The sequence below is a fragment of the Lapidilactobacillus salsurivasis genome (assembly GCF_054785215.1).
The window spans coordinates 1-115,343 of sequence record NZ_BAAABI010000005.1 but is presented as its reverse complement, the minus strand read 5'-3'; the positions used below and the strand labels follow the sequence as shown (position 1 = coordinate 115,343).

The 115,343-nt window shown below is 50.4% G+C and carries 115 protein-coding genes, 1 tRNA gene and 2 other annotated features (1 of these 118 running past the window's edge); of the genes, 103 read left to right on the top strand and 13 right to left on the bottom strand.

All coding sequences use genetic code 11. From position 1 onward, the window contains the following. Positions 1-2,567, bottom strand: the 5' portion of a protein-coding gene (locus ACYVSB_RS07710) for a Cna B-type domain-containing protein (RefSeq protein WP_461219006.1). 199 nt of this gene lie to the left of the window's left edge; only the first 2,567 of its 2,766 coding nucleotides appear in the window; the start codon lies at positions 2,565-2,567; the stop codon falls past the left edge of the window. A gap of 217 nt (positions 2,568-2,784) precedes the next feature. Then, positions 2,785-3,600, bottom strand: a complete 816-nt coding sequence (locus tag ACYVSB_RS07705; RefSeq protein WP_461219005.1) for a Cof-type HAD-IIB family hydrolase — start codon at positions 3,598-3,600, stop codon at positions 2,785-2,787. A gap of 411 nt (positions 3,601-4,011) precedes the next feature. Between ACYVSB_RS07705 and ACYVSB_RS07700 the strand changes: the two genes are divergently transcribed. The 11 genes from ACYVSB_RS07700 to nagE all read left to right on the top strand — a co-directional run bounded on the left by ACYVSB_RS07700 (position 4,012) and on the right by nagE (position 16,255). Further along, positions 4,012-4,869 (top strand): helix-turn-helix domain-containing protein, encoded by an 858-nt coding sequence (locus ACYVSB_RS07700; protein WP_461219004.1) that lies wholly within the window; start codon positions 4,012-4,014, stop codon positions 4,867-4,869. Between the two features lie 167 nt (positions 4,870-5,036). Then, a complete protein-coding gene (locus ACYVSB_RS07695; RefSeq protein ID WP_461219003.1) occupies positions 5,037-5,660 on the top strand; it encodes a sugar O-acetyltransferase in 624 nt (207 codons plus the stop codon). Between the two features lie 44 nt (positions 5,661-5,704). Further along, positions 5,705-6,892, top strand: coding sequence for an MFS transporter (locus ACYVSB_RS07690; protein ID WP_461219002.1), 1,188 nt, complete (start codon positions 5,705-5,707; stop codon positions 6,890-6,892). Between the two features lie 79 nt (positions 6,893-6,971). Beyond that, positions 6,972-7,586 carry a sugar O-acetyltransferase gene (locus ACYVSB_RS07685; RefSeq protein WP_461219001.1) on the top strand — a complete coding sequence of 205 codons (615 nt, stop codon included), beginning with the start codon at positions 6,972-6,974 and terminating at the stop codon, positions 7,584-7,586. Between the two features lie 468 nt (positions 7,587-8,054). Continuing rightward, the gene (thrS, locus tag ACYVSB_RS07680) at positions 8,055-10,034 is read left to right on the top strand and encodes a threonine--tRNA ligase (protein WP_461219000.1); all 1,980 of its coding nucleotides are present in this window, start codon (positions 8,055-8,057) and stop codon (positions 10,032-10,034) included. A gap of 640 nt (positions 10,035-10,674) precedes the next feature. Continuing rightward, positions 10,675-11,196: a translation initiation factor IF-3 gene (gene infC / locus ACYVSB_RS07675; RefSeq protein WP_318531098.1), complete on the top strand. Its 522-nt coding sequence runs from the start codon at positions 10,675-10,677 to the stop codon at positions 11,194-11,196. A gap of 33 nt (positions 11,197-11,229) precedes the next feature. After that, entirely contained in the window at positions 11,230-11,430 is a 201-nt protein-coding gene (gene rpmI / locus ACYVSB_RS07670; RefSeq protein WP_125598048.1) for a 50S ribosomal protein L35, read from the top strand. 50 nt (positions 11,431-11,480) lie between these two features. Further along, complete coding sequence (gene rplT, locus ACYVSB_RS07665; protein WP_125598051.1) at positions 11,481-11,840, top strand: 50S ribosomal protein L20; 360 nt, start codon at positions 11,481-11,483, stop codon at positions 11,838-11,840. 317 nt (positions 11,841-12,157) lie between these two features. After that, positions 12,158-12,787: a GNAT family N-acetyltransferase gene (locus ACYVSB_RS07660; protein WP_461218999.1), complete on the top strand. Its 630-nt coding sequence runs from the start codon at positions 12,158-12,160 to the stop codon at positions 12,785-12,787. Between the two features lie 571 nt (positions 12,788-13,358). Continuing rightward, positions 13,359-14,270, top strand: coding sequence for a PRD domain-containing protein (locus ACYVSB_RS07655; protein WP_461218998.1), 912 nt, complete (start codon positions 13,359-13,361; stop codon positions 14,268-14,270). 5 nt (positions 14,271-14,275) lie between these two features. Then, positions 14,276-16,255: an N-acetylglucosamine-specific PTS transporter subunit IIBC gene (gene nagE / locus ACYVSB_RS07650; RefSeq protein ID WP_461218997.1), complete on the top strand. Its 1,980-nt coding sequence runs from the start codon at positions 14,276-14,278 to the stop codon at positions 16,253-16,255. A gap of 282 nt (positions 16,256-16,537) precedes the next feature. On the opposite strand, the gene ACYVSB_RS07645 is transcribed toward nagE, so the two are convergent. Then, entirely contained in the window at positions 16,538-17,035 is a 498-nt protein-coding gene (locus ACYVSB_RS07645) for a hypothetical protein (RefSeq protein WP_461218996.1), read from the bottom strand. A 539-nt stretch (positions 17,036-17,574) separates the two neighbouring features. Here ACYVSB_RS07645 and ACYVSB_RS07640 point away from each other — a divergent pair. Beyond that, complete coding sequence (locus ACYVSB_RS07640; RefSeq protein WP_461218995.1) at positions 17,575-18,984, top strand: DHA2 family efflux MFS transporter permease subunit; 1,410 nt, start codon at positions 17,575-17,577, stop codon at positions 18,982-18,984. Positions 18,985-19,154: 170 nt separating this feature from the next. Here ACYVSB_RS07640 and ACYVSB_RS07635 read toward each other — a convergent pair whose 3' ends face one another. Both ACYVSB_RS07635 and ACYVSB_RS07630 read right to left on the bottom strand, forming a co-directional pair. After that, entirely contained in the window at positions 19,155-19,940 is a 786-nt protein-coding gene (locus ACYVSB_RS07635) for an endonuclease/exonuclease/phosphatase family protein (RefSeq protein ID WP_461218994.1), read from the bottom strand. A gap of 276 nt (positions 19,941-20,216) precedes the next feature. Beyond that, a complete protein-coding gene (locus ACYVSB_RS07630) occupies positions 20,217-20,363 on the bottom strand; it encodes a hypothetical protein (RefSeq protein WP_461218993.1) in 147 nt (48 codons plus the stop codon). Between the two features lie 327 nt (positions 20,364-20,690). On the opposite strand from ACYVSB_RS07630, the gene ACYVSB_RS07625 reads away from it, so the two are divergent. Continuing rightward, positions 20,691-20,966, top strand: a complete 276-nt coding sequence (locus ACYVSB_RS07625) for a hypothetical protein (RefSeq protein WP_461218992.1) — start codon at positions 20,691-20,693, stop codon at positions 20,964-20,966. Positions 20,967-21,046: 80 nt separating this feature from the next. Further along, positions 21,047-21,790 carry an alpha/beta hydrolase gene (locus ACYVSB_RS07620; RefSeq protein ID WP_461218991.1) on the top strand — a complete coding sequence of 248 codons (744 nt, stop codon included), beginning with the start codon at positions 21,047-21,049 and terminating at the stop codon, positions 21,788-21,790. 211 nt (positions 21,791-22,001) lie between these two features. Here the strand turns inward: ACYVSB_RS07620 and ACYVSB_RS07615 are convergent, their stop codons facing one another. Further along, positions 22,002-22,958 (bottom strand): NADP-dependent oxidoreductase, encoded by a 957-nt coding sequence (locus ACYVSB_RS07615; RefSeq protein WP_461218990.1) that lies wholly within the window; start codon positions 22,956-22,958, stop codon positions 22,002-22,004. A 147-nt stretch (positions 22,959-23,105) separates the two neighbouring features. On the opposite strand from ACYVSB_RS07615, the gene ACYVSB_RS07610 reads away from it, so the two are divergent. From ACYVSB_RS07610 to gndA, 10 genes are all read left to right on the top strand, one after another. Continuing rightward, positions 23,106-23,633, top strand: coding sequence for a YqeG family HAD IIIA-type phosphatase (locus tag ACYVSB_RS07610; protein ID WP_461218989.1), 528 nt, complete (start codon positions 23,106-23,108; stop codon positions 23,631-23,633). After that, positions 23,626-24,735: a ribosome biogenesis GTPase YqeH gene (gene yqeH, locus ACYVSB_RS07605; RefSeq protein ID WP_461218988.1), complete on the top strand. Its 1,110-nt coding sequence runs from the start codon at positions 23,626-23,628 to the stop codon at positions 24,733-24,735. The genes ACYVSB_RS07610 and yqeH overlap by 8 nt, the downstream gene beginning before the upstream one ends. 10 nt (positions 24,736-24,745) lie before the next feature. Then, positions 24,746-25,057 (top strand): ribosome assembly RNA-binding protein YhbY, encoded by a 312-nt coding sequence (gene yhbY / locus ACYVSB_RS07600; RefSeq protein WP_461218987.1) that lies wholly within the window; start codon positions 24,746-24,748, stop codon positions 25,055-25,057. After that, on the top strand, positions 25,054-25,698 hold the full coding sequence (locus ACYVSB_RS07595) for a nicotinate-nucleotide adenylyltransferase (RefSeq protein WP_461218986.1): 645 nt from the start codon (positions 25,054-25,056) through the stop codon (positions 25,696-25,698). Before yhbY ends, ACYVSB_RS07595 begins: the two co-directional genes overlap by 4 nt. Positions 25,699-25,741: 43 nt before the next feature. Continuing rightward, the gene (gene yqeK / locus ACYVSB_RS07590; RefSeq protein ID WP_461219065.1) at positions 25,742-26,311 is read left to right on the top strand and encodes a bis(5'-nucleosyl)-tetraphosphatase (symmetrical) YqeK; all 570 of its coding nucleotides are present in this window, start codon (positions 25,742-25,744) and stop codon (positions 26,309-26,311) included. After that, positions 26,311-26,670, top strand: coding sequence for a ribosome silencing factor (gene rsfS, locus ACYVSB_RS07585; protein ID WP_461218985.1), 360 nt, complete (start codon positions 26,311-26,313; stop codon positions 26,668-26,670). Before yqeK ends, rsfS begins: the two co-directional genes overlap by 1 nt. Next, complete coding sequence (locus ACYVSB_RS07580; protein ID WP_461219064.1) at positions 26,667-27,422, top strand: class I SAM-dependent DNA methyltransferase; 756 nt, start codon at positions 26,667-26,669, stop codon at positions 27,420-27,422. Before rsfS ends, ACYVSB_RS07580 begins: the two co-directional genes overlap by 4 nt. A gap of 3 nt (positions 27,423-27,425) precedes the next feature. After that, positions 27,426-28,595 carry a nucleotidyltransferase gene (locus tag ACYVSB_RS07575; RefSeq protein ID WP_461218984.1) on the top strand — a complete coding sequence of 390 codons (1,170 nt, stop codon included), beginning with the start codon at positions 27,426-27,428 and terminating at the stop codon, positions 28,593-28,595. Positions 28,596-28,605: 10 nt separating this feature from the next. Continuing rightward, a complete protein-coding gene (locus tag ACYVSB_RS07570) occupies positions 28,606-29,226 on the top strand; it encodes a YceD family protein (protein WP_461218983.1) in 621 nt (206 codons plus the stop codon). Positions 29,227-29,479: 253 nt separating this feature from the next. Continuing rightward, the gene (gene gndA / locus ACYVSB_RS07565; RefSeq protein WP_461218982.1) at positions 29,480-30,904 is read left to right on the top strand and encodes an NADP-dependent phosphogluconate dehydrogenase; all 1,425 of its coding nucleotides are present in this window, start codon (positions 29,480-29,482) and stop codon (positions 30,902-30,904) included. Positions 30,905-31,170: 266 nt separating this feature from the next. Here the strand turns inward: gndA and ACYVSB_RS07560 are convergent, their stop codons facing one another. Next, positions 31,171-32,397 carry a DNA/RNA non-specific endonuclease gene (locus ACYVSB_RS07560; RefSeq protein ID WP_449826294.1) on the bottom strand — a complete coding sequence of 409 codons (1,227 nt, stop codon included), beginning with the start codon at positions 32,395-32,397 and terminating at the stop codon, positions 31,171-31,173. Between the two features lie 502 nt (positions 32,398-32,899). Between ACYVSB_RS07560 and ACYVSB_RS07555 the strand changes: the two genes are divergently transcribed. The 18 genes from ACYVSB_RS07555 to ACYVSB_RS07470 all read left to right on the top strand — a co-directional run bounded on the left by ACYVSB_RS07555 (position 32,900) and on the right by ACYVSB_RS07470 (position 51,182). Further along, positions 32,900-33,604, top strand: a complete 705-nt coding sequence (locus tag ACYVSB_RS07555; protein ID WP_379861811.1) for a response regulator transcription factor — start codon at positions 32,900-32,902, stop codon at positions 33,602-33,604. A gap of 9 nt (positions 33,605-33,613) precedes the next feature. After that, positions 33,614-35,167, top strand: a complete 1,554-nt coding sequence (locus ACYVSB_RS07550) for a HAMP domain-containing sensor histidine kinase (RefSeq protein WP_461218981.1) — start codon at positions 33,614-33,616, stop codon at positions 35,165-35,167. A 368-nt stretch (positions 35,168-35,535) separates the two neighbouring features. Beyond that, a complete protein-coding gene (locus tag ACYVSB_RS07545; protein WP_461218980.1) occupies positions 35,536-35,814 on the top strand; it encodes an acylphosphatase in 279 nt (92 codons plus the stop codon). Between the two features lie 298 nt (positions 35,815-36,112). Further along, entirely contained in the window at positions 36,113-37,093 is a 981-nt protein-coding gene (gene yidC, locus ACYVSB_RS07540; RefSeq protein WP_125601043.1) for a membrane protein insertase YidC, read from the top strand. Positions 37,094-37,244: 151 nt separating this feature from the next. Beyond that, entirely contained in the window at positions 37,245-37,451 is a 207-nt protein-coding gene (locus tag ACYVSB_RS07535; RefSeq protein ID WP_125601046.1) for a hypothetical protein, read from the top strand. Between the two features lie 710 nt (positions 37,452-38,161). Next, positions 38,162-39,001 (top strand): TrmH family RNA methyltransferase, encoded by an 840-nt coding sequence (locus ACYVSB_RS07530; RefSeq protein ID WP_461218979.1) that lies wholly within the window; start codon positions 38,162-38,164, stop codon positions 38,999-39,001. Between the two features lie 96 nt (positions 39,002-39,097). Further along, positions 39,098-39,610 carry an HD domain-containing protein gene (locus tag ACYVSB_RS07525; protein WP_461218978.1) on the top strand — a complete coding sequence of 171 codons (513 nt, stop codon included), beginning with the start codon at positions 39,098-39,100 and terminating at the stop codon, positions 39,608-39,610. Positions 39,611-39,638: 28 nt separating this feature from the next. Beyond that, positions 39,639-39,989, top strand: a complete 351-nt coding sequence (locus ACYVSB_RS07520; RefSeq protein ID WP_125601055.1) for a winged helix-turn-helix transcriptional regulator — start codon at positions 39,639-39,641, stop codon at positions 39,987-39,989. Between the two features lie 447 nt (positions 39,990-40,436). Beyond that, positions 40,437-40,671: a binding site (T-box leader), on the top strand. Between the two features lie 104 nt (positions 40,672-40,775). Then, a complete protein-coding gene (gene pheS, locus ACYVSB_RS07515) occupies positions 40,776-41,825 on the top strand; it encodes a phenylalanine--tRNA ligase subunit alpha (protein WP_461218977.1) in 1,050 nt (349 codons plus the stop codon). Positions 41,826-41,827: 2 nt separating this feature from the next. Next, positions 41,828-44,242, top strand: a complete 2,415-nt coding sequence (gene pheT / locus ACYVSB_RS07510) for a phenylalanine--tRNA ligase subunit beta (protein WP_461218976.1) — start codon at positions 41,828-41,830, stop codon at positions 44,240-44,242. A 210-nt stretch (positions 44,243-44,452) separates the two neighbouring features. Beyond that, positions 44,453-45,550, top strand: coding sequence for an endolytic transglycosylase MltG (gene mltG / locus ACYVSB_RS07505; RefSeq protein ID WP_461219063.1), 1,098 nt, complete (start codon positions 44,453-44,455; stop codon positions 45,548-45,550). Positions 45,551-45,628: 78 nt separating this feature from the next. Continuing rightward, on the top strand, positions 45,629-46,264 hold the full coding sequence (udk, locus tag ACYVSB_RS07500; RefSeq protein WP_461218975.1) for a uridine kinase: 636 nt from the start codon (positions 45,629-45,631) through the stop codon (positions 46,262-46,264). A gap of 565 nt (positions 46,265-46,829) precedes the next feature. Continuing rightward, positions 46,830-47,054, top strand: a complete 225-nt coding sequence (locus tag ACYVSB_RS07495) for a hypothetical protein (protein ID WP_461218974.1) — start codon at positions 46,830-46,832, stop codon at positions 47,052-47,054. Between the two features lie 194 nt (positions 47,055-47,248). Continuing rightward, entirely contained in the window at positions 47,249-47,728 is a 480-nt protein-coding gene (greA, locus tag ACYVSB_RS07490) for a transcription elongation factor GreA (RefSeq protein ID WP_461218973.1), read from the top strand. A gap of 187 nt (positions 47,729-47,915) precedes the next feature. Continuing rightward, positions 47,916-48,662: a cell wall-active antibiotics response protein LiaF gene (liaF, locus tag ACYVSB_RS07485; protein WP_461218972.1), complete on the top strand. Its 747-nt coding sequence runs from the start codon at positions 47,916-47,918 to the stop codon at positions 48,660-48,662. Further along, positions 48,659-49,732 carry a sensor histidine kinase gene (locus ACYVSB_RS07480; RefSeq protein ID WP_461218971.1) on the top strand — a complete coding sequence of 358 codons (1,074 nt, stop codon included), beginning with the start codon at positions 48,659-48,661 and terminating at the stop codon, positions 49,730-49,732. Before liaF ends, ACYVSB_RS07480 begins: the two co-directional genes overlap by 4 nt. Beyond that, a complete protein-coding gene (locus tag ACYVSB_RS07475) occupies positions 49,725-50,357 on the top strand; it encodes a response regulator transcription factor (RefSeq protein ID WP_461218970.1) in 633 nt (210 codons plus the stop codon). The genes ACYVSB_RS07480 and ACYVSB_RS07475 overlap by 8 nt, the downstream gene beginning before the upstream one ends. A 534-nt stretch (positions 50,358-50,891) precedes the next feature. Next, a complete protein-coding gene (locus tag ACYVSB_RS07470; protein WP_125601082.1) occupies positions 50,892-51,182 on the top strand; it encodes a HesB/YadR/YfhF family protein in 291 nt (96 codons plus the stop codon). A gap of 105 nt (positions 51,183-51,287) precedes the next feature. Here the strand turns inward: ACYVSB_RS07470 and ACYVSB_RS07465 are convergent, their stop codons facing one another. Then, on the bottom strand, positions 51,288-53,966 hold the full coding sequence (locus tag ACYVSB_RS07465) for a YfhO family protein (RefSeq protein ID WP_461218969.1): 2,679 nt from the start codon (positions 53,964-53,966) through the stop codon (positions 51,288-51,290). A gap of 115 nt (positions 53,967-54,081) precedes the next feature. Between ACYVSB_RS07465 and ACYVSB_RS07460 the strand changes: the two genes are divergently transcribed. From ACYVSB_RS07460 to ACYVSB_RS07430, 7 genes are all read left to right on the top strand, one after another. Further along, complete coding sequence (locus ACYVSB_RS07460; RefSeq protein ID WP_461218968.1) at positions 54,082-56,187, top strand: peptidoglycan D,D-transpeptidase FtsI family protein; 2,106 nt, start codon at positions 54,082-54,084, stop codon at positions 56,185-56,187. A 116-nt stretch (positions 56,188-56,303) separates the two neighbouring features. Further along, positions 56,304-56,453, top strand: coding sequence for a 50S ribosomal protein L33 (gene rpmG / locus ACYVSB_RS07455; protein WP_125601090.1), 150 nt, complete (start codon positions 56,304-56,306; stop codon positions 56,451-56,453). Positions 56,454-56,739: 286 nt separating this feature from the next. Further along, positions 56,740-57,282 (top strand): 5-formyltetrahydrofolate cyclo-ligase, encoded by a 543-nt coding sequence (locus ACYVSB_RS07450; RefSeq protein WP_461218967.1) that lies wholly within the window; start codon positions 56,740-56,742, stop codon positions 57,280-57,282. Beyond that, positions 57,282-57,956 (top strand): rhomboid family intramembrane serine protease, encoded by a 675-nt coding sequence (locus ACYVSB_RS07445; RefSeq protein ID WP_461218966.1) that lies wholly within the window; start codon positions 57,282-57,284, stop codon positions 57,954-57,956. The genes ACYVSB_RS07450 and ACYVSB_RS07445 overlap by 1 nt, the downstream gene beginning before the upstream one ends. A 2-nt stretch (positions 57,957-57,958) precedes the next feature. Next, positions 57,959-58,192: a YqgQ family protein gene (locus ACYVSB_RS07440; protein ID WP_461218965.1), complete on the top strand. Its 234-nt coding sequence runs from the start codon at positions 57,959-57,961 to the stop codon at positions 58,190-58,192. A gap of 27 nt (positions 58,193-58,219) precedes the next feature. After that, on the top strand, positions 58,220-59,191 hold the full coding sequence (locus ACYVSB_RS07435) for an ROK family glucokinase (protein ID WP_461218964.1): 972 nt from the start codon (positions 58,220-58,222) through the stop codon (positions 59,189-59,191). 9 nt (positions 59,192-59,200) lie between these two features. Beyond that, positions 59,201-59,629: a rhodanese-like domain-containing protein gene (locus ACYVSB_RS07430; RefSeq protein WP_461218963.1), complete on the top strand. Its 429-nt coding sequence runs from the start codon at positions 59,201-59,203 to the stop codon at positions 59,627-59,629. Positions 59,630-59,856: 227 nt separating this feature from the next. Here the strand turns inward: ACYVSB_RS07430 and ACYVSB_RS07425 are convergent, their stop codons facing one another. Beyond that, positions 59,857-60,036, bottom strand: coding sequence for a DUF3042 family protein (locus ACYVSB_RS07425; protein WP_125601108.1), 180 nt, complete (start codon positions 60,034-60,036; stop codon positions 59,857-59,859). Between the two features lie 164 nt (positions 60,037-60,200). Here ACYVSB_RS07425 and miaA point away from each other — a divergent pair, with 164 nt between their 5' ends. Further along, complete coding sequence (gene miaA / locus ACYVSB_RS07420; RefSeq protein ID WP_461218962.1) at positions 60,201-61,178, top strand: tRNA (adenosine(37)-N6)-dimethylallyltransferase MiaA; 978 nt, start codon at positions 60,201-60,203, stop codon at positions 61,176-61,178. Positions 61,179-61,330: 152 nt separating this feature from the next. After that, on the top strand, positions 61,331-62,674 hold the full coding sequence (glnA, locus tag ACYVSB_RS07415) for a type I glutamate--ammonia ligase (RefSeq protein ID WP_461218961.1): 1,344 nt from the start codon (positions 61,331-61,333) through the stop codon (positions 62,672-62,674). Positions 62,675-63,796: 1,122 nt separating this feature from the next. Here the strand turns inward: glnA and ACYVSB_RS07410 are convergent. Further along, on the bottom strand, positions 63,797-66,214 hold the full coding sequence (locus ACYVSB_RS07410) for a Xaa-Pro dipeptidyl-peptidase (protein WP_461218960.1): 2,418 nt from the start codon (positions 66,212-66,214) through the stop codon (positions 63,797-63,799). A gap of 124 nt (positions 66,215-66,338) precedes the next feature. Between ACYVSB_RS07410 and ACYVSB_RS07405 the strand changes: the two genes are divergently transcribed. The 18 genes from ACYVSB_RS07405 (at position 66,339) to ACYVSB_RS07320 (ending at position 79,071) form a co-directional block, all read left to right on the top strand. After that, a tRNA-Arg gene (locus tag ACYVSB_RS07405) sits at positions 66,339-66,412 on the top strand. A 404-nt stretch (positions 66,413-66,816) separates the two neighbouring features. After that, on the top strand, positions 66,817-67,347 hold the full coding sequence (locus tag ACYVSB_RS07400) for a hypothetical protein (protein ID WP_461218959.1): 531 nt from the start codon (positions 66,817-66,819) through the stop codon (positions 67,345-67,347). Positions 67,348-67,355: 8 nt separating this feature from the next. Then, positions 67,356-67,426, top strand: a sequence feature (ribosomal protein L21 leader region). Between the two features lie 12 nt (positions 67,427-67,438). After that, positions 67,439-67,750, top strand: coding sequence for a 50S ribosomal protein L21 (rplU, locus tag ACYVSB_RS07395; protein ID WP_125601122.1), 312 nt, complete (start codon positions 67,439-67,441; stop codon positions 67,748-67,750). A gap of 23 nt (positions 67,751-67,773) precedes the next feature. Then, the gene (gene rpmA / locus ACYVSB_RS07390; protein ID WP_125601125.1) at positions 67,774-68,064 is read left to right on the top strand and encodes a 50S ribosomal protein L27; all 291 of its coding nucleotides are present in this window, start codon (positions 67,774-67,776) and stop codon (positions 68,062-68,064) included. A 96-nt stretch (positions 68,065-68,160) separates the two neighbouring features. Beyond that, positions 68,161-69,231 (top strand): M24 family metallopeptidase, encoded by a 1,071-nt coding sequence (locus tag ACYVSB_RS07385; RefSeq protein WP_461218958.1) that lies wholly within the window; start codon positions 68,161-68,163, stop codon positions 69,229-69,231. A gap of 155 nt (positions 69,232-69,386) precedes the next feature. After that, a complete protein-coding gene (locus ACYVSB_RS07380) occupies positions 69,387-69,524 on the top strand; it encodes a hypothetical protein (protein ID WP_164511202.1) in 138 nt (45 codons plus the stop codon). A 263-nt stretch (positions 69,525-69,787) separates the two neighbouring features. Next, the gene (locus ACYVSB_RS07375; RefSeq protein ID WP_461218957.1) at positions 69,788-69,922 is read left to right on the top strand and encodes a hypothetical protein; all 135 of its coding nucleotides are present in this window, start codon (positions 69,788-69,790) and stop codon (positions 69,920-69,922) included. 328 nt (positions 69,923-70,250) lie between these two features. Further along, entirely contained in the window at positions 70,251-70,814 is a 564-nt protein-coding gene (efp, locus tag ACYVSB_RS07370) for an elongation factor P (RefSeq protein WP_461218956.1), read from the top strand. 14 nt (positions 70,815-70,828) lie between these two features. Then, entirely contained in the window at positions 70,829-71,335 is a 507-nt protein-coding gene (locus tag ACYVSB_RS07365) for an Asp23/Gls24 family envelope stress response protein (protein ID WP_461218955.1), read from the top strand. 3 nt (positions 71,336-71,338) lie between these two features. Next, on the top strand, positions 71,339-71,809 hold the full coding sequence (gene nusB, locus ACYVSB_RS07360) for a transcription antitermination factor NusB (RefSeq protein WP_461218954.1): 471 nt from the start codon (positions 71,339-71,341) through the stop codon (positions 71,807-71,809). A gap of 128 nt (positions 71,810-71,937) precedes the next feature. Continuing rightward, positions 71,938-72,789, top strand: coding sequence for a bifunctional 5,10-methylenetetrahydrofolate dehydrogenase/5,10-methenyltetrahydrofolate cyclohydrolase (locus ACYVSB_RS07355; RefSeq protein ID WP_461218953.1), 852 nt, complete (start codon positions 71,938-71,940; stop codon positions 72,787-72,789). Then, positions 72,782-74,128: an exodeoxyribonuclease VII large subunit gene (xseA, locus tag ACYVSB_RS07350; RefSeq protein WP_461218952.1), complete on the top strand. Its 1,347-nt coding sequence runs from the start codon at positions 72,782-72,784 to the stop codon at positions 74,126-74,128. Before ACYVSB_RS07355 ends, xseA begins: the two co-directional genes overlap by 8 nt. Continuing rightward, complete coding sequence (locus ACYVSB_RS07345) at positions 74,121-74,357, top strand: exodeoxyribonuclease VII small subunit (protein ID WP_461218951.1); 237 nt, start codon at positions 74,121-74,123, stop codon at positions 74,355-74,357. Before xseA ends, ACYVSB_RS07345 begins: the two co-directional genes overlap by 8 nt. Before the next feature lie 110 nt (positions 74,358-74,467). Further along, positions 74,468-75,361: a polyprenyl synthetase family protein gene (locus tag ACYVSB_RS07340; RefSeq protein WP_461218950.1), complete on the top strand. Its 894-nt coding sequence runs from the start codon at positions 74,468-74,470 to the stop codon at positions 75,359-75,361. Beyond that, on the top strand, positions 75,358-76,188 hold the full coding sequence (locus ACYVSB_RS07335) for a TlyA family RNA methyltransferase (protein ID WP_461218949.1): 831 nt from the start codon (positions 75,358-75,360) through the stop codon (positions 76,186-76,188). Before ACYVSB_RS07340 ends, ACYVSB_RS07335 begins: the two co-directional genes overlap by 4 nt. Positions 76,189-76,196: 8 nt before the next feature. Beyond that, positions 76,197-76,658: an arginine repressor gene (locus ACYVSB_RS07330; RefSeq protein WP_461218948.1), complete on the top strand. Its 462-nt coding sequence runs from the start codon at positions 76,197-76,199 to the stop codon at positions 76,656-76,658. 26 nt (positions 76,659-76,684) lie between these two features. After that, entirely contained in the window at positions 76,685-78,385 is a 1,701-nt protein-coding gene (gene recN, locus ACYVSB_RS07325; RefSeq protein ID WP_461218947.1) for a DNA repair protein RecN, read from the top strand. Positions 78,386-78,903: 518 nt separating this feature from the next. Then, positions 78,904-79,071 carry a hypothetical protein gene (locus tag ACYVSB_RS07320; RefSeq protein WP_461218946.1) on the top strand — a complete coding sequence of 56 codons (168 nt, stop codon included), beginning with the start codon at positions 78,904-78,906 and terminating at the stop codon, positions 79,069-79,071. A gap of 292 nt (positions 79,072-79,363) precedes the next feature. On the opposite strand, the gene ACYVSB_RS07315 is transcribed toward ACYVSB_RS07320, so the two are convergent. Beyond that, entirely contained in the window at positions 79,364-79,705 is a 342-nt protein-coding gene (locus ACYVSB_RS07315) for a hypothetical protein (RefSeq protein WP_461218945.1), read from the bottom strand. A 241-nt stretch (positions 79,706-79,946) separates the two neighbouring features. Here ACYVSB_RS07315 and gmk point away from each other — a divergent pair, with 241 nt between their 5' ends. The 10 genes from gmk to ACYVSB_RS07265 all read left to right on the top strand — a co-directional run bounded on the left by gmk (position 79,947) and on the right by ACYVSB_RS07265 (position 91,514). Further along, on the top strand, positions 79,947-80,561 hold the full coding sequence (gene gmk, locus ACYVSB_RS07310; RefSeq protein WP_461218944.1) for a guanylate kinase: 615 nt from the start codon (positions 79,947-79,949) through the stop codon (positions 80,559-80,561). 1 nt (position 80,562) lies between these two features. After that, positions 80,563-80,862, top strand: a complete 300-nt coding sequence (gene rpoZ / locus ACYVSB_RS07305; RefSeq protein ID WP_461218943.1) for a DNA-directed RNA polymerase subunit omega — start codon at positions 80,563-80,565, stop codon at positions 80,860-80,862. Positions 80,863-81,015: 153 nt separating this feature from the next. Next, positions 81,016-82,233, top strand: coding sequence for a bifunctional phosphopantothenoylcysteine decarboxylase/phosphopantothenate--cysteine ligase CoaBC (gene coaBC / locus ACYVSB_RS07300; RefSeq protein ID WP_461218942.1), 1,218 nt, complete (start codon positions 81,016-81,018; stop codon positions 82,231-82,233). A gap of 158 nt (positions 82,234-82,391) precedes the next feature. After that, positions 82,392-84,797, top strand: a complete 2,406-nt coding sequence (priA, locus tag ACYVSB_RS07295; protein WP_461218941.1) for a primosomal protein N' — start codon at positions 82,392-82,394, stop codon at positions 84,795-84,797. A 21-nt stretch (positions 84,798-84,818) separates the two neighbouring features. Continuing rightward, positions 84,819-85,769, top strand: a complete 951-nt coding sequence (gene fmt, locus ACYVSB_RS07290; protein ID WP_461218940.1) for a methionyl-tRNA formyltransferase — start codon at positions 84,819-84,821, stop codon at positions 85,767-85,769. After that, a complete protein-coding gene (rsmB, locus tag ACYVSB_RS07285; RefSeq protein ID WP_461218939.1) occupies positions 85,766-87,109 on the top strand; it encodes a 16S rRNA (cytosine(967)-C(5))-methyltransferase RsmB in 1,344 nt (447 codons plus the stop codon). The genes fmt and rsmB overlap by 4 nt, the downstream gene beginning before the upstream one ends. Before the next feature lie 23 nt (positions 87,110-87,132). After that, the gene (locus tag ACYVSB_RS07280; protein WP_461218938.1) at positions 87,133-87,885 is read left to right on the top strand and encodes a Stp1/IreP family PP2C-type Ser/Thr phosphatase; all 753 of its coding nucleotides are present in this window, start codon (positions 87,133-87,135) and stop codon (positions 87,883-87,885) included. After that, positions 87,885-89,918 (top strand): Stk1 family PASTA domain-containing Ser/Thr kinase, encoded by a 2,034-nt coding sequence (gene pknB, locus ACYVSB_RS07275; RefSeq protein ID WP_461218937.1) that lies wholly within the window; start codon positions 87,885-87,887, stop codon positions 89,916-89,918. Before ACYVSB_RS07280 ends, pknB begins: the two co-directional genes overlap by 1 nt. Positions 89,919-89,967: 49 nt before the next feature. Next, positions 89,968-90,843 carry a ribosome small subunit-dependent GTPase A gene (rsgA, locus tag ACYVSB_RS07270; RefSeq protein ID WP_461218936.1) on the top strand — a complete coding sequence of 292 codons (876 nt, stop codon included), beginning with the start codon at positions 89,968-89,970 and terminating at the stop codon, positions 90,841-90,843. Positions 90,844-90,866: 23 nt separating this feature from the next. After that, positions 90,867-91,514: a thiamine diphosphokinase gene (locus ACYVSB_RS07265; protein ID WP_461218935.1), complete on the top strand. Its 648-nt coding sequence runs from the start codon at positions 90,867-90,869 to the stop codon at positions 91,512-91,514. A gap of 42 nt (positions 91,515-91,556) precedes the next feature. Here the strand turns inward: ACYVSB_RS07265 and ACYVSB_RS07260 are convergent, their stop codons facing one another. Then, complete coding sequence (locus tag ACYVSB_RS07260) at positions 91,557-91,793, bottom strand: hypothetical protein (protein WP_461218934.1); 237 nt, start codon at positions 91,791-91,793, stop codon at positions 91,557-91,559. Between the two features lie 176 nt (positions 91,794-91,969). On the opposite strand from ACYVSB_RS07260, the gene ACYVSB_RS07255 reads away from it, so the two are divergent. The 16 genes from ACYVSB_RS07255 to ACYVSB_RS07180 all read left to right on the top strand — a co-directional run bounded on the left by ACYVSB_RS07255 (position 91,970) and on the right by ACYVSB_RS07180 (position 109,327). Then, a complete protein-coding gene (locus tag ACYVSB_RS07255) occupies positions 91,970-92,209 on the top strand; it encodes a hypothetical protein (RefSeq protein WP_461218933.1) in 240 nt (79 codons plus the stop codon). 59 nt (positions 92,210-92,268) lie between these two features. Beyond that, the gene (locus tag ACYVSB_RS07250) at positions 92,269-92,523 is read left to right on the top strand and encodes a hypothetical protein (RefSeq protein WP_461218932.1); all 255 of its coding nucleotides are present in this window, start codon (positions 92,269-92,271) and stop codon (positions 92,521-92,523) included. 38 nt (positions 92,524-92,561) lie between these two features. Beyond that, positions 92,562-92,747, top strand: coding sequence for a 50S ribosomal protein L28 (rpmB, locus tag ACYVSB_RS07245; RefSeq protein WP_057823002.1), 186 nt, complete (start codon positions 92,562-92,564; stop codon positions 92,745-92,747). A 414-nt stretch (positions 92,748-93,161) separates the two neighbouring features. After that, on the top strand, positions 93,162-93,512 hold the full coding sequence (locus ACYVSB_RS07240) for a hypothetical protein (RefSeq protein WP_461218931.1): 351 nt from the start codon (positions 93,162-93,164) through the stop codon (positions 93,510-93,512). Positions 93,513-93,542: 30 nt separating this feature from the next. Then, positions 93,543-93,911, top strand: a complete 369-nt coding sequence (locus ACYVSB_RS07235; RefSeq protein ID WP_125601537.1) for an Asp23/Gls24 family envelope stress response protein — start codon at positions 93,543-93,545, stop codon at positions 93,909-93,911. 31 nt (positions 93,912-93,942) lie between these two features. Continuing rightward, positions 93,943-95,607 (top strand): DAK2 domain-containing protein, encoded by a 1,665-nt coding sequence (locus tag ACYVSB_RS07230; RefSeq protein ID WP_461218930.1) that lies wholly within the window; start codon positions 93,943-93,945, stop codon positions 95,605-95,607. 107 nt (positions 95,608-95,714) lie between these two features. Next, on the top strand, positions 95,715-97,745 hold the full coding sequence (recG, locus tag ACYVSB_RS07225) for an ATP-dependent DNA helicase RecG (protein WP_461218929.1): 2,031 nt from the start codon (positions 95,715-95,717) through the stop codon (positions 97,743-97,745). Positions 97,746-97,760: 15 nt separating this feature from the next. Next, the gene (gene plsX / locus ACYVSB_RS07220) at positions 97,761-98,762 is read left to right on the top strand and encodes a phosphate acyltransferase PlsX (RefSeq protein ID WP_461218928.1); all 1,002 of its coding nucleotides are present in this window, start codon (positions 97,761-97,763) and stop codon (positions 98,760-98,762) included. Between the two features lie 226 nt (positions 98,763-98,988). After that, positions 98,989-99,231: an acyl carrier protein gene (gene acpP / locus ACYVSB_RS07215; protein WP_461218927.1), complete on the top strand. Its 243-nt coding sequence runs from the start codon at positions 98,989-98,991 to the stop codon at positions 99,229-99,231. A 117-nt stretch (positions 99,232-99,348) separates the two neighbouring features. Next, positions 99,349-101,118 carry an oligopeptide ABC transporter substrate-binding protein gene (locus ACYVSB_RS07210; protein ID WP_461218926.1) on the top strand — a complete coding sequence of 590 codons (1,770 nt, stop codon included), beginning with the start codon at positions 99,349-99,351 and terminating at the stop codon, positions 101,116-101,118. 123 nt (positions 101,119-101,241) lie between these two features. Next, positions 101,242-101,940, top strand: coding sequence for a ribonuclease III (rnc, locus tag ACYVSB_RS07205; RefSeq protein ID WP_461218925.1), 699 nt, complete (start codon positions 101,242-101,244; stop codon positions 101,938-101,940). A gap of 22 nt (positions 101,941-101,962) precedes the next feature. Continuing rightward, on the top strand, positions 101,963-105,511 hold the full coding sequence (gene smc / locus ACYVSB_RS07200) for a chromosome segregation protein SMC (protein ID WP_461218924.1): 3,549 nt from the start codon (positions 101,963-101,965) through the stop codon (positions 105,509-105,511). Between the two features lie 57 nt (positions 105,512-105,568). After that, the gene (gene ftsY / locus ACYVSB_RS07195; RefSeq protein WP_461218923.1) at positions 105,569-107,146 is read left to right on the top strand and encodes a signal recognition particle-docking protein FtsY; all 1,578 of its coding nucleotides are present in this window, start codon (positions 105,569-105,571) and stop codon (positions 107,144-107,146) included. A 27-nt stretch (positions 107,147-107,173) separates the two neighbouring features. Continuing rightward, positions 107,174-107,527 carry a putative DNA-binding protein gene (locus ACYVSB_RS07190; protein ID WP_125601514.1) on the top strand — a complete coding sequence of 118 codons (354 nt, stop codon included), beginning with the start codon at positions 107,174-107,176 and terminating at the stop codon, positions 107,525-107,527. 13 nt (positions 107,528-107,540) lie between these two features. Next, positions 107,541-108,980, top strand: coding sequence for a signal recognition particle protein (gene ffh / locus ACYVSB_RS07185; RefSeq protein ID WP_461218922.1), 1,440 nt, complete (start codon positions 107,541-107,543; stop codon positions 108,978-108,980). Positions 108,981-109,036: 56 nt separating this feature from the next. Next, positions 109,037-109,327: a hypothetical protein gene (locus ACYVSB_RS07180; protein ID WP_461218921.1), complete on the top strand. Its 291-nt coding sequence runs from the start codon at positions 109,037-109,039 to the stop codon at positions 109,325-109,327. A gap of 190 nt (positions 109,328-109,517) precedes the next feature. Here the strand turns inward: ACYVSB_RS07180 and ACYVSB_RS07175 are convergent, their stop codons facing one another. Further along, the gene (locus tag ACYVSB_RS07175; protein WP_461218920.1) at positions 109,518-109,664 is read right to left on the bottom strand and encodes a hypothetical protein; all 147 of its coding nucleotides are present in this window, start codon (positions 109,662-109,664) and stop codon (positions 109,518-109,520) included. 152 nt (positions 109,665-109,816) lie between these two features. On the opposite strand from ACYVSB_RS07175, the gene ACYVSB_RS07170 reads away from it, so the two are divergent. From ACYVSB_RS07170 to ACYVSB_RS07135, 8 genes are all read left to right on the top strand, one after another. Beyond that, positions 109,817-110,299 carry a hypothetical protein gene (locus ACYVSB_RS07170; RefSeq protein ID WP_461218919.1) on the top strand — a complete coding sequence of 161 codons (483 nt, stop codon included), beginning with the start codon at positions 109,817-109,819 and terminating at the stop codon, positions 110,297-110,299. Positions 110,300-110,359: 60 nt separating this feature from the next. Beyond that, entirely contained in the window at positions 110,360-110,635 is a 276-nt protein-coding gene (rpsP, locus tag ACYVSB_RS07165; protein ID WP_125601506.1) for a 30S ribosomal protein S16, read from the top strand. 4 nt (positions 110,636-110,639) lie between these two features. Further along, positions 110,640-110,888 carry a KH domain-containing protein gene (locus tag ACYVSB_RS07160; protein ID WP_125601504.1) on the top strand — a complete coding sequence of 83 codons (249 nt, stop codon included), beginning with the start codon at positions 110,640-110,642 and terminating at the stop codon, positions 110,886-110,888. Between the two features lie 182 nt (positions 110,889-111,070). Then, the gene (gene rimM, locus ACYVSB_RS07155) at positions 111,071-111,592 is read left to right on the top strand and encodes a ribosome maturation factor RimM (RefSeq protein ID WP_125601501.1); all 522 of its coding nucleotides are present in this window, start codon (positions 111,071-111,073) and stop codon (positions 111,590-111,592) included. Between the two features lie 2 nt (positions 111,593-111,594). After that, positions 111,595-112,344 carry a tRNA (guanosine(37)-N1)-methyltransferase TrmD gene (gene trmD / locus ACYVSB_RS07150; RefSeq protein WP_125601498.1) on the top strand — a complete coding sequence of 250 codons (750 nt, stop codon included), beginning with the start codon at positions 111,595-111,597 and terminating at the stop codon, positions 112,342-112,344. A gap of 96 nt (positions 112,345-112,440) precedes the next feature. Beyond that, positions 112,441-112,788: a 50S ribosomal protein L19 gene (rplS, locus tag ACYVSB_RS07145; protein WP_461218918.1), complete on the top strand. Its 348-nt coding sequence runs from the start codon at positions 112,441-112,443 to the stop codon at positions 112,786-112,788. Positions 112,789-113,104: 316 nt separating this feature from the next. Beyond that, positions 113,105-113,740: an NAD(P)H-binding protein gene (locus ACYVSB_RS07140; RefSeq protein WP_461218917.1), complete on the top strand. Its 636-nt coding sequence runs from the start codon at positions 113,105-113,107 to the stop codon at positions 113,738-113,740. Positions 113,741-113,905: 165 nt separating this feature from the next. Beyond that, positions 113,906-114,445, top strand: a complete 540-nt coding sequence (locus ACYVSB_RS07135) for a hypothetical protein (RefSeq protein ID WP_461218916.1) — start codon at positions 113,906-113,908, stop codon at positions 114,443-114,445. Positions 114,446-115,343 lie beyond the last annotated feature (898 nt).

Sequence of the window (115,343 nt, the reverse complement as noted above, 5' to 3'; positions counted from 1 at the left end):
GCGTTCAAGGTGTCAATCAAATTGATTTCTTGCAATTGGCCATCCTCCGTTAGTGGCAGTTGGTCATAGCTCGCGCTGTAACCCTTTGGCACAACTTCTTTGACTGTATAATTGATTTCCTTTCCTTGCTCATTATATTTCGGCAACGCTAGCCACAAGCCGACCCAATTTTGATTGGCGCTAAGTGTTTTAGGAGCGCCAAGAGCCTGGTCGTTCGCATAAAGTTGGACCTTGATGCTGGTGGGGCGTTGACCGGTTTGATTTTGCTGGTCATTCCAAAATTTACGAAGGCGCAAGTTGATGAACGCAGTACCTTGCTCGCCAAGTTCAGGATCGGCAGTGTTGATCAGGTTATGGCCGTCTTGGGTAACCGTATAACCATCGGGGGTTGCCTCAGTGACGCGATAGTTGATTTCTTGCCCGTTCTCGGAGAATTTTGGTAAATCGTTAAAGAAATATTCCCAGTTGGTCTGTGCGTCGACAACTTTGCTGGCGACAAATTGCCAAACTGGTTCACCGTCCGCACCTGTTTCCCAAGCCCGTTCCAAGGTCACGGTGATATTGTTTGGCCGGTTGCCGTAAATGTTATCTTGATCATGCCAAACCTTCGCCCCAAACACGTTGGTCGTGTCCGGGTCGTTCAAATCTAAGTGGTTGGTCAAGTTGAAACCGTTGATCTCAGTGCTGTAATCAGCAAGGTCATCTTCAGTCACAAAATAATGGATCTTGATGCCTTGGTCATATTTAGGCAGGTCATTGAATTGTTTTTGCCAATGATTGGTTGCTGTCAATTCGAAGTCGGCGACCTTCTCAATGCCGTTGTTGCCATGACGCCAGAGATGGGCAGTAATCGCGTTGGGCCGCTGAGATGAATTGGCGGCATCGTCCCAAATTTTCTTGATTTCAATGGCAGTTACTGCTGGAGTGTGCTGATTGATCAGGTCATCATCACAAACGGTCGTCGTGTAGCCAGGAATTTTCTCTTCGGAGACGGAATAGATCCAGGGGCGACCCTGTTGATCGTGGGTTGGCAGATCGGCGAATTCATAATGCCAAGCGCCACTTGCGGTCACGATTTTCTGGGTGACCAGTTCCTTGACACCGTTCTGATGTTGACGCCAGAGGAAAACGGTCAGATAGGTTGGGCGCAAACCATCTTGATCATTTTGATCCTCCCAGACCTTGTTTCCACTGACATTGATTTGATCAGGATCATTATCCTGCACCTCATTGACAACGGTGACCGTTGCCGGCGTGTTCGTCGAAGCATCCCCTTGAAAATCCCAGCGGTGCGTCTCGCCGGATTTGACATTGACGAGATCAGCAATCAGACTGCCATCAATATTCTGATGAGCAGTGATCTCGGCTTGTGGCGCGAGCATGGTCCCTTGGAATGGGGCTTGCACACCAATCTTTGTGCCATTGGCGTCTACGAAATTCCAGAGAATTTTGGCATCACTGAAGTCTTCGGTTTCATGATTGAGCCGGTCGGCGCCGTCAATGACTAATTTAATCTGGGACCGAATGTCCAAAGTCGCCTGATTCCCCACATGAACATTGATCACTAGGGGGCCGCCAGTGCGTGATAACCCCTTGACCGTTAATGGACGATCCAGCTCCAGTTCACTGGCGTTCAAGTTATAAAAGTGGTATGCCTGACTGCCACTGTTGCTGGGATCGACTGCGACAAAATGGCGATCGGGATCCAATTCGTAACCAGCCGGCGCCTGTGTTTCAATGAAATAGTAAAGCCCAGCTTGGGCAACGCTGACTCGAATCTGGCCATTCTCATCGGTGGTCAGCCCGGTGACCTGTGGCTTGGTGGCACCGTTACGATAAAGACTGAAAACCGCCTTGGCCAGTGGTCGCCCGGCTTGATCCTTCTTGGTCAATACAATCTGCTCATCATTAACGCTAGGGGTGATGGTGATGACGCGATTATTCTCGTTGCTGTTGTCATAATGAACATCCGTGGAATTTTGCGCCTGTCCCCAAGTGTTAGATCGAATCAGATCATCTGCCAATTCTGTTTTTATATTCAGATATTGCTGTTGATCTTTATCTTGGTAAACCTCATCTTCTTGTAAATGGTCTAGTTTGTTCTGATTGACCGAAATCGCATTCTGATCGCTGGCGCTGGCCAATTCAATCTCAGTATCCTCGCCAAAAACAGCTTTGTTGCGCGCCATATCCGAACTGACGAATGCCGAAGAACTGATTTTGTGCACATCCTGGAAGTAGTAAATATCCTTAACCAAGCTACCATCGATCACATTGGTGCCGAAGTTGGTTTCGCTGAACAGCTCGTCCGTGGCGATATTGCCGTTGGTGTGCGCGCCAGTGATCGCCTCGTTGGAAAAAATATGAAAGAACTGCGCTGCCTTTAAGGGGGCTGTCTTAGCCTCGGGCACATCGGCGTAGAAACTGCCGCCATTGGGAACATCATCATTGACGGCCGCCTGTGCCGCCAACCCACTGCCCAGACCGCCACTTCCACATAGCGTGGCCGTGGTTAAAATAGTCAAGGCGATGATTCGCCCAGTTCGTTGCCAAATTTTCTTGAACATAAACACACCCTCACTCCATCAATAATTTATTCGGTTGATTTGCCCCTTAACCGAACTGCTATAACAATTAAATTATAGCTCACAATTGAAAAAATAAAAGTCGTTTGTGAAAGTTATTGGAATTAAAAACGCTGTCAGCAGCGCTGACAGCGTTAGTTGTCTCCCTTGATTGGGTCGGTTAGGTACCAAGAAGGGGCCGTAACGAACTTGAATGGCACTAATCGATGAGACCGAATTTTTGAAAGGCGTGGGCGATGCCATCCTGGTCGTTGCTGGTCGTGACAAAATCAGCTTGCGCTTTGACACTTTCCGCGCCATTGGCCATCGCCACCGCTGTTCCGGCCGCGGCAAACATGGCCAAGTCGTTTTGTTCGTCACCGATCGCCACGATCGCGCCGGTAGGGAGCTTCAGTAACCGCGCTAATTCAGTGATCGCGTGCCCTTTATTGACAATCGGATTCATCAATTCTAGGAAATTTCGACCAGCGCGAACAACGTAAAGTTCTGGGGCAAAGCGCTGGCGAACCGCTGCCTCGATTTGATCCAACTGTTCTGGCTCACCAACAAACAGGCCTTTGGCAATCGAAAAGTCAGTCGGCAAGTCATCAGGTTGCCGAATCAAGAGTCCGGCGTGATTTTCCCAGGCCTGCACAACGGTGACCCAACTCACATCGTGGTTGGCCGTGTAAATAATGCCGTCTTCATCAAGCACGTTGAAAGGCACTTGGTGATCTTGAGCGAAGGCGGTGAGTGCGCGATAATGTTGGTTGGCGACTAAATGGCGCGCTAAAACTCGACCAGCGACCGTTTCAATCGCGGCGCCGTTGAAGGTGACCACATATTCATCATCGCCGCTCAAGCCAAGCTCGTCGAGGAAATGACGCGTGCCGGCCAGTGGTCGTCCGGTACACAGGACAATTTTGACTCCCTTGGCTTGTGCTTGACGCACGGCCGCGATCGTGTTGGGGAGGATCTGACCAGCACTGTTCAACAGCGTGTCATCGATATCGATTGCTACTAATTTGATGTTCATTTGAAAACTCCTCTCTATTCCTTTACTTAAGTTGAAATTCCGTTGGTCAATCGGGCCATTAATTCCTGGCGCCCCGCTCACGGTTGAGGTGAGGCTGTTTTTGAAGAGGGTGGCGCTTGCGCTGATGGTTCTGGCGGCGACCCGCACCTACGCCTAGCCAATCTCTAGGTCGGCTGGTGACAGGAGGTTTGAATGTCTTCAGCATACCATTTTTAGTTAGGGGGAAGGTCCTATTTTAGGCAGGAAGAGGGGACAATTCTGGGTAGATTGTGTTGCCGTGGCCTCCTCTGAAGATTGCTTTGCTGTGGAGCCAAGCCGGTGATGTGCTATGATATAAGTAGTCTTTAGGGCGAGTCATTCGCAGAAAGAAATAGGTGCGCCAGGCGGTCCTGACGCACTTTGAGGGAAAACATGATCCAGCATGAAACTGTGCAACTTTGGCCACGACTGCCATTTAAATTCTATGAACATGATCCCTTGACCAGCATTGGCGTTTCGCCCCACTGGCATCAAGGAATCGAATTGAATTATTTAGTGGCTGGTCCGACTCTGAAATTTGAAACCGATGGTACAACACGACATCACCAACCCGGTGCGATCTGGGCTGTTGACCGCCGTGTTGTCCATAGTGCGAGCGGCGCGCCTTCACCTCATTGGGATGAATTTGGGTTGATCATTGACGACCAGTTCTTATTGACGCAATTACCGGAAAGCGCCGATTGGTCCTTGCGTTTATTTGGCGCCCCCAGCCAAGCGACGCATCCAGAAGCTTATGCCCAACTGGCTTTGCACTTAAATCAGATCCGTGACCTGTTGCATCAAGAGTTTACGGATGTGGCGCGGCTATTGATTCTTAGTCATTTTTATCATGTGCTGGCGCTTTTGGCGGATAATTTCACCGAACTGGCGCCGAGTTCACCGCCGATCCAGCCCAACGCGCCCTTGGTCGATCAAGTGATCAACTATTTGGATCGAAATTATGGTGAAACAATCAGTAGCGCGGAAGTGGCCCACCGGTTTCACGTTTCGCAAACGACGTTGAATCAACAATTCAACGCCAATGTTCAGATGTCACTGAATCGATATTTGCGGCTGGTGCGGCTTTTGAACGCCCGCAAGTTATTGCTAGAAACCGATGATAAAATCGACTACATCGCCCAACGCTGTGGATTTGGCAATCGAAAAAATCTAAATCGTAATTTCCAAACGTGGAAGGGGACCACACCAAGCGCTTATCGGCAGGCCTATGCCCGGTATCATCGGCAGTGAGCTTAGCGGTGTCCTGCTAGCCAAGCGCGGATCTGCGCAGAATATGATTGGTGGTCCAATCAAGCTCAGCCGTTAGAATTGTGGCTGGTTTCTTTCGGAATTGTCCCCTCTGCGCCATGAAAACATGGTAAACTACCTCCTGTATCCACTTACAGGAGGTTTTTCTTATGACATCAGAACGAACGGAAATGTTGGCGGGACGGTTGTATTATTCCCCCGATCCTGAATTGGTCGCTTTGCGCAAACAGGCCAAGCAACAAGTCTATCAATATAATCAAACGGCGCCGGATCAAGGCGAACGTCGGTCTGAAATTTTGGCGGAATTGATCGATTGTCCCAGTCAGGATGCGTATTTCGAAGTACCCATGCGAATGGATTATGGTCACAATGTTCATGTGGGTCGCAATTTCTATGCTAATTATGACGCGATTCTTCTTGATGTGGCGCCGATTACGATTGGCGACAACGTGATGTTAGCGCCACGGGTCTCACTGTACACCGCCGGGCATCCGGTGGTCGCTAGCGTCCGAAATACGGATCTCGAGTACGGCCATCCCATTACAATTGGTGACAATGTTTGGTTAGGCGGCAACGTGGTCGTTTGTCCAGGGGTGACGATCGGTAGTAATGTCGTAGTGGGCGCTGGCGCGGTGGTGACCAAGGACTTGCCAGATAACGTGGTTGCCGCTGGTGTGCCTGCCCGGGTCATTCGTCCGATCACCGCCGCCGATGAGGCCTATTGGCAAGGCGAGCAGGCACAATGGCGCGAACATTTAACTTCTAAAGGCTAGTTAAAGGACCTGGTTGTATGGCAAGTGGCAGAAATGAGGTCAGCATGACAAAACAAGCAACGAACATCCAAGCGGGCGGCCGTCTGGTCACGATTTTAAGTATCTCGGCTGTGGGTGGGCTGGCCTTGGCCGTCACCAGCGTGATTCCGAAATGGGCGCAGGCGTTTCCCCAGATGCCTTTAGCCGCGATCGAATTATTAGTGACCTTGGCCAATCTAGGCGCGTTGATCACGTTATTATTCAATCCGTGGTTAACGCGTCGCTGGGGGAGTAAGCGGGTCATTTTCGCGGGGTTGCTCTTGGGCGCTGGCGCCGGGTGCTTACCTGTTTGGCTGCGGTCGTATGGCGCAATTGCCGTGAGTCGCTTCTTCTTGGGCCTAGGTCTAGGACTATATGCGCCTCATGGCATCAGCCTGATCGTTCATCATTATCAGGGCGCCCAGCAAACGCGTCTCTTAGGGTATCAAACCGGCATCGGTGCCCTGGGGAGTACCATGATCATGTTGCTGGTGGGCGCGCTTGCGTCGCGAAATTGGCGTTGGGTCTTCTGGATCCACGGACTGTTGTTACTTGTGGCCCTCGCGGTGGGCCGTTTCTTGCCGACCGATCGGCCTCAATCGGTGGCATCAGAGGTTCGAGTGCCTTTACCACGTTCCGCTGGGTGGCTGATTTTACTGACTTTTTGGACGTATTTAGTTATTTGGGGCGTTCAATTGAAATTGCCCAGTTTCTTCAGTGAAAAAGGATTCGGTGGCGCCCAAGTGACCAGCTTGACGCTGGCGTTGATGAATCTGGGCGGTTTCGCCGCTGGTATGCTTTTCGGGCGGAGTTATCGCCTTTGGGGGCGACACGTGTTGACCGCTGGCTACATGACCGCGGCCGTGGCGGTTTTCGGGCTGTTGCTCGCGCCTAATCAGGGGTTGGCGATCATGGCGGCGGTCGGCTTCAATTTCGCTTATTCCTTTACCGGACCGTACTTGGTGGTGCGTAGCCAACAAGGATTAGCGCCAAATCAAGTGGAAGAAATGAGCAGCTATTTGACCATCGTGACCATTGTCAGCGCCTTTCTCGCGCCGATCTGGTGGAACCTTTTGGGTGAGATCGGCTGGGGCCCCTTGACGCAAAACGTGCTGGTTTGGGTGATCGCTCTGTTATTATTGTTGGCGCTGATTGTCGCGCTGGTGCAGTCGCATCTGCGCCGGATCAAGCGCGGGAATCAGCCGCGAACATGAGCGACTTTCCGCACAGTTAATCAATGACGAGCTTTGAGCGATGAATGATTTTATCAAAAATAAAGGATGACTTTTACTAATGAATGTCTTCAATAAAATGCACCAAGGCGATCTTTATCATCCGGATGATCAACAGGTCGCGGCGATCCAACAACGTTGTTTGGAGAAGTTGTATGATTACAATCAGACACGACCTAGCGCTGGACCAGAACGGCAACGCTTATTGCAGGAGATGTTCGCTGAGATCGGCTTGGGTTGTTATGTGGAACCACCATTGCATGCCAATTTCGGTGGGCATCATGTTCATTTCGGTCGCGGCGTTTACGCCAATTTCAACTTGACCTTGGTCGATGATACCCATATTTATGTTGGCGACTGGACGATGATCGGTCCCAATGTCACGTTGGCCACAGCTGGCCATCCAATTCTTCCTGAGTTGCGTCAACAAGGTTATCAGTATAATTTGCCGATCCACATCGGGCGCAACTGTTGGCTTGGTGCCGGTGTGATCGTGTTGCCGGGCGTGACCATCGGCGATAACGTGGTGATCGGCGCTGGGAGCGTGGTCACTAAAGACCTCCCAGATAATGTTGTTGCTTTTGGAAATCCGTGCCGGGTTGTGCGCCCAGTCAACGAACATGATCGCGAATTTTACATCCGGGAACGGAGGATTGATCCTAAGTTGTTGGGGTAGTGCTTCGGGAACTGCTCGGGGCGGTTTGAAACGTGCTCAGAAGCTACCCGGGCTGGCTCGCACTCTGATATTTGAAACGTGCTGCGCGCAACTGACTTCTGTGCTTAGCTACGCTCTTGTTCCGGAAGCAAAGTTCAGCTTCCAAAACAAGAGCTAGGCTAATGCTCGAAGTCAACCCGTTGCGCTCCGCACTCTAATTTCTACTTGCTCTTTTCTTTTTTTTGTGGTTTAATAACGCTTGAAGATACCACAATGACGATTGAACTTGTGCAGAGAGAGTAGCCTTGGCTGTGAGCTTCTCCGGTTCGGTGATTGCGACCGCTTCGATTATTTTGGGTGATTCCGTTATTGATCATCATGAGTGGATCTATGTCCAAAATTCGGGTGGAACCGCGTTAATCCAATAACGTCCCTAGTAATCAATCGATTACTGGGGTTTTTTTGTGGCAAAAACAAGGAGGAACTATCATGGCAGAAATCACGTTAACTTTCCCAGATCAAAGTCAGCGTCAATATGAAGCTGGCAGCACCACGCTTGATGTTGCGAAAAGCATTGCAAGTAGTTTGGCTAAAAAGGCCGTTGCTGGTGAGGTCAACGGGACGATCGTTGATTTGGAGCAACCGCTGAAGCAAGCCGGTCAATTTCGGATTTTGACCAGCGACGATCCTGAAGGCTTGCAAGTTTTGCGGCACACTGCGGCGTTTGTTTTAGGCGCGGCTTTGAAACAGTTGCACGGCGATGTTCATTTCGGTGAGCACCAAAGCAATGAAGATGGTTTCTATTTAGATACGGATCGGGCCGCGGGACAGGTTGCCATCAACGAATTACCAGCAATCAAAAAGGCGATGCAAAAAGTGATCTCCGCTAATCAACCGATCGAACGGAAATTAGTGGATAAAGCTGAACTGTTGGCAGAATTCAAGGATGATCCTTATCAGACATCATTATTGAATGCGATTGACGCGGTGCAAATCAACGTTTATCGGTTGGGCGACTACCTGAGTTTTGGCGATCATGCTTTGCTGAAGAGCTTGGCACCACTGAAGCATTTTGAATTGTTGTCTGTTGCCGGTGCTTATTGGCAAGGTAAGTCCAGCAATCCCATGTTACAACGGATCTACGGGACGGCTTTCTTCAAGGCGGCTGATCTTGACGGCGATTTGAAGCGACGGGCAGAAATCAAGGAACGGGATCACCGGACGATCGGCCGTGATCTGGATATTTTCTTCGTTGACCCTGAAGTTGGCGCTGGCTTACCTTACTGGATGCCTAATGGCGCGACGATTCGCCGCGTGATCGAACGCTACATCATTGATAAAGAAGTTGCCAATGGCTATGAACATGTTTATACGCCCGTTTTGGCCAACTTGAATCTGTATAAAACTTCTGGTCACTGGGATCATTATCGCGAAGACATGTTCCCACCAATGGATATGGGTGATGGCGAATTTTTGGAATTGCGGCCAATGAACTGCCCATCCCACATCCAGATTTACAACCACCACAACCGTTCTTATCGGGAATTACCGATTCGGATCGCCGAATTAGGGATGATGCACCGTTATGAGAAATCCGGGGCGTTATCCGGTTTACAACGGGTGCGGGAAATGACTTTGAATGATGGTCACACTTTCTTGGCGCAAGATCAGATCAAAGATGAGTTCAAGAGCGTTTTGAAAATGATGATGGAAGTTTACGATGATTTCAACATCACCGATTACACCTTCCGTTTAAGCTATCGGGATCCGGCCAATACCGAGAAATATTTCGATGATGATGCGATGTGGAACAGCGCTCAGGCGATGTTGAAGGGCGCTTGCGACGAATTAGGCTTGGATTATTATGAAGCCGAAGGTGAAGCAGCCTTCTATGGTCCTAAGCTGGACGTTCAAACCAAGACAGCACTTGGTGGTGAAGAGACCATGTCCACGATCCAATTAGACTTCATGTTACCTGAGAAATTTGATTTGAAGTATACTGGCGCGGATGGGCAAGAGCACCGTCCTGTCATGATGCACCGGGGCATCGTTGGTACCATGGAACGCTTCATCGCGTACTTGATGGAAATTTACAAGGGCGCGTTCCCAACCTGGTTAGCGCCGACACAAGTTGAGGTTATCCCCGTAAACTTGGATCTGCACACTGATTACGCCAAGGATATCCAAAAACAATTGGCGGCCGCCGGTGTCCGGGTCAAACTCGACTTGCGTAACGAGAAGATGGGCTACAAGATTCGTGAAGCGCAAACCCAGAAGATTCCTTATACCCTCGTTGTAGGGGATGAGGAACTCAAGGCCCAATCCGTTTCCGTCCGGCGTTATGGTGAAAAAGACGCCGCTGACGAACCAATCAAGATTTTCCGCGATAGCATTTTGGATGATATTCATAATTATAGTCGAACAGGTTCTGGCAAAGTCAACGCTGAGATCGAAAACAAGCTGGACTAAGCAACCTGACGGCAGGAGAGAATGGAGTCACCTTTTGGCTCAAAGAGAATGACCATGACAAAACCGCCGCATGTGGCGGTTTTGTTGTCCTTCTGTCTTGCTTATGCTAGGCGTTGGACAGAATTGATCCTAGTTGCAATCGAGGCGCGGTGTTGAAACGTGCTCCACACAACTGACTTCTGCGCTTAACTACGCCAGGCTTCCGGAGGCAAAGCCCAGCCTCCAAAATCCTGGCTAGGTTAATGCTCAAAGTCAACCCGTTGTGTTCCGCACTCTGGGGTTGAAACGTGTTCGCCGACCTGGAGCCCCACTACATCTGCCAACCACCAACACCAGTGCGCAGTGTAAGTCGCGGTCAAACTACAGTTGGCGTTCTAATCCCGCTTCAATTCTATGAACGTTCAGCGAAACTCACAGTCAAACGAATCCAAAAAAACTTCTTGACTTCCATTATCATTCTAGTTATACTGGAACAGTTGAATTAAGCAGAAGTTCCCGCTTCTCACCCATGTTTCAGACCTCTGGGTATCAAAACGTTATGTTTGCCGAAGAATTATATTTCGCTGCGGGTGCTTTTGCGCTCGCAGCTTTTTGCATGGGTTGACGTATTAACGTCGACAACTTATGGAGGTGACTTCCCATAGCAAAAGATTTAATTATTAATGAAAGTATTCGGGCACGTGAAGTTCGCTTGATCGATGCTGAAGGTAATCAAGCCGGAGTCAAGTCCAAGATCGAGGCTCTACAGATGGCGGAACGCGCTAATCTGGATCTGGTCTTAGTTTCGCCAAACGCGAAACCGCCAGTTGCCAAGATCATGGATTATGGTAAGTATCGTTTCGAGTTACAGAAGAAAGATCGTGAAGCTCGCAAGAAGCAAAAGGTCGTCAATATCAAAGAGGTTCGCTTGAGCCCTGGTATCGGCGAGAATGACTTCAATACGAAGTTGAACAACGCCCGGAAATTTCTAGGCAAAGGTGATAAAGTTAAAGTTTCAATCCGCTTTAGGGGTCGGGCAATCACCCATAAGGAAGTGGGACGGAAGGTTCTTGAGGATCTGGCTGAACAAACAGCTGACATCGCGACCGTTGAGTCTCACCCACGAATGGATGGTCGGAGCATGTTTCTAATGCTTGCGCCTAAGGCTGAGAAAAAAGCTTGATCGACATTTACATTACTTTAGGAGGATCTTATCATGCCAAAGCAAAAAACACACCGCGCTTCAGCAAAGCGCTTCAAGAAAACTGCTAGTGGTCAATTAAAGCGGGGCCATGCTTATACAAGCCACCGTTTCCACGGCAAGACGAAGAAACAACGTCGTCAATTAGCTAAAGCAGGTTTGGTATCACGCAGCGATATGCGCCGTATCCGGCAAATGCTTTCTCAAGTTCGATAGGACTTAGCCATTAATTATATTCGATAGATAGTCTCAAGGAGGAAATTATTATGCCACGTGTAAAAGGCGGTACAGTTACGCGCAAACGTCGTAAGAAAGTTTTAAAATTAGCTAAAGGTTATCGCGGTGCTAAGCATTTACTGTTCAAATCAGCTAATGCCCAAGTTATGAATTCATATCGTTACGCATTCCGCGATCGTCGTCAGGTCAAACGCGAATTCCGGAAGTTATGGATCGCGCGGATCAATGCGGCTGCTCGTTTGAACGATTTGAACTACAGCCAATTGATGCACGGTTTACGTGTTGCTGGCGTTGATATCAACCGTAAGATGTTAGCAGACATTGCCTATACTGATGCTGCAGCCTTTACTGCAATTGCTGATCAAGCTAAAGCTGCTTTGGCTAAATAAGGTTTCAGATAAATTCAACTCACTCATTTTGAGTGAGTTTTTTTGTCTGTACGATAAAGGAGCGCCGGGCGACGGATTTTTGTTCCTGCAAAAGGGCACTACCTGCAACCAAAGTCCAATAGACAAGGTTGGGTCGTTCTCGGTATACTAAATGAAATTATTTGGTGGCGGCGCCAAACTTGGTGTCGGGAGTGACCGATTGACTGATGCAATATCTCAAGTTGGGCTGTTCGTCATCGATTTTGGTGGTAGTGGACTGACATCGCGAAGCGGGGAAGTTAGTTGAGTGGCAACCAGAGAAGTGAGGTAACGCTGAAATGGAAACATATCAGGCTAACAAACTACCTTTTGATTGTCGCGATCAAATCGCGGCTATTTTTGCTGATGGCTTTACCCAGTGGCTGGGTTATTTCTCTCGGGATCAACAAGTTATCGCCGGAGCCTTCGCCCACGCGTTTCAACTTGATTATTTCTTCGTCGCGGTGGTTGATGGGCAAGTGGTGGGCATTGTTGCCTGTACCGACTGTCAGTACCTGAGCTTACAATTTAATAAAAGTGCGTTGATTAAGCGATTCGGCTGGCTGAAAGGGTCGATTGCGGCGCACGTTTTTCCCCAAGAATTCGCTAGACCCTTCAAGAATCCGCCACCAGATACTGGTTCAATCGAATTTGTGGGTGTGGCGACTAGGGCTCGGAACAGTGGCGTGGCTTCGCGTTTGCTGACGGCCGTGATCGAACGAACGCCTTACACAAATTATCGCATCGAAGAGGTGGCTGATACGAATGTGGCGGCGCTGGCTCTTTATCGCAAGCTTGGTTTCGTTGAAATGAGCAGGCGTCCAATAGCAGCCAAGCAGGCGCAGAAAATTGGCATCAACGCCTTCGTTTCCTTTCAACTTCCTAAAAGCAAATCTTCTGAGCTAGGCGGCATGACCAACCGCGACTAATTATGGCGGCTAGTCACTAATTCAAGGGGAGCTTGATCCTAAATGTCCGACAGACTGGGCAAACTAGCGCGCCGTTGAAAATTTATGATTTCTACAGCCAGGTAGTTGAGCTGGCTGTTCGCCGAGTCGCTAAATTTTTTTCTGACCGGACTAGCTGTGAAGCCATTCGGAACGCGGCTATTGGTCTAGTCCTATTTACTTGGATTCGCCATAAAAATTTGATTGGTTTCGATGGTACAACCGTGATTCGTCGCTCGTTACTTTTGTTGTTGTCGGTTCTCGGCGTGGACTTACCGCGGTATTGGTCTGGTCGATAGGTGTTGCACAAGCTTTGTGGTTCTGTGAATTTCCCGCCATGGCGGTGATTTAATTGCGCGAAAGCACTTGCATTTTCGAATTTAATATGCTAAATTATCAATGTTAACAATATTGTTTCATGTGACTAGATGATACTAGGCATGGAAGAGCGCTCGAGGAGTGATCCTCGTGGACTTTTTCATGCCTTTTTGCTTTAATGAAAATAATAGACATCTTAGGGCACATGGAGCAGGCATCTGCAGATGAGGTAGAAATGAAAATCAAGAAAGTCCTCAATCAAAACGCGGTCTTGGTCACTGACGACGGTCAGGAAAAAGTCGCGATCGGTAAGGGAATCGGTTTTGGCAAGAAAAGAAATGATCTGGTCTTTAAACGTCAGATCGAGCGCATGTTTGTGATGGCGCCAGAAGGGCAATTGAAGCTGCAAGATCTTTTGAGTCAAATCGATGAGAAATATCTGTTCGCGGCCGAGCATATCATTGACCACGCTGAAACCGTGCTAATGGAACAACTCAATGAGCATGTTTTGATCGCGTTGACCGATCACTTGTCGTTCTCGGCGGAAAATATTCGAAATGGAATCGTGATCCGCAATAAATTGTTGCGTGAGATCGAAGTGTTGTATGGTGAGGAGTTCAGCATCGCGCAGTGGGCGGTGGAATATCTGAATAAGGAATTGCATATTCCTTACACCTATGACGAAGCAGGCTATATCGCGATCCATTTGCATAGTGGGCGTGGTGATCGCGTGCGGAAGAAGCGCGAAAGTATTCGCGAAGTCATGATCGTTTCTGATGTGATCCAATTGATCGAGCGAGAATTGAATCTGGATATTCATTCAGAGGCGATGGCTTTGAATTATTCACGGTTGGCTAATCATTTACGTTTATTGATGAAACGCTATTATTATCAAGAATATGCGGTTTTGGATCAAGAAATCGTTCAAATGGTCAAACGCAAGTATCCGGAAAGCTATGGTATCGCCAAGAAAATCCGGGTCTTGCTGACTAAGAAATATCAGATGTCGATGACGTCTGAGGAACTTGGGTATATTGCAATCCACATTGAACGCCTGCGCTTGACGCGGACACGGCCGGATCAGGGTGATCCGGAAACAGGCGACAGTCCCGCGTCGGAATCAGGGCATGATCAACAGGAGGAGTAAATTTTATGAAAGCTTATATGCAAAGAATGGGTCGCTCGTTGATGCTACCCGTCGCGACTTTGCCAGTAGCGGCATTATTTATGGGGATCGGTTATTGGATCGACCCACAAGGCTGGGGCGGTAACAACGTTATTTCCGCCTTCCTACTCAAAACAGGGAGTACGATCCTTGATAACTTGGGTATTTTGTTCGCAGTGGGCTTGGCTTACGGGATGTCGAAAGATAAGGATGGCGCCGCGGCGCTTTCTGGGTTGGTCGCTTTCCTGACACCATACACCTTGTTACAACCAGGTGCAGTTGCGATGTTCTTCCGGATGGATGTCAAGAATGTTAATATCGCCTTCAGCGCGATCAACTTCAAGAACGTCTTTATCGGGATCTTGGCAGGTTTGGTTGCCGCAGCGTTGTACAATCGTTTTAGCGGCACGAAACTACCGATGGCCTTGGCCTTCTTCAGTGGGAAACGGCTAGTGCCGATCGTGACCGCTGGGACGATGGCGTTGGTTTCACTGTTGTTACTGTTCATTTGGCCACCAGTTTATACCGGCTTAGTTAACTTTGGTGAATTCATTTCTGGATTAGGCGCTGTTGGTGCTGGCCTTTATGGCTTCTTCAACCGTTTGCTGATTCCAACGGGGTTGCATCATGCTTTGAATAACGTGTTCTGGTTCAACTTGGCTGGGATCGATGATATCGGTAAATTCTGGGCTAGCCAAGGGACTAAAGGCATTACCGGGATGTACCAAGCTGGCTTCTTCCCAGTGATGATGTTTGGTTTGCCTGCTGGTGCTTTGGCGATTTACCAGTGTGCGCGCCCTGAGAAGAAAAAAGTCACAGCTTCCTTGATGTTGGCAGCGGCGTTCGCTTCCTTCTTTACAGGTGTGACTGAACCATTGGAATTCTCCTTCATGTTCGTTGCTTGGCCGTTATATGTGGTTCATGCTGTTTTAACAGGTATCTCAATGTTCCTCGCGGCAACTTTCCATTGGACTGCCGGTTTCAACTTTAGTGCTGGGATGGTCGACTTTATCTTAAGTCTCCGGGTGCCGATCGCCAACAAGCCATACATGCTGTTGGTGCTGGGCCTGATCATGGGCGTTGTTTATTACTTTACTTTCCGTTTCGTGATCACCAAGTTCAATTTGATGACACCTGGTCGTGAAGCCGACGATGTTGCCGGTGAAGAAGCCGAAGACCTTGATACTAACGTTGCCGGTGAAGACAAGTATAGTCGTTTGGCGCGGCGGATCTATACCGCATTAGGTGGCGCTGAAAATGTGACTTCGATCGATAACTGTACCACGCGGCTCCGTTTGATGGTGAAAGATACCGACAAGGTCGATGTCGCGAAGATCAAAGCGACCAATGTTCCTGGGGTCAAAATCATTGATAAGACCAATATCCAAGTCATCGTCGGGACAGACGTGCAATTCGTCGCGGATGAAATGAAGCGTTTGGCCAACGGTGGTGTCGCCGTTGCCGCTGATTCAGTTGCGGTTGTCGCGCCAGCGAAGAAAGAAATCGCCAAGAAGATCAACGTTTACGCCGTCGCTAATGGCGATGCCGTTGCAATCACAGAAGTTCCTGATGATGTCTTTGCACAAAAGATGATGGGTGATGGTTTCGCCATCAAACCAACTTCTGGTGAGATCTTCGCACCAGTCGCGGGGACGATCACCAGTGTCTTCCCAACGAAACACGCGGTGGGCATCAAGACTGACGCAGGTCTCGAAGTGTTATTGCACATGGGGATCGATACCGTTAGTTTGAAGGGCGAACCATTTACCGTTTACGTTGAAGCGGGTCAAGAAGTTGCTCGTGGTCAACTGATTGCTTTAGTTGATTTGGAAGCGCTGAAGGCCGCTGGTAAGCATGCGGAAATGATCGTTGCCTTCACCAATGCGGACGCGGTCAAAGACTTAGAATTGACTACTGGTAAAGCGGTCAAGGCTAACGAGATCCTCGGTTCTGTTGAAGCAAAATAAACCAGCGTTAACATCTGGATACTAGCCCCAGCGTTGCTGGCCTAGCAGCCAAGTTGAACGCAAGTCAAGCAGTTCGTTTACGTCTCCTTTAGGAGTGTGAGCGAACTGCTTTTTTTTTCGGGTATAGAATTTTATTCTTGACAAAGTGGGGGTGTGAAACCCGTTTTTAGTGGTTCTGCGGCATGAAAAAAACGATCGCCAAGGGCAATCGTTAGTTCGACCGGTAAATCCGTAAATGAGGGTGAGGCTGCCATCACGTCGCTGACCGGATAGGATGTTTGCTTAAAGTGGCAGAACTGGGATCGCCAACCTGGCGCCAGTCTGCGGTGTCGCTCCAAAATTAAAACGTGGTGCGATTTGGTCGGCGTGGCGATAACCAAATTTTGCCGGCACATAGGTGGCCAGCGCTTGATTGACCGTCGCCATGGCTTGAGCAAACTCACTTGCTTGGGCATATGGCGTGCTTTGAAAATAGACCAATGAACAAGCCGGAAGAATATCGATCTGGTAATGCGCCGGCAGCGGTTGGTCGAAATTCTCCGGGACCTCAATACCTGCCGCGACAATGGCGCGACCGGGTTGGTTGAGCCGCTGCGGCAAGGTGACTATAGCAGCCGTGTCTAATTTCTCTGGGATTTGATTAAGAAAGTCTTCCCAGTCACAACCCATTTCCGCGCAATACGAGAAATAGTCATGGGCGGCGTTGGCGGGTAAATAAAGCAGTTTGCGGATGGGCCGTGGTTGGACAGTCATCGTCCATAATGGCGCTGGTTCACTCACGAGATTTCCTCCTTGGGTTGAAAGCTAATTAACTGACGCCGCAACGAAGACGGCTTACTTTGGGGGTCAAGTATGATCAAACAGAAGTCCGACCTGACTTTATGCGGCGGACGCTGTTAGATACTACCAGCGCTTTCTGGCGTCGCATTTGAAACACAAATATCAATTTTAGTATAACATTTCTCCTCACGAAAACCATGATCATTCCGAGTTTCAGCTTCGGAGGCCAGTGGACAGTGATTCGGCAACCAAGCGCTTTGCAGAAAATTTATGATCCATTAATGTCTAGGGAACCTAGGCGGTCTGAAATGATCTCTTGAAATCCAGCAATCTAGCAACCCAAAAGAAAATCTGGAAGTTTAACAAGAAATCCCGCCCACTGTTTTCATTACCAATGCCCACAAGTCTATTTTCAGACCCGTTTTCAATTTTTTTGGCTATTTTTTCAGAAAAAACTTACGAAGGTTTGAAAATTCTGGTAGAGTAATCACTTGTGCCGTTTAGGCCGTGATTTTAGAGAATTGGGAGTGTACATATTGATGGAAACAAGTACGAAAAGGAAACCGACCTTGATTATGATCGGGCTGCTATTAGGTGGCTTTGTAGGGATGTTCAGCGAAACTGCCTTGAACATCGCTTTACCACAGTTGGAGCAGGATTTAAATGTCAATACGGGAACGATTCAGTGGCTAGTCACCGGCTATTTATTGATGGTGGGGATTGTCTTGCCCTTATCCAGTTTATTGACCAAACATTTTACCACTAGACAATTAATCATTTTCGCTTTGAGCGATTTCATTGTAGGCGCAGTGATTTCGGCGGTAGCGGCGGGTTTTACCGGATTGCTAATTGGCCGGATGATTCAGGGAATCGCGACTGGTTTGATGTTGCCGCTGATTTTCACGGTGCTGTTAGCCATCTATCCGCCAGAAAAGCGGGGCGGGGCGATGGGCTTAGTCGGTCTGGTCATCATGTTTGCGCCCGCCGTGGGTCCAACGCTGGCTGGTCTGATTCTGGGCGCTTTATCGTGGCGCTGGATCTTTTGGCTGTTCGTGCCTTTATTGGTGGTTGCCTTAGTCATTTCAGTGATTTTCATGGAAAATGTTGTGCCCCTAACGAAACCGAAAGTCGATTTCTTGTCCATTGTCGGTTCCACCGTGGGCTTTGGCGGCTTGGTGATCGGCGCCAGTTTGGCCGGTGATCGTGGTTGGTTGAATCCGCTGGTCTTGGTAAGCTTGGTCGTGGGTCTAATCAGTTTGTTTTGGTACGGGCGCCGGCAGCTACAATTGGCCGCGCCGGTCCTGAACTTGCGCGCCTTCGGAGTACGGCAGTTTAGTGTGGGCACGGCCTTGGTCATGATCGATTTCGGGATCATTATGTCTTCAATGTATTTGTTACCGATGCTTTGGCAAAAAGGTTTGGGCGTCCCGGTGGCGTTGACGGGCGCGCTAATGCTGCCTGGCGGTTTGGTCAACGCCTTGGTTTCCGCGACTTCGGGCCGGTTGTTTGATCGGTATGGGGCGAAATATTTAACGCGGGTCGGCTTTTTATTGAGTGCCATTGGGGCATCATTGCTCTTGTTGACCACCCCGCAAACCAGCTATGGTTACGTGGTAGTGGCGCACATCATCCTAATGGTCGGGGCGCCCTTGGCCATGTCGCCAGCGCAAACTTATGGGTTGAACGCGTTAACCGGTGCTTTGGCCGCCGATGGCAGTACGATTTTGAACACCTTGCAACAGATTCTTGGTGCCTTAGCCACGGCCATCGCCACAAGTTTGTTGGCTTGGGGCCAGACGCGGACGAGCGCGACCGGCGCCACTGCTTTTGTTCAAGGGACCCACGCCGGGTTCGCCTTCACGTTGATTTTCGCGCTGATCGGCTTGATTCTAGCGTTTCAAGTTCGCGCTGATCAACCTGATCCAGCCGCTGTCAAAATTGATGATTAACAACTATCAATTACGTTAGTCAAGCAACAAGCCCTCAACTGTAAAAGTTGAGGGCTTGTTCTGCATTGAAGCCAAAATAAATTTGAAGTCAAATTAAATTTGAAGCTGAATTAAATTTGAAACTTTATTAAAGTAGTTGGGCCTGGGTATCAAAGGGGCCCACACTGAGCTCAGGCCAAAGTCACGTCGGCCGTCACTGGGAAGTGATCCGACATGAAGCGCTCATTGAACCGGTCGGTCAACACGGCAACCCGCGTCGCTTGCACCGCTGTTGATGCGAAAATATAGTCAATGCTGACCCAAGTCGCAGCATCGAAATGGGTCGTAAAGTCTTCGCTGGAACATGTTTTCAGGGGCCCAACTCGATGAGGCGCAGTCCGCCGCACATCTTGGAGCTGAGCCGTCAAGATCTGGTAGAAAGGTTCATCGGCCTCGGCATTACAGTCGCCGGTGAGGAAAATATTACGGTCGGACTGCTGATCGATGAAATCAGCGATCACCTGAGCCCCTTTTTCGCGGGCGGTGGGACTGACATGGTCCAAATGCGTGTTGATAAACAGCAGTTCTTGTTGGGTTTGCCGGTCACGCAATCGAACCCAAGTGGCGATTCGGAAGCAGGCCGCCTCCCAACTGGCCGTGCGTGACATGACCGCTGGGGTGGCCGACAACCAGAATGTGTCCTGTTGCAATTCCTCAAAGCGTTCTTTCTTGAATAAAACGGGATTATATTCGCCGCTGGGACTATCATCCCGCACCGCGCCAACCAATTGATAATCTGCGCCGAGCGCCTGGATCAGGTCGTCACGTTGATCGGCCATCACTTCCTGCAGGCCGAAAACATCCCAATCCTGTTCCTTGATCAAGGCCAGAATGTTCGGCCGGCGGTACGGCCAGTTGTCTAACTCAGCGTCAGTTTGACTGCTGTTTTTAATGTTATAGGTTGCAACTTTGATCATTTGTCCCACTCCTTATTTTGCTTACTATGGCGTATTGTATCACGGAACTTGGTGCTGTGACGCACTGTTTTTACAGGAATTGTTTTGGTAAAAAAGCAGTCCCTGGATTGGATTTTTCGCTTGGCTGCAGGTGTGGCTGGGTTTGGATGGGGTCGCAACCGCCTCAGGACGTTTGTCGTGGCTGGAAACGTGCTCAACGACCCAGCTCCCTGCGCTTAGCTACGCAACTATTCCGGAGGCAAAGATCAGCCTCCAAAATAGTTGCTAGGCTAATGCTCAGGAGCTACCCGGGTCGGCTCGCACTCTGTTTCGAACGTGGTGGGCATCGTTTGAAGCCAATCCGCAAAGTGCGCGGCTTGTCTTCAAATCGAGCCTTATTCTAAGTGATAAATCGCTAAGAATAATCTCACCGCTGAGCCACACGTCCTGAGGCGGTTGCTAGGCAGAATTGCGCCTATCTGCAAGCGAAGTTGTGTATCTGACGAAGTGCTTTTGCAAGATTGAGGTCGAAACAATCGCCCTTTTTGAGGTGGTACGGCAACACCACCTGAATTAGGATTAGGAGGTTGGGACACTTTGCGTAGTCAGAACATCTTTATCCGCTCCAGAAACAACTAGTGGTTGGAAATCGCCCGATTCAGCCGATTCATCAAGAACTTGGTTCAGTTTATCTGACAGACTACACTGGTGTCACCAATTTAAAGCTGGTGACCGCTAGCCACGGTCGTCAACTGCGTGGTTCCTCATCAATTGACCATAAGCTTGCCAGCCGGCGTGAGTGCTCAAACGGCTGCTATAACGTTGAGCGGCTGGAGCGGAGAAATTCGGGGTGAGATCGCGGTGTCGTTATTCTTAGCGGCTTTGTCGCTTAGAATAAGGCTCAGCTTTGAGATTCGCGGGTTTTGCGAAGCTCAAAGTGACGCCCACAGCGAGCTCACCCCGAATTTCGCAGCGCAAGCTGCGGGCCTCATACTTTTGTCTGCGAAGTGCCGCGGCCAACCTACTTCCAATCAATCCAACCCATAGATATTCCCGGCAAGTTCTTAGCTGTTGCTACAGTTTTCAAAGACCAGTATGGTATAATTGCTGATGATTGGAGTGATTCGATGTCCATTGCAACTTATCGTATGTATTCTAAAGCCTTAAATAAACAAACACAGTTCAATCTCTACCTACCATCAAAACGTCTGGAGCGCCAGCCGGTCCTTTTTTTGCTGCACGGCTTGTCCGATGACTATGCCGCCTGGCTGACCTTAAGTTCACTGGCGCGCTACGCTGGCCAGTATCCGTTTGCGATCGTGATGCCTGATGCTGGGCGAAGTTATTATACGAATTTGCCCAACGGTGAGCGTTATTGGGACTATTTGACCGAGGAATTGCCGCTATACTTGAAGACTTGGCTGGACTTTCCTTTGACGCGGAGCACAACTTTTGTGGCCGGCTTGTCCATGGGCGGCTATGGTGCCTTCAAAATGGGGCTTACCTATCCGGAACGTTTCGGGGCGGCGGCTAGTTTGTCTGGGCGCTTGGATATTGGCGCGACTTGGGCGGACCGCGCACCATATTTCGAGGCGACGTTTGGCTCGCAGGATCAATTTCAGGCTAGTCAAAATAATCTGTTGAATTTAATGGCCAACCAGCAGGTGACCCGGCTGCCATTGTTACAATATATTGGCGCGGAAGACCACTTGCTGGAGAGCAATCGGACTTTCCGCGCGTTCAGTCGCCAATATTTGGAAAAGTTGGACTATCGGGAACAAACAGGCAATCATAATTGGGCCTTTTGGGATACGTATTTGCCGTCGACCTTAACATGGCTGAACGAGCGTTATCAACAATTGAATAGTTAGTCAATGATTCAAACAGAGCGCGTAACGCAACGGGTTGACTTTGAGCATTAACCTAACCAGGATTTTGGAAGCTGGTCTTGCTTCCGGAAGCCTGGTGTAGCTAAGCGGAAGAAGCTGGGTCGCGTAGCGCGTTTCAAAAACAGACTGACCGTGACTTAGGTCAGTCTGTTTTCACAAATCAGCGGGTTGTTTGAAATTCTCAGCTGGTGGTTTAGGTCAACGGCGTCGATTTCGTCGCCCAATCCCAACCGAGTACGTATTTGCCTTGATGGCGTTGGGCGGTCAATTGGTGAGCTTGGCGGAGACCCGCCAACGTTGCGGGCAGTGTTTGCGCGACTTGTAAGAAGAGCGGATGGCGCTGGCAATAATCGGTCCAAAAATGTAAAGCCTCACCAGCAGACAAATCGCGGCGGTAACCAACATCGATCAACTTAACGCTAGGGTCACTGACCTGCGCTGGCGCACCATTGAAGCGCAACAATTGACCATGAGGCGCGACTAGTTCCGTGGCCAGGCCGTGATCTTGACCACCCATGGCGGTATTGAAAACGACAGTTGCTTGGTGGCGCCAAGTTGGTGCGGTGGGCAATTGGTCGTACGCCACGAATTCGGCTACCCCTAATTGCCGCGCCGTTTGCTGGTGGTGATGATTGGCCACTCCGATGACAGGATTACCAGCTTGCTTGGCGATTTGCGCCAGCAAACCACCTACAGCGCCGGCGATGCCAATGATCGCCACGGTTGCTTTTGGTGGAATCGAAGCGAAATGGAACCAGGCATTGTAGGCGGCAATTCCCGGCGTAGGCAAACAAGCCGCAACGTCTGGCGCCAGACCGTGGGGTAATTTAACTGTTTTACTAGCACCGGCGATGACATATTCACTGTTGGCTCGGTTAGGTCGCTGGGCAATCACCCAGTCGCCCAGACTTAGCGCCGTCACTTCTGGGCCCAGCGCGGTGATCTGACCAACTAAATCGCTGCCGAGATAGATGGGCTGCGTTAAAGCCGCTGGGTCGAATTGTCCTTGACGCAAAGCGACATCATAGGGATTGACCGGAAAATAGGCCACCTTGATCTGGACCTGGTGCTTTTTCGGCAGGGGAATCGGAAGCTGGTAGGCCTGAAGGACGCTAGCATCGCCGTATTCACTGAAACCATAAGTAATCATCAACAACACTCCTTTACCCTAGCATAAGAGAAACGCAACCAAATTACGAATATAAAGTTTGCTCATTTTGAAAAGCAACGACTGACAACTTAATTGTGTTTTAGCAGGGGACGCTTTATAATTAATAGAAGAAAAACGAGGTGGAACATGGCTTTTTTTAAACCAGATTGGTTACTGACTAGCATTTATGCATTGCGACCGATCGACTTGAAACGTAATGGCATCAATACGATCTTAACCGACTTAGATAATACCCTGATTGCTTGGCATGAACCGGAATCTTCGGGTCAATTGCGGGCCTGGCTGGCGGAAATGGCGCAAAGCCAGATTCAGGTCATTGTGGTTTCCAATAACAATGCCAAACGGGTTGCGCGGGCGGTGGCAGATTTGGGTATTCCTTTTATCCACAGCGCTCGTAAACCACTCCCATCTGGCATCAAGCGTGCGCTGCGGCAATTTGATTTGAGTCCACAGCAAACGATCATGGTAGGCGATCAATTGTTGACGGATGTTCAGGCGGGACATTTGGCAGGTGTGCGGACGGTCATGGTCAAGCCCTTGGTGGAAACAGACAGCTGGGTCACGCTGTTTAGCCGATTCATGGAAGGTTTCATTATGAAACACTATGCGCGTAAAGATGCGCAATTTAAATGGCGGGAGCGATTGGATGACTGAAGCATTATATTGTATTGGCTGTGGCGCACAGCTGCAGAGTGCGGATCCACAGGGGGCGGGGTATATTCCGGCGGCCGCCTTGGCGAAACAACAAGCCAGTGGCAATGAAACCTATTATTGCCAGCGCTGTTTCCGCTTACGGCACTATAACGAAATTGCCGATGTCGCCATTGATGACGACGAATTCACACGTTTGCTGAATAGTTTGGGGCAGAAGAAAGCCCTAATCGTCAATGTGGTCGATCTGTTTGATTTCGACGGCAGCGTGATTCCTGGATTGCACCGTTTTGTCGGGAAAAACCCGGTGATCCTGGTGGGCAACAAGGCGGATCTTTTGCCCCACAGTGTTCGCCGCGCCCGGGTGACCGATTGGCTCAAACGTCAAGCAGCCATTCAAGGGTTGCATCCAATCGCCACGCTGCTGACCAGCGCTAAGAAGAATTTCCAGCTTGATGAGTTGCTGGCGACGATCGAGAAATATCGGCAACACGGTGACGTTTATGTGGTCGGGACCACCAATGTGGGCAAGTCGACCTTGATCAACGCAATCATTAAAAGCACCGTTGGCAATCAAGATGTGATCACGACCTCGCAATTCCCTGGCACGACTTTGGACCAGATCCAGATCCCTTTGGCTGATGGCCATGACTTGATCGACACACCAGGGATCATTAACGGCACGCAGATTGCCCATTTGTTGGCGAAGGATGAACTGCATTACATTAGCCCACAGAATGAACTTAAACCGAAAATTTTCCAACTGACACCCCCACAAACGTTATTTTTGGGCGGCTTGGCACGCTTAGATTTCGTTTCCGGCCAGCGCGCTAGTTTGGCGGTTTATGTTGAGAACAATTTATTGGTTCATCGGACTAAGACAGCCACCGCGGCGGCGTTTTATGATAAGCATGCTGGGGAATTATTGACGCCGCCTGCGGATATCAGCAAGATGCCCGCCTTTAAACGGCACACATTAGCTACGAAAGAGGCGCAGGATCTGGTGATCGCCGGGTTAGGCTGGATCAAATTACCACCAGCAAGCCACTTTGACTTGTACTTGCCTGCTGGTGTTGGTTTTAGCCTGCGGAATCCAATCGTTTAGGAGAGATGATATGTTAACGAGTAAACAGAAACGCTATATCAAAAGCCAAGCTAACCGGTTGAAGCCCCTGGTCCATGTGGGCAAAAACGGGGTCAACGAGGCCTTTTTGACCGATCTGCGCCGCGCATTTGCCACCCGCGAGCTGATCAAGGTCAATTTGTTGCAGAATGCGCCGGTAACGACTGAAGCAGTCGTTACCGCGGTCAGTGAGATCTCAGATGTCACGGTGGTCCAAGTTTTGGGTCGGGTTTTGACGATTTATCGACCTTCTCACAAGGAGAAATATCAACAGTTATCTACGGAAGTGAACGCGATTAAATGACGCATTTAACGGAACAAACTGTGACGGTCACGCCGGCAACAAAAGTTAAATTAGCGCCCACCGCTCAGGCACGTCATTGTGTGGGGATCGTTGGCGGTACCTTCAATCCGGTTCACAACGGACATCTTGTCATGGCTGATCAAGTGATGCAGCAATTGAAATTGGAGCGCGTCCTCTTCATTCCCGACGCGAATCCGCCTCACGTTGATCACAAAACTGCGATCAGCGCCAAGGATCGAGCGGCGATGGTGGCGCTGGCGATCCAGCATCATCCTGGGTTCGAGCTGGACACACTGGAGATCGCCCGCGGTGGCAAAAGTTATACCTATGACACCCTGGTAGAATTGAAACGCCGCCATCCCGAGAATGATTATTTCTTGATTTTAGGAGCGGATATGATCGCTTATTTGCCCAAATGGTATCGGATCGCGGACTTGGCCAAGTTGGTCACGTTCGTGGGTGTGCGCCGACCGGGTTTCCCTGTCAAGAGTAAGTATCCCGTGATTTGGGTGGACGCGCCGCAGTTGGCGACTAGTTCGACGCAATTGCGGCAACTGGTCGCTCAAGGCCGCTCGATCCAGTATTTGGTCCCAGACGCGGTCGCCACTTATATCAAAGAAAAGGGGCTTTATCATGCCTGATCAATTTTCCTATTCATCAGCTCGTTTCGCCGAATTGGTCCCGATGACCCATCAACAATTGGTTGAAAAATTACACGCCCAACTAAGCGACTATCGCTTCAACCATTGTCTGCGTGTGGAACAAACCGCGATGGCGCTGGCGGCGGAAAACGGCGCTGATCTAACGCAGGCGGGGATCGCGGGTTTGCTTCATGATTACGCCAAGGAGAAAACGGACGCTGAATTTAAGGCGATGATCGCCAAGCGCCAATTAGATCCTGAATTATTGGCGTATGGCAATAATATTTGGCACGGTGAAGTTGGTCAGTACTTCATCGCCGAAGAATTAGGCGTGACAGATCCCGAGATTTTAAGCGCGATCGCCCATCATACTTCCGGCGCCGCCCAGATGTCGACCTTGGACAAAATCATTTTCGTCGCGGATTATGTGGAACCGGGCCGAGATTATCCCGGCGCGGCGGCGGCCCGAGCCTCAGTTGCGGCGGGCTTGGATGCGGCCGTGGCTTATGAACTGGCTCATACCTTGATCCACTTGATCGACAAACAACAGCGAGTTTATCCGGCGATGTTCGCCGCGTACAACCAATATGGTATTAAACAGGAGGAACATTAGTGATCAGTAGCGAAGAAATTTTAAAAACAGCGGTAATTGCCGCCGACGATAAACGCGCCGAAGATATTGTGGCGTTAGATATGCGCAAGGTCAGTCTCTTGGCCGATTATTTTGTGATCATGCATGCGGGTTCAACCCGGCAGGTCGAGGCGATCACCGATGAGATCGTCAATAAAGTCACCAAATCCGCGCCGGTGGATTGCCATGTGGAAGGTAAAAAAGATTCTCAATGGGTCTTGATCGATTTCAAGGATGTGGTGATCCATATCTTTACGGAAGAATCACGGGAGTTTTACAACTTGGAGAAGTTGTGGGCCGACGCGCCTTTGGTTGATTTAGGCGAATGGGTCAAGGCATGATGTATCAGACTTTTGCCTATTATTATGATCTGCTGATGGACAAGAGTCTCTACCAGCAGTGGTTAGACTTCACGGAACAGCGCGTCGGCACCTTAGCAGGTCAGCAAATTCTTGACTTGGCCTGTGGTACCGGCGATTTGGCGTCTCTTTACGCCCAGCGTCAACAAGGCGATGGCCAAGTTTACGGCGTTGATTTGTCTGAGGAAATGCTCAGTTTGGCCAGTCAGCGAGTGGCCGCTGATCAAGTTGAGGTAACTTTACTTCAAGGTGATTTTCGCCAACTGAGCCAGCTGGATTTGCCACCGTTGGATCTGGTGACTTGTTATGATGATTCGCTCTGTTATTTGACCAACTTAAGCGATCTGACCATGACTTTCGAACAAGTCGCGCAAGTTTTGGCTCCGAAAGGTACTTTTCTGTTTGATCTGCACTCGCTTTATCAGGTCAATGAAGTTTTCCCCGGGTATATGTACAATTATCGTGAAGAAGACTGGGCTTTTATGTGGGCGAGTTTCGCCGGGGAAGCCAGCAATAGTGTGACTCATGATCTGACTTTCTTCGTTTGGGATGACGCGTTGGGCGGCTATGATGCCTTGAACGAGACGCATCATGAACGCACCTATCCGTTAGCGACCGTCGAAGCCGCGTTACAAACGGCTGGCTTCACACAGATCCGAACATTCGGCGGTTTCGCTGGTGAGGCGATTACCCCGCAAACACCGCGCTGGTTCGTACAAGCGCAACGAGGCTAGGAGATGACAGCGCAGCAGGCCTGTGGGATCATCGCTGAATACAACCCGTTTCATCGCGGGCATGCTTACCAACTCCAGCAAGCACGGCAAAAAAGTGGGGCAGCTTGTCTAATCGTCGCTATGTCGGGGAATTACGTTCAACGCGGTGAACCGGCGATTGTTGATAAATGGCAGCGGGCGCGTTTGGCGTTAGATCACGGTGCGGATATTGTGGTGGAACTGCCATTTGCGGTCAGTTGTCAGCCAGCAGATCGGTTTGCGACCGGCGCCTTGGCGATTTTAGCGGCGCTTGGCTGTGACACGCTGGCTTTTGGTACAGAAACGCCGACTTTTGATTATCAGGATTTCGTTCAGCGGGTCTGGCCCCAAACCCAGCGACAACAGTTCGCCGTAGATTATACGAAAACCTACGCCACCCAATGGAATGAGCTTTTACAACAAGAAATGGGTTCAATGGTGGCGGCGCCTAATCAGCTATTAGCCTTGAGTTATGCCATTGCCAACGCCCAACTGGCTCAGCCGTTGACTTTGTTGCCGCTGGGGCGGGTGGGGGTCGATCACGATCAGGACAGCAGTGGTCATGATCAACAAGGTCAGGCTTTTGCCAGTGCTTCCTATTTGCGGCGTCAGTTGTTGCAAGGCCAAACGGCGGCGATCAGTCCGTTTGTGCCTTATGATCCGCAAGTGCTTCAAGGACCATTCTTGGCGGCGGACCAATTATGGCCGTGGTTGCATTACCGGTTGACCACGACTTGGCCCCAAGACTTGGCCGCGATTTACCAAATGTCAGAAGGCTTAGAATATCGGTTTTGGGAGCAAAACTTGCAGAGTCAAAATTGGTCTGATTTCTTACGCCGGGTCAAGTCAAAACGGTATACGTACGCCCGCTTACGGCGGTTAGCGCTGTACACCTTGCTCAATGTCACGGCATCGGAGATCCAGCAAGCCCTGACGCAACAACCCCAATTGCGGCTGTTAGGTTTCAGCGCCGCCGGGCAGCAGTATCTCCACCAACAACGGTCGAACTTAGAGGCACCCTTGATCACACGCGTCACTGCCGCAGCTGGCGCACCCCGAGGACCCTTAGGCTTGCAGATCCGTGTCGACCGCTTGTACGAGCAGTTGACTGGGCGCGAACAGAATTTCAAACAACAGATCATCATAAAAAAATGAGGTGTCGAAAATGACTTTAAGATTTCCAATTGACCAGTTGCAAAAATACCAGCGCAAGGCGATTCAGATCGATGAAACCTTAATGCCTGAGGCTTCTTTAAAGCAACGTTATCCCCAATTGATCGGGGCATCCGCTTTTCAAGTCACCGGGACGTTGCAAGCGGAAGGTGAAGGTTGGCGCAGCCGCTTGCAGGTGAGCGGTCAACTAACTGTGCCTTCGACGCGAAGTCTGGAACCAGTCGCCCTACCATTAGACCTACAGATTGACGAGCTTTATCTGGATCAGGAGTTGGCGGTTGCCGAGTTGGAGGAAGATGAAGTCGCGTCAACCGCGACGAATGAGGAGATCATTATCCCCATCGTCAACGGTGAGATCGATTTGGCCAGCGCCATCGAAGATAATCTTCTTTTGGCGATTCCTACCCAAATCTACACGCCAGCGGAAGCCGCTGGTGAAGCGTTGCCGACTGGTGAAGGCTGGGAAGTGTTGAGCGAGGCCGATTTCGCCGCAGCAGCGGCCGCCCAAGCCAACCAACCCAATCCTGAGTTTGCGAAATTGAAGGGCCTACTTGATCAGCAAGCGCAAGCTGCAGACCAGCCAGATGATCAGGAAAACGATCCCCAGGAATGAGCGGTCGTTAAAAGAGCAGCCAAACAGGCAAGCTCCAACGGCGAATGCGCCGCTATCGGTAAGGTTTTTTTCCTGATTGAAGAAAAGCAGTGAGCGCTGCTTTTTTATTTTCCAAAAATCTTGTTGTCACAGCGCTTTCACGGCAGCCTTTCACTATGAATTTCGCTTGTTTTTTGTTAGGATAGAGATGTTTGAGAATCACAGCGCGTTAAGCCACGCGTGGAAGAACTAAATAAATTGGAGGCAATGATTCATGGATAAACCACAAATTGGCGTCATTGGGATGGCCGTCATGGGAAAGAATTTAGCGCTAAATATCGAAAGCCGTGGTTATACTGTTGCAATCTATAATCGGACGGGGAGTAAAACTGAAGCGGTTGCTAAAGAACATAGCGATAAGAAGTTAGTACCAAGTTACACGATCGAAGATTTCGTTGCTTCATTGGAGAAGCCGCGGCGGATCATGATGATGGTCAAGGCTGGCGCTGGGACCGATGCGGTTATTAAGCAATTATTACCTTTATTAGATAAAGGCGATGTTCTGATCGATGGTGGCAACACCTTCTTCAAAGACACCATGCGGCGCAACGCTGAACTGGACAAGTCAGGAATCAACTTTATTGGTATGGGCGTTTCCGGTGGCGAACTTGGCGCCTTGGAAGGACCTTCCTTGATGCCTGGTGGTCAAAAAGAAGCCTATGATTTGGTCGCGCCAATCCTAGAACAGATCGCGGCCAAGGCTGATGACGGCACGCCATGTGTCACCTATATCGGTGCTAATGGGGCCGGTCATTATGTTAAAATGGTCCATAATGGGATCGAATATGGCGATATGGAATTGATTGCCGAGGTCTACAATATTTTGCGGCGGGTTTTAGGCTTCAGTGTTGAGGAAATTGCTGACATCTTCAAAGAATGGGATGAGGGCGAATTACAAAGCTACTTGGTTGAGATCACCGCGGATATTTTGACACGGAAAGATGATCTTGGCACCGGCAAGCCTGTCGTTGACGTTATTTTGGACGCGGCTGGTAACAAAGGTACAGGTAAGTGGAGTTCCCAAGAAGCCCTTGAAGTGGGTGTGCCTCAATCCCTGATCACCGAGGCGGTTTACGCCCGTTATATTTCCGCGTTGAAGGACGAACGGGTGATTGCTAGCAAAGTTTTGCATGGCCCAGAACCGAAATTGGCAGCCGGAGTTGATAAGAAGGCCTTGGTCGAAGAAATTCGTCAAGCGCTTTATTTCAGCAAAATCATGAGTTATGCCCAAGGCTTCGAACAAATGTTGGCGGCGGCTAAACACTATGATTGGAAATTAGACTTCGGTAAAATCGCGGCAATTTGGCGGGAAGGCTGTATCATTCGGGCGCAATTCTTGCAAAAGATCACCTCGGCTTATGATCAAAAGGCAGACTTGCAGAACCTGCTTTTGGACCCATATTTCACCAATATTGCCGAGAAATATCAAGAAGCGGTTCGTGATGTGGTTGCTTTGGCGGTTAAGAATGGTGTGCCAGCACCAGGATTGAGCGCGGCGATCAACTACTACGATTCATATCGGGCGGAAGTGCTGCCGGCTAATCTGACGCAAGCGCAACGGGACTACTTCGGCGCGCATACTTATCTGCGCAATGATCGCGAAGGCGTCTTCCACTACACGTGGTACACAGAACAATAGAGAAACTCGACCATAAAAAATTTTAGCCCCATTAAAAAGAGCTTGACCCAAAATCTAGTGTGATTGCTAGAAAAGGGTCAAGCTCTTTTTGCTTGGCTTGAGTGCGTTATCGGTGCTGCCGGTTGAATGGCTGGAAGCGGACGTTTTCGACCGTCTGGGCTTCAGATAACGGTTAAGGCCGGAAGCGATGGTTGATTCTGGCCTCGTCGCGATTTAGCCAAGACAATCATTTGGCGACGAGGCGCGAGTCTCACAGATCCGGTGGCTTACCAACAAACTTGGCAAGGCGTCAGACCGCGACTTTTGGCGTCCTGTAAAGAGGTTTTGGTGAAAGTGCCGTTGCCGTGGGCGTATTTGTGGTAACGTTTGCCAGTCGGGGTGACGAAAACAACTTGGCCAGTTGGTGTGGTGTTTTGGTTATTTTGGGCCTGGTTATTTTGCGTGGTGGTCTGGGAGCTACTGGCTGCTTGGTTACCACTATTCTGGCTGGGCCGGGTGGTACTGCCGGCGCCGGCCGCGCTCGTGGTTCCCGTTGAGCCGGTCGCTTGACCAACGTTGCTGGAGCCATCGGCGTAATTTAGGGTGACGCCACTTTGGACATTGAAAATATAAACATTGAAAGAGATGGCTTGGCTGTTGACCGCTTGCGCCATCATATGGACACCGCGGGCCAGCAGCTCATTACCGCGGAAAATCGGCGTGACAGAATAGCGCACATAATTCTTGCTACTCTGTTCGAGATAAGCCTTCACGTCCATTTCATAACGTAACATTTCGGGGCTGTTCAATTGCCGCGTGCCGGTGATTAAGTTCTTCCAATTCGCGTTCTCGCCGGCTAAGGCCCAGCCAATCAAATGAGAGCGGTTGAACAGATAACCACCGTTGATTTTCTTATTTTTCCAGCCGGTGGGGGTAACTTCGCTAATACTACCACGTTTCCCTGTGGGCATAATGCTTTGGTTGAGCATCGCCTCAGCGGAGGTGGCACGGTTCAGTTGATCGAGCTCGCCGTATTTCTCCCAAGCACCTTCGGCCAGACTGAGGTCAGCGCTGGAAAAAGTTGGTTGACCCTGATTGACATTGATTGTTTGCGTCCCTTGGTAGGTCAAACTGGCCAGATTCGTGTTGCTTTGTTTGCGCTTGGTTTCGGCCGCTTTTTTCTCGGCCGCGGCCTTCTCGGTGGCCACCTTGATCGATGAGGACTGGGCGGCCGCCTTTTTGGAACTGCTGGCGGCGCTGCGGGAACTGGCCGCGGCTGCCTTCTCTGCTTTCGCGGCGGCTTTGGAACTGGTCTTGGCCGCGACTTGCCGACTAGAAACACTGGCGGCTTTGTCCGCCGCGACTTGCTGCTCCTGGGCTGTTTTGACTTGCCCGTTGGCGGTGGCGCCGCCTAAGAACAGGACAACCCCAGCGGCAGCCAAAACAGCCGCTAGCTTGGTCGTTTGCTGACTTTTCCGGCGCTTCAGCCAAGTGATCACACCATAGGGGATCAGCAACATGCCGATCATTGCGATCAGCATCGTGAATGTATACATCTTACTCCTCCATTGTTGCTTGCGTGTTGCTCAAGCAAATTTGCAAGTGCTAGCCCGTTCTCCAGAATGGCCGAACCGCTTTACCCAAATCAGTTCGATCAAGGCCATGATCGTAGGGGAATCGTGGTGAGAATCAGGTTGAACATGGTTGACAATCAGCTTCTCTTGGCTTGGCCTGCTCTTTCAATTATAAAGGCTGCCCCTACGAAAAGAAAGCTAAGCCACGCAAGAACGCCGAAATTGGAAGAAATTCAGGTGAATGTTTCTGAGAAATCTTAAACCTGTGTAATTTTAGTGACAATTTCGTTAAGCCTTGTCCTTAGTGATTGACTTTTCCGGGAAAGTCTAATATATTAAAACAATATGAGAGATTGTCTGGCGGGAATCTCCATCTTATGTTAAAATACTAGCAGCAATAAGATTGATTCTCCAGACAAAGGTTGTTGTAAATATAATGGGGGTGTCTAAATTAGACTCGAGTAAGAAGATTTTAATAATCGAAGATGAGAAAAACTTAGCCCGTTTTTTAGACTTGGAATTGTCTCATGAAGGTTATGAAACCAAGGTTGAAGGTAATGGCCGGGCAGGGTTGGATCTAGCCTTGAAAGAAGACTGGGACGTGATTTTGCTTGATTTGATGTTACCAGATTTGAATGGCTTTGAAGTTTGTCGCCGGGTGCGCAAGGAGAAGTCTACGCCAATCATTATGGTTACCGCCAAGGATTCCGTGTTGGATCGGGTCGCTGGTTTAGATGATGGCGCGGATGATTATTTGGTGAAGCCGTTTGCAATCGAGGAATTACTGGCGCGGTTGCGGGCTTTGATTCGGCGTTCTGATATGGAACGGCAATCCCGCGCTTCCCAACAAAAGCAGATCGTTTTCCGTGATTTGATCATTGAACCGCAGACCAGAACCGTGATTCGCGGTAATGAGATCATTCAGCTTTCAAAGCGGGAATCCTCCTTGTTGATGATCCTGGTGGAAAACGCCAACACCGTTGTGGCGCGTGATGAACTTTTGCGGCAGGTTTGGGGCTACAATGAGCAAGTCGCGACCAATGTTGTGGATGTTTACGTCCGTTATCTGCGGAACAAGATCGATCGGCCCAACCGCCGCAGTTACATTCAAACAGTCCGTGGCACGGGCTATGTCATGCATTCGTAGGCGCGAACAATGGCAGAGAAACGTGACGAACCAACCAAGCAACCCAAGAAAAAAATGCGTTTAACTTTGCGAGTTAAATGGTCAGCCGCTGTTGGCCTGACCATTTTTTTTACATTCGTGATTTTTGCCAGTATTATTTACGCGACATTTAGCAATAATTTGTTGGCGCAAGAGAAAACAGCCACCGCTGAAACGACCAAACTGGTCACCGACCGCTTGCGGAGTGTCAAGGACAATTTGACTATCGCCAAAGTGGTGCCGTTGATGACCCCTGAATATTATCAAAACGACGATGTGAGTGGCGCCAGCCGCGAACAAACCAATTCCGATCCTTTCTACGAGGACTCGATTTTCAATCAGTTGTCCCGGTCAGACTTATCCGTTTCGGTTTATAACCGCGAAGAAGAACAAGTCTTTATTTCGCGGGACACGGCGATTGAATTCAAACCAGTCAGTAAACGCACGCAACAATTGATTCGTTCCCAGGGGCGGCGGGTGATCGTGACCACGATTCCTGTCCGCGAAAGAACCAGCAATCGGTTGACCGGGTATGTCATGCTGGTCAATCAAATGGACAGCCTTTATCGCTCCACCCAAGAACTCCGTTGGCAAATGACCGTTTTGATCGCGGTGGCGGTGCTATTCAGTGGGAGTGTCGGCTATATTATTGTTCATCGCCTGTTAAAGCGGTTGAATTTGATTTCCAAAACAATTCGGACGATCGATCAATCGCCCGAATCTACCGCGCGGATTCCACAATTGTCGGGCAATGATGAGATCAGCGACTTGGCCCAACAATTCAATAGCATGTTGGATCAAATCCAGCAATACATTGAACAACAAAAGCAATTTGTCGGCGATGTGTCCCATGAATTGCGGACACCGGTGGCGGTGATCCAAGGGCACCTGCAATTGTTGAATCGGTGGGGCAAGGATGATCCCGAAGTTCTCGCGGAATCCTTAGCGGCGGCGACGCAAGAAGCCACGCGGATGAATTCGCTGATCGAGGAAATGTTGCAGTTGACCAGGGCGGAACAGGTCGATTTGAAATCCGTTCATGAAGAGGCTGATGTCCCGGCGGTTATTTCTCAAGTTGTTGACAACATTCAGATGTTGCATCCTGATTTCCTGGTGCAAGCCGACGTGGATCTCCCACCGGCAACGATGGTCCGCATGAATCGGCATCACTTGGAGCAGCTGTTGATTATTTTGTTGGATAACGCCGTCAAATATTCAGCCAGTCGCAAGGAAGTCCATTTGGGCGCCGATATGGGCCAACATCATCTGCATATTGTGGTACAAGACTTTGGGCTAGGTATCTCCGCGCAAGACCAGCAACGCATCTTCAACCGCTTTTATCGGGTTGACAAGGCGCGTTCTCGGGAACGCGGCGGCAATGGCTTAGGCCTTTCGATCGCCTATCGCTTGGTCAAGGCCTATGGGGGCGATTTGACCGTGGAAAGTGTGGAGAATTCCGGGTCCTTGTTTAAGGTGACCTTGCCGCTCAAACCACCTGCGACTGCTCTAATTGCGGGCCCTGATGAACCCACTGGCGGGAAATGAGCCTGACTGGCGCTTAATTATTGTTGGCAACGCTGTTTTTTATTGAAACGTGTTTGTCGGCCCAGCTTCTGAGCATTAGCTACCCGGGCCGACGCTCACTCTTTTTTGTGAATACCGTGTCCGCAACCGACCTCGAAGTCAGTCTCATTGAATTCGAGGTTTTGGTTTGGTCTAATTGACGTTCAAAATTGACCTTGACGTCGGCCACGGAAAGTTTCGTCGGTCTCAACTTTCGCTGATAATCGGTTATGATAATCGGTTATAATGAAAGTAATGATTGGGCCAAGCGTTGAGATATTCGTGGTGTTGTTTTAGCGATTGATGGCGTCAGGAAATCAAGTTCAACTGAAGAAATGAGGCAAAAAAGCATGCGTGAAGGTGTAGCAATGACCGTTCGCGGTCGGGTTCAAGGTGTCGGCTTTCGGTGGATGACGAAAATGGTAGCGGATCGGTTACGAATCGTGGGCATCACGCGGAATAATGACGATGGCTCGGTTTACATCGAAGCCAGTGGTGAAGCGGCTGATTTGAAAGAATTTATCGCCGCAGTCAGGGTGTCGCCAGCACCAAGTGGACGGGTTGATGAAGTTGCCGTCAGCGCTATTGAGCCGGCGCCAGCTTTAGGTAAATTTCGGGTCGTGGGCTAAGTTCGCCGCGCCGCCACTGATGTGGGGGCTGGGTCAACGATGATTCAATGATGATCCAATGATGATCCAGTGGTGGTGCCATCATCGTCCGATGAGGCTCACCAATCGGTCGTCGTTGGACCGGCACCCGTCAGCTTTTGGTCTCAGTCTAAAGCTGTATTTTTGCCGGTCGGATCAAAATCAACTGGTATTTCGCGGCCAGATTCGGTATAGTGGTTTTTAGAATGTTTCCGCGGTCGCGACGATTTCGCACGGCGGAGGTTACGTGGAAAATTGGATTAAAGGGGAATTTCAACGAATGAAAAACAAGCGTCAGGTGTTGCAACTAGGCGGCCTATCAGCGGCGCTACTATTGCTCTTGAGTGGCTGTGCCAACGCGGCGACTTATACGAACGCCAAGCCACCTTCCAGTGGATTGTATGGCTTGATCTATAAATATTTAGCGACACCAATGCAATCAATGATCCAATGGTTCGGTGATTTGATTGGTGGCTCCAATAGTTTTGGCTGGGGTGTGATTTTGATCACGTTGGCAGTACAACTGATTTTGCTACCACTGCGATTGAACCAAATGCAGAAATCAACCAAGCAAACTGAGAAAATGAAGGCAGTTAAACCGCAGATCGATTTGATCCAATCTTATCGTTCCAAAGCAACCCAAGCGGAAGCGGCCCAATTAAGCCAGTTGACCATGAAAGTCTATCAAGAAAACCACTTGAGTATGACCGGTGGCATGGGCTGCCTGCCGTTACTGCTGCAATTACCGATCATGGCTGGACTCTACGAAGCGGTACAGTTCTCGCCTGAGATCGCCAAAGCCACCTTCTTCGGCATTTCTTTAGGGCAACGAAGTATTCTGATCGCGGTGATCGCGACCTTACTCTATGCCGTTCAATCAGGCCTGTCGATCGTCATCACGCCGAAAGAACAGCGCCGCCAAATGATGACCATGATGATCATCAGCCCGGCCATGACCTTCTTCATCAGTATCGTAGCGCCAGCTGGCTTAGGGCTGTACTTCTTTGCCACTGCAATTATTGGCGTGGTCCAACAATTGATCACCAACTACGTCATCACGCCGAAAATTCGTCGGGAAGTCGATACCGATTTGAAAGAACATCCGATCGTTACGGTTGTTTCGGAAGCAACTTTTGCTGACTGGCGTGTTAATCAAAGCCAAACAGCGCCTGAGGTCCAAGCTTCTCACGAAAGTAATCGCGCTCGGAACGCCGGTAAACAACAGCGCCGCAACGACTCGTCTGACGGCGATCGTGACTAGCGGCACTGATCATTTAACGTAGCACCAATCTTGATCCTGCCCCGGCGTGTTCGCCAGAGCAGGATTTTTCTGTCGAATGTAAAAAAGATTAAGGGCGTTGTTGGAACACTAGGTTTCTATTGTTGAACCTGCGCTTGATTGCAGGTTTTTGGTGGGTGTTGCGCGTGAGCGCAACCGGCTGGGACTGCTGTTGCGGACTGGAACGTGGTGGGCGTCGTTTGAAGCCAATCCGCAAAGTGCGCGGCTTGTCTTCAAATCGAGCCTTGTCCTAAGCGGCAAAGCCGCAAAGGACAATTTCACCACTGAGCCGCGCAGTCCCAGCCGGTTGCTGAACAGAATTGAGCTTATCTGCAATTGAAGTTGGGTATCTGACAAAGTGGTTTTGCAAGATAGAGGTCAAACAATTGCCCGTTTTGAGGTGATGCTGCAACACCAACTGAATTGGATCAAGCTGTCGGGGCATTTTGTGTAGACTGAACATCTTTACCAGTTCACTCATCAATCCTTAAGTGGAGACCGACCGATTCAGTTGATTCGCTGAGAGTTGGTTCCTTCATCATACAAACTGTACTGGTGTCACCAATTTAAAGCTGGTAACCACTAACCACAGTCGTCATTTGCGTGGTTCTCCATCAATGGGCCATCGCTTTTCAATTGGCGTGAGTGCTCAAACGGCTGCTATAACGTTGAGCGGCTGGAGCGGAGCGTGGCGTTGGTGATCTGTTCGCTTGTCGGCGGAAGGTCGGGCTGGGGGTGAGTCAGCCGCGATATTATTGTTGGCGATTTATCGCCTACAATAAGGCCGAGTTTTGAGATTTTCGGTGCACTTCCGAAAAGCTCAAAATCGTGCCCGCCGCGTTCCACCACCCCCAGCCCGACCTGGAGCCCTACTACACTTGCCCGCCACCAACGCCACGCGCAGCGCAAGCTGCGGCCAATCTACTTTGCTTTATAACCAACCGCATAAGCTATTCCAACCCAAGTCCGCCAAACATATCGACAAGCGCACACCGGCGAGTTGACCTTAATCAGCGGAAAACCCAGCGCCGCAGTCGCAGGCGTGGTAGAATGGCAGTTAGGACTTCAAAAAAAGGAATGACGCAGATGCAAGTGATCGATTCACCCAAAAATGACCGAATTAAAACGATCCGCAAGCTCCAACAAAAAAAATATCGCGAACAAACCGGCAGCTTTTTGTTGGAGGGTTGGCACTCGCTCAAAGAAGCGCTCCATGCCCCGACAGCGACCGTGACGGTGATTTTGGCTGTGGCGGAACATTGGCCGACGATCCAGGCGGAATTGGCGTTGCGGCCAACGGATAGCGCGATCGAGCAGTTTACAATCAGCCAGCGTGTCGCTGAAGCGTTACGGTCCACGACAACCACGGATGGTTATTTCGCAGTCGTCAAAATGCCGCTGGAAAATAGCGCGGAAACCACAGCGACCGCGCTGCCTTGGCTTGCGCTTGATCATGTTCAGGATCCTGGTAATGCCGGGACGATGGTGCGCACCGCCGACGCGGCCGGATTTGCTGGCGTGGTGTTTGGCGAGGGCTCGATCGATCCTTGGAATAGCAAAACGATTCGTTCCATGCAAGGCAGCGAGTTTCATTTACCAATCGTGACGACAACGGACCTTGGGCAATGGTTGGCCGCTAAACAGGCGGATGGCTATCAGCTTTTAGGCACGTTGGTCGATGAACAGGCGACCGATGTTCGGCGCTGTCAATTGGACAGCGAGCGTTATTGCTTGGTGATGGGCAACGAAGCGCACGGCTTGCGGCCGGAGTTAGCGGCGCAAATGGATGATAATTTGTATTTGCCGATATTTGGCCAAGCGGAATCGCTTAATGTAGCGATCGCGGCGGCTATTTTAATGTATCAATTGCAGCTACAAGTTAAAGACTAAGTTAAGGTAAGTCAGAAAAGTTTATTTTTCGGGGAAAAGTTGGTACAATGTTCCCAATTGAAGTTGGCCCAATTGTGTTGATGAGGGAGCGTTTGCATGACAGATTTAGCTTCTTGGCGCGATGACCAAGAATATGTTGCGTTGATTGAGGATTTATTAGGGACACCACAAGTGCAGAAGCTGGCAGAATTTACCCAGCATCACTATACCAATCGCTTGGATCATAGTTTGCGCGTTTCGTATATGAGCTACTTGATCTGCAAGCGGCAACGATTGGATTATCGCGCGGCCGCGCGCGCTGGCTTGTTGCACGATTTATTTTATTATGATTGGCGGACGACTAAATTTGATAGTGGCACACATGCCTATATTCACCCGCGAATCGCGTTGCGTAACGCCGAGCGCTTGACCGAACTTTCAGCTAAAGAGAAAGATATCATCATCAAGCATATGTTTGGCGCGACCCTAGCAGTGCCGAGATATCGTGAGAGTTGGGTGGTTTCTCTGGTGGATGATTATGTGGCCGTCGAAGAAGTTGCCAAGCCTTGGCGGGCAATCGCCAAGCACCGTTTACAAAAACCGTTAAGCTTTATTCGTTCACTTGTATAGTATGACCAAAGATTATGGAGGAGATACCATGACAACAACTCATCTTTTCGCAACGAACGTGGTTGAAGATGAACCTTGTCAAATTTGTCCACGTTTTGAAAAAACTTTTGAATTTCTCGGTAAGAAATGGAATGGCTTGATCATTAGCGTTCTTTGCGAGAATAATGAATTACGCTTCAAGGATCTGGCCAAGGCAATCGCCAAATGTTCCGATCGAGTTCTGGTTGAACGCTTGAAGGAGCTGGAAAGCGCCGGTATTATTGACCGCCATTCCGAATCCGAAGGACATCAAGTTAGCTACGCGCTAACCGAAAAAGGGCGCGCACTTTTGCCAGTGATGGATGCGGTCCATGCTTGGGCGGATCAGTGGGAAATTTAGACGATTTCTTACTTTGAAATAGGCGAACTGAACGTCAAGAAGTTATCTTCGCGGCGTTCAGTTTTTTAGTGCCTTAATAACGACCAACTCGACCTGACAGGCTAACAACGCCCTATTAAAAAAGCAACAGCACGAAGAAATCGGTCAGTTGGCGCAAAACAACGGCGCGGTATTCGCGAATGATCGGCCTTACGCAGGCGCAGATTCGCCTTCTGCTCTGGTAAACAGTCAGTAAGCATAGAACCCAAGCGCAACATGCGCCGTTAGCGGCCCCATTCAAATCGTTTTGATGGTGGGCAACCACGATCAAACCGCATTGACAAGTGGCAACCGCCATACAGGCGCGCTGACAAGTGGTCACCACGATTGTAACGGGTTTTCAGGATGTCGTCATTGGTTGGCGTGCCCCTTGACTTGTGGGCGATCTAACGGTAAGATAATGCTATAATAAATGCGTTGAAGAGAGCAAGTAGGTACTTGAGACAACATCAGAGAGACGATGTTTGCTGAAAATTCGTTAGTTGATCAGGGTATTGAATTCCTTTCTGAGTTGGTTTTTGAATGGGTTTCGAATTTTGGAAACTGCTATTAGGAAACCACGCGAGTCGGCGATATGACAAAGTGCAAACCAAAGTCAAGATTGGTTTGAAGTAGGGTGGTACCGCGATGCCTCGTCCCTTGATTGGGACGAGGTTTTTTGTTGTTCTCTGAACACGTTTTCAGAAAGAAAAGCGGCAGAAAACATTATATTTTAGCGATGATTTGTAAGAAAAGGGAGGCATTTCCATGGGCTTGAAAGCTAAATTGGAAGCATTGAAAACAAAAGGTCTGGTGGATATTCAAGCGGCTGATGATCAACGCCAATTGAATGAGATCAGAGTCAAGTTATTGGGCAAAAAAGGTCCGTTGACCGAAGTTTTGCGGGGGATGAAGGATCTTAGCGCCGAAGAGCGTCCCCAGGTTGGTGAGTTCGCCAATAAAATCAAAACCGAATTGGCGACTGCAATCGATCAACAGTTACAAGCGCTTGATCAAAAGTCGCTGGCACAACGGTTGGCCCACGAAACAGTTGATGTGACTTTACCAGGTCGACAGGCGCGAGTTGGCACGCCCCACATCTTGAATCAGGTGATCGATGATTTGGAAGACTTGTTCATCGGTTTGGGCTATGAAGTCATTGATGGCCCTGAGGTGGAAACGGATCATTATAATTTCGAGATGATGAATATCCCCAAGAATCACCCCGCCCGTGATATGCAGGATACATTTTATATCACGGATGAATTGTTGATGCGGACCCACACATCACCTAACCAGGCCCGCACGTTGGAGACCCATGATTTCAGCAAGGGTCCTTTGAAAATGATCAGCCCAGGCCGGGTTTTTCGGCGGGATAATGACGACGCGACTCATTCCCATCAATTCAACCAGATCGAGGGATTGGTGATCGATCATCATGTGACGATGGCCGATTTGAAAGGAACGTTGGAGGTTGTCGCCCGTCATGTTTTCGGTGATGAACGTGAGATTCGTTTGCGTCCAAGTTATTTCCCGTTCACGGAGCCTTCGATCGAGGTCGATATTTCTTGTTTTGCTTGCGGTGGTAAGGGCTGCAACGTTTGTAAACACACGGGCTGGATCGAAGTTTTAGGCGCGGGGATGGTTCATCCCAATGTTCTGCGTGGCGCCGGTGTTGATCCAGTTGAATTTGGTGGGTTTGCCTTTGGACTGGGACCTGACCGGTTCGCCATGTTGAAATATGGGGTCAATGACATTCGCGAATTCTACCAAAATGATCTGCGCTTTTTGCATCAGTTCCAGCGGGAGGTTAAATAACAATGAAAATTTCATATCAATGGTTGAACCAAATGGTCGATTTACATGGGATCGATCCGCAGAAATTAGCGGATCAGGTTTCCGTGACCGGAATCGAAGTCGCCAGTGTGATCGCGCCAGACGCTGGCCTGAAGAAAATTGTGATCGGCCACATCTTGAGTACCAAGCCCCATCCGGATTCCGATCATTTGACCTTGTGTCAAGTTGATCTGGGCGCCGCCGAACCTGTCCAAATTGTTTGTGGCGCACCGAATGTGGCCGCTGATCAGTATGTGATCGTTGCATTGCCGGGGTCACGGATTGCCGGAAACGTCAAGATCAAGCGCGGTAAAATGCGCGGAGAAGCTTCTGAAGGAATGATTTGTGGTCTGCAAGAGATTGGCTTCAGCGATAGCGTGGTTCCTAAGGAATTTGCCAATGGAATCTATGTTTTTCCGCAGCCAGAGCCCGTGGGTGACCCGGTTTTCCCATACTTGGGCATGGATGATCGCCTGATCGATTTCGATATTACCCCGAACCGTGCGGATACCCTAGGGATGCACGGGGCGGCTTACGAAGTTGGGGCGATGCTTCACGAGCAACCACGTTTTCCAGAAGTTAATTTGAACGCCACTGGTTTACCGACCCGCGAGCTGATCAAAGTTGACGTCGAGAACCCTGAACTGGTGCCACAATACCTCATGCGCGTCGTGCAAAATGTGACCATCAAGCCTAGTCCGTTGTGGCTGCAAATCCGGCTGTGGAACAATGGTATTCGCCCAATCAATAATGTGGTCGATGTGACGAATTTTGTTTTGCTGGAATACGGCCAACCCCTCCACGCGTTCGACTACGATAAGATCCCTAGCAAGCAAATCGTTGTCCGGACCGCTAGAGCTGACGAGCAGCTAACCACCCTGGATGACGAAGCGTGGACGTTGCGACCAACTGATTTGGTCATCACCGATGGCACGAAGCCGTTAGCCTTGGCTGGTGTGATGGGCGGGCTCGACAGCGAAATCGATGAGCAAACGACCAATGTGTTGCTTGAATCCGCTGTTTTCAATGGAACGGCTATTCGCAAAACAGCGCAGTGGACCAATTTGCACAGTGAGGCGTCGACTCGGTTTGAAAAGGGCATCAATCAAGATGACGTAGGCCAAGCCTTGGATCGCGCCGTGCAACTGCTCTGTGATCTGGCCGACGGAACCGCCAGTGAAGGTACCGTGATCGGACATCAGGTCTTGCCTGCCGAACCAGAAGTCTTGGTCGATCCCCAGCGAGTCAACCATGTGCTTGGCACCCAGATCAGTGCGGCGGCAATGCGCCAGATCTTGTCGGATCTGCAATTCAAGCATCAAGATCAAGGCAATCAAATTCTCGTTACCGTACCACGGCGTCGTTGGGACATTAGCATTGAAGCCGATTTGATCGAGGAGATCGCGCGTCTTTATGGCTATGATAAACTCCCCAGCACTTTGCCAACTGGGGTGCAAACCCAAGGTGCCTACAATCACCGCCAGCAACTGATCCGCACTGCGAAACGGAATTTATTGGCGCAAGGCTTGGATGAAGTGATCAGCTATTCCTTGCTGACTGAACCACAAGCGACTGCCTTTGCCGCGCACGCGCCGGCACCAATCAAATTAGCGTGGCCCATGACCCAGGATCATGCCTACTTGCGCGAAAATTTGATCAGTGGTCTGATTTTAGATTTGAAATATAATTTGGCCCGCCATCAAAACAATGTCCAAATTTTCGAACAGGGGAATGTTTTTATTCCTCAGGGCACGGAAACACAGCCCTTGGAAGTGCCGATGATCGCGGCGCTGTGGAGCGGCGAATTAAGTCAGCCTAGCTGGCTGAACAAACCGCGCGCAGTCGATTTCTATGACGCGAAGGGCGTGGTTGAGGAACTTCTGACGATCCTCGGAGTTCAAGATCAAGTCGTCTACGAAGCGGAAACCGGCTTAAGTGATCTGCATCCAGGTCGGACAGCACGGCTCAAATTGGGTGAAGCCACCCTGGGTTTTGTCGGTGAAGTGCATCCTAACGTTCAACACGAACACAATTTGCCGGCTACTTATGTGATGCAACTGGATTTAAGCGTGATTTTGGCGGCGAGTCTGCCGGCGGTCGTTGCGCAACCAGCCGCTAAGTATCCCGCGATCGATCGTGATCTGGCCTTGATTTTGGATCAGCAGGTGACTAACGCGGAAGTGGAAGCGGTGATCACAGCGCAGGCCGGTAAGTATTTGCAAAATGTTCAAATCTTCGACGTCTTTGCTGGCGAGAAGATCGGTCATTTGAAGCGCTCCTTGGCTTATCGGCTGCACTTCCAAAATGCGGCGGCGACTTTGACCGATGATGAGATCAATCAGGCAATGACCAAGGTGACCCAGGCCTTGACGGAACAATTACACGCTCAAGTTCGTTAGGTCAGGTTAATTCTTTCGGAAAACATAGCACTTTTTTCTGCTTCGTTTTCAGAGAAATACTAATTTAATAAAAATTGGTAAAAAAAAGGGTGCGATGGCGCCCTTTTTGGTATAATGGGGCAAGAATGTTTTTAGAGGAGGGCATCTACCTTGGCTTTTCACCATTCCCAAGATAAACAGGAGTCACCACAGCCTGAAGGTCCCGCGTTGATGCAGGAGAAGAAAGCACGCCACAATGCTGAGAAAAGGGCAGCCAGTCGGATCGCTTATTGGATCGTGGGCATTATTTCGATTTTAGTGATCGTGATCGCGTTTATGGGTTATCGTTATATCCACACTTCACTAGAACCGCTCAATCGTGCGGACAAAACCAAAGTTGAGATCAAGATTCCAATTGGTTCCAGTAATAAGCAGATTGCCGCCAAGCTTCAAAATAAAAAAGTCATTAAGAGTGCGGCCGTGTTCAGTTACTATGTCAAGGCGCATAATTATACTGATTTTCAGGCGGGAGAATATTCACTGAGCCCATCAATGACGTTGGATCAGATCATTACCCAGTTGCAAAAGGGCCATTCGGAGCGGAAAGTGATCGCAAAGGTTCTGGTCAAAGAAGGGGTAACTGTCGAAGAAATCGGAACGGCAATTGGCAAGAACACCAAATGGACCAAGAAACAATTTCTAGCTTTGATGAAGAATGACAGCTATTTACAAGATCTGGCCGAGAAATATCCCGATTTGATGGGATCCGCAATGGCGGCCAAGGACGTTCGTTATCGCTTGGAAGGCTACTTGTTCCCGTTGACCTATAGTATCTATCAAGGGGATACCTTGAAGGGCACTGTCACGGCAATGGTCAAGGCGACCAATGACCGGTTAGCGCCGTATTACGCGACCCTCAAAAAGAACAATATGACCGTTCAAGAGTTGCTGACCTTGGCTTCATTGGTTGAACGTGAAGGGGTTAAGGAAACCGACCGCAAGAAAATCGCGGGGGTCTTTTTGAACCGTTTAGCGATCGACATGCCGCTGCAATCGGATATTTCGGTGATGTATGCCTTGAATACGCACAAAGAATCTTTGACAAATGAAGATACATCTGTGGACTCGCCATATAACTTGTATATCAACAAGGGGTATGGTCCGGGACCATTCAACTCGCCAAGTTTGCAGTCGATCCAAGCCGTGTTAGAACCTAGCGATCGTGATCAGAATTATTTGTACTTCGTGGCCAACCTGAAGACTGGGAAAGTTTACTACTCAGTCACCTATGACGAGCATTTGGCTAGAAATGCCAGTCTCGATCAGTAATCACAGTTCGTGTCGCGCAGTAATCGTTTTGTTTTGTTAAAAAAATTCGCGTAAAAAGTTAAAGTGAGGCGTCCCATGTTGCAAAAACCAGTTATCATTGGCGTTACCGGAGGTTCTGGTAGCGGCAAGACTACGGTTAGTCAGAAAATTTTCGAAAGTGTTGCCGGTCATTCTGTCGCCATGTTGCAGCAAGATGCCTATTATAAATATTCACCGTTACCCTTAGCCCAGCGTCAACAAATCAACTTTGACCATCCTTTGGCCTTTGATAATGACCTACTCCTGGCTCATTTGCAGACGCTGCTGCGGCGGGAACCGGTTGATGTGCCTTTGTATGATTATGAAATCTACAATCCCTCGGAACAAACGCGGCACCAAGAGGCGCGGGATGTGATTATCGTTGAAGGCATCCTGATTCTGGATGATCCGCGGATTCGTGATTTGATGGATATCAAAGTGTACGTTGACACCGATGATGACATTCGCTTGTTACGTCGGGTCGAACGGGACATTCATGAGCGCGGTCGGAGTGTCGACAGCGTTTTCGCCCAATACATCAAAACGGTCAAGCCCACCTACCACCAATTTGTTGAGCCGACCAAGCGTTATGCGGATGTGATTATTCCAGAAGGTGGACAGAACAGCGTGGCAATCGATTTACTTGTGACCAAGGTGCGTTCGGTCATCAATCAATCGAAATTAACAAATAAGTAAGTGAAAAAGTGATGTGACCGGCCGGAGTTTACGGCTGGTCCATCGCTTTTTGCGCTTGGGTTTCTATTCTTGAATTAGCGCTTGGTTGCAGATGTGGTCGGGTGTTGCGCGTGAGCGCAACCGGCTGGGACTGCTGATGCGGACTGGAACGTGGTGGGCATCGTTTTGAGCCAATCCGAAACCCACGGCTTGTCTCAAAATCGAGCCTTATTCTAAGCGATAAATCGCTAAGAATAATCTCACCACTGAGCCGCGCAGTCCCAGCCGGTTGCTAGGCAGAACTGAGCTCATCTGCAATCAAGGCGATGAATCTGACGAAGTGCTTTTGCGAGCTAGAGGTCAAAACAATCGCCCCTTTTTTGGTGGTACGGCAACATCAACTGATGTGGATTATAGCTGGTTGGTACTGCTTGCGTAGACTAGAAATCTTTACCAGTTACGTCAACAATTCCTGGTAGGATACCGACCGAATTAGCTGCTTCATCCAGAACTTGCCCCAGTTCGTCAGGCAGACTGTCCTGGTGTCACCAATACAAGCCTTGTAACCACTAACCATGGTCGTCATTTGCGTGTCTTCCCATCAATTGGCGATAGCTTGCCTGTCGACGTGAGTGCTCAAGCGGCTGTTAAAACGTTGAGCGGCTGGAGCGGAGAAATTCGGGGTGAGATCGCCGTGAAATTGTCCTTGGCGGCTTTGCCGCCTAGGACAAGGCTCAGCTTTGAGATTCGCGGGTTTTGCGAAGCTCAAAGTGACGCCCACAGCGAGCTCACCCCGAATTTCGCAGCGTAAGCCGCGGCCAACCTACTTTGCGACCAGGCCCAATCCACGTTCGCGCCACGCAAATTTCTTAGTAGCAAACTGCAATCCGCCAACCAAGACAAGCAGGTTTTTGTTTTTTTGATTGACAAAGCGAGGGCAAACACATATCATATTGTCTTGTACACAAAAGTAATTCGTGAAATAATTATTCAGAGGTGTTTTGAATGGCCGAGAAATCATTCCCAATGACGGCTGAGGGAAAAGCAAATATAGAAAAAGAATTGGAAACATTAAAGACAGTTAAACGTCAAGAAATCATTGAACGGATCAAAGTTGCCCGCGGCTTTGGCGACTTGTCAGAGAATTCCGAGTATGAATCAGCAAAAGACGAACAAAGTACCAACGAAACGCGTATCAGTTTGTTAGAAGAACAACTACGCTATTCCAAGGTCGTTGATGCTAGTGACACTGCACCAGACGAAGTTGCCATTGGCAAGAAGGTGACATTTATTGAAGACGGCGAAGATGATGCGGAGTCATATTCGATCGTGGGTTCTGCCGAATCCGATCCCATGGCCGGCAAGATCAGCAATGATTCGCCAATTGCGCGAGCACTGATCGGTAAGAAAATTGGTGAGATCGTTGATATTCAAACGCCCGGCGGATCTTTCGCAGTCAAAATCACGGCGGTAGAATCACTCTAAACCGATATTACCGATATTTCTCCACAAGTTGCAGTTCAGAAAACTGAGTCAAAATCGCTGGCTCAGTTTTTTTGTACGCTAGGACTTGCGGCGGGGCTGATTCAACTAGATATTCAGCCTTAAGACAGATGGCGACAGTCGCCAAAATTGTTATAATTGAAGCATTAAGATGAAGAGAGGACTAAGCATGCGCAAGTTTTTGCCCTTTATGGGTGTGATCCTGGTGGCGACCTTGATTATGTTGGGTTGGCAGATCTTCAGCACCCCACAATCGATCGTTTTCCTCACGATCGGCATTATTTTAGCGCTGATCGTGAATCGTCGCCGGAAAAAAGGCAAGGAACATAACTCTGTTTTGAAGGTGATTGCTGGGATTTCCATCGTTGTCAGCGTGGCGAGCCACCAGTCCTTTTGGCTATTGCTATTTTTGACTTTGATCTTTCTGATGCTGCTATTTCCCACGGTCTTGGGTAAGCCCGATCGTTTCTTCTGGCGTAAAAAGAAATATACGGCGCCACAGGTCGATCCGGACGTGGATGGCGCGGTTCTTGATCACGAATGGCAAATGACGACCAATCGGTGGTGGGGCGACCAAAACATTGGCAAGCAGGTCTATCAATGGCATGATATCAACTTGAAAGAGCTGGGCGGCGATACGATCATTGATTTGGGCAATACACTCTTGCCCACCGATCGGGAGAATGTGGTCATCATTCAGAAAGGCTTCGGCAATACACGGGTCCTGGTTCCCTTTGGCACCGCAGTCTATTTGGAACACTCGGTTTTCGTCGGTGATGTTAAATTTTCCGACCAGATCCATCAGTTGAAAAATCAGACGCTGCGGGTCAAAACTCCGGATTATCAAGAGAGTGAACGGCGGATTCGCATCGTCACCAGTTGCTTGATCGGTGATTTGGAGGTGGTCTACGTATGACCACTCGTAAACGGAGCATTTGGATCTTTACCCTGACAACGCTGGGAAGCTTGCTCTTTTTTCTAGCGCCGCTAAGCTTAATGGCCTATCGCGCCGGTGACCTAAATCTGTTGATCAAAGGGTTGACCGATCGCATCGTTTCGGTGCCGGTCATTGCCTATGTGATCATTGGCGCCGCTTTGTTCGGGATCCTGATCGTCGCAATCGTGAACTTGTCGGTGCGGCAGTTAGAACGACGGCAGCTACGGCAGATCGAGCAGATCATGGAAGGAACCTATCGCCAAGGACAGGGGGTGCGCCCAGTCAATCACGATGATTCGGCGGATGATCAGTTGACCGCCAGCTATGATCAATTGAATGAGAAAATCGTGAGTTTGCAGCAAGAGTTGCAGACTTTTTCCAGTCAACCTTTGCGCTTTGATGGTGAAACCCGAGAACAAATTCTCGAAGGTGAACGGCATCGCTTGGCCCGCGAATTGCATGATTCCGTGTCACAACAGCTTTTCGCGGCGATGATGATGCTTTCCGCGTTAAGCGAAACGGCCCAGCAGATTGATTTGGATCCGAATTATCAGCAAATGATTATGCGAATCGAGAAAGTTATCAATGAAGCCCAGTCAGAAATGCGGGCGCTTTTGTTGCATCTACGGCCGACTAATTTGGAAGGGCGTTCGCTCAAAGACGGCATTATTTCGCTTCTGAAAGAACTCCAAACGAAAATAAAAATCAAAATCACTTGGGAAATGGACGATGTTCGGTTAAAATCAGGAGTAGAGGATAATCTCTTTCGAATTGTTCAAGAGTTGTTGTCCAATACATTACGCCATGCCCATGCTGACCAGATGCAAGTTTATTTAAAGCAAGTTAATCAAAATGTCCTCCTCCGAGTTGTTGACAATGGGGTCGGTTTTGATATGGCGCAACAAGAAAACGCGGGTAGTTACGGCTTGTCCAATATTCGCGAGCGCGCCGAGTCCGTTGGCGGTTCAGTCCGGACAATCAGTTTCAAAAACGAAGGAACCAGTGTGGAAGTGCGGGTCCCGATTGTAATGGAGGAAAATCATGATTAAAGTTTTGATAGTTGATGATCACGAAATGGTCCGTTTGGGGATCTCGTCGTACCTTTCAATCCAGTCGGATATTGAGGTTATCGGTGAGGCGGTCAATGGTCGCGAAGGCCTGGAGAAGGCGCTGACCCTGCGTCCCGACGCGATTTTAATGGATGTGGTCATGCCAGAGATGGATGGGATCGAAGCGACCAAGGAGATCCTGAAACAGTGGCCCCAAGCGAAGATCATCATCTTGACAAGCTTCATTGACGACGAGAAAGTTTATCCGGCTATCGAAGCTGGCGCCGCAAGCTATATTCTGAAAACTTCCACCGCCGCTGAGATCGCCCAGGCCATCCGCGCGACTGCGAAAGGTGAGTCGGTTTTGGAACCGGAAGTCACCACGAAAATGATGAACCGAATGTCCCAGAAGAACCAACCGCAATTATACGAAGACTTGACTGCACGGGAACGGGAAGTCCTGATGCTGATCGCCAAGGGGAAAAGCAACAAGGAAATCGCTGATGAGTTGTTCATTACCTTGAAAACGGTCAAGACCCATGTGTCCAACATTCTGGCCAAGCTTCAGGTGGAGGATCGGACCCAAGCCGCGATTTATGCGTTCAAGCATAAGTTGGTACAATGATTTAGCCCTTTATTGTTAATTTTTGCAAGACGAATAGCGGCTGCCACGTGCGTGCCGCTTTTTTTTCCTTTTTTGGGGTGGACAATTAACGGTTTCAGCTCGTGGTGTCGAAACGTGGTCCACACTCTGGTTTGAAACGTGTTCGCCGACCTGGCATTGGTGGTCTGTTTGCTCGCCAGCGGAAGGTCGGGCTGGGGGTGAGTCAGCCGCGATATTATTCTTGGCGGCTCTGCCGCTTAGAATAAGGCTCAGCTTTGAGATTTTCGGCGGGTTTCCGAAAAGCTCAAAGTGACGCCCGCCGCGTTCCACCACCCCCAGCCCGACCTGGAGCCCCACCACATCTGCCCACCACCAATGCCCGCGTAGCGCAAGCCGCGGTCAAGCTACTTTCTGACTGTCCAAGTATTCATCACCAGGCCCAGCAAGCAAGAAAGTCTTGCACCCGTTTTTGAGGAAAAGAAGCCAGCAGTTTGGTTGCTTTTTCGAAATAAATTGTCTACAATCAAAGCAAATGAGCAAACTTGGAGGAAACTGATGAAGATCACGATTGACAACCACTCGATTGATTGGTTCAAGGAAGAATTTACGATCGGCGCGGGGCAAGGCATTCATTTGTTTGGCAAGGTCTATGGTAAAACAACGATCCACGATGGCTTTTCCGTGGGCATTGAGCTGGCGCCGCTAGCGAACGTGCGCGATCAGTTTGAACAAGATGGACTGACGCTGTTTACTGAAAAACAAGATGAGTGGTTCTTCGCGGATCACGATTTGGCGATCAAGTTCAATGACAGTTTGCAAGAACCTGAATACTTCTTTGCGGAATAACCGCGTCGTAATTTTGACAGGCGCCGCTAACTTTATTGACCAACAAAAAACTGACCCACCGGATTAGGTGAGTCAGTTTTTTTAACATTCCGTTGGCTGGGGCGATCATTTGAACCGCCGTCGTTTACTCAATGTGCTGGGCCAAAACCCAACAATCAAGGCGATCAGGATGAAGACCCCGGTGCTCAGCCAGCCTTGGCGCCAACCGTCAGGCCGAAAGCGCAGGCTGATCTGGTGGGTCCCGGGACTCAATTTCGCGCCAATAAAGGTTTGCAGAACGGTGGTGGTGGCCTGGCGCTGACCATCAACCGTTAGTTGCCAACCTTGATTAGCTGGAATCGTCGTCATTAGGATTTGTCCTTTTTTCAGGGTCACTGTTGCTTGGACTTGGTCGCCGTTCAGGGTCACTTTTTTGGCGTCGCCTTGTTTAAGTTGCTTAAATTTCTGATCGAGGCGCTTTTGATTCAATTGATATAATTCCAGGTGTTGGAGCCAAACTGAATTCTTCTTCAACGTCATCACGATCTTGATTGTCTTGCCAATGTCCCGGCGCGCGACGTTCAACATGATCGTGTCACGAAAGTTCTCGTCAATGGGGACATTTTCACCGTCGACGGTCAGGCTGATGGCGTCTTTATCTACGCTGCTGCCCAAAGCCAAGTAATAGGAGTCGTTGGTCATCGCCTTAAAGCTATAAGTGACCGTTCCTGGCAAGGCCGCAACTTTTTTGGTGTAGGTCGCGGAGGTATTGGGCAGATCCCGTTGCACGTTTTTCAAAGTGATCTTGTCAAAATTGGTCTGACTGTAAAGCGGTAAATAATCCTTTTCACCTAGGGCGTCACTGGCCAGTTTCTCCTGATTGAGAACAGGCTGACTCATCCCTAACTTGGTGGTCAGTAGCTGCTGATCTGCGGCGAACAACAGGTTCAAGGCGTTGGGATTATTGCGGATCGTGATCAAGCCGTCGTTCTTCACACTGGGATAGTTGAAGACATCAGGGCGATAGGAAGTTGTCGTTAAACCAGAATTCAAGTCACTGAGTTGTGAAAGCAGCGCGGGGTCAGGCGAATTGTTGGTCAGCCAAGTTTGAAAGCCCAAGAAATTATCAGTGATCTGGGTGCCGAATTTGTAGTTAACGAAATTATCCCCGGCGGCCTGCCCGATTTTGTCATAAAAGCGACCAATGATCGGATTCAGCATCGAGTTGAAATGGTCACCGCCATTGATGCTAAACTGCATTGGATCATCATTGTCCCGATTGAAAGTTCGCCCGGTCCGTTGGTTGGCCAGTTTCTGCTGGTCCGCCTTGGCTAGACTTTGGCGCACCACGTTGGTGTAGTTCCAATATTCTGTTTGCTTGGTGTAGGAAATCTGCTCTAGGGAGGCTTGGTAGTTGGTCAGGACTTCACCAATCAGGACCAAACTCATCACCGCCAGTAGCAGGCGATGGTGGCGGTGATTGAAATACAGGAGCACCAAGGCGAAACTTGCAATCGTGAAGAAACCAGTCAGGCCAAGGTTGACGTCGGTCAAATAGGCGACGTCGCCTCTAATAACGATCAACGTGATCAGCCAAGCGCTGAGTAGGCCCCCAACCACGATAAATTGCCAAAATTGAGGCCGTTTGACCTGCGTTAAAACCTCGGCTGCCAAAAGAATCAGCCAAGCGCTAAAGATAAAACTAAAGCGGGAAGGGTACCAAACGGGGAATTGACCGCCATGCCAGAGCAAATCTAAGGGTTCTAGCATGAATGAGAGGAGTAAGAAGACAGTCACACCACCAGCCAACGCGCGTTGCTTGACGGAGAATTCCCGGGCGGTCCAGAATAACATGGCCAAGATCAGCACCAGACTGCCGGTGAAGATGTTCGCTTGCCCGGAAGACATTTGGTCAAAGCTGTAGCTGCCCAAACTAAGCTTGGGTAATAAGGCACTCGGACTAAATTCCCAAGTCCAGTCCCAATGAACGGCGTTGTAGGTTGCTTTGGTGGTTTGCAATTCTCGCCAAGTTGGCCACAACAGCCAGGCATTCAAGCCCGCGGCCAAAATCGAACTCCCGGCGAATCGCCAAACCCGTGGCCAAATTTGTTGGCGCCATTTTGCCCGTAACAGCATGAGATAGGCGAAATAAATCAGGCTGAACAGGCAAAGCATATAGCCAATGTAATAATTCGTCAGAATTGCCAAACTCAACCAAACCAGATAACCACGCCATTGTAAGTGGTCAACTAGCCGTTCCAGACTCAAGAGGATCAGCGGCAGCAACATCACACCCTCCAGCCACATGATATTCAGTTGATAGGCGGTGTTATAGCCACAAAGCGCATAAGCGGTACTGAGGGCCAAGGCCAGGCTGGGTTGAACTGGGCGCGTTCGTTTTTGCAGGTAGTAAAACATGGTTAGACCACTGGCGCCTAATTTCAGGGCGGTCATCAACCAAACGCCCACCGTGATCCACTTGCCCGGGGTCAACAAGAGAATCAAATTGAATGGACTGATCAAATAGTAGGCCCAAGTACCCAGCATCGCGCCCCCAAGACTATTGTTGAAGCTATAGAGAAATTCGTGGGGGTGACCAAGCAGGACTCGGCGGACATAGGCGTAGAAATCAATATATTCTTGACCAAGATCGGTGGTTAAGATCGAGGATGAGCCAAAGGGAAACGCGCCTTTGATCGCGAAGTAAATGATGACCGTTATGAACGGAATCAAGGCGCTCAGCCAATAATACCAAAGCGCGGTTGGTCTTTTTTTGATGGTGGTGCGGGTCAAGCGGACATCCATGGATCGATTCCTCCAAATTTTGTAAGAAAAGTGAAAATCTGCCGGGAAGTTTTGTCAGTCCCAACTTTTTTTGTTAGAATGAGCTAGTACATGGAAAGGGGGACGCACATCCATGATGCGTCGTCAACGAACTCGGAAGACAAAGCCGAAAACTTCTTCTTTGAGGTTTCGGCTCAATTTATTATTCTTTATTGCGTTCCTACTCTTAGCTATTTTAGTCGCTCAACTAGGGTATTTGCAAATCGTCTTCGGCGACAAGTTCGAAGCGGAAGTCGAGCGGACGGACAAAACCGTCATCTCGGGCAATGTTCCCCGGGGCATGATCTACGATACTAAGGGGCGCGTTCTGGTGGGGAATGAGGCCCAGAACGCGATCACCTACACCAAGGGCATCAACGTTAAAAGCGAAGAAATGCTCAGCGTGGCTCGCAAGCTTAGTCAGTACTTGACAGTGCCCGAGACCACTTTGCAGGCGTCGGCGTTAGCGGATTACTATTTGGCTAACACCGCGCATTATCAGTCGGTTTTAACGAAATTACCGAAAAACCAACGCGTCAACAGTGCCGGTGACTCCTTAGCTGAGAATAAACTATACCATAATGCGAGTCAATATGTGCAGGCGAACGTTAAGCAAGACTTAACGCCTGCCCAGCGTCAAGTGGCGATCATTTATACGAAAATGGCGGCCGCCTATCAACTCTCCACTGTTTTCATCAAGAATCAAGCGGTGACAGCGACAGAGGTGGCCGAGATTGGTGAACATCTATCTGATTTGCCGGGAATCGCGGTGGGGACCAATTGGCAGCGGGAATATCCCAATGGCGATTCGATCCGGAGTATTCTGGGCAATGTCACCACGGAACAACAAGGTTTGCCTGAAGATAGTTTGAATAGCATGTTGGCGTCGGGCTACTCTCGCAATGACCGCGTCGGCAATAGCTATTTGGAGAAGCAGTACGAATCGGTCCTGCGCGGTACGAAATCCCAGACTGAGGTTGAAGTCAGCAATTCGAATCAAATTCTTAATAGTGTCTCCGCTTATTCTGGGCAAAAGGGCGCCGATTTGAATTTGACGATCGATTCCGCCTATCAAACTAAAGTGGAAGCGGATCTGGCGAATATCTATGCTTCAGCGAAGAAAGCTGGGGACACGCAATATTCTGACGGCGCCTATGCGGTGGCGATGGATCCGAACACAGGCGCGATCAAGGCAATCGCCGGGATCCAGAATGACCCGAAAACAGGCAAAACCACAGATGATGCGCTGGGTGTGATCAATCGGACGTTTGTCATGGGGTCCTCGGTTAAGGCGGCGATGGTTTTAGGCGGGTTGCAAAAAGGCGTGATCAGCGTTGACAACAATACGATTGCCGATACACCGCTCTACTTACCCGCGACGCCAATCAAGAAGTCGGTCTATCCAGTGGGGACGTTTAGCAGTTTGAACGCAGTTTCCGCTTTGGAAGTTTCCTCAAACATTTACATGATGTGGTTGGCGATGCGCGAGGCCAACGCGGTTTACACGCCGCACACTTACATCAAAATGAAGAATAACAATATTTTCCAAGATATGCGCAATAATTTCCAGCAATATGGCCTTGGCTACAAAACTGGGATCGATCTTCCCGGAGAAATCGACGGTTATCTGGGGGCGACCCAGGTGAACGGCCAGGTGAAAAGCGGGTCAGTACTCGACTTGAGTTACGGGAACTACGACGCCTATACCTTGATCCAAATGATTCAATATATCTCGACCGTGGCCAATGGTGGTTATCGGATGGAACCTTATGTTGTTGACTCCGTGCAAAAGACGACCGATGCCGGCAAGATCAAGTCAACCACCTATCAACATCAACCGGTGGCGCTAAATCGTGTTGACGTCACGAACGGGCAATTGGCCTTGGTCAAGCAAGGTTTGTACAACGTGGTTCATGGGACCAACGCTTGGGGCACGGCACACGCGTTGAAAGATGTGACGCCATCTATCGCGGCAAAGACCGGGACGGCGCAATCCTTCTACTATGATCCAACTAATCCCACCAATACTAATCCACCGGAAACAACCACGCTGAGCTTCGTCGGCTACGCGCCGGCGGATAAGCCGAAACTGGCCATCGCGATTGTTTTTCCGAACTTGAGCACCAGTTCCAATGGCGGATACAATACCGCTTTGGCGAAGGCGATGATCGAGGATTATTTCAAGATCGAAGGAAATAATTGAGATTTTTTTCAAGGATCCGGATTCTTACCAAAAAAAATGTAGCGCAGAATAATCTTTTCTGCTATACTTGTTAAAGTCGTGAATAACGTAGATCAACCAGATTGGAGGGTTATCACATGCGTGTTAACATCACTTTAGAATGTACTGAATGTCATGAACGGACATACTTATCTAACAAAAATAAGCGGAATAATCCTGATCGCTTGGAATTGAAAAAGTATTGCCCACGCGATCATAAAGTTACTTTGCATCGCGAAACTAAGTAATCAACATTTAGGGGTCAATGTGCCTGTTTGTAGCCGGTTAGCTCAGTCATGAGTGACAAGCTCGAGGCATAACAAGAAAACAGGCTGGGGCAGAACATGGAGATGTTTTGTTCTGGCCTCTTTTGTTTTTTTGCGTGGCGTCTGGCGCCACTTGACAGCAAGCGGCGTCGGTTCTAGCGGCGGTCCGTCCTTTTTCGGCTCTGGTTGCTGGACCCCAGGTTGATTAGAGCTTGTTTATGAAACTTGTTTTGCTTAATGAGAGGTGAGGGTCATCGACAAGAAAAGTTTGCGGAAACAACAGCTTCAACGGTTGCAACAAATGCCCTTGGCGGTTAAACGCACGGAAGAAAAGCGGATCCTGGCCAGCTTTCTGGCCAGTCCTTTATACCAGCAAGCGCACGATATTGGCGTCACGGCCAGTTCACCAATAGAGTTTTCAACGGTGGCGTTGATCGAGGCGGCGTGGCAGGATCAAAAGGTGATCTACTTGCCGAAAACATTGCCTGATACTCATGGCATGCACTTCTATCGTTATCAGCGAGGCGATCAGTTGGTGCGCTCTGCTTTCGGAATCATGGAGCCCATGGCCGCGGCAGCGGACCAGAACGATCAGCCCGACTTGTTGATTGTTCCTGGGCTTGCCTATAGTCGCGATCATTGGCGGGTCGGCTTCGGCGGCGGTTACTACGATCGCTTTTTACAAAACTATTTGGGTCAGACGGTGGTGTTGGCGTTGAGTCCGATGGTCTTTACCACCGCGAATTGGCCGGTATCACAACATGATCGGCCGTTTGACCAGCTGATCACGGTGGAAAGTGAGGCAAACTAATGCGGCGACGACGATTTTTTACCGGGAATTGGGTCACGGTACTGTTACTGGCTTTTCAGGTGGCGATCTTCATTGGTGAAACGGCGGCTGGTGGCAGTGAGTCCGCGGCGGTGCTATATCAGTTTGGCGCCAAAATCAACGTTAGTGTCCAGGCGGGCGAATGGTGGCGGTTATTAACGCCGATGTTCGTGCACATTGGCTGGATGCATTTGCTAGTTAACTCAGCGACCTTGTATTATATTGGTGGGTCGGTGGAACAAATGATCGGGCATTGGCGTTACTTGGTGATCTATCTGTTGAGCGGAATCACCGGTAATTTGATGAGTTTCGCTTTTGGCGCGATGAATAGCATTTCTGCTGGGGCCAGTACCGCGTTGTTTGGCTTATTCGGGGTTTATATCGCCTTAGGGGTCGTCTTCCGTGATGACGCTTATCTGCGCGCCACTGGTCGGCAGTTCGCCATGTTGGCGGTGTTCAACTTTGTCTTTGACTTGATTGCCCAAGGTATCGATCTTTGGGGTCACTTCGGTGGCTTGATTGGTGGTTTTTTACTGTTGCTAGTTTTTCCTTTACCGGGACAACGGCGGCGGCAGGGACGAATCGTGCAGATTTGCGCGATCATTGGTTATTTTGTAATTTGTGCTTTCTTATATCGGTTAGGAATGGTACGCTAATAATGTCTAATTTTGAGCCAGAACTTCGTAATTATTATGACATCGAGCAATTATTAAAACGGTTCGGGATCTACGTTTACCTTGGTAAGCGTTTGTGGGATCTGGAGATGACTGGCGTGGAATTGCAGAATCTGCATCGCTCCGGTTTGATTGATGATCACCTGTACGCGCGGGCCAAAATTGTCCTCCGTCATGAACATGAAGAAGAGCTAAAACGAGATCAGAACACTGACTAAGAGGGTTTAAGGAGGAAATACGGTACGATGGAAGAGAAGAAACTGATTGGGGTCGACCTTGGCGGGACATCGATCAAATTTGCGATCATGACCATGACTGGTGAGATCCAGCAACGTTGGAGCGAAGAAACCAATATTTTGGATGAAGGCGCTCATATCATTCCAGATATCATTGAATCGATCAATCACCATTTGGCAATGTACGCGATGGATGCGGCGGATTTCGCTGGCATCGGGATGGGCTCACCTGGTAGCGTTGATCGTGATCAAGGAACGGTGATCGGGGCCTATAACCTGAACTGGAAAAAGACGGTTTATCCGAAACGCGATATTGAAGCCGCGACCAAAATTCCTTTTTATATTGATAACGACGCTAATGTGGCTGCTTTAGGTGAACGCTGGAAGGGTGCGGGCGACAACCAACCCGATGTGGCCTTCATTACCTTAGGCACCGGTATCGGTGGCGGGATCATCGCCAATAACGAACTACTCCACGGTGTTGCTGGTTCCGCTGGCGAAATCGGCCATATCACCGTTGATCCGCAAGGCTACATGTGTACTTGCGGCAAACGTGGTTGTTTAGAAACGATCGCCTCCGCGACTGGCGTGGTCCGGGTCGCTCGCGACATGGCGGAAGAATATGCTGGTGATTCCCAGTTGAAGAAGCAGTTGGATGACGGCGATGAAATCTCCGCTAAAATCGTCTTCGATCTGGCTAAAGCCAATGATCCGTTAGCAGTGCGCGTGATCGATCGGGTCTGCTTTTACTTAGGCTTGGCCGTGGCGAATATTGGGAATACCTTGAACCCTGCTTACATCGTGATCGGTGGTGGGGTCAGCGCTGCTGGTGATTTCCTCTTACAACAAGTTCAGAAATATTTTGAAGAATTTACGTTCCCGAACGTGCGGGACAACACCAAGTTACGGCTAGCGACTTTAGGTAATGTTGCTGGCGTGATTGGCGCCGCGTCGTTGGTGATCGCGAATAATAAGGATTAGGGTGGATACATGATTCTTTTGGCAAGTAATTCTAACAAGGGTTTTCTTATTTTAAATATTGTGTTGATCGCCGTCCTCTTGTGGATGGTCGGCAATTGGGCTTATTACAAAATCCGCGGCAAACGACTCCATGGCGCCTTGACTTCCGCTGAATTTGAAAAAGATATGCGTAAGGCGCAATTGATCGATATTCGCGATAAGAAGGATTTCAAAGCGAGCCATATTTTGGGCGCGCGAAATTTCCCGTATACGCAAATCAAATCTTGGCAGAATGAACTTCGTCAAGATATGCCGATCTATCTTTATGAGACCGGTGAAAACCTATCGATCCGCATCGCCCTACGCTTAAAAAAGGCCGGTTACCCCGAAGTGAAATGGCTCAAAGGCGGCTACGGCGAATGGGAAGGCAAGAAAACAAAGAAAAAAACCGAAGATTAACAACAGAGTGCGAGCCACCCCGGGTTGCGCTTGAGCATTAGCCTAGCCATTGTTTTGGAAGCGGGGCTATGCTTCCGGAACAATGGCGTAGCTAAGCGGAAAGCGCTGGGGAGGCAAGCAGGTTTAAGAACAGAGTGCGAGCCACCCCGGGTAGCTTCTGAGCGGCATGCATAAAAAAAGAGGCGGCTGACAAAATGTCAACAACCTCTTTTCTTATATCCGTTTGTTTAACCTTGATGAGCGGCGTGACTCTTGCGGTTCGCGCGGCGACGGTTCTCTTCGATCTTATTATCATAGGCTTCTTGGGGTTCGATGACTGTCTTCTTGAAGGCGAAAATCGAGCCGGCGACAGCGCCCAGGGTGGTTAAACTGCCTAAGAGAAACCCTTTGACGAAATGTTTTGTCATTGGACATGACCTCCTTTGTTATTCAGGTCTATTATCACTTATTTATGGCTAGAGAACAAGTCTTTTGGCTCTTTTGCTGGTTATTTTCCTGGTTGTGCCGTGAGCGAGCTTGAAATGCCCACTTTAGGCCAATTCAATATTTGAGAATGGGGGGGATGTGTGACATGAAAGAGAAAGTATTGGCGATCGTGGGTCCGACTGCCGTTGGTAAAACCGCCTTAAGTTTGGACCTAGCGAAAAAGTTCAACGGTGAGATCATTTCGGGTGATTCGCTGCAAGTTTATCGTCATTTGAACATCGGCACCGCAAAGATCACTGCGGCAGAACAGGGTCAAGTGCCCCATTATTTGTTGGATATTCGTGATGTCACGGCTTCTTTTTCCGCCTATGATTTTAAAATGGCGGCGGGGCAATTGATCACGGAGATCAGCGGCCGCGGTCACCTCCCAATCATTGTTGGCGGCACCGGCATGTATTTGGCCAGTTTACTGAAGGATTTCACCCTAGGCGCCGCTGATGGTACGGTGGTGGACGCGCAGAGGCAGCAACAGATTCGCCGGCGGTTAGCGGCCGATTGGCAGGCATTAGGCAGTATGGCCATGTGGCAACGGTTGGCAAAGGTGGATCCTGAAGCCGCGGCGAGTATTCCCGAGAAAAACCGGCAACGCGTTTTGCGGGCGCTGGAGGTTTGGCAATTGACTGGGCAACGATTCTCCGCCCAGCCTCCGTTGACCTCGCCGTATGACGCTTTTGTGCTGGGTCTGAACTGTCAGCGACCCCTGCTTTACCAGCGGATCAACCAGCGCGTGGAACAAATGATTGCCGCCGGGCTTGAAGATGAGGCACGGTGGTTATTTCAGCAAGTGGATCCTGAGGCGCAGGCCGCCAAAGGGATCGGCTACCGGGAATGGCCACCATATTTTCAGCAACAGGCTAGTTTAGCGGCGACGATCACCGCGATCCAAACGGATTCTCGGCATTACGCGAAACGACAATTGACCTATTTTCGCCATCAGTTTGCGACACATTGGTTCGATCTCTTGGAACAGCCCCAAAGCGCTCGGCAGCAAATCGACACCGCCTTGGCCCAATGGTTGCGGTCGCCCCACCAGCCTGAAAAAAATAACGCCAGTCAAAAGTAATTGGTTGCAGAATAAAACAAACATTGGTATGATAAAAATGTTTTTAAAAACGGTTGGATTTTCCTGTTGATTTGCTTGGATTTACCAAATATTTCAAAATTGGTCTAGTTATTTCAATGAGTTGATCGGCTCAGAAAGATAAGGGGAGCATCATGGCAAGAAAGAATTATAGCGCTGCTGAAATCAAAAAAATAACCGCAGAAGAGAACGTTCAATTTCTCCGTTTGATGTTTACCGATATCAACGGTATCATCAAAAACGTGGAAGTTCCGATCAGTCAAATCGATAAAGTTCTGGCCAATAAGGTCATGTTTGACGGTTCATCGATCGACGGTTTCGTCCGGATCGAAGAAAGTGACATGTTACTGATCCCAGATCTCTCGACTTTCTTGATTTTTCCATGGGGGTCTGAACATGGCAAGGTGGCTCGCTTGATTTGCGACATTCATACACCTACTGGCGAGCCTTTCATGGGTGATCCGCGGAATAACTTGCGGCGGGTGATCGAATTGATGAAGGCGGCTGGCTATTCACGCTTCAATATTGGTCCGGAACCTGAATTCTTCCTGTTCAAACTAGACGAGAATGAGGAACCGACTCTAGATCTGAACGATGATGGCGGCTATTTCGATTTTGCGCCGATCGATCTAGGCGAGAATTGTCGCCGTGATATCGTTTTGGAATTGGAGAAGATGGGCTTTGAAGTTGAGGCCAGCCACCATGAAGTGGGTCCTGGGCAGCACGAAATCGACTTTAAGTACGCGGACGCTTTGGAAGCGGCGGACAATATTCAGACCTTCAAGCTCGTTGTCAAAACGATTGCCCGTAAATACGGGTTGCACGCGACCTTCATGCCTAAGCCGTTACCGAAAATCGCCGGTTCGGGGATGCACATTAACATGTCTTTGTCTAACGACCAAGGCGAAAACGCGTTTTATGACGAAGATGCGGCTGATGGTCTTTCAGAAATCGCTGATCACTTCCTGGCTGGCGTGCTGGAACATGCCCGCGCGTTGACCGCGATCAATAATCCCACGGTTAATTCCTATAAGCGTCTCGTACCCGGGTATGAGGCGCCCGTCTATATCGCTTGGTCTGGTCATAACCGCTCGCCATTGATTCGAGTGCCCCAAGCACGCGGCCTTTCAACGCGTCTGGAGTTACGCAGTGTGGATCCCACTGCCAATCCGTATTTGGCCATCGCTTCGATTTTGGCGGCCGGCTTAGCGGGTCTCGAACAAAAAGAAACACCAATGCCGCCAATTGACCGAAATATTTATGGGATGACACCAGATGAGCGGCGGGCCAGCGGGATTGCCGATCTGCCGTCGACCTTGCATAACGCCTTGAAAGCGCTGGAAAAAGATAAGGTGATCCAAGACGCCTTAGGACCACATCTCTATCAAAGTTTCATGGACTCTAAGCGGCACGAATGGAACGCTTATCGTCAAACCGTTTCCGAATGGGAACGCGAACAATATTTACGGCTTTACTAAATGCCAGTCTAAATTAAGTTTGTAAACCGCCCTGCATAAGTTGGGGCGGTTTTTTGAAACGTGTTCGCCGCCCCAGCGCTTTCCGCTTAGCTACGCCATTGTTCTGGAAGCCAAGCCCCGCTTCCAAAACAATGGCTAGGCTAATGCTCAAGCGCTAACCGGGGCGGCTCACACTCTGGTTTGAAACGTGTTCGCCGCCCCAGCTTCTTGCGCTTAACTACGCCAGGCTTTCGGAGGCCAGGCCCAGCCTCCAAAATCCTGGCTAGGTTAATGCTCGGAAGCAACCCGGGTTGGCTCACAATCTGGTTTGAAACGTGTTCGCTAAGCTTCTTGCCGATTGTTCAGCAGAATTGAGCTAATAGGCAATCACATTGAAGAATTTAACAAGTGTATTTGCAAGGTGGCGTCAAATAACTATCCGTTTTTTGATGACGCGGCACGCCAAGCCAAGCAATAAAGTTGATTCAGTAAGAACCGAATTTAGCAGCTCAGCTAAGCTTTCCCGGGGTCACCAATATCGAATTGATGACCACTAACCACGGTCGTCAATTGCGTGGCGGCAAATCAATTGGACATAGCTTGCTAGTCGGCGTGAGTGCTTCAATGAATAAGATACCATGAGCGGCTGGAGTGGAGAGAATCGGGGTGAGATCGCCGTGAAATTAAATGAGAGCGTGGAACACAACGGGTTGCTTTTGAGCACGACTAGCGATTTTGCTGGATTGATGCAGTCAATCCAGTGAAATCGCGTATCGGCGCAGAAAGCAGTTGTGTGGAACGTGTTTTTGGTGGCTTTGCCACTTAGACCAAGGCTCAGCTTTGAGATTCGCGTGGGTTTCGCGAAGCTCAAAGTGACGCCCACAGCGAGCTCACCCCGATTCTCGCAGCGCAAGCTGCGGACAAGATAGAAACGTGCTCGGAAGCAACCCGGGTTGGCTCACACTGTTTTGCGGACTAAAAACCCTCATCAGGCTGGGGCGCTTGCCTGATGAGGGCAAAAAGTCAAGTTCATGTGAACGGCGCAGTGTTTGCGCCGCCGGATCCGTCCTTCATTTGCGTTTTTGGCGGCTGGTTCAATTGACTGAGTGACCAGGTCCATTGAACCGGTCGTTGGCATTGTCGCTAAACGTGCGCTGGTTTGGCTGAAGGGGTCGCTAAGGTCAAGCTGGATTGCGTTAGATCTAGGGTATAAAGCAGGTCGTTTTGGCCGCGGAGGGTCATCCCCATATCCGTGGCATAAATGATCAGGCCCAGTTGATGACCTGCTGGCAAGTGATAGTACGTTGGTTGCAATGCCAGGTTGACGTCAACATATTCATCGCGGGTCAATGGTTCATTGATGGCGCTACTGTGACGATTTTGTAAATTGATATGACTTTTGGCAATCAGTTTCGCGGTCGTTACCCCATCAGGGCCAAATTCCATCGTTGATTCTAGCGCGCCTTGATAGCCAAGTTGGCGCGCTTCAAACGCGACGATCTGTGGCCGCGGCGTTAAGCGGTGACTGCGTCCGAAATCAACCAGCATGGCGCTGATCAGTCCGTGATTGGCGCTACTTTTGACCCGCAAGTGTAGTTCAGGCCGACCAGTCAGCAACATCTCTTGTTGCAATTTCGCGCTCTTCAAAACAATCTGGTTCGCGGCAAAACGCGGATCTTGATTCATGAAGGCCTGTTCCCAGCCCAACCCGCTTAAACCGCTGGCGTGGAACGCTTGAGTACCATCATCCCGAAATGACGCTGGCGAAGTCGCGCCGGTAAAGTCCTGGCTCAGTTGGAAACGCTGAGTGGTCGCCGCCGTCCAGGTTGTCGGTTGTTCCCAGCGATCGGCCTGTCGGTTGCTCTGGATCAAATAATCAGGGAAAAGTTGATCGGCATCGTTGGCCACATTCAGCAATTTATTGGTGAGCCAAAGATTGATTAGATCGTAGAAATCAAGACTAGGGAAATTATTCAAGTAAATGTGCGGCCCTTGATGCAAAATAACCTTATGTGTTTTCCCTAAAGCGTGCAGATCCTGATTGAGTTTGAAGACATTTTTCGGCTTAACATTCCAGTCATTCAAGCCATGGACACTGACAATGGGACATTTGACTTGGGCGATTTGGTTGCGGTAATTGCGCAAATCCCAGAAGTGATTATAACTACCGGTTTGACGATCTTGATCTTGCTTCATTTCCGCCAATTTTTGCTGATAGAAGGGTTTGACGCGACGATAATCACCGGCATCTTTCATTCGGCTGAAGCATTCGTCGGTGAGGACATCGGCGTCTTCGCCTTGGAAAGTTTCTGGCGCGATCACCAGCCCGTGCTCGCGATAATAATCATACCAGCTGGAAATCGCTGCCTCGGAAATCACGGTGGCCAGACCAGCCACACCGGTGGTGGCGGCGGCGATTGCCAGAGTGCCCAAGTAAGACTTGCCGGTCATTGCCACTTGACCATTGCACCAAGTGGCGGCGATTTCTTGTTGCTTGCTGCGATCGGTGAAGGCGCGGCGATCGCCATGTAACCATTCAATGATCGCGATTGTCGATAAGGTTTCCTCTGGTGACCCGCAAGTGCGGATCCCATCAGAACCGCGAGTCCCGATCCCCGCGGCATAGACTGAGGCGAAACCACGAGCCAAGAAGAAGTCGCTAAGAATCACCGTACCATCACCAGCTGAACTGATCGTAGTTTCCGCTTGCGCAAAAGGATCATCTTTCTGCCCGGTGACGGGATCAGGAGCGAAGTGATCAAAGTGGTCGAATTGATCAGGATTATCCCGCGCGTCTCCGCTGGCTTTAACTGTCAGTGGCTGGTCCACCGGATTCATCGGCGCGCCATTGGTTCCCAGAAAATAAGGATTAGCGGTGTAAAGCGCAGGCAACTTGGTAAAGGAATCCTTGATTTTGGGCCGAATGATCGTCGCTTGGAGCAAGTCGCGCTGACCATCGTGATCAGTATCTTGGTCGGATTCGACATAAACAATTTCGCGAATCAACTCGGTAGCGTCAAAGGTTGCCTGCACTTTGCCGTTGAAAATCAAGTGACGTTGCCGCTCACTGAGGCTGAAATTAACTTGATAATAGCCACGATTAGCCAGATTATCGATCATCAGCAAACCATTTTGACTGCGGGTCACCAGTAGCTGATAAACAGCGGTGGTAAAACCGGCAAAATCTAATTCGGACGCCGCTACAAATGGCAAACCGAGGCTCGTCATCGCGGTCAGTGGGTCATTTAAACGGAAATCCCGCGGAGTCAGGAAACCCAACAGTTGCAAGCCAACATTATAAAATGCTTGCTGGTCCACGCTTTGGTCGATTTGCGTCAAATAAGTTTCCAGATCCGTTTCTGGATCAATCAATAGCCGTTGATAACGATCAGTCAGGGCTTCCGGCGAGCGATAATCCGGGAAAAAGTGTCGGTAAACGTGAGCGACCAGCTGAGCCAAGGAATACTGGGCCAAATCGGTAGGGTAGATTTTGATTTTCTGTAACTCCAGAATCTGTTGATCTTGAGCGGGTAATGTCATAGCGAATTGATTAAACTTCATGATTTCCTCCTTGAACGATTGACAACTTCTTAACTTTTTGACTATAATGACTGAGGTCGTGACGAACTAATCGCGTTTGTTTCAGCAATGCGCGCGATTAGGACCGCCATTTGTTGAATTTGATGGCGCAGTAGCTCAGCTGGATAGAGCAACGGTCTTCTAAACCGTAGGTCGAGAGTTCGAACCTCTCCTGCGTCATTTGAACCACGCTAGCTGTTACAAGTTTATTATACCCCACTGAAAGCCTTGATTCGATAGGCTTTTTATTTTCCGAAAATTATCGCGGTCGGCATCGATTGCGATTGATTTGCAGCGTTCTGTTTTTATTCTTTCACGTAATTGTTGCGGGCAGGATATTGTGCGTGAGCGCAACCGGCTGGGACTGCTGTTGCGGGCTGGAAACGTGCTCACAGACCCAGGTCGGCCCTTATTCTGAATAGAGCCGCGCAGTCCCAGCCGGTTGCTAGGCAGAATTGAGCCGATCTGCAAGCGAAGGTGAAGGGTTAGAAGAAGTGCGTTTGCTAGATAGAGGTCAAAACAATTGCCCTCCTTTGAGGTGGTACGGCAATGCCAAGTGATTTGGATTAGGAGGTCGGGACATTTTGCGTAAGCAGAACATCGTTTCTTGTTTCCTTAACAATCCATCCATGGGTAGAAACCAGCCGGTGCAGTTGATTCACCAAAATTCTGCCCGAGTTCATCAGACTGACTGCATTGGTGTCACCAATGTAAAACTGGTGACCACCAACCACGGCCGTCAATTGTGGGGCTCCTCATCAATTGGCAACAGCTTGCCAGCCGGCGTGAGTGCTCAAACGACTGTTAAAACGTTGAGCGGCTGGAGCGGAGAAATTCGGGGTGAGATCGCCGTGAAATTGTCCTTGGCGGCTTTGCCGCTTAGGACAAGGCCTGATTTTGAGACAAGCCGCGTACTTTGCGGATTGGCTCAAAACAGCGCCCACAGCGAGCTCACCCCGAATTTCGCAGCGCAAGCCGCGGACAATCTACTTTTGCCATCGTGTTGCATCGTGTCACTTTCTGGGTATCCCATTTTCACGGCCAAAAAGATGATAATTCTTTCTGAGGATTGCTTGCAACAGCAGGCTTTTTTTGGTAAGATGTATGAGTTGTAATTGTGACACCACAGCTGCAACCGCACAATCAGAGGTTTAAAAGTTCAGACTACCTCTTTTGGCGAGTCTAAGATAATAGGAGGTGCACATGATGTACGCAATTATTCAAACAGGTGGCAAACAATATAAGGTCGAAGCTGGCCAAGCCGTTTACGTTGAGAAACTCGACGTTGAAGCAGGCGAGCAAGTAACTTTCTCTGACGTTTTGCTTGTTGGTGGCGAAGGCGAAACTAAGATCGGGGCTCCCGTTCTTGATGGCGCTAGCGTTGTTGGCACAGTAGAAAAGCAAGGCCGTGAGAAAAAGGTCGTTACTTATAAGTATAAGCCTAAGAAACACTCACATCAGAAAAAAGGTCATCGTCAACCATATACCAAGGTTGTCATTGACACAATCAACGCATAATCAACAGACGGAGGTGCATCGTAATGGAAATGCATAATTTACAATTTCTCGCTCACCATAAAGGTGGCGGTTCCAGTACAAACGGTCGTAACTCTGCTGGTCGTCGTTTAGGCTCAAAACGGGCTGATGGCCAAACTGTTACTGCTGGTTCAATTCTTTATCGTCAACGTGGGACTAAGATTCATCCTGGGACCAACGTTGGCCGCGGCGGTGACGATACTTTGTTTGCTTTAGCTGATGGCGTCGTTAAATTCGAACGTTTAGGCAAAGATCGCAAGCAAGTTTCTGTTTACCCAGTTGCAGTTAACGAATAAGAATGAATGTGAGAGCTCGGGGGATCCCCGGGCTTTTTTTGATAGGCGATAATCACGAAGTACAGTGACGCAACAATGAAGACTGAGGTGGAAAGTATGACTCGTTTAGAAAAATTACAACAAAAAATGGCGGCTCAGGAATTACCAGCGCTTTTGGTGACGGCGCCGAAAAATGTCACTTATTTAAGCGGCTTTACCGGTGACGAGAGCGCGTTGTTGATCAGCGCCGATGATAGCTGGTTCATCACCGATTCACGGTATACGGCTCAGGCAGCGGTTCAGGTCAAGGATTTCACGATTGTTTGTCATCAGCATGGGCTTTATCAAGAAGCCGCGGCTTTGGCGGATCGTGGGGCGTTGACCACCGTGGGAATCGAGGCCGATGATCTCAATGTGGCCACGTTCCAACGCTTGACGCAATTGTTCAGTCACAGTGAATTAGTCCCAACTAGTGGGTTGATTGAACAAATTCGCGAAGTCAAGGACGCCGCGGAAATCGCACTGTTGCGTCAGGCGATTCAAATCACCGATGATTGTTTTGATTATTTACTAGGCTATGTTGAAGCGGGCATGACCGAATTACAAGTGGCGACGGAAATGGAATACTTCATGCGGCAACACGGCGCCAGCGGTTCATCATTTGCGACGATCGTGGCCTCCGGGTTCCGTTCCGCCTGGCCTCACGGTGTTGCTTCCACGAAGAAAATTGAACAGCATGAGTTGGTGACGTTTGACTTTGGCTGCTACTTCCAAGGGTATACTTCCGATATTACGCGGACGGTCGCGGTGGGTGAACCGACAGCTAAAGCCTATGAAATCTATGACCTGGTGTTGCAGGCGAATCAGGCCGTGATCGCGGCGACTAAACCCGGCGTGACCGGCGGTGAAATCAATGATCTGGCCCACGGCATGATTGCTACCGCTGGCTACGGCCCCAACTTTGGTCACGGGACCGGTCATGGTATCGGGTTGGATATTCACGAAGGTCCGGGCGCTTGGGGCATCTATCAGAAACAGCCTTTGGTTGCTGGCAATGTCGTGACCGATGAACCCGGCATTTATATTGAAGACTTCGGCGGCGTCCGCATCGAAGATGATCTTTTAGTAACAGCAAATGGTTGTGAGGTTCTGACAAAAGCGCCTAAGGAAGCACTGATTGTGTTATAATTTTGATGAATCGGGCAAGTGGTTATCGTTCTCGAATTGATTGGAATGACTGGTTTTGTTTATGGATTTATGCTTGATTGCAGGGCTGGTGGGTGTTGCGCGTGAGCGCAACCGGCTGGGACTGCTGATGCGGACTGGAACGTGGTGGGCATCGTTTGAAGCCAATTCCAAAAGCGGGAATTGTCTTCAAATCGAGCCTTGTCCTAAGCGGCAAAGCCGCCAAGGACAATTTCACCACTGAGCCGCGCAGTCCCAGCCGGTTGCTAGGCAGAATTGAGCCTATCTGCAATTGAAGCTGGGTACCTGACGAAGTGCTTTTGCGGGCAAGAGGGCAAAACAATCGCCCCTTTTTTGGTGGTACGGCGACATCAGCTGACGTGGATTATAGCTGGTTGGTACAGTTTGCGTAGGCCAGAAATCTTTACCTGTTCCCTCGACAATCCTTGGGGGAAGTCAACCAATTCAGCCGATTCATCTAGAACTTGCCTCAGTTCATCAAGCAGATTGTGCTGGTGTCACCAATTTAAAACTGGTAACCACTAACCACGGTCGTCATTTGCGTGATTCCACATTAATTGGCGATAGCTTGCCAAATGGCGAGTGCGCTCAAATGACTTTTAAAACGTTGAGCGGCTGGAGCGGAGCGTTGGTGGTTCGTTTACTAGTTGGCGGAAGGTCGGGCTGGGGGTGAGTCAGCCGCGATATTATTCTTGGCGGCTTTGCCGCCTAGAATAAGGCCGAGTTTTGAGATTTTCGGTGGGTTTCCGAAAAGCTCAAAATCGTGCCCGCCGCGTTCCACCACCCCCAGCCCGACCTGGAGCCCCACTACACTTGCCCACCACCAACGCCACGCGCAGCGCAAGCTGCGGCCAATCTACTTTTTTCTACCGCAGCTTTCGCCACGGCGCGCAAGCTGCGGCGGGCGACACAAAACCAAGCGCAAACCTACGTTTTTTGTTGCATTATAGTAGGTTTGATTGATATAGTAAGAGTATTGAATAAATAAGTGAGGCATAAATATGATTTCAGTAAACGAATTGAAAAACGGCCTGACCATTAAAGTTGATGGTGGCTTATGGCGCGTCGTTGAATTTCAGCACGTTAAGCCTGGCAAGGGTGGCGCTTTTGTCCGGACGAAGTTGAAGAATCTGCGTAACGGCGCCGTCCAAGAGAAGACCTTCCGGGCAACCGAAAAAGTTGAACGGGCGCAGATCGACAGCAAACAAATGCAGTATCTTTATGCCGATGGTGACAACTATGTCTTCATGGATACCTCAACTTATGAACAACTTGAATTGCCTGGCGCGGAAATTCAAGACGAGTTGAAGTTCCTGAAGGAAAACATGGTTGTGGGCGTGATGATGTACGGCGCTGAAACGCTAGGCGTTGACTTGCCGAACACGGTTGATTTGACGGTGGCGGAAACGGAGCCAGGCATTCGCGGCGATACGTCTTCCGGTGGAACCAAGCCAGCGACCATGGAAACTGGGCTGGTGGTCAATGTACCATTTTTCATCAATGCTGGTGATGTATTAAGTATCAATACTTCAGATGGCAGTTATATCTCAAGAGCGAATAGCTAGGAGGTAACAAGCTCATGGCAGAAGAACAAAATATTGTTTTAGCGGAACGTGAAGGACATCGAGGTGCGATTCAGATCGCGCCGCAAGTGATTGAGATCATTCTCGGAATTGCCGCGAAACAAATCGACGGCGTTTACGAAATGCGGGGCAACTTAGCCAGCAGCATCAATTATTTGCTGGGTCGGCAGGATCATGGCCGCGGTGTTGAATTAGCAGTTGATGGCGAGCGGTTGAGCGCGGATGTTTATGTTTATTTAAATTATGGTGTCTCGGTGCCCAAAGTGGCCTTGGAGATGCAACAAACTCTGAAAGAACAATTATATTACATGACCGATTTGAAGTTAGCGGAAGTCAATGTTCATGTAGAAGGCATTGTTCCTGAAAAGGAAGCGAAAGTTGATCCGAAGACCTTTTTTGCGGACGCGGCCGATGAAGCGGAAGAAAATGACGCGGAGTCAGCAGAAGCTGTAAATGATGGGGCGACCCCATCGCCGGCGCCGGATCAGCCTGCAGGTGAGTAAAAAATGTTAAATCGTCATCAAGCGCGAGCGTTCGCTTTTCAAGCGCTCTTTATGATTGCCGGTAATCCTGATCTATCGGTTGATCAGGCTTTACAAGAAGTTCTGACCAACGACCGTGATCAACGCCAAGACGCGGTTGAGGAGACACCCGTGATTTTGGATTTGAGTGATCCTAATCAGGCTTATTTGGAACAACTGACTACCGGCGTGTTGACCCACGCGACTGAGTTGGACGCGGCCTTGGCGCCTAAACTGAAGCGTGGCTGGTCATTACCGCGGTTATCCAAAACGGATCTCTTGATTCTGCGCTTAGGTTTGTATGAATTGCAACATGAAGCCGAAGTGCCAGACGCGGTGGCAATCAATGAGGCAATTGAGTTGGCTAAAACTTTCAGTGATGAGAGCTCAGCTAAATTCGTCAATGGGGTGTTGGCTAGTTTTGTCTCAGCCACCACCGATCAAGTCAAGAAATAAAGGCGTTTCACACTGAACTGTCGCTACAAAGAAAGCCGCACCTTTTTTGAGGTGGGCTGGCTTTGCGGGGCAGTTTTATTTTTTGAAATGCGCTTAAGTTGAAATAAGCTTAAATTGGGGGACTTTGGATGACAGCGACTTTATTAGATGGAAAAACCACGGCCCGGACTTGGCGCGCGGCGACAAAAGCGCGGGTAGACCAATTGCGCCAGGCGGCGATCACGCCGGGGTTAGCGGTGGTTTTGGTAGGGCATGATCCGGCCAGCGAAATCTATGTTCGCAATAAGGCACGCCAAGCTGAGCAGGTGGGCATCACGTCGATCGTGGAGCGGTTGCCTGAAGATACGACCCAGGCGGCGGTGCTGGCATTGGTGGACCGGCTGAACCATGATCCGCACGTTGATGGGATTTTGGTTCAATTACCGCTACCGGCCCAACTGGACGAAACCGCGGTTTTATTGGCGGTGGCGCCGGCCAAAGATGTGGATGGGTTTCATCCCTTCAATCTGGGCCAATTGTGGTCGGGTCATCCGGACTTGGTTCCCGCGACGGCAGCCGGAATCATGGCGTTGCTTGAAGCCTATCAACTACCTGTGGCTGGTAAGAACGCGGTGGTGCTTGGACGCAGCTTGATTGTCGGTCGTCCCGTCGCGGCCTTGCTTTTGGCGGCGGATGCTACCGTCACTGTCGCTCATTCTCACACCCAAGCTGTTGAAAAATTGGCCCAACAAGCGGATATTTTGATCGCGGCGGTGGGTCAGGCGAATTTCGTGACTCCCGCTTTCGTCAAACCTGGTGCCGTGGTGATCGATGTGGGGACCAACCGCGTCGCTGGTCATTTAGTGGGTGATGTGGCCGCGGCGGTGGCTGACAAGGCTGGCTATTTAACGCCTGTCCCTGGCGGCGTCGGGCCAATGACGATCGCTGCGTTGTTAAGTCAGACGGTTGATTTGGCGGAGAGAAGGCAGCAACGTGGTTGAATCGAATTATCTTTCCGTGACCCAACTGACCACTTATTTGAAGCGGAAGTTTGATTATGATCCCTATTTACAACGGGTTTATTTGACGGGGGAGATTTCTAATTTTCGGCCGCGACCTGGACACCAATATTTTTCTCTGAAAGATGACCATGCCAAGATCAATGTGGTCATGTTTGCCAGCGCCTTTCAACGGGTCAAGTTCCAACCGGAAACGGGCATGAAGGTCAATGTGGTGGGCCAGGTCACGTTGTACGGGCAGAGTGGCCAATATCAGATCACGATCGATCGCATGGAGCCAGATGGTGTCGGCGCGTTGTATTTGGCTTATGAACAATTGAAGGCCAAATTGGCTCAAGAGGGCCTATTCAGTCGGCCTAAACGGGAGCTGCCTCGTTTCCCTAAACGGATTGCGGTGATCACCAGCCGTTCGGGCGCGGTGATCCATGATATCATGACCACGGTCGCGCGGCGTGATCCGTTGGCCCAGATCGTGCTGTTCCCCGCGGTCGTTCAAGGCAATCAGGCCGCGGATTCACTGGTGCAACGGTTGCGTCAGGTCTACAGCTACGCGGATTTTGATGTCATTATTATTGGTCGTGGTGGCGGCTCGATCGAGGATCTTTGGCCGTTCAACGAAGAAATCGTGGCGCGAACCATGGTCACCAGTCCAATTCCGATCATTTCATCGGTGGGCCACGAGACGGATACGACCATCGCTGATCTGGTGGCTGATCAACGGGCCGCGACCCCAACGGCTGCGGCAGAACTGGCCACGCCGCAACTCAGTGAAGTGTTGGCGGGTATTTTGGATAGTCGGACGCGTTTGTTGCGGAGTTTCCAGCGCCAACTCCAGCTTTGGCGCCAACAATTACAACGGCAAGAACAGAGTTTTCTCTTTCAGCATCCTGAGCGCTTGTACCAAGGCTACGTCCAGCAGTTGGATCTGTTGCGCCAGCGGTTTGATCAGGCCAGCCAGAATTATCTCCAGGGTCAAAAACAGGAGTGGCAGTTGTGGCAACGGCGCCTGCTTCAGGTCAATCCCCAGCAACGAGTGGTGACTGATCAGCTGCAAGTCGCCAACTTGACCCAGCGGTTGCAACGGAGCATGGCGACGATTTTGCAACAAAAACGGCAACAAGTGGGTCAACAAATGCAGGCGTTGGATCAATTAAGTCCCTTGCGCACGGTGGACCGGGGCTATGGTTACGCGCTGGATGACCAAGGCCACGCGCTGACTAGTGTGCAAGACTTTGCTGCCGACCAAGTTTTCGCACTTCATTTAAAGGATGGTCAAGTCAAGGCCAAGGTTTTACAAAAGGAGCAAGCAAACAATGAGTGAGCCGCAGAAAAAGAGTTTTGAAGCGCAATTAGATGAATTAAGTCAGATCGTCAACGAATTGGAGCAGGGTAACGTGCCGCTCGAAACGGCGCTGGCGAAATTTCAAACCGGGATCGCTTTGTCCCGTTCCTTGGAACAAACGCTAACGCAAGCAGAACAAACGTTGACGAAAGTGGTCGACGAACAAGGTCAGGTTAGTGATCTAACGGCGGATGATCAGGCAAAATAGAAAGACGCTGGGGTTGATCGCTGAGGAGCGCTAGATTGCCTGCGTTAGCGCCAATTTAGCGCAACAAGCATTTTTTTGTGTTTGAGTGGATCATGAAGGGGACGATTTTTGTGGTAAGTGTAGCATTTGATCAAGAATGGCGGCCGCGGCTGAACGCGTATTTGGCGCAACGGCTGACGACAGAGTTGACCCAACCAGAACTGGCTGCCAGTATGCAGTATTCCGTGCTAGCTGGTGGTAAAAGATTGCGGCCCCTGTTATACTTGGCGACAGTGCAAACGTTCGCGCCGATTGCGGCGGATTGTGATCTGGCGGTTGCCGGCGCTATCGAGCTGATCCACACCTACTCGTTGATCCATGACGATTTGCCGGCGATGGACAATGATGATTATCGCCGGGGCCAATTGACCAATCACAAGAAATTTGGCGAAGCCATGGCAATCTTGGCTGGCGATGGCTTGTTGACGCTGGCCTTCCAATGGGTCGGTAACGCCGCGCCAGCAGCGTTAGCTGGCGCAATGTGCGCGCAATTGGCGCTAGCCAGCGGTCCGACCGGGATGGTTGCCGGCCAGGCCATCGATATTAGCGCCACAGGAACCACGCTAAGCGCTTTGGACGCGGTCAAGCAACTTGACGCGTTGAAAACAGGCGCCCTGCTGACAGCCCCCTTCACCTTGGCGGCGACGCGTTTAGGTTTGGATGACCAACAAACCGGGCTTTTACGGGATTTTGGCGGTCATTTCGGTTTGGCGTTCCAAATTTTCGATGATCTGCAGGACTTGAACGGCGATGCCCAGCACTTGGGTAAGGCAGTCCACAAGGATGTAGCGGCAGGCAAGAATACTTATCCCAGTTTGCTAGGCTTAGCTGGCGCCCAGAACGCCTTGACCCAAGAAGTGACACAGGCACGGCAAACCGCTGCCCAATTAGCGACCGTCGCCCAGGTTGAGGTGACAACTTTAGTGGAATTTTTGAATTACTTTGATGAGGAAATGAAATCGTGAAAAAAGAACGGGTCGATATTTTATTAGTACAACAAGGGCTGTTTACTTCTCGGGAACAGGCCAAACGCGCCGTCATGGCCGGGCAAGTCGTCGGCAAAAACGATGAGCGCTTGGATAAACCGGGGGAGAAAATCGATCCGGCCATCAGTTTGCGTGTTAAGGGTCAAGTCAATCCGTACGTTTCGCGAGGCGGCTTCAAGCTAGCTAAAGCTCAGGACGTTTTCGCCATTGACTTTGCTGGCGCGACGGTTCTCGATATCGGCGCGTCAACGGGTGGCTTCACCGATGTGGCCTTGCAAAGTGGCGCCCGCTTAGTCTACGCGCTGGATGTTGGCTATAATCAATTGGCTTGGAAACTTCGGGAAGACCCACAAGTTGTGGTGATGGAGCGTCAGAATTTCCGCTTTAGTCAACCAACTGATTTCACTCAGGGGCAACCAACGATCGCGGTGACGGACGTTTCCTTTATCTCATTGGAGCTGATTTTACCGCCTTTGACGAAAATCTTAGCGCCAGGTGGGCATTTGGCGGCTTTGATCAAGCCGCAATTCGAAGCGGGCCGAGATCATGTGGGTAAGCATGGCATCGTGCGGGATCCCGCGGTCCACCGAGCGGTCTTGACGAAAATTTTGGATTTTGCGCAAACGCAGGGCTATCAAGTCATGGGATTGGATTTCTCACCAATCACCGGGGGTTCGGGAAATATTGAATTCTTGGCGTACTTTAAACTGATTGGTCAAGAAACACCACTCCCGCCTTATGACCCCCAAATCGTCGATCAAGTTGTGGCAAACGCCTGGTCCGTTTTGACCAGCAAGAAGATATGAGGTAGAACATGAAAAAAGAACGACGGCAGCAATTGATCCGCCAAGCAGTGGCAACAAATAGTATCCACAATCAACTTGATCTGGTCGATTATTTGAAGGCGAGCGGCTATGAAGTCACTCAGGCAACGATTTCTCGAGATATCAAAGAAATGCAGCTGATCAAGATCAATACTGCCCATGGCTTTATTTACCAGCTTTCCCAACAAAATGAAATCGCCATTGAGGCGGATCAACCAGCGTTGCGGGCGTTATTGGCCGCAGCGCAGGTTGTTTTGGCGCGCCAAGACAATTTGGTGCGGATGCAGACCTTGCCGGGCAGTGGTCCAGTTGTCGCCAGCGCCGTCAAAGCCTTGCAATGGCCGGAACTTTTCATGGCCATCGCCAACGATGATGGGGTTTTGTTGATCATTAAGAATGATCCGGCTGACATTGCCACGATTTGGCGACGGCTGTCCGAATTAGTTGATTGAGTCGTTAGAAGCGGAGGAATTCAAGAGTGTTAGCCAATTTGATTATTCGCGACTTCGCGATCATTGAACATCTTGAAGTTGATTTTGACGCAGGCATGACTGTGCTGACCGGGGAAACCGGCGCCGGAAAGTCGATTATTATCGACGCCTTGGGACTATTGGTCGGCGGACGTGGTTCCAGTGATTTTATTCGTAGTAAGGCTAAGAAAACAGATATTCAGGGGCTCTTTGTGGTGGCGCACAATCCCCGCTTATTTGCGTTGCTGGCCGACCATGACATTGAGCCGGATGGCCAGAATGTTCTACTGGAGCGCGAATTGAGCCGCACGGGGCGCAATGTTTGCCGCATCAATGGCAAAATCGTCACAACCAGTGTTTTGCGGACGATCGGCGAACAATTGGTCGATATCCATGGACAAAACGAACATCAGGAGCTGATGAATCCTGAGCATCACCTGGCGATCCTCGATCAGTATGGTCAGGCGACGATCGCGCCGTTATTGGCGACCTATCAGCAGATCTATCGCCGCTACCGTGATTTGAAACGGCAACTGGAGGATAAACAGAAGAATGAACAGGCTTATGTTCAGCGGCTGGATATGTTGCGTTTCCAATTACAAGAGATTGATTCCGCCAAGGTTCAAGCCCGGGAAGATGAGTTGCTGACCCAAGAACGGCAACAACTGATGAACTTCCAGAAAATCAGTTTAGCGTTGCAACAAAGTCTGGCGATGCTGACCAACGAAGAGCCCAACGCCTTGGATCTGACGGCCGTGGCCATGGAACAAATGAATAGCATTGCTGATTTGAGTCCGAAGTATCAGGAATTGGCGGATCATTTAGACAGCGCTTATTATGAATTACAGGACGTGGGCACCGGCTTACAGGATCAGCTGGACGTGTTGGAATTCGATGCTGACCGACTGAGCGAAATCGAACAGCGCCTGGAGATCATCAATAATCTCAAGCGCAAGTACGGTCCGTCGCTGACAGACGTACAAAGTTATCAGCAGAAGATCGCCGCCGAGTATCAGCAGATGAAGCAGGTGACCGATGCCGGTGATCAAATCGAGACCGAATATAAAACGGTGCGGACGAATTTGCTGGTTGCCGCGCAGAAATTGACCCAAGCCCGTCACGAAGTCAGTGAACAATTGGCCCAGGCGATCCACCAACAATTGGCCTCGCTATATATGGATAAGGCTGTGTTCGCCGTTCATTTTCAACCCCAGAAGACGCCGAACTTTACCCACGCTGGCCAAGATCAGGTCGCCTTTTATCTGCGCACCAATCCCGGTGAGGACCTGAAGCCCCTGGTCAAAATCGCTTCCGGGGGCGAGTTATCCCGAATCATGCTGGCCATCAAAACAATCATTGCCCATAGTGAAGGGGTGACGAGTATTATTTTCGATGAAGTGGATACCGGCGTTAGCGGCCGCGTCGCCCAAGCAATCGCCGATAAAATCAATCTGATCGCGCGCTATTCGCAGGTCCTGTGCATCACCCATTTGCCCCAAGTGGCGGCGATGAGTGATCATCAATATTTGATTGAAAAGACGATCCAGCACGATGCCACCACGACTTCGTTGCACCCAGTCACGGGCGAAGAGCGGGTCGAGGTGATCGCCAAAATGATTGCCGGAAAAGAAGTCACCACCTTAGCTGAGGAACACGCCGCTGAATTGGTCGCCCAAGCTGCGGCTAGTAAGCGTGAGCGGAATTTGTAGAGTTTTAGGGATGTCTCTATGGAGATGTTCCTTTTTTTGTTCTGAATTTTCTTTCTGAACCTTCCGCTTGATTGCGGGTTTTGGTGGGTTTGGTGGTGACGCAACCGGGTCGGGCCATTTGTGCGGCTGGAACGCAGTGGGCGTCGTTTTGAGCCAATCCGAAACCCACGGCTTGTCTCAAAATCGAGCCTTATTCTAAGCGGCAAAGCCGCAAAGAATAATTTCACCGCTGAGCCGCATGGCCCGACCCGGTTGCTAGGCAGAACTGAGCTTATCTGCAATCTAAGCGAAGCATCTGACAAAGTGCTTTTGCAAGCTAGCGGTCAAACAATTCCCTCTTTTTTGGTGGTACGGCAACACCAACGGATTCGGATTCGGAGCCTGGTATGATTTGCTTAGGCTGAACATCTCTACTCGTTTTCTTAACAATCCACAAGTGGAAACCGACCGATTCAGTTGATTCACTGAGACTAGGTTTGTTCATCAGAAAGATTGTGCTGGTGTCACCAAATTAAAGCTTGCAATCACTAATCACGGTCGTCAATGGCGTGGCACCCCCATCAATTGACGATAGCTTGCCAAATGACGTGAGTGCTCAACCGGCTGTTAAAACGTTGAGCGGCTGGAGCGGAGCGTGGCGTTGGTGGTCTGTTTGTTCGTCTGGCGGAAGGTCGGGCTGGGGGTGAGTCAGCCGCGATATTATTGTTGGCGATTTATCGCCTACAATAAGGCCGAGTTTTGAGATTTTCGGCGAGTTTCCGAAAAGCTCAAAATCGTGCCCGCCGCGTTCCACCACCCCCAGCCCGACCTGGAGCCCTACTACACTCGCCACCACCAACGCCACGCGCAGCGCAAGCTGCGGTCATTATTATGCCCACACACATTATCGAAAACAAAAAACAGGCTGATCAGCAGCCGGATTGGATGGATCCGACAACGCTGAAGATCAGCCTGTTTAACTGTGGGTAAAATAAGGGTTTATGCGGCGATGCGAATAATCTGATCAAAATTGATCAGCTGGATCAGATTACTGTGCTTGACAACGAAAATGACTGTTCGTTGTTGACGATCAATCGTCTTGAATTGACCAATCAGAAATTCATTACCGCGCTTATTGTTGGCATCGGTTTTTAACTGCAACGAGACAATTTGCGGATGATGAATCAGGTAATCGATCTGGGCGGTCAACTGTTGCGCATCAATCCGGCGGTAGGTGTCCTTGGTCACCGTAGCGTCAGCCATCGCTGGGGTTTCCGCAAGATCAAAGAACGAGTAGAGTGATTTAGTTAAGGTCTGACGAATTTTCTTCAAGGTTGGCATTGGACATTCCTCCGAACAAGTGTTTGTATCTTTATTATACGAACATCCGTTCGAAAAGCAAGCCTTTTTGACCAATCTAAGTAAAATTATTTTTTGCTTGAACTTTTTCCTGCGGCGCGGATCCTTATAAAACCAAGGCTGAAGCCGTGTTTTTTTGTTGACTGAGCTCCTGGGGCTTGAAAAAATGTTGAAAAAAGGGCAATATATATCTATTGACTAATTTGTTTTGGGAGCTTTCTGAATGTCTGAAAAAGGTATGTTGATTGTTTTATCTGGCCCATCTGGGGTTGGCAAGGGAACTGTCCGGCAAGCGATGGTCGCCAAGTATGGCCAGCAGTTCAAATATTCGATTTCAATGACGACGCGGCAACCGCGTCCCGGCGAGGTCGATGGCGTGGATTATTATTTCCGCACCCGTGATGAGTTTGAAACCGAGATTGCCAATGGGGGTATGCTGGAGTACGCCCAATATGTGGGTAATTATTACGGCACACCCTTGCGTTATGTCAATCAAACGCTCGAGCAAGGGCAGGATGTTTTGCTGGAGATCGAGGTCAAAGGCGCCATGCAGGTTCGTAGCAAAGTCAGTGATGGGGTGTTTATTTTCTTAACGCCGCCTGATCTGCATATTTTGCAGGAACGGATCGTTAAGCGGGGCACCGACGATATGGCGACGATCAAACGACGGATGCAGACGGCCCGCGAAGAGATCAATTTGATGACCAATTATGATTACGCCGTCGTTAACGACCAAGTTGAGTTGGCGGTGGATCGGATCGAGCAAATTATCGCCAGCGAGCATTTGCGCGTCGCTCGGGTCTTAGACACTTATCAGAGTATGTTAGGAGAAGATTAGAATGATTTCATACCCACCAATCGATAAATTATTGGAAAAAGTAGATTCACGTTATTCCTTAGCGATTTTGGCGGCTAAGCGTGCCCATCAGCTTGAGGCTGGCGATTTCGAAATGTTGGAGCATTATAAGTCAGACAAGACCGTGGGGTTAGCCCTAGAGGAAATCGCGGCGGGCAAGATCACGATCGATCCTCATTCTGATTTGAAAGAGGCGGACGCGGAGGCGGTTGACGCCAAAGAGCAACGCGACGACTTAGAAAAGCCAAATGATTCGACTTCAGGAACAGACGCAGCTAAATAAATGTGAGGAACCTTCTAACGCAATCGCGGTCGGAAGGTTCGTTTTTTAATTGACCGATTTAAGTTTGACGGCGCTTTGATTTTTTTGACGAAATTTGGTTACGGCGTTGCAAGCTGAAACGAAATTTAATGAAAAGAAACGGTAGGTGCGTATATGTATCAGGGTAAGCATATTTTAGTGATCATTTCTGGGGGGGTCGCGGCGTACAAAATCCCTCAGTTCATTCGTGGCCTAGTTAAGGCCGGCGCGGAGGTCCAAGTGATCGTGACCCAGGCGGCGACTGCTTTCGTGACGCCGCAAACCTTGGCGGTGGTCAGTCAACATCCCGTTTATGATGACCATTATTTGCACAGTAACACCACCGCGATCAGCCACTTAGATTTAACGATTTGGGCCGACTTGATTATTGTGGCCCCGGCGACAGCAAATATTTTAGCGAAAATGGCCAATGGGATCGCCGATGATTTAGCTAGTACGGCGTTGTTAGCGGCGGCCAAGCCGATTTTTGTTTTCCCGGCGATGAATGATCAAATGTATGGCGCCGCCGCGACTCAACGCAATCTAGCGTTGTTACGGCAGGATCAAGTCACGGTCTTTGAGCCGGAAGTTGGTTTGTTGGCGGAGGGCTACGCGGCGAAGGGACGGATGCCGGAACCGGCGAAGATGCAGGCACTGGTGCAAAATGCCTGGCAGCGGCAACAAACAGAGCCGACTTTGGCGGGCCAGCGGGTCTTGATCACGGCTGGCGGTACCCGTGAAGCCATCGATCCCGTGCGGTACATCGGCAATCACTCTTCAGGGAAGATGGGTTGGGCCTTGGCGCGGGCGGCCTATTGGGCTGGCGCAGAGGTGACGGTGATCAGTTCTGTCCCGGCGCCCAAGGAGATCCCGGCGCAAGTGGTGACAGTGACCACCACGGCCGACTTGCAAGCGGCAGTCCAGCAACTGTTTCCCCAGAGTGATTTGTTATTCATGGCGGCGGCACCAGCTGATTTCCGCCCGGCGCACCCAGCGGCGAATAAAATCAAGAAGCAACCGGACCAAGCGGAATTACAATTGACGTTGGTGAAGAATCCGGATATTTTGGCCAGTCTAAAACCTTTGCGCCGCCAGCAAATCGTCGTTGGTTTTGCCGCGGAGACCCAACAATTATTGCGTAATGCCCAAGTCAAATTACAGGCGAAGGATTTGGATCTGATCGTGGCTAATCCAGTCGGTCGCGCCGATAGTGGTTTTGATGTGGACCAAAATCAGGGCACATTGCTGTTCGCGGATGGCAGCCAGCAAACTTTGCCTTTAACGAGTAAAGACGTGATGGCCCAAGCAATCGTGGCAGCGGTCACGAGCAAGATCGTGGGCCAGCGGGCGTAACACCGGAAGTAGGCGGTTGCCGATCGCCGCGCCAACAGTTGCCGGCTGATCATCTAGTTTGACCAACCTGATTGAACTTATCAATTAGTCTCGGTAAATCAGTGCCGAATTTTTTGCCAGCGCTAGCCGAGCTATCACTATGAAAGGGGCGGAACAACGTGATTGCACAAATTATTATTGATATTCCCGCGCAACAAACCAACCGTGCCTTTGATTATGCGGTTCCTCCAGAACTAGAAACGCTGGTCGCGCCGGGAATGAGGGTCCTGGTTCCCTTTGGCCGCGGGAAAAAGCGTCAACGTCAAGGTTTCATCTGGAAATTGACCGATCAGTCCAGCTTCAAAGGTCGCTTGAAACCGATCGCGGAGGTTTTGGATCTGGCGCCAGTCTTGAATGAGGAAATGTTGGCGTTGGCGGACTGGTTAGCTCAAGACACCTTTTCTTTCCTGATCAGTTGCCTACAGACCATGCTACCCAACGCGTTGCGCGCCAGTTATCAGCGCCGCTTTCACTTGTTGACGCCGCTTCCGGCTGATTCGCCGTTGACCGCCTTATTGGATGATCCAACGAATGGGCATCTGCCAGATGAATTATCGCCGCTCTTGCTTCGCACCCTACGCAACGCAGAGCAGGCCGGGCAATTAACGATCGATTATCAGGTCGCCCAACGGACCAAAGTCAAGCACGTCACAGTCTTTACCGTTAAAATCACTCCGGCGGCGGCCCAAGCGGCCCATGCTGAGCTGCGGGCCAATGCCCATCAACAATTGGCGCTTTTGAACTTGATCCAAGACCAACCTGGTTTCTCAGGACCGAGCGCGGCTTGGCAGGCCCAATTGCCGGAATTGACTGGCGCTACCTTGACCACTGCGGTTAAAAAGGGCTGGCTGCAACGTTCCGAACAAGAGCAGTATCGTCGACCTAATCAATTACCCCAGCCCCAAGCGGCCTTACCATTGACTAATGAACAACAAATCGCGTACCAAGCTGTCGCCGCGGCGATGGCGGACCGGCGGGATCAAGTTTTTCTCCTGGAGGGCATTACCGGTAGCGGGAAAACGGAAGTCTATCTAGCGGCGATGGCCGATGCGTTGCGGCAAGGCAAGACCGCGCTGATGTTGGTTCCGGAAATCGCGTTGACGCCGCAAATGGTACGGCGGGTTCAGGAACGGTTTCAAAAAGATGTCGCTGTTTTACATAGCGGCCTGTCCGCCGGCGAACGCTTTGACGAGTGGCGCCGGATCGAACGGGGTGAGGCGCGGGTGGTTGTTGGCGCCCGCTCCGCTGCCTTCGCGCCTTTGCAGAATATTGGCGTGATGATTATTGATGAAGAACATGAAAGTAGTTATAAGCAGGATGATATGCCCCGTTATCACGCTCGGGATGTGATTTTACACCGTGCGGCCACCCATCAATGCCCGGTGATTCTAGGCAGCGCCACACCAGCATTAGAGTCCCGAGCTCGGGCGCAAAAGAAAGTTTACCAGCTATTAAGACTGACCAAACGACCAAAGGCGGCCCATTTGCCAACGGTTCAGATTTTGGATATGCGCGACGCGACAAAGGTGGCGGGCAAACCAAGTTTTTCCGCGGACTTGATCACGGCCTTGCGAGAACGCTTGGATCGTCACGAACAAAGTATCCTTTTGCTTAATCGGCGTGGATATGCTAATTTTGTAATGTGTCGTGATTGCGGTAATGTCATTAAATGCCCCAATTGTGATATTTCTTTGACTTTGCATCGTGACATTCAAGCCTTAAAGTGTCATTATTGTGGTCATCAAGAGCCGATTCCCCAAGCTTGTCCAGTTTGTCAAAGTCGGCATATTCGCGATTTTGGCGCGGGGACGCAACGGATCGAATTGGAGTTACAAGAAATTCTACCGACGGCGCGAATTTTGCGAATGGATGTGGATACCACGGCGCGCAAGGGTGGGCATCAACGCTTGATTGATAAGTTCGGGCGTCAAGAGGCGGATATTTTACTGGGAACGCAAATGATCGCCAAGGGCTTGGACTTTCCCAATGTGACCTTGGTGGGCGTCATCAACGCCGACACCTCCTTGAGTTTGCCGGATTTTCGCGCTAGTGAGAAGACGTTTCAGCTACTGACCCAGGTCAGCGGTCGCGCGGGACGGGCGGGTAAGCAAGGTCAGGTTCTGATCCAGACTTACAATCCGGATAATTATGCGATTCAGCTGGCTTCGCGTCAAGATTATGAGGCTTTCTATCAGCGCGAGATGCATTTGCGCCACGCGGGCGGTTATCCGCCTTATTACTACACGATTCTCGTTTCGGTCAATCATCGTCAAGAGGATCTGGCGGCGCAGAAGATTTATCAGCTGTTTCGTCAGGTTCAGCCGGTCTTGTCTCCCACCGCGGTGCTGCTAGGACCAACGCCGCGGATGATTGCGCGAATCAATAATCAGTATTATTATCAATTTATCATAAAGTACAAACACGAAGAAAAACTGTTTACGACTTTGCAACGTTTAGTGCTTGAAATGCAGCAAGAAAGTGGCTTTCAATTGCGAATCGATCGCGAACCGTTACAAATTTCTTGATAACGAAGGAGTAATCAAGCCATGACATCAATGATATTTATGGGCACGCCTCAATTTGCAGTGCCGATTTTGGAGGCATTAGCGGCCGCGCCAGATTACGAGATCTTAGCTGTGGTCACCCAACCAGATAAACCGGTCGGACGCAAGCACGTTTTGACACCAACGCCAGTCAAAGAGGCGGCGTTACGGCTCCATTTGCCTGTTTTTCAGCCAGTTAAATTGGCCGGCAGTCCCGAATTGACTCAGATGATCTCCTTACATCCGGATTTGATCATTACGGCGGCGTTCGGGCAGTTTTTGCCGAAGAAATTATTAGCGGCGGCGCAGATCATGCCATTGAACGTGCATGGATCCCTGTTGCCGCAATATCGTGGTGGCGCGCCAATTCAGCGGGCGATCATCAACGGCGATCTTGAAACTGGGGTCACAATCATGGAAATGGTCGCGAAAATGGACGCCGGCGATATGTTGAGCCAAGTCAAGGTACCAATTACCGCCATCGATGACAATGGGACGATTTTCGAGAAGTTGAGTTTGGCGGGTCGCGATTTACTAATGGCGACTTTGCCGAAAGTCATCGCGGGCACGATCGTTAAAGTACCCCAAGATCCTGAGAAAGTCACCTTCGCGCCGAATATTAGCGCGGCGGAAGAAGCGTTAGATCTCCACGATTCCGCGCAAAACTTGGTCAACAAGGTGCGGGGATTGCGGCCAGATCCCATCGCTTATTTGGAGTTCGCTGGTCGCCGGGTCAAAATTTGGGATAGCGCGGTCGCGGATCTGTCCACCAGTTTGGAGCCAGGCCATTGCGTTAAGGCGGATAAGCAACATTTGTGGTTATCGGCGGGCGCTGGCTCCGTTTGGGCGATCAAGGAGCTGCAACTGGCCGGGAAGAAGCGGATGCCGATCAGTGCCTTCATGAATGGCTATGGTCAAGAATTTGGCGCTGGTCAGTTGGTGATTGGCCAATGAGTAAATTAACGGCGCGTCAGGTCGTGGTCAACCTGCTTGAAGATATTGAGGCGAAACAACAGTACGCGAATTTGGAATTGAATCATGTTTTGAGTCGGAGTCAACTCAGCGCAGTCGACCAAAAGTTGGTGACCCGCTTGTTCTATGGCACCCTTCAGTGGCAATTACGGCTGGACGCGGATTGGCAAAGATTTGTTAAAACGCCGGCACAATTGCCGCTTTGGGTCCAAACGTTACTGCGGATGTCTGTTTATCAACTTTTCTTTTTGGATAAAGTGCCAGCGCACGCGATTTTGAATGAGGCGACGAATATCGCGAAGCAGCGGGATCATGGCAAATATGCCCGCCTAGTTAATGCGGTCATGCGGCAGACGCAGCGTCATGGCGAAGTGGACTTCGCGGCCTTGACGGATCCGGCGGAACGGTTGAGCTTGACTTATTCCGTTCCTCAATGGTTGGTTGCGACGCTTTTGACCCAATATGGCGCCGCCACGGTGACGCAGGTATTGGCGACGGTTAATCAGCCAGCGCCAGCCGCTTTGCGGGTGAATCCGTTGAAAACCACGCGGGAGCAGTTACTAGCGGAACTGCAACCGGAATTTCCTAGTTTACAAGCCAGCGCGCTCAGTCCCGTAGGCTTAGTGGCCAGTGAAGGTTTCTTCGCGCAAACGGCGGCTTTTCAGGCAGGGGAGTATACCCTTCAAGATGAAAGTTCACAATTAGTGGCGCCGGCGTTACAGGTCCGGCCAGGAGATCAAGTCTTGGACGCGTGCGCGGCGCCGGGCGGTAAGGCGACTCATTTGGCGACCTATTTGGATCCGGCTCAGGGCGGTCATTTAACTGCCTTGGACATTCATCAGCATAAGTTGAAGTTGATCACGGACAATGCTTCGCGGTTGGGAGTCGCTGATCGGATTACCGCGAAGTTGCTCGATGCTCGTCACGTTGATCAGGCTTTTTCGGATCAAAGTTTTGATCGGGTCTTAGTGGACGCGCCTTGCTCAGGCTTCGGCTTAATGCGCCGTAAACCAGAGATCCGTTATGCTAAAACCGCCGCTGGTATCGTCCGGCTACCGGAGATCCAAGGCGCGATTTTGGCGGCGGTGGCGCCCAAAGTCAAGGTTGGCGGGTTACTTGTTTATAGTACCTGCACGATTCTAGCGGCGGAAAACCAAGCGGTGATCGCCCAATTTCTGGCGGACCACCCGAATTTCCAACAACGTCCCGTTGTTTCCGCGCCGAACGATGTCGCGGCCACGGCGGCCACCGGCTTGCAACTATTAATGGATGATGGCCAACATGACGGGTTCTTTATCGCATGTTTACAACGAGTTGATTAGATCAATTGAGATGGTGAATGATTATGGACATAACTTATTTGACGGATATTGGCAAGAAACGAACGAGTAATCAAGATTACGTGGCGGTTTTTCGCAACCAAGCCGACGTTTCTTTTGCAATCGTTGCTGACGGTATGGGCGGTCATTTAGGCGGCGATGTGGCCTCAGAAATGGCTGTTTCTCAGATCGGGCATGATTTTCAGAAGACGGCGTTGACCGGCGAGCAACCGCTCAGTGACTGGCTACAAACTGAGTTGACCGATGAGAATAGTCGGATCATTCAGGCTTCCAGCAAGTTTGCGGATCTCTCAGGGATGGGCACGACCTTTGTGGCCTTGATGGTTTGGGAACAACAATATTTGATCACCAATATTGGCGATAGCCGCGGTTACTTATATCGCGACCATCAATTGACGCAGATCACAGAAGATCATTCCCTAGTCAATGAACTGGTCAAATATGGTAAGATCAGTCCCGAAGAAGCCAAGCATCATCCTCAAAAAAATGTGATCACCCGGACTTTGGGTGTGTCCAAAGACGTTCAGCCGGATTTCAAAACCGGTCAATGGCAGGCGGGCGACCTGTTTATTTTGTGTAGCGATGGGTTGACCAATATGGTTTCCGACGAACGAATGGCGGAGCTTTTGGGGGCAGAGGTGCCTTTGAAGGAACGGGCGCAGCGGTTGATCGTTCAGGCCAATAGCAATGGCGGGACGGACAATATTACCGTGTTGATCGCGCAGTTAGGACCAACTGAGACGGAGGTGCAGGCCTAATGATGGAGCGGGGCTACTTGGTTTCAGGTCGCTACCAAATCATTGACACGCTGGGCGAGGGTGGGATGGCCAATGTTTATTTGGCCGAGGATACTTTCCTTCATCGTCAAGTCGCGGTCAAGGTTTTGCGAATGGACCTGCAACATGATCAGGCGACCATTCGGCGGTTTCAACGTGAAGCGAAAGCAACTTGCGAGCTGTCCCACCCGAACATCGTTAGCGTTTACGATGTGGGCAGTGATGATGGCATGCAGTATATTGTCATGGAATACGTTCAAGGCGAGGATTTGAAAGCCTTTATTGAGCGTCATTTTCCAATGCCATTAAGCGAAGTCTTAGATATGATGGATCAGATTCTGTCGGCGATGCAATTGGCCCATAGCCAAGGCATCATTCATCGCGATCTTAAGCCCCAGAATATTCTGGTGACGCCAACCGGCCAAGTGAAAATCGCGGATTTCGGCATCGCGGTCGCGCTGAACGATCAATCCGCGACGCAAACGAACTCATTGTTGGGCTCGGTTCATTATATTTCGCCGGAACAAGCGCGTGGTGGCATGGCCACACCGCGCTCAGATATTTATGCCTTGGGGATCATTTTGTACGAATTACTGACGGGGAAAGTGCCCTTTGCCGGTGATTCCGCGGTGACGATCGCCTTGAAACACTTCCACGAAGAAATTCCCTCCATGCGGGCGCTGAACGACGCGATTCCGCAACCTTTGGAAAATGTGGTCTTGAAGGCTACCGCTAAGGATCCGGCCCAGCGTTATCAAAGCGCCGCGGCCATGGCTCAAGATTTGAAAACCTCCTTAGATCCGGAACGGGCCAATGAACCGAAATTTGTGGCGACGACGGTTGATCAAGATTTGGCCGCGACCAAAGTCTTGGCGGATCTACCGGCGGCCGTGTCCACCTCAGAATTGGCTGGACAAAACCAGGCCAACGCTGCCGAGGCAAAAACCGCGACAACCGCGACAACCGCGACACCTGAAGCTAAGGCAAAGAAGAAGCGAAAGTGGTTACCTTGGGCCATCGGTGGCGGCGTTATTTTGTTGGCGGGCCTCATCTTTGCCCTTGTCCTGTTATTTGGCAAGCGCGATGTGGTCGTACCTGACTTGGCCGGGATGTCGCAAAGTGAGGCGACCAGTGCCTTGGCGGATCACGATCTGAAGGTGGGCCAATTGGTTTATGAGAATAGCACCGCAATTGCCAAGGACCTGGTGATCCGCAGTATTCCAGGCAAGAGTTCGTCGGTCAAGGCCGACAGTCAAGTTCGCTTGGTCTTAAGTAAGGGTGCTAAAACCTATCGCATCAGTGACTACGCGGATCTGGAATATAATGAGGTCAAGGAGAAGCTGACCAAAGCTGGCTTGACCGTTAAACGCAAGAGCAAGTCATCCGACTCGATTGCCGCTGGCCGGATCATCAAGCAAAGCATTGCTTCTGGTAAGCGTGTTGTGGCGAAAGAGACCACCATTACCTTGACCGTCAGTTCTGGAGAGCCGACGTTCGCGCTGCGGGATCTGACCAGTTATTCGAAGAAGAGTGTCCAAGATTATGCTGAAGACAAGGATATCAAGGTGAATTTCGTCGAAGCTTACAGTGATTCTGTTGATTCAGGATCAGTCATTAGCACTGATCCAACCGCGGGGACAATGATCACCACCGGAACCACGATCACCGTCACCATGTCCAAGGGTGCGGATCCGGCGCAAGCTGAGCGGAGTTTCAGTAAAACGATCGCGATCCCATTTGTTAGCAGTAGTGATACATCGTCCAGCGACGCCAGCAGTGACGATACCAGTGACAACAGTGCTGGTAGTTCCGCTAGCAGCGCCGCGACCACCGGCAACAAAATTGTGATTTACATCGGCGATGCTGATCATGCCATTGAGTCGATTTATAAGACGCTCACGATTACCCAGGATACGAATGTGACGTTGAACTTCACCGTTAAGGGTGACAATACCGCCGAGTACCGCATTACCCGCGATGGCGAGCTCTTTGATAGTGGTAGTGTGACCCCATAGCTGCCATAACAGCGCGCCGGCGAATCAAACAACGAAAGCGAGGGCGACAATGCCAGTTGGAAAAATAATCAAATCGATCAGTGGGTTCTATGATGTGTTGCAAGCCGATGGGACGATTGTGCGGACCCGGGCCCGGGGGAATTTTCGTAAGCAGCGGATCAAACCAGTGGTTGGCGATCAAGTTGAATTCGCCGACGCTTATTTGCTGAAGCTCGCGCCACGGAAAAACGAGCTGGTGCGGCCGCCGATCGCCAATATTGATCAGGCAATCGTGGTGATGAGCGCTACCGAACCGGAATTTTCGCCGAACTTGCTGGATCGTTATTTGGTTTATTTAGCTAGCCAAACTATTGCCCCGCTGATCTTTGTTAGTAAACTGGATTTGTTGTCAGAGTCAAGACAAGCGGCGTTGGCTCCGATGTTTGCGGCCTATCGCCAGATCGGTTATCCAATTTTTCTAGGGACAACTGAGCTGGCCCAGGATTTTGCGGAATTACGCCAGGCTTTACACGGCCAAGAGACGGTGGTGATGGGGCAATCGGGCGCCGGCAAATCAACGTTGCTGAATCATCTGTTGCCGCAATTAGGTTTGGCGACGGCGGAGATCTCCACGAGTTTGAATCGGGGTAAACACACGACCCGCACGGTTACCTTGTATCCCTTTGCGGGGCAGGGGTTGATCGCGGATACACCGGGCTTTTCCTCCCTGGAGTTGACCGGGATCAGTTTGACTGATCTGCCCACCTTGTTTCCAGAGTTCCAGGCGGTCGCGGCCCAATGCCGTTTCCGCGGCTGTCTTCATTTGCAAGAACCAGATTGTGCGGTGAAGGCGGCGGTAACGGCGGGTACGATTCCCGCCTTTCGTTATGAAAACTATCAACAATTGCACGGCGAAATCGCCGCGTTAAAACCAACATATCGCTAAATCGAGAAAAGAGGTTCTAAGCCATGCCAAGAACCGTTTCTATTATGCTGGGCGGACCGACAGCCCAAATCCCACCGCTACCAACCGCGCCGTCAGCGCTGTGGATCGGCGTGGATCATGGGCTGATTTATTTATTGGATCATGGAATCACGCCCGCGATCGGACTGGGCGATTTTGATTCGCTAACCGCGACTGAACGCCACCGCATCGAACAGGCCATTCCTGATCTGCGTTACACCACACCGGAGAAAGATTTCACGGATTCGCAATGGGCGTTGACGACTGCTTTCACTGACCTGCAAGCGGATCAAGTCGAGCTTTATGGGGCGACCGGTGGACGGCTGGATCATGAATTGGTCAACCTTTTTATGATGACCATGCCCAGCTATGCGGCTTGGCTAGGGCGGGTGGCGCTGATCGACCGGCAAAATGTGATTCGTTTTTATGGTCCGGGCACCTATACGCTTCCACCAGACCCGGCCTACCACTATCTTGCTTTTGTCAGCTTGACCGCAGTCGAGCAGCTGACTTTACGGCAAGTTAAATATCCGCTGTCCGCTTACACAGCGGCCTTTCCGACTTCGTGGTCCAGCAATGAATTTTTACCTGACACGGCGGCCGTTTTTTCGTTTGACGCTGGGGTGGTGGCGGTGATCTTGACCCGGGATTAGTTGCGGTGGGCAATGTTTGAGCTGATTGGGAACGACTAGTTTCTATGCTTGATCTTGCGCTTGATTGCGGGTTTTGGTGGGTGTTGCGCGTGAGCGCAACCGGCTGGGACTGCTGATGCGGACTGGAACGTGGTGGGCATCGTTTGAAGCCAATCCGCAAAGTGCGCGGCTTGTCTTCAAATCGAGCCTTGTCCTAAGCGGCAAAGCCGCCAAGGACAATTTCACCACTGAGCCGCGCAGTCCCAGCCGGTTGCTGGGCAGAATTGAGCTTATCTGCAATCGAAGCTAAAGATTTGACGAAGTGCTTTGGCAAGCGAGAGGTCAAAACAATTGCCCACTTTTAGGGTGGTACGGCAATACCAACTGATTTGGATTAGGCGGTCGGGCCATTTGTGTAGGCTGAACTGCTCTGCTTGTTTCCTTAGCAATTTCTGAGTGGAAACCAACCGATTCAATTGACTGATCAAGAACTTGCCTCAGTTCATCAGACAGACTGTACTGGTGTCACCAATTTAAAGCTGGTGACCACTAACCACGGTCGTCAATGGCGTGGCTCTCCATCAATTGGTGATAGCTTGCCAGTCGGCGTGAGTATTCAAACGACTGCTATAATGTTGAGCGGCTGGAGCGGAGAAATTCGGGGTGAGATCGCCGTGAAATGTTTGAGAGTGGGAGCCGACCTGGGCAGCTTCTGAGCATTAGCCTAGCAACCATTTTGGTGGCTGGGCCTTGCCTCCGGAATGGTTGCGTAGCTATGCGGAAGAAGCTAGGTCGGCGAACACGTTTGGCGGCTTTGCCGCTTAGGACAAGGCTCAGCTTTGAGCTTCGCGGGTTTTGCGAAGCTCAAAGTGACGCCCACAGCGAGCTCACCCCGAATTTCGCAGCGCAAGCCGCGGTTAATATCAACACTGGAAAGTACGTTCCGTGCCAGCGCAGGAAAAGTTTTCCCAGTTACTTTCAAAATTTTGCTTGCACCCCTAGGGCATTTATGATAGATTTAATCAGGTAAGCTTTTTACGAATACATAACCAAGAAGGAGGTACGACAATGGCTAAAGATTTTATTACTGGACGTAAAACAAGTTTCGGGAACAAGCGCTCACACGCTTTGAACTCATCACGCCGCACTTGGAAGCCAAACCTTCAAAAGGTTCGTATTTTAGTTGACGGCAAGCCTAAACGCGTTTGGGTCTCTGCTCGTGCACTTAAATCAGGTAAAGTTACACGCGTCTAGTACGTGTTAAAAAGTTGATCACAGCCTTTGTCGCTGTGATCTTTTTTTATTGTCCTAACAGAATCGTGAAATAGTGGCTTTTTTGCCAGTAATCATCAAGCAAATTGTTACGGTATTACTATCGGTACGAATTTGTAATTGCCAACCGTTGCCGTCAACTGCGTGGAAATTTGTCAATTTATACGAGGGCAGCTACCAGTTTCTCCGAGCATTGTTGTGGTACTGCAAACTCAACTGAGGTGGATTAGTTGCATGGTGCAGGTTGTCTTGGCTAATCATCTTGCCTGCTCCTTAAACAATTTTCGAAGGAATTGACAGATTCAGCCGCTTCATCAGAAACTTGACCCAGTTCATCAAACAGACTGCACTGGTGTCACCAATTTAAAAATTGTAACCACTAACCACGGTCGCCATTTGCGTGGCTCCCCATCAATTGGCCATAGCCTGCCAGCGGGCGTGAGTGCTCAAACGACTGTTAAAACGTTGAGCGGCTGGAGCGGAGAAATTCGGGGTGAGATCGCCGTGTCGTTATTCTTAGCGGCTTTGCCGCTTAGAATAAGGCTCAGCTTTGAGATTCGCGGGTTTTGCGAAGCTCAAAGTGACGCCCACAGCGAGCTCACCCCGAATTTCGCAGCGAAAGCTGCGGGCATCATTGAAACGTGCTCACAGTCAACCCGTTGCGCTCCGCACTCTGATCTTTTCCATACATCTTGTTTTCAAATGCGGCGGCGTTATGCTAAAATGGTGAGTGGAATGCTATCATGATATGTTAAGAATCATTATAGGAGGCGCCATATGGCAGTCAAAATCAAATCGAAATATGGTGAGATCGACATCGCCAACAGTGTGATCGCTACTGTGGTCGGCGGTGCCGCAACCGATATTTATGGAATTGTTGGCATGGCCAGCAAAAATCAGATCCGCGATAACTTAAATGAAATTCTACGGCGGGAGAATTATGCCCGCGGGGTTGTTGTCCGTCAGGAGGATGACGACGTGGCGGTTGATGTTTATGTTGTGGTCGCGTATGGTACTAAAATCTCTGAAGTTTGTCGAAATGTGCAAGATAAAGTAAAATACAATCTTGAATCAATGCTTGGGATGGCAGCAAACTCAGTCAATGTGTTCGTGCAGGGTGTCAAGGTCCTTGGCGATTTAGATTAAAGTTGAGTAAATGTCATCAGGAGGAACAACTGTGGAGTTAAAAGAGATACGAGCAAAAGAATTTCAAGATATGGTCCGAGTCGCTGCACACCGGCTGGGCTTGAACGCTGACTTCGTCAATTCATTGAACGTTTTTCCGGTGCCAGATGGTGATACGGGTACGAACATGAATTTAACGGTCAAATCGGGAGCAAAGGCGGTCAATGAGTCCAACGCTACTGATGTAGGGACCTTGGCTAAGGCGTTTGCCAAAGGGTTATTGATGGGCGCTCGGGGTAATTCTGGGGTGATCACCTCACAACTGTTTCGTGGCTTCGCTAAGAGCATGGAGCACAAAGAAACACTAAACGCCCAAGACGTGATCGACGCCTTTACTGGCGGGGTTCAGACGGCTTATCAAGCGGTGATGAAGCCAGTTGAAGGGACGATTCTGACGGTCGCTCGGGAAGCTGCAAAAGGCGCTTTGCTGAAAGCCAAGAAAACCGACGATATTATCGAGATCATGCGAGCGTTGGTGGAATCCTCCAAGAAATCCTTGGCGAATACACCGAATCTGTTGCCTGTTTTGAAAGAGGTCGGGGTGGTTGACTCTGGCGGCCAGGGCTTGGTCTTCATTTATGAAGGGTTCCTGGAAGGTCTTTCCGGCGAAACCGCGGAGCAGGATGTTTACGTGCCTGATGAACAAGAGATGGATGAGATGGTCAACGCCACCCATCACCAGTCGGCGCAAAGTCATTTGGCGACGGCTGATATTGTCAACGGTTACTGTACAGAAATGATGATCGAGTTGGGGAAGGACGCCACAACGGCTGATCAGTTCGATTACAATGACTTCCGTCAACATTTAAGTGAGATCGGCGATTCATTGTTGGTTGTCGCCGATGATGAAGTCGTCAAAGTCCATGTCCACACCGAGAATCCTGGCGAAGTTTTAGGTTATGGCCAACGTTATGGCGCCCTTGAGAAAATCAAGATCGACAATATGCGAATCCAGCATGAAACGATCATTGATCATGATGAGGCCGAACCAGAAGAAGCCAAGGAATGGGGCATTGTCGCCATTGCCGCCGGTGAGGGCGTCGCTGATCTGTTCCGAAGTCTGGGCGCGACTTATGTATTGAGTGGCGGTCAAACGATGAACCCAAGTACCCAAGACATCGCCGACGCGATCAAAGCGACCAAGGCGGAAAAGGTCATTGTCTTGCCGAATAATGGCAATATTCTTTTGGCGGCGCAACAAGCGGCTGAGGTGGTCGACGCTAAAGTCGCCATTGTTGCCAGCAAATCGATTTCTCAAGGCATGACTTCATTGCTGTCCTTTAATGGCGAGGCGTCCCTTGAAGAGAATCAAAGCGAAATGACCGCGGCTTTAGCAACCGTGAAAAGTGGCTCGATCACGCAAGCGATTCGCGATACGGAAATCGATGGGTTACAGATCCACAAAGATCATTTCATGGGAATCGTTGATGGCAAAATCATTGTCGATGATCCTAACCGACAAACGGCTGCGATCCAAACAGCCCTGAAGATGCTCGATGAAGACAGCGAGATCGTGACCTTGATCGTTGGGCAGACCGGTGATGAAACCGAGGCGCAAGCTGTCGCCGACGCGATCACTGCTCAAGATGACGCGATCGAAGTTGAGATCCATGAAGGTGATCAACCCGTTTATCCATATTTGATCGCGGTAGAATAGAAGATGATTTTTCATGGTAAAGAAGAACGCGTGGGGTGGATTTTTGCCAGGCGCGCTCCTTTACCATTTTTATTTGGACTGCATCGTCGTGATTGGGAGGTGACGTCATGGCATTGGATGATTCAGTCAGTCAATTGGCCGGAGTTGGACCTAAAACTGTGACGGCCCTCGGGGAGCTAGGGATTCACACCTTGCGGGAGCTGCTGTTTTACTTTCCTTTTCGGTATGATGATTTAAAGGCGCGTCCCCTGGCGGAATTGCAGGATCAGGAAAAGGCGCTGTTCAAGGGCGTGGTGATCAGTGAACCGGTGATCAGTCGCTTCGGACCGCACAAAATCCGGCTGAACGTGCGCTTGTTGATCGATTCGGTGGCGGTGATCGCGACGTTCTTCAACCAACCTTGGCTTAAGGATAAATTTGTCCCGGACGAAGAAGTCGCGATTTACGGCAAATGGAATGAACCGCAAAAGCGAGTGGTGGGGATGAAAGTCATTACCCAGCAGACACAAAATGAGCTGGATCCCATCTATTCTGTGAACAAAGGGATGCGCCAGAAGAAATTGATCAGCCTGATCCAAACCGCTTTTAAACAGGAAGCGGCGGGGTTGGTTGATGTGATCCCCGCGGAAATCCGCCAGCATTATCGTTTGCTGACCGATTTCGAATTGGTGCGCCAAATGCATTTTCCCCGTAATCAAACCGAATCAACCGCGGCGCGGCGGACGGCTATTTTCCGGGAGTTCTTCTTGTTTGAGGTGCAGATCGCCCAATTGCGCCAACAGGACCAAGACCCGGAGCAAGGGTTGGTGTTGCCCTATCAACTCGCGCCCTTGCGGCAATTCATTGGCACACTGCCGTTCAAATTGACGGCGGCGCAAAAGCGCGTGGTCAATGAAATTTGCGCCGATTTGAAAGCGCCGGCTCATATGAACCGGCTGCTTCAAGGTGACGTGGGCTCAGGGAAAACAGTGGTGGCGGCGATCGCCATGTTCGCTGCCGTAACCGCGGGCTTCCAAGCGGCCTTGATGGTGCCGACCGAAATTCTGGCGGAGCAGCATTTCCAGAAACTAAAGCGGCTGTTCGCGCCGATGCAAGTCACCGTCACGTTATTGACCGGTTCGTTGAAACCAGCCGAGCGGGAGCAGGCCTTGCAAGCCATCAAGTCCGGGCGGACCAATATTGTCATCGGGACCCACGCTTTGATCCAGTCCGGCGTCGCGTTCAAGGCTTTGGGGTTTGTCGTGATCGATGAGCAACATCGTTTCGGCGTCAATCAACGCCGGGCCTTACGGGAAAAGGGACAAAACCCCGATGTTTTGGCGATGACCGCCACACCGATCCCGCGGACGCTGGCGATCACCACTTATGGCGAAATGGCGATTTCCACCATTGACGAATTGCCGGCGGGGCGGCGTCCGATCGAAACACATTGGCTGAAGACCAATCAGGCCAATCAAGCCTTGGCCCTGACTGAGCAACAGTTGGCCCAGGGGGATCAAGCCTTCGTCATCGCGCCTTTGATCAGCGATTCCGACCAGGTCAATTTGAAAAACGCCGAAGACCTTTACGAACGTTTAACAAAATATTTCGGCACTCGTTATCAGGTGGCCTTGTTGCATGGGCAGATGACACCAGCGGACAAAGAGGCCACTATGGCAGCTTTCAGCCAAGGTCAAGTTCAGGTTCTGGTGGCGACCACGGTGGTGGAAGTTGGCGTGGATGTGCCCAACGCGAACGTGATGCTGATCTTTAACGCGGACCGCTTCGGTTTGGCGACGTTACACCAGTTGCGGGGCCGGGTCGGTCGGGGAAAGCGGCAAGCTTATTGTTATTTGATTGCTGACCCGACCAATGAAGTGGCGGTCAAACGGATGGAAATCATGACGGCGACCAATGATGGGTTTGTTTTGGCGGAGGCCGACTTGAAATTACGGGGTCAAGGTGATATTTTTGGAGATAAGCAATCGGGCTTACCCGAATTTCGCCTGGGCGATCCGATCACCAACAACAATACACTGATGGCGGCGCACCAGGTCGCCGAAGAATTGATAACAGCCGATCCGACCTTGCGTCAACCGGATCATCAGGGGCTGGCACAATATCTGCGCGCGCAACAAGCCGCGGACCAATTTGATTGAAGGATGGAAGCAATGATGAAAATCGCAGTAGATGCTATGGGCGGCGATCACGCGCCAGCAGTTGTCATTAAGGGAGTCGAGCAGGCCCGGGATCAATGGCCAGATCTGGAGTTTGTTTTGTTTGGCGATCTGGCGCAAGTCAAACCCCTGATCCAAAACGACGAACGCTTGACGTTGGTGCAATCAAATAGTGTGATCACCAACGAAGATGAGCCGGTCAAAGCGGTGCGCTCTAAGAAAGATTCGTCAATGGTGATGGCCGCGCAAGCCGTTAAAGATGGCGCCGCGGAGGCCGTTTTCTCCATGGGGAATACGGGCGCCTTGTTGGCTACCGGGATTTTCGTGATCGGGCGCATCAAAGGCATTGATCGACCAGCGTTGATGCCAACGTTGCCGACAACGAATCCCAATAATGTGGTCAATTTACTTGACGCTGGCGCCAACGCTGAAAGCAAGGCCAATTACTTGGAACAGTGGGCCTTGATGGGGTCGATCTACGCCCGGGATATTCGCGGCATCAAGGAACCGCGGGTCGCACTTTTGAACAATGGCAGTGAGTTTGACAAGGGTGACAGTTTACATCAAGAGGTCTACCAACGGTTACAAGCCAACCCGAATTTGAACTTCCAAGGCAACGTGGAAGCTGGTTTTATTTTGACGGACGTGGCGGACGTGGTGGTCACCGACGGGTTCACCGGCAACGCGGTCTTGAAAGCAACCGAAGGCATGGCGGCGCTGTTGATGAATCAGATCAAAGCAAGCCTGTTGAACGGCGGCGCGCGGGCCAAGCTCGGCGCGGTCTTGATCAAGCCGGCGTTAGGTGGGGTCAAGCAACGTTTCAGTACTTCGGCGAATGGCGGCGCGGTCCTGCTGGGCGTTAACGCGCCGGTCATCAAAACTCACGGCGGATCCAAGGAAGCGGCGGTCGTCTCCACGATCGGTCAAATTCGCGAAATGCTGGTCAAAAAGACGATTCCCCAAGTGATCGACTATTTGAAGCAAAATCCGATCAAATAAACACTTTTGTTGGGGTCGTCGCGGACGTTGCAGGCGCTGTTGCCTTTTTTTCACGGAATTAAATGGTTTTCGCGCCCCGTCCGCTGGCGTTTTCCTGTATAATATGAACAGATCACTCTGGCGTGACCGCTTAGCCGGATGTGATTGGCCAGGTGGTTATGAACGCCAGGTGACCAGAAGTTCAAATAAGTGATCAATTGATTTGTTGTGACGAGGAGGAATGATGATGACAGAAACAGAAGTCTATAATAAAGTAGTTGGCCTGATCGCAGAGCGTTTTGAGGTCAAGGCGGATCAACTTTCACGGTCGACCAGTATCAAAAATGATTTAGCGGCGGATTCGATCGATTTGGTGGAGTTCGTGCTGGAGCTTGAAGATACCTTTGGCGGTGAAATTCCGGACGATGAGGCTGAGAAGTTGAACACAATCGATGATGTGGTCAAGTATATCGTGGCGCATCAAGCGTAAGCGCGCGGTCACACGCGTTCGTGAAGTCGTTAAAGGCGGCGTCGATCAAGATGTCGCGTGTCTAGAGTGGGGCGACCTGCTCTTATTTTGTGTAAAAAGGGAGTTCAAAGGCAGACGATGAGATTGGTTTGGAAGAAAGGCTGGCGGCTGGGCGTTATTTTGGCGCTACTGATGGTTTTGACGGCGTGTCAGACGGAACAAACACAGAAAGTGACCCAACAACAAGCCGCGAAGACCTTGGCGAAATTGCCGGAGCAGGTCACAAATTCGAAGAAAAGCATTGCCGGCGGACACTTTAAGTATGCGCTTGTTTCGTGGTCGCCGTTTAAGGGGATTTTCAACGAGGCGTTGGCGACCGATACCAACGATCAGATTATCGCCGCGCCAGGCAACGAGGGATTGTTTCGCTATAACGCGGACTTCCGGATCGTCGATGGCGGGGCCGCTAATTTGCGGCTGGACGTGGCCGCGAAAACAGCCACGATCACCATCAACGATCGGGTGCGCTGGTCGGATGGTCAACCGTTGATCGCCGCCGATATCCTGTATTCCTACCAAATCATCGCTAACCCCCAAAGCCAGAGTCAACGGTACACCGGCTCTCTAGCTGGAATCGTTGGTTTGGCGGAGTATCACGCGGGCAAAACCAATCAAATCAGTGGGATCACCATGCCTGATGGCGCCCAGGGGAAGCGAGTCGTGATTCAATTCAAGGCGATGAAACCGGGCATGACCCATAGTGGGAATGGCTATTTCTGGGAATATGCTAGTCCCAGCCATCAACTGGCGCAGATTCCCTTCGCCAAACTGGCCACCTCCGCGGCATTGCGTAAGCAGCCTTTGTTCTTTGGCGCTTTCAAGGTCAAGTCGATCGAAGCTGGTCAGTCGGTCACCTGGGTTCCCAATCCCTACTACTATGGTAGTAAGCCACATTTGGCCGCAATCACCTTCAATGTGGTCTCGCCCAACGCGGTGGTCGGCGCCATGCGCAAACATCGTTATGATGTGGCCACGGTGGCCAGTGATCAGTGGGCCGATCTCCAACCCGTGGCGCGAACCGACTTCCTCGCGCGCCAGCCTTTAAGCTATCGGTACTTGGCCTTCAAGGTGGGCACCTATCAGAACGGCCATAACGTGATGGATCCCCAGAGCAAAATGGTTGATTTAGCGTTGCGCCAGGCCTTGATTTATGGCTTGGATCTGGACAAGATCACCAAGAAGTACACCAATGGCTGGCAATTCCCCATCAAAACGTTGATTCCGGCTGCTTTTAAGCAATACTATAATCCCCAGGCGCAAAGTTACAGCTATGATCCCGCTAAGGCGGCTAAATTATTGGATCAAGCAGGTTATCGTAAGAAGGGCAAGTGGCGGACGCAACCCAATGGCCAGCCGCTAGTTCTGCACTTCGCGGCGAAACAGGATCTGACCGGGAAAGATGAAATCGTCCAGGCGTACTTGGCGGCGTGGCATCGCTTGGGTTTGAACGTGAAGCTAACATCTGGTCGTCTTTTGGAAGCCAACTCCTTTTATGACAAGTTAGAAAATGATGATCCCGAGATCGACTTCTTCGAGGCTGGTTGGGATCTGTCCACGGAACCGTCACCAGCGGATTTGTACGCGGCCACAGCGCCGTTTAATTTCGGACGCTTTGTGACCGCCGAGAACACCGCCTTGTTGAACAAAATCGATGGGTTAGGCGCGTTTAATGAGCAAGAGCGCATCAAAGCCTTCAAGAGTTGGCAAACTTATATGAATCAGGCCGCCTATGTGGTGCCAACCACGAGCAGTTATGACGTGCGGGCGATCAACGCCCGGGTCAAAGGCTTCTCCTTAGCACCCGACGCCAATTGGAAAGATGTTAGTGTTACAGCCAAGTCGCGGTAGTCACGGTCTGGCGCTAAGAACCCGGTCGTCTTTTGCTGATGGCCGATTTGTTGTATAATAAATAACATGATTGCCGACGCGAAAATCATTTCGGGTCGGCTGAAAAATAAGGAGTTGAGTCAAGTGGTAGCAGCAGAATTCACCTCACATCTCCGGGCAAAATATGGTGTGGAGTTTAAGAACCTGGCGCTTTTGGACGCGGCTTTCACCCACGCTTCCTTCGCCAATGAGAATCGCAATCTCGGCTATGGTAATTATGAACGCTTGGAATTTCTCGGCGATGCCGTGATGGAACTGGCCGTCTCTGATTATCTGTTTGAACATTACAAGAAATTACCGGAAGGACGGTTGACCCGGATGCGGGCGGCAATCGTCAAGTCTTCTAGTTTTTGTAATTTGGCGTTGGAGGCTGGGTTCCAGCCGTACATTCAATTAGGGGTGGGCGAAGAACGAACGGGTTCGCGCCAACGGGCCAGCTTGTTGGAAGACGTGTTCGAGGCGTTCAATGGCGCGCTTTACCTGGATCAAGGGATGCCCGCGGTGGTGGCGTTTCTCGAGCAGATTTTGTTCCCGAAGATCGATGCTGGTCAATATTCCTATGATATGGATTTCAAAACTAGATTACAGGAATATTTACAACAAAATGGTGAACGGAAAATCAATTATGAGGTGCAGACCGTTACCGGTAATGGCCACGACAAGGTTTTTGAAGTCGAATTGCAAGTGGACGGTCAGGCTATTGTTACCGGTCGCGGCACCAATAAGAAGAACGCCGAGAAAGCCGCCGCGAAAAACGCTTTGGACATGTATCACGTGGAATAATTAAGAACAGGTTGGAAGTTGTATGCCCCTTAAATCTTTGCTCATCAATGGATTCAAATCATTTGCGGATAAAACGACGTTGACTTTTACCCAGGGAATCACCGGCATTGTCGGCCCCAATGGGAGTGGAAAAAGCAACATTACCGAAGCGATTCGCTGGGTGATGGGCGAGCAATCGGCCAAGAGTTTGCGGGGCAGTCATATGCCTGATGTGATCTTTGCCGGTAGCGCGATCCGCCCGCCGTTGAATCGCGCCGAAGTGACTTTAGTTTTCGATAATCAGGACCATGAATTGCCTGTTGACCGCGCCACGGTGACCATCACCCGGCGCTTATTTCGTGATGGCACCAGTGAGTTCTATCTTAACCAGAAGGCCTGTCGCTTACGGGATATTACCGATCTTTTCTTGGATTCGGGACTGGGGAAGGCCTCGTTTTCAATTATTTCGCAGGGCCGCGTCGAGGAAATCTTCAATTCCAAGCCAGAAGAACGGCGGACGATCATTGAAGAAGTGGCCGGCGTCTACAAATATAAGCAGCAGAAGAAGCAGGCCGAGGCCGAGTTGGCGGTGACTGAGGAGAACTTGAATCGGGTCGCGGACATCCATGATGAATTGGCGGAACGGGTCGAGCCATTGCGCAAGCAGGCTAGTTTGGCGCGAGATTATCAGCAGCAAAAGGCCAAGTATGACCAGTTGGACCAACAGATCCTGGCGTTGGAACTGCACGAGCTCGAACAGCAAAAGCAAACGCGGTTGGAGCGGCAAACGGAATTGGCGCAAATCGCCGCGCAGATCGACCAAGAGGCGGCGGCGACCAATCAGCAAGTCAGCGACTTGCGGGCCCAAACCGGCCAGTTGAACGAGGCCATCGAAACCAAACAAGCCGCGTTATTGGAACAAACGCGCCAAGCCGAAGCGCTCAATGGCAAGATCTCCCTGTCCACGGAGCGGTCCAGCTACCATCAAACTAGCCTGGCTGGGTTGGAAAAGGAACTGACCGAAGCGCAGGAGAAGCAGGCGCAGCAAACCGCGAACTTGGCGACCACCACCACTAATCTGGCGGCGGCCCAAGCGCAAAAAACGCAATTGGATACGCAACTGGCGCAGTTGACCGCGCAGGCTTCCGAGGATCAAGACGATATCGCCGCCAAGTTAGATGAGTTACGGGGCGACTATATCGACTTGCTCCAGCAACAAACCACGTTGCGCAACGCGGTGGTTTTCCAGCGGGAACAATTGACCCAGCAACAGCGCCAGCAAGAAACCATGAGCACAGAAAAGACGGCTCAGACCGACAAATTGGCGGTTCAACAGGCGCAAGTGACCGCGCTAACCGCGCAAGTAACTGAATTGACGCGGACACAAACGTCTAGCGAGGCCCAAGTCACGCAGCTGCAACGCCAGTATCACGAGCAAGGTCAGACGATCGAGACGCAACAGCGGGCTTGGTACGACCAGTTGGCCGAGTTCCAACAGCTTAAGGCTCGTTACCAAAGTTTACAAGAATCAATGGAAGATCATAGCGGTTTCTATATTGGCGTGCGAACGGTGCTTGATCCTAAGAACCACTTGACTGGCTTGCGCGGCGCGGTGGCCGATTTACTCACGGTCCCTGATCGTTTTCAAACGGCGATCGAGCAGGCCTTAGCGGGTCAATTGCAACAGATCGTTTGTCAAGACGCCGCTAGCGCTGGTCGGGCGATCGCGCTGTTGAAAGAAAAACAGTTGGGCCGGGCGACATTTCTGCCGCTGACCACGATTCAACCGCGCTCTTTGCGGGGGGATCTGCGGACGACGGCGGCCGCATTGCCTGGTTATTTAGGAGTGGCGGCTGAGTTAGTGACCATGCTGCCGGAACTGCAAGTGATCCAGCAACATTTATTAGGCAATGTTTTGGTGGTCGATGATTTGCCCCACGCGACGGCGGTGGCGAAGGCGATTCGCTACCAAGCCCGCATTGTGACTTTAGAAGGGGATATTTTGACCCCAGGCGGCGCCATGACTGGTGGCCGGGTGAAGCAGCAGGGGCGCGGTTTGCTAAATCGGCAACAGTTGCTGACAACTTTGAAACACCAGATCAAAACAGCGCAACAGGAGCTCAATGACCAGCAAGCTCAGATCCAAGCGACCAAGACCGCGCGCCAAGCAGTCAGCGGGCAGCTGACCGCGACGGAAATGGCCGTGAAGGAAAGTCAGAGTCAGTTGGTTCAACTTCAAGGTCAATATCAGCAAGCCCAAAGTCAGTTGGAACGGCTGCAACGGGACGCGCAAGTGGCGGCCTTGGATCAGCAACATTTGCAACAAGCGGCGGCGGATCTTCAGGCGGCATTGACGACCCAAGAGCAACAACAGGAACATTTAAATCAACAAGTGGAACAAGCCAAGGCGACGATTGCCCAACAGCAAGAACGGTTGGCCAATTTCACCAACCAGAAAGACAATTTGACCCAACAGATCAACGAAGTCAAAACCCAACAGGCAGTGGCCGCCATGTCCTTGACCAATCATCAAGAATTGCAGCAACGGCAACGCCAAGCCTTGACGACTTCAACGGCCCGGGCGGCGGACTTGACGGCGCAGATCACCGCGCTTCAGGCCAACGCTTCGCAAACCACGGTGGACTTAGATCAGGTCCAGCATCAGCTGACTACCCTCCAAGAGACGATCGCGGCCAGCCAAACCGCGCTCCAACAATTGAAGCAGCACCGGACTGAGCAAGAACAGGCGATCGCCGAACTGGAACCAGCGGCGCAACGCTTTTATCAGTTGCAGAAAGAAACGGCCAAGGAACAAGAGGCGGTGGCGGTTAAGCTGAATTCGCTGAAAACGGCGATGGACACGCGCTTGACCACCTTACGTGAAGCCTATCAATTGACCTATGAGGCCGCTTATCAGGCGGCTGCGGCTGCTGAGTTGGCGCAGTTGCGTTCCGACTTTAAACTCGTTAAGCTGGCCTTGGCGGATATTGGGCAAGTCAACTTAGGCGCGATCGCTGAATTCGACGCGGTCAATGAACGCTACCAATTCCTGACCAAGCAACAAGACGATTTGATCGCGGCGCGCAAGCAATTGTTGGCGACGATGGCGGAAATGGATCAAGAAGTCACCCAGCGGTTTGCCACAACGTATCATGCCATTGATGAGGCCTTCCAAGCGGTCTTTCCGCAAATGTTTGGCGGTGGCAAGGCACATTTGGTGTTGACCGATCCAGAGGCCTTGCTGACCACCGGCGTTGAGATCAACGCTCAGCCACCGGGCAAGAAATTACAGCACCTGAGCCTGCTTTCCGGCGGTGAACGGGCGTTGACAGCGATCACCTTGTTATTTGCGATTTTGAAAGTGCGACCGGCGCCATTTAGTATTTTGGACGAGGTCGAGGCTTCATTAGATGAGGCCAACGTGGTTCGTTTCGCCAACTATCTGCAACATTACGAACAGAAAACACAGTTCATCGTCATTACGCACCGGAAAGGCACGATGATGAAAGTCGATCGACTGTATGGTGTGACCATGCAGGAATCCGGCGTTTCGAAAATCATTAGTGTTTCGTTGACCGATGTCGCGCAGTAAGTGATAATCAAGTTAGTCAAGACGGCATGAGTACCGCATGAGAAAGGAAGGACTGCAATGGGATTTTTCGATCGGGTCAAAAAGGCCTTCGGTGGTGGGAAGAAAGAGGAAAACACCACCCCTAAGCAAGCGACAGAAACAGCGGCCAACCAGGCCAGTGACCAAACAAACGCCACGCCTGCACCAGCCGCTGATCAAGCGGCGGCCAACACAGGCGCGGACGCCACGGCGGCCGAATCAAACGTATCGGAAGCCACGGTGGCAGAACCAACGTTGTCAGAACCCACCTCACCAGAATCAACCGCATCAAAACCTATTCAGTCGGAACCAGCGTCTACGGAACCAGCTTCAACCGAGTCAACGTCAACAGAACCAGCTTCAACAAAACCGACTTCAACAGAACCGACTTCAACTGAATCAGCGTCAGCAGAGCCAACTTCAACCGAATCAACATCAACGGAACCAACCTCAGACGAAGCGCAACCAGACACCCAAGCCACAACACCTAGTCCAGCAGCGGTGCCGCCAGCGCAGGCGCCATCAGTCGCCCCAGCTGAGTCCACGGCGACTTCCGCAACGACTTCCACAACTGACGCCGACACCGATACTGCTGAGACCAGCACCGCCGACACCAGCGCCAATACCAGCGCCAATACCGCTGACTCGACCGCTGCGGCCACGTCAGCGACTGGTTCGGTGGCGGCGTATGATCAAGGCCTGTCCAAAAGCCGTCACGGTTTTGCGGCGCGCCTGAATCAATTTTTGGCTGGCTTTCGGACTGTTGACGAGGATTTCTTCGAAGATTTGGAAGAAATGCTGATCGAGGCCGATGTGGGCTTCGAGACCGCGATGACCATCAGTGATCAGTTGCGCGACGAGGTCAAGCTGCAAAACGCTAAGACCAAGAAGCAAGTAGGGCTAACCATTGTGGAGAAGATGGTCGATCTTTATGGCGCGGAAGGCGCGGCTGAAGACAATGCGCTTCATTTCGCCGCGCAGGAACAAGGTCCGACGGTCTTTCTCTTTGTCGGCGTCAATGGCGCTGGCAAAACCACGACCGTGGGCAAACTGGCCGCGCGGCTGAAAGGTGAGGGACAGAAGGTCTTGCTGGCCGCCGCGGATACTTTCCGGGCGGGCGCGATCGAACAATTGGCAACCTGGGCGCGCCGCGTGGGGGTTGATTGTGTCACCTCTGATCCTGGCGCTGATCCGGCTTCGGTGGTTTTTGAAGCGGTCCAGAAAGCCAAGGCCGAACATTACGACATCCTGCTGGTGGATACCGCCGGGCGGTTACAGAATAAAGTCAATTTAATGAACGAACTGGCTAAAATCAAGCGGGTGATCGTGCGCGAATTGCCGCAAGCGCCCCAAGAAGTCTTGTTGGTGCTAGACGCCTCCACCGGTCAGAACGCTTTGAGCCAAGCGAAACAATTCAAAGAAACAACGGCAGTGACCGGCATTGTTTTGACCAAATTGGATGGCAGTTCCAAAGGCGGGATCGTCATCGCCATTCGCAATGAGTTGCATTTACCCGTCAAGTTGGTTGGCCTAGGGGAGAAAATGACGGATCTGGCGGATTTTGACGCCGAGAAATTCGTCTACGGCCTCTTCAAGGGTCTGATTGATGACGCGTAAACGACAACAGGGGAGTTGGTGGCGCTAATGGCAGATGAAGTGGTAGAATTGAATGAACGGATCAACGAACTATTTGACTTTTACCGACCGTTACTGACGCATAAACAAGCGACTTATTTGGAGTTGTATTATGCCCAAGATTATTCATTAGGCGAGATCGCGGCGCAGTTCTCAGTCAGTCGGCAGGCGGTTTATGATAATTTGAAGCGCACCGCCAAGATCTTACTGGGTTACGAGGCCAAGCTCCATTTGATCGATCATTTCCAACAGGAAGTGGCGCTAGTCGATCAATTGAAGGCCCAAGTCACGAGCAAATATCCGGATGATCCGCAATTACAACAATTACTGCAAAGTTTTGAAAAACTTGTCGATTCTCAATAAGGTGGTAAACTAAATGGCATTTGAAGGACTAACAGAGCGTTTACAGAAAGCATTTAGCGGACTGCGCCGCAAAGGTAAAGTCAGCGAAAGCGATGTCCGCGACGCAATGCGCGAGATTCGGCTGGCCTTGCTGGAAGCCGATGTTAATTTCAACGTCGTCAAGGATTTCGTCAAAACCGTCCGCGCTAAAGCGGTGGGCAAAGAAGTCTTGGATTCACTGACACCATCGCAACAAATCATCAAGATTGTTCACGATGAATTGGTCAAGGTGATGGGCGAATCGGCGGTGCCGTTGAATACAGCGCCGCATATTCCCACAATCATTATGATGGTCGGCCTCCAAGGCGCTGGTAAAACCACCACCGCCGGGAAACTAGCCAGTCGCTTGATCAAACAAGAAAAGGCGCGCCCGCTGATGATCGCCGCCGACGTTTATCGTCCGGCCGCCGTTGATCAGTTGGTCACCATTGGCCAGCAATTGTCCGTGCCGGTTTTCGAAATGGGGACGGATCATGATCCCGTTGAGATCGTCCGCCAAGGGTTGGCTCAGGCGGAAGCGAACAAGAATGATTACGTCATTATTGATACCGCCGGTCGTTTGGAAATCGACGAACAATTGATGAACGAATTGAGCCGGATCCAAGAACTGGCCCATCCCAACGAAATTCTGTTAGTCGTTGACGCAATGACCGGTCAAGTCGCGACCCAGGTTGCTGAAGGCTTCAACAAACAGTTGGACCTGACTGGGGTAGTGCTGACCAAGTTAGATGGCGATACTCGTGGTGGGGCCGCTTTGTCCATTCGCGCGGTCACCGGCAAGCCAATCAAGTTTGTTGGTCAAGGCGAGAAGCTGGACCAATTGGATATCTTCTATCCTGATCGGATGGCCGACCGAATCTTGGGCATGGGCGACATGATGACCCTGATTGAGAAGGCCCAGACCGATTACGACGCCAAGCAAGCCGAAGACATGGCTCAGAAGATTCGCGAGAACAGCTTCGACTTCAACGATTTCGTCGAGCAAATGAGCCAACTGGAGAACATGGGCCCCTTAGACGATTTGATGAAGATGGTTCCGGGCATGGCCAATAATCCAGCCCTGAAAAACGTCAAAATGGATCCCAAAGACATTGACCATTTGAAGGCGATCGTTTATTCAATGACCCCAGCGGAACGGGAAGATCCCGAATTGTTGAACCCTAGCCGGCGCCGTCGGATCGCGGCAGGTTCAGGGCGCAATGTTCAAGAAGTCAACCGGATGATCAAGCAGTTCAAGCAATCCCGAGAGATGATGCAGAAGATGTCCAAAGGCAATTTTGCCGGCATGGAGAATCTCTTCGGCAGTGGCATGCAAGGTAAAATGGGCAAAATGGCGATGAACTCCATGGTACGAAAGCAAAAGAAAGCGAAGAAGAAACGCTTGAAGAATGCCAAGCGGTTCAAGTCGAATTAGTTGTGGGCGGGTTCGTGAGAACCTGCTTTTTTGTTTTGGTGATAATTGCAGGTGTGGTGGGTGTTGCGCGTGAGCGCAACCGGCTGGGACTGCTGATGCGGACTGGAACGTGGTGGGCATCGTTTGAAGCCAATCCGCAAAGAGCGCGGCTTGTCTTCAAATCGAGCCTTGTCCTAAGCGGCAAAGCCGCCAAGGACAATTTCACCACTGAGCCGCGCAGTCCCAGCCGGTTGCTGAACAGAATTGAGCCTATCTGCAATCATGGCGAAGGATTTGACGAAGTGGTTTTGCAAGTGTGGTGGTCAAACAATTGCCCACTTTTTGGGGTGATATGGCAATACAACTGATTTCGGAAGTCTAAGTTCAGTTTTTGAGTCTTCGCTTGATTTTAGGTGTGCTGGGGTTGGGTGGGGACGCAACCGCCTCAGGACGCTTGTCGTGGCTGGAAACGTGCTCACCGACCCAGCTCCCTGCGCTTAGCTACGCAATTGTTCCGGAAGCGAAGTGCGGCTTCCAAAACAATTGCTAGGCTAATGCTCAGGAGCTACCCGGGTCGGTTCGCACTCTGTTTCGAACGCGGTGGGCATCGTTTGAAGCCAATCCGCAAAGTGCGCGGCTTGTCTTCAAATCGAGCCTTATTCTAAGCGATAAATCGCTAAGAATAATCTCACCGCTGAGCCACACGTCCTGAGGCGGTTGCTCGGCAGAATTGAGCTTATCTGCAATGGAAGCGAAGGATTCAATGAAGTGGTTTTGCAAGCTAGATATTAAAACAATTGCCCATTTTGGGGTGGTACGTCAATGCCAACTGATTCGGATTAGTTGGTTGATACAGTTTGCACCGGTTGGACGTCTTTACCTGCTTCCTAGACAATCCTCGGTTAAACCGACGGATTCAGTCGATTCATCAAGAACTTGCCTTAGTTCATCTGACAGACTGTACTGGTGTCACCAATTTAAAGTTGGTAACCACTAACCACGGCCGTCAGTTGCGCGGCTCCTCATCAATTGGCGATAGCTTGCCAGTCGGCGTGAGTGCTCAAACGGCTGTTATAACGTTGAGCGGCTGGAGCGGAGAAATTCGGGGTGAGATCGCCGTGAAATTGTCCTTGGCGGCTCTGCCGCTTAGGACAAGGCCTGATTTTGAGACAAGCCGCGTACTTTGCGGATTGGCTCAAAACAGCGCCCACAGCGAGCTCACCCCGAATTTCGCAGCGCAAGCTGCGGCCAACCTACTTTTGCTCATTAAGCAACGCGTTTCAAAAAATATCCGCCTGTCAAGAAAAAGCTCTTTACACGTCCGATCATTTCTGGTATAGTATTGAAGTTGATTATTTTGGGACGTTACATATTAACGTTACTTACAGGAGGAACTATCTATGACCGTTAAAATTCGTTTACGCCGGATGGGCTCAAAGCGCCGTCCTTTCTACCGTTTAGTTGTTGCTGATTCACGCGCACCTCGTGATGGCCGCTTCATCCAAGAAGTTGGTTACTACAACCCAGCAAGTGAACCCGTTCAATTGAAATTAGACGAAGATGTGATCTTCGACTGGTTACAAAAGGGTGCTCAACCTTCAGATACCGTTCGGACTTTGTTGTCGAAACAAGGCCTGATGAAGAAATATCACGAAGCTCGCTTCGAAAAGAAGTAATTGAATGACAACAACTGAGGTCAAGGATCTGATCAGCGCCATCATTACACCGTTGATCATGACACCAGCAGCCTTCACCATTGATACCAGCGAGGACGCCCATTTCACCACGTTCAACGTGGCTTTGGATCGTAAGGATATTGGACGGGTCATTGGTAAGCAAGGTCGGGTTGCGCAAGCGATTCGCACATTGATCTACGGGATTCGGCTGGATAATGGCAAACGGATCCGTTTGAACATACTTGATAATTAGTTAGGGGGAGGCTGGGATATTTTATCTCAGCCTTTCTTATTGGCAAAGTGCGGAGTGCAACAGGGTGACTTCGAGCACTAGCATAGCGATGCCTTTGGTAGCGGTCTTTGCTGCCGAGGATGTCACATAGCTAAGCACAGAAGTCAGTTGGACGCAGCACGTTTCAAAAGGAGGACGGAACGGTGACAGAAACAAATTATTATGAAGTTGGCACGATCGTCAACACCCATGGGATTCAAGGCGAAGTGCGGGTGATCGCGACCACTGACTTTCCAGAATTGCGTTTCAAGAAAGGCCAGCGTCTGTTCATTCAACAAAATCATGGTTATTTACCCTTGGAGATCACGGGCCACCGGATCCACAAACAATTTCATTTATTGACCTTCAAGGATTACCAAGATATCAATTTGGTGGAACCCTTTAAAGGGAAATTGCTGTATGTCGCCGAGGCCGATCAACAGAAGTTGGCGCCCAACGAATATTATTATCGGGATATCATTGGGCTGACGATTTTGGATCATGAAACTAAGGAACCGTTAGGCAAGGTCAAGGAAATTCTGGCGCCTGGCGCGAACGATGTCTGGGTGATCCAGCGGCCGGGTCAGGCGGATCTGCTCTTGCCGTTTCTCAAATCAGTCGTTTTGGCGATCGACTTGACCACGAAAACAGCTTTGGTCGATGTACCCGCAGGATTGGATGATTAGGTATGCAAATTGATATTTTAAGTTTGTTTCCGGATATGTTTAGCGCCTTGCAGGAGTCGATGATCGGCAAGGCCCAAGCGAGAAACTTGTTGAAAATCGATGTCACTGACTTTCGCGACTTCGCGGCCAACAAACATCATAGCGTCGATGATACGCCTTATGGTGGCGGGGCCGGCATGTTGCTGCAAGTGCAGCCGATCGCGGCGGCGCTGGCGGACGTGACCGCCAAGCACGGTCCGGCTGAGCGGACGATTATTTTGGATCCGGCTGGGCGCCAATTTGACCACCAATACGCGGTGGAGTTGGCTCAAGCGCAACATTTGGTCTTCATCTGTGGCCACTATGAAGGCTTCGATCAACGGGTCTACGATTTAGCCACAGACACTGTTTCATTAGGCGATTATGTCTTGACCGGCGGCGAGTTGCCGGCGATGGTGATGATCGATGCCTTGGCGCGGCAGATCCCCGGCGTGCTCGGCAGTCAAGAGTCGGCGGCGACCGATTCTTTCGCGCAGGGGCTGTTGGAATACCCGCAATACACCCGCCCAGCCGATTATCAAGGGCAGAAAGTTCCCGAGGTCCTGATGAATGGCAATCATCAATTGATTCGCGACTGGCGTCTAAAAGCGGCGGTTTGGCGGACGTTGCAACAACGACCGGACTTGTTGGCGCAACTGGATGATCCCCAAATCGCCGCGCTTGTTCGCGAATTAAATCGCCGCGATGACTTGTCAAGCTTCAATGATTTATGATAGAATATAAAATTGTGGTGCGAGCCATATAACAACGATATTCCGCTGTCTCGGTCTGAAAACAAGGTAAGAATGTCGGCGAAAGAGGAGAAAAACATGAACCCATTAATTTCTGAGATCACCAAGAGTCAATTGCGTAGCGATATTCCTGATTTCCGTGCCGGCGATACTTTACGTGTCCACGCTAAAATCGTCGAAGGTACCCGCGAACGTGTCCAGCTTTTCGAAGGTGTTGTGATCAAACGCCGTGGTACTGGCATCAGCTCAACTTATACCGTTCGTAAGATCAGTAACGGTGTTGGCGTTGAACGGACTTTCCCACTGCACACACCTCGTGTTGAGAAGATCGAAGTTGTCCGTCATGGTGCTGTCCGTCGTGCGAAATTGTACTACTTACGCGCATTGCGAGGCAAAGCTGCTCGGATCAAAGAAGCAAAACGTTAATCAAAAGATTGATGATCGAAAACCCATTCCCTGGCGGAATGGGTTTTTGTATCTCCTTTGCTAGCCTCATTGACCAACAGTAGCCGTAAAATCTCGCTGCTGGGAAAAGTGTGAGCTGGATGTTGCTGAAAGACGGTTGGGTAGGTAATTATGCTTTTCAGGCATAGCCGCGATCAATAATAGGTATTGGTCACAGCGCCAAATCTGAGCTAGGATCAGATGATGGCTGATCTTAATCCGGTGGGGCAGTCTTTGGTTGCCGCCAGCCGGGAGATCAGTAGCATTGTGAACGATAGTGAAAGGCTAGGTCAGAAAGATGAAGAAAGTTTTGATATTAGGGGCGCATGGACAGATCGCGCGGCTGGTGACAGCGCGGTTATTAGCGGAAACGGCGGATATTCAATTGACGCTGTACTTGCGGCACAGTGAGCGCTTGACGAATCCAGATCCCCGGCGCGTGGCAATCATTGATGGCGATGTCAATGACCTGCCCACATTGAGTCAAGCGGTGGCCGGTCAGGATCTGGTCTACGCGAACTTAGGCGGCGAGTTTGAACCGCTGGCGCGGAAAATCGTCCAGACGATGACAGCAAATCAGGTCAATCGGCTGATTTATGTTACCGGCTTAGGCCTCTATCATGAGGTGCCCGGGGAATTTGGTCGTTGGGTGGAAGCCAGCATTGGCACGCCGGTGATGGACGATACGCGGCGGGCGGCGGCTTTGATCGAGCAGTCGGATTTGAATTATACGATCATTCGCGCGGCTTACATGAACGATGATCCCCAGATCAATTATGAGCTGACGGAGAAAGGCGAGCCGTTCAAAGGCACGATCATTTCCCGGGCCAGTTTAGCCGATTTGATCGTAAAAATTATTCGTGACCCGCAATTGCATCAATTTGCCAGCTTAGGCGTTGATCAACCGGGCACTGACGGTGATCGCCCTTATTAAGCGGTAGCCGTCTGCCGCCAGAAAATGACAGGCGCGCGCCTGAGTGTGGATTTTCCAATGATTTCCGCTGTTTTCCGCTATTTTTATTTTTCAAAGGTCAATGGTTTATCTTTCTGCACAAATTGGCTACAATAGTAGTTAGAATGCAAGGAAATGAGGGATACCATGGTCAATTATGATGTGAATCGCGGCGTGGCGAAGATTCTGGTCACCTTACAAAATGACGCGACTGAGCAGTTGAGTGTTTCATTTGCCAGCCAGATCTTGTATCGTGATGTGTTGGTGGACCTGTTGGCAGTGACGCGCGCGGTGGAATATCGCGATAATGCTCGGGCTCAAGATTATTTGAAGGATTTACTGCGTTATTTCCCAACGACCAATCTGTCCTCACCAATGTATGATGGTCTGGCCGATCGTCGTTCGAACGAGTTGTTTGAACCGTTTCACGAAACGGTGGCGGATGTGGTTTCACCGCGAGCCAACGCGGAATATCCGGCGCTGGCTTGCGGTCAGGTCACGTTGCGCTTTCCATTGGCTGAGCGCCGTCAAACCGTGGAATTCTATGATAATCAGGGTAAGCAGATCAACTTAGGTAAATTTATCGAGTTGGCCCACGGACCTTACGCGGATGAACACCAGAACCGTGACTTAGTTAATGCTTATTCGACGGTATTGCGTGATTTCGGGTTGGAAGTTTTGGCTTGATTGCCGGTCAAAATAATTGGGTGCCTGTGGCTTGTTGCTGCAGGCGTTTTTTTTGCTTGATTACAGGTTTTGGTGGGTGTTGCGCGTGAACGCAACCGGCTGGGACTGCTGTTGCGGACTGGAAACGTGCTCCGCGCAACTGCCTTCTGTGCTTAGCTACGCAAGGTTTCTGGTAGCAAAGTTCAGCTTCCAAAATCCTTGCTAGGCTAATGTTCAGAAGCTGACCAGGTCGGGATCTCACTCTGAATAGAGCCGCGCAGTCACAGCTGGGTGCTGAACAGAATTGCGCCGATCTGCAATTGAAGCGAAGAATCTGACGAAGTGCTTTTGTGAGCGAGCGGTTGAACAATCGCCCGCTTTTTTGATGGTACGGCAATGCCAACGGATTTGGATCAGTTGGTACGGTTTTATCCGTTGAACATCTTTACCTACTTCCTAGACAAACCCTGGTGAAACCGACCAATTCAGCCGATCAAACTGATTCATCATGATCATGTCCTAGTTCATCAAGCAGGCTACACTGGTGTCACCAATTTAACGCCGCGGCCAACCTACTTTTATAACCACAGACGGTTTCACGCACGTTGTGAAAGCTTTTCGCAAAATAGGGCTTAGGATCTGCTGTTTTTGCAAAAGACGTTCGAACACGCCCGCCAGCTGTTTACGGTGAGCGTGCCGCCTGCTATGCTAGGGTCATCAAGAGAAAGCAGGTGGCATGGGTCAACCACCCGTGACTAAAGTCACAGGCTTGTGAGAGCACCGCCAAACGGCGACACGACCACAATTTGCTTAGATACAGCCATCGCCTGCAAGCAGGTCTTACGTGCTAATTACCAAAGCCTTTAGAGTCCGCAGGTTGCCAGACGGACTGTGATTCTTAGTTAAGGGCTAAGCCTTT

What these genes read in the sequence shown, in the direction of transcription:
- gndA (WP_461218982.1), top strand. Translation starts at nt 29,480, where the DNA reads ATGGATAAACCACAAATTGGCGTCATTGGGATGGCCGTCATGGGAAAG.
- ACYVSB_RS07345 (WP_461218951.1), top strand. Translation starts at nt 74,121, where the DNA reads ATGAGTGAGCCGCAGAAAAAGAGTTTTGAAGCGCAATTAGATGAATTA.
- ACYVSB_RS07190 (WP_125601514.1), top strand. Translation starts at nt 107,174, where the DNA reads ATGGCAGATGAAGTGGTAGAATTGAATGAACGGATCAACGAACTATTT.
- ACYVSB_RS07580 (WP_461219064.1), top strand. Translation starts at nt 26,667, where the DNA reads ATGATGTATCAGACTTTTGCCTATTATTATGATCTGCTGATGGACAAG.
- ACYVSB_RS07610 (WP_461218989.1), top strand. Translation starts at nt 23,106, where the DNA reads ATGGCTTTTTTTAAACCAGATTGGTTACTGACTAGCATTTATGCATTG.
- ACYVSB_RS07210 (WP_461218926.1), top strand. Translation starts at nt 99,349, where the DNA reads ATGAGATTGGTTTGGAAGAAAGGCTGGCGGCTGGGCGTTATTTTGGCG.
- nusB (WP_461218954.1), top strand. Translation starts at nt 71,339, where the DNA reads ATGTTAAATCGTCATCAAGCGCGAGCGTTCGCTTTTCAAGCGCTCTTT.
- rpmB (WP_057823002.1), top strand. Translation starts at nt 92,562, where the DNA reads ATGGCTAAAGATTTTATTACTGGACGTAAAACAAGTTTCGGGAACAAG.
- rplS (WP_461218918.1), top strand. Translation starts at nt 112,441, where the DNA reads ATGAACCCATTAATTTCTGAGATCACCAAGAGTCAATTGCGTAGCGAT.
- ACYVSB_RS07140 (WP_461218917.1), top strand. Translation starts at nt 113,105, where the DNA reads ATGAAGAAAGTTTTGATATTAGGGGCGCATGGACAGATCGCGCGGCTG.
- ACYVSB_RS07410 (WP_461218960.1), bottom strand. Translation starts at nt 66,214, where the DNA reads ATGAAGTTTAATCAATTCGCTATGACATTACCCGCTCAAGATCAACAG.
- ACYVSB_RS07520 (WP_125601055.1), top strand. Translation starts at nt 39,639, where the DNA reads ATGACAACAACTCATCTTTTCGCAACGAACGTGGTTGAAGATGAACCT.
- ACYVSB_RS07525 (WP_461218978.1), top strand. Translation starts at nt 39,098, where the DNA reads ATGACAGATTTAGCTTCTTGGCGCGATGACCAAGAATATGTTGCGTTG.
- recG (WP_461218929.1), top strand. Translation starts at nt 95,715, where the DNA reads ATGGCATTGGATGATTCAGTCAGTCAATTGGCCGGAGTTGGACCTAAA.
- pheT (WP_461218976.1), top strand. Translation starts at nt 41,828, where the DNA reads ATGAAAATTTCATATCAATGGTTGAACCAAATGGTCGATTTACATGGG.
- ACYVSB_RS07445 (WP_461218966.1), top strand. Translation starts at nt 57,282, where the DNA reads ATGCGGCGACGACGATTTTTTACCGGGAATTGGGTCACGGTACTGTTA.
- ACYVSB_RS07315 (WP_461218945.1), bottom strand. Translation starts at nt 79,705, where the DNA reads ATGCCAACCTTGAAGAAAATTCGTCAGACCTTAACTAAATCACTCTAC.
- ACYVSB_RS07545 (WP_461218980.1), top strand. Translation starts at nt 35,536, where the DNA reads ATGCGTGAAGGTGTAGCAATGACCGTTCGCGGTCGGGTTCAAGGTGTC.
- ACYVSB_RS07235 (WP_125601537.1), top strand. Translation starts at nt 93,543, where the DNA reads ATGGCAGTCAAAATCAAATCGAAATATGGTGAGATCGACATCGCCAAC.
- rpmI (WP_125598048.1), top strand. Translation starts at nt 11,230, where the DNA reads ATGCCAAAGCAAAAAACACACCGCGCTTCAGCAAAGCGCTTCAAGAAA.
- greA (WP_461218973.1), top strand. Translation starts at nt 47,249, where the DNA reads ATGGCCGAGAAATCATTCCCAATGACGGCTGAGGGAAAAGCAAATATA.
- ACYVSB_RS07250 (WP_461218932.1), top strand. Translation starts at nt 92,269, where the DNA reads ATGCGGAAGAAGCTAGGTCGGCGAACACGTTTGGCGGCTTTGCCGCTT.
- ACYVSB_RS07660 (WP_461218999.1), top strand. Translation starts at nt 12,158, where the DNA reads ATGGAAACATATCAGGCTAACAAACTACCTTTTGATTGTCGCGATCAA.
- pheS (WP_461218977.1), top strand. Translation starts at nt 40,776, where the DNA reads ATGGGCTTGAAAGCTAAATTGGAAGCATTGAAAACAAAAGGTCTGGTG.
- ACYVSB_RS07435 (WP_461218964.1), top strand. Translation starts at nt 58,220, where the DNA reads ATGGAAGAGAAGAAACTGATTGGGGTCGACCTTGGCGGGACATCGATC.
- yqeH (WP_461218988.1), top strand. Translation starts at nt 23,626, where the DNA reads ATGACTGAAGCATTATATTGTATTGGCTGTGGCGCACAGCTGCAGAGT.
- yqeK (WP_461219065.1), top strand. Translation starts at nt 25,742, where the DNA reads ATGACCCATCAACAATTGGTTGAAAAATTACACGCCCAACTAAGCGAC.
- ACYVSB_RS07595 (WP_461218986.1), top strand. Translation starts at nt 25,054, where the DNA reads ATGACGCATTTAACGGAACAAACTGTGACGGTCACGCCGGCAACAAAA.
- plsX (WP_461218928.1), top strand. Translation starts at nt 97,761, where the DNA reads ATGAAAATCGCAGTAGATGCTATGGGCGGCGATCACGCGCCAGCAGTT.
- miaA (WP_461218962.1), top strand. Translation starts at nt 60,201, where the DNA reads ATGAAAGAGAAAGTATTGGCGATCGTGGGTCCGACTGCCGTTGGTAAA.
- ACYVSB_RS07695 (WP_461219003.1), top strand. Translation starts at nt 5,037, where the DNA reads ATGACATCAGAACGAACGGAAATGTTGGCGGGACGGTTGTATTATTCC.
- ACYVSB_RS07265 (WP_461218935.1), top strand. Translation starts at nt 90,867, where the DNA reads ATGCCAAGAACCGTTTCTATTATGCTGGGCGGACCGACAGCCCAAATC.
- mltG (WP_461219063.1), top strand. Translation starts at nt 44,453, where the DNA reads ATGCAGGAGAAGAAAGCACGCCACAATGCTGAGAAAAGGGCAGCCAGT.
- ACYVSB_RS07280 (WP_461218938.1), top strand. Translation starts at nt 87,133, where the DNA reads ATGGACATAACTTATTTGACGGATATTGGCAAGAAACGAACGAGTAAT.
- ACYVSB_RS07575 (WP_461218984.1), top strand. Translation starts at nt 27,426, where the DNA reads ATGACAGCGCAGCAGGCCTGTGGGATCATCGCTGAATACAACCCGTTT.
- ACYVSB_RS07425 (WP_125601108.1), bottom strand. Translation starts at nt 60,036, where the DNA reads ATGACAAAACATTTCGTCAAAGGGTTTCTCTTAGGCAGTTTAACCACC.
- ACYVSB_RS07640 (WP_461218995.1), top strand. Translation starts at nt 17,575, where the DNA reads ATGGAAACAAGTACGAAAAGGAAACCGACCTTGATTATGATCGGGCTG.
- rpmA (WP_125601125.1), top strand. Translation starts at nt 67,774, where the DNA reads ATGGAAATGCATAATTTACAATTTCTCGCTCACCATAAAGGTGGCGGT.
- ACYVSB_RS07385 (WP_461218958.1), top strand. Translation starts at nt 68,161, where the DNA reads ATGACTCGTTTAGAAAAATTACAACAAAAAATGGCGGCTCAGGAATTA.
- ACYVSB_RS07475 (WP_461218970.1), top strand. Translation starts at nt 49,725, where the DNA reads ATGATTAAAGTTTTGATAGTTGATGATCACGAAATGGTCCGTTTGGGG.
- nagE (WP_461218997.1), top strand. Translation starts at nt 14,276, where the DNA reads ATGAAAGCTTATATGCAAAGAATGGGTCGCTCGTTGATGCTACCCGTC.
- acpP (WP_461218927.1), top strand. Translation starts at nt 98,989, where the DNA reads ATGACAGAAACAGAAGTCTATAATAAAGTAGTTGGCCTGATCGCAGAG.
- ACYVSB_RS07615 (WP_461218990.1), bottom strand. Translation starts at nt 22,958, where the DNA reads ATGATTACTTATGGTTTCAGTGAATACGGCGATGCTAGCGTCCTTCAG.
- ACYVSB_RS07690 (WP_461219002.1), top strand. Translation starts at nt 5,705, where the DNA reads ATGACAAAACAAGCAACGAACATCCAAGCGGGCGGCCGTCTGGTCACG.
- ACYVSB_RS07530 (WP_461218979.1), top strand. Translation starts at nt 38,162, where the DNA reads ATGGCAGTTAGGACTTCAAAAAAAGGAATGACGCAGATGCAAGTGATC.
- yhbY (WP_461218987.1), top strand. Translation starts at nt 24,746, where the DNA reads ATGTTAACGAGTAAACAGAAACGCTATATCAAAAGCCAAGCTAACCGG.
- ACYVSB_RS07460 (WP_461218968.1), top strand. Translation starts at nt 54,082, where the DNA reads ATGCGTCGTCAACGAACTCGGAAGACAAAGCCGAAAACTTCTTCTTTG.
- pknB (WP_461218937.1), top strand. Translation starts at nt 87,885, where the DNA reads ATGATGGAGCGGGGCTACTTGGTTTCAGGTCGCTACCAAATCATTGAC.
- ACYVSB_RS07570 (WP_461218983.1), top strand. Translation starts at nt 28,606, where the DNA reads ATGACTTTAAGATTTCCAATTGACCAGTTGCAAAAATACCAGCGCAAG.
- ACYVSB_RS07430 (WP_461218963.1), top strand. Translation starts at nt 59,201, where the DNA reads ATGATTCTTTTGGCAAGTAATTCTAACAAGGGTTTTCTTATTTTAAAT.
- rplT (WP_125598051.1), top strand. Translation starts at nt 11,481, where the DNA reads ATGCCACGTGTAAAAGGCGGTACAGTTACGCGCAAACGTCGTAAGAAA.
- rsmB (WP_461218939.1), top strand. Translation starts at nt 85,766, where the DNA reads ATGAGTAAATTAACGGCGCGTCAGGTCGTGGTCAACCTGCTTGAAGAT.
- ACYVSB_RS07365 (WP_461218955.1), top strand. Translation starts at nt 70,829, where the DNA reads ATGGCAGAAGAACAAAATATTGTTTTAGCGGAACGTGAAGGACATCGA.
- coaBC (WP_461218942.1), top strand. Translation starts at nt 81,016, where the DNA reads ATGTATCAGGGTAAGCATATTTTAGTGATCATTTCTGGGGGGGTCGCG.
- ACYVSB_RS07705 (WP_461219005.1), bottom strand. Translation starts at nt 3,600, where the DNA reads ATGAACATCAAATTAGTAGCAATCGATATCGATGACACGCTGTTGAAC.
- ACYVSB_RS07160 (WP_125601504.1), top strand. Translation starts at nt 110,640, where the DNA reads ATGACAACAACTGAGGTCAAGGATCTGATCAGCGCCATCATTACACCG.
- gmk (WP_461218944.1), top strand. Translation starts at nt 79,947, where the DNA reads ATGTCTGAAAAAGGTATGTTGATTGTTTTATCTGGCCCATCTGGGGTT.
- fmt (WP_461218940.1), top strand. Translation starts at nt 84,819, where the DNA reads ATGACATCAATGATATTTATGGGCACGCCTCAATTTGCAGTGCCGATT.
- trmD (WP_125601498.1), top strand. Translation starts at nt 111,595, where the DNA reads ATGCAAATTGATATTTTAAGTTTGTTTCCGGATATGTTTAGCGCCTTG.
- ACYVSB_RS07550 (WP_461218981.1), top strand. Translation starts at nt 33,614, where the DNA reads ATGGCAGAGAAACGTGACGAACCAACCAAGCAACCCAAGAAAAAAATG.
- ACYVSB_RS07685 (WP_461219001.1), top strand. Translation starts at nt 6,972, where the DNA reads ATGAATGTCTTCAATAAAATGCACCAAGGCGATCTTTATCATCCGGAT.
- ACYVSB_RS07700 (WP_461219004.1), top strand. Translation starts at nt 4,012, where the DNA reads ATGATCCAGCATGAAACTGTGCAACTTTGGCCACGACTGCCATTTAAA.
- thrS (WP_461219000.1), top strand. Translation starts at nt 8,055, where the DNA reads ATGGCAGAAATCACGTTAACTTTCCCAGATCAAAGTCAGCGTCAATAT.
- rpmG (WP_125601090.1), top strand. Translation starts at nt 56,304, where the DNA reads ATGCGTGTTAACATCACTTTAGAATGTACTGAATGTCATGAACGGACA.
- ffh (WP_461218922.1), top strand. Translation starts at nt 107,541, where the DNA reads ATGGCATTTGAAGGACTAACAGAGCGTTTACAGAAAGCATTTAGCGGA.
- rplU (WP_125601122.1), top strand. Translation starts at nt 67,439, where the DNA reads ATGTACGCAATTATTCAAACAGGTGGCAAACAATATAAGGTCGAAGCT.
- ACYVSB_RS07440 (WP_461218965.1), top strand. Translation starts at nt 57,959, where the DNA reads ATGTCTAATTTTGAGCCAGAACTTCGTAATTATTATGACATCGAGCAA.
- smc (WP_461218924.1), top strand. Translation starts at nt 101,963, where the DNA reads ATGCCCCTTAAATCTTTGCTCATCAATGGATTCAAATCATTTGCGGAT.
- ftsY (WP_461218923.1), top strand. Translation starts at nt 105,569, where the DNA reads ATGGGATTTTTCGATCGGGTCAAAAAGGCCTTCGGTGGTGGGAAGAAA.
- ACYVSB_RS07330 (WP_461218948.1), top strand. Translation starts at nt 76,197, where the DNA reads ATGAAAAAAGAACGACGGCAGCAATTGATCCGCCAAGCAGTGGCAACA.
- ACYVSB_RS07470 (WP_125601082.1), top strand. Translation starts at nt 50,892, where the DNA reads ATGAAGATCACGATTGACAACCACTCGATTGATTGGTTCAAGGAAGAA.
- ACYVSB_RS07620 (WP_461218991.1), top strand. Translation starts at nt 21,047, where the DNA reads ATGTCCATTGCAACTTATCGTATGTATTCTAAAGCCTTAAATAAACAA.
- liaF (WP_461218972.1), top strand. Translation starts at nt 47,916, where the DNA reads ATGCGCAAGTTTTTGCCCTTTATGGGTGTGATCCTGGTGGCGACCTTG.
- ACYVSB_RS07135 (WP_461218916.1), top strand. Translation starts at nt 113,906, where the DNA reads ATGGTCAATTATGATGTGAATCGCGGCGTGGCGAAGATTCTGGTCACC.
- glnA (WP_461218961.1), top strand. Translation starts at nt 61,331, where the DNA reads ATGGCAAGAAAGAATTATAGCGCTGCTGAAATCAAAAAAATAACCGCA.
- ACYVSB_RS07635 (WP_461218994.1), bottom strand. Translation starts at nt 19,940, where the DNA reads ATGATCAAAGTTGCAACCTATAACATTAAAAACAGCAGTCAAACTGAC.
- ACYVSB_RS07480 (WP_461218971.1), top strand. Translation starts at nt 48,659, where the DNA reads ATGACCACTCGTAAACGGAGCATTTGGATCTTTACCCTGACAACGCTG.
- efp (WP_461218956.1), top strand. Translation starts at nt 70,251, where the DNA reads ATGATTTCAGTAAACGAATTGAAAAACGGCCTGACCATTAAAGTTGAT.
- ACYVSB_RS07655 (WP_461218998.1), top strand. Translation starts at nt 13,359, where the DNA reads ATGAAAATCAAGAAAGTCCTCAATCAAAACGCGGTCTTGGTCACTGAC.
- rsgA (WP_461218936.1), top strand. Translation starts at nt 89,968, where the DNA reads ATGCCAGTTGGAAAAATAATCAAATCGATCAGTGGGTTCTATGATGTG.
- rpoZ (WP_461218943.1), top strand. Translation starts at nt 80,563, where the DNA reads ATGATTTCATACCCACCAATCGATAAATTATTGGAAAAAGTAGATTCA.
- yidC (WP_125601043.1), top strand. Translation starts at nt 36,113, where the DNA reads ATGAAAAACAAGCGTCAGGTGTTGCAACTAGGCGGCCTATCAGCGGCG.
- rpsP (WP_125601506.1), top strand. Translation starts at nt 110,360, where the DNA reads ATGACCGTTAAAATTCGTTTACGCCGGATGGGCTCAAAGCGCCGTCCT.
- ACYVSB_RS07355 (WP_461218953.1), top strand. Translation starts at nt 71,938, where the DNA reads ATGACAGCGACTTTATTAGATGGAAAAACCACGGCCCGGACTTGGCGC.
- ACYVSB_RS07465 (WP_461218969.1), bottom strand. Translation starts at nt 53,966, where the DNA reads ATGGATGTCCGCTTGACCCGCACCACCATCAAAAAAAGACCAACCGCG.